Source organism: Klebsiella sp. BIGb0138, assembly GCF_004342285.1.
Taxonomy (GTDB): domain Bacteria; phylum Pseudomonadota; class Gammaproteobacteria; order Enterobacterales; family Enterobacteriaceae; genus Klebsiella.
Genome location: NZ_SMCV01000003.1, coordinates 228,081 through 343,423 on the forward strand (window position 1 = coordinate 228,081; position 115,343 = coordinate 343,423).

Here is a 115,343-nt window from a genome sequence, read left to right on the forward strand (position 1 = left end):
TCCTTCACCACCACCGCGCCAGAAGCAATGACCGCATTGTCGCCAATCGTGATCCCGGGGTTAATCACCGCCCGGCCGCCAATCCAGACATTGTTACCGATAGTGACCGGCTTGCCGTATTCTTTACCGCTGTTGCGTTCCGCCGCATCCAATGGATGAGTGGCGGTATAAATATGGACGCCGGGCGCTAACATACAGTTATCGCCGATATGTATCGGGCAGACGTCGAGCATCACGCAATCAAAGTTTGCGTAGAAATTAGCGCCGAGGAAAATATTGTAACCATAATCACAGCGGAAAGTGGGTTCAATATAGGCATCACCCGCCTGACCAAATAGCTCTGTCAGACATATTGTTCGCCATTCCCGTTCATCCGGGGCGGAATGGTTGTAGCGATGCAGCAATTGTCTGGCGCGCAGGCGGTCGGCCCGTAAAGTGGCATCTCCTGCCTGATACAGCTCGCCGGCGATCATTTTACGTTTCTCTTCGCTCATGAGGCTTTCCTTTTAGAGGGGAGCGCCACAGTATAAAAAAGAAACCGGTTTCATAAACGCCGTTTAGCAACTTATGCGAGTAATGTCACATTTATACCCAGAATGAGGAGGAGGGGCTCGATTAACCATCTTACTGATACGTGAAATGAATTAGCGAATGAATTTCCAGACCGACGTCGGGATTTTGTCGTAGAGTTTATTCATGGTCAATTCAGCCAGACGATGATCGGCCGCTGAGTAAAATACCGCCAGTTCGTTATCGGAAAGTTCATATTTATTCTTTTCAATTACGCGTTCCAGCGTATCAATTGTCTGGCAGCGACGCAAACGCATCAAATAGTCTGTTTTGGTTAATGGTTCAGCAGACATAAATTCACCTTTTGATTGTAATAATACTAACAAGAAAGACTTGCCGGATTTTCCCGGCTGGCGTTGACAAAACATCGGAATAACCGATTTCCCGATTTACGCCATTTCTGTAGATCGACCGTGTTAATGCCATAACTACTGAACAACATAAAGGTGTCGTCCAGGTATTCGTCCAGCTGAGCGATCAGTTTATTATCCTCAGCGTACTTAATTTTATAATTAAGCGCGAACGTGGCAATGTGTTCGATCAATTCATTAAGCTGAAGATTGATAGCCGACGTTGGGTCGTTTACCCAACCGTGGTTACTCTCTTCCAGGTTTGCAAGGCAGTCATGATACAAGGTTTCGCAAAGAAATCGAAGCTGTGCGATATCATGTCTTTTTGGCGAGTATTCGTCCATAACACATCCCCTTTTGAGTGGTTTAAACGACGACTAACAAGCACCGTTGTGGGATGAACACGACTAACAGACCTGACACATACATTGTAATCCTGTTGATTTAACTATAATCCACTCTTAAAAAGATTTCACCGTGCTATTACGAAAAATTACAATTATCGCCGTTAATTTATCTTAAAAATATCCAGATTTATTATCCCAGAACATATCAAAACACTGGCAAAGTGAAAGCAAAGCTTATGTATCATTGATTTAGCAGGTTCTTTTGCACCACTTCAGAACACAACCTCGGATAACATCGGGCGTTAAGAATATTCTTAGAGGGGCTGAGGATTAAACCTGAGAAAGAATAATCTGATAAGAACGGCGTAATGCTTATCACCAGAAATTGTATATCAGCTTGTAAAACAAACAGTGGCAATGTGTGCGCTTTAATATACGCCATCCGGCAAAGTTCCTCAACGTCTCCTGAGTCAGTCTGGCGTACGGCAGAAAAAAGGGCCGCAAATGCGGCCCTGAGAGGAGAGATTAATGATGCCCAGTCGGATGGCTGTGCTCGATATCTTCGGTTTTCTTACTGAAGCGGCGACGAACCACCACGAAGAATACCGGAACAAAGAAGATCGCCAGAACCGTCGCGGTCACCATCCCGCCCATTACGCCAGTACCGACGGCGTTCTGTGCGCCGGAACCTGCGCCGGAGCTGATCACCAGCGGCATAACGCCGAGGATAAATGCCAGCGAGGTCATCAGGATCGGGCGCAGACGCATACGTACCGCTTCCAGGGTCGCTTCGACCAGACCCTTGCCTTCTTTTTCCATCAGGTCCTTCGCGAATTCGACGATAAGTATCGCGTTCTTCGCCGACAGGCCGATGGTGGTCAGCAGACCGACCTGGAAGTAAACGTCGTTTGTCAGACCGCGGAACGTTGCCGCCAGCAGCGCGCCGATAACCCCCAGCGGAACAACCAGCATAACCGAGAACGGAATGGACCAGCTTTCATACAGCGCCGCCAGACACAGGAACACCACGATAAGCGAGATGGCGTACAGCGCCGGAGCCTGGTTACCGGACAGGCGTTCCTGGTAGGACATGCCGGTCCAGTCATAGCCGATACCCGCAGGTAGTTTGCCGGCCAGCTCTTCCATCAACGCCATCGCTTCACCGGTACTCCTGCCCGGCGTCGCCTGGCCGAGGATTTCCATCGACGGTAGACCGTTATAGCGTTCCAGACGCGGTGAACCGTACTCCCAATGCGACGTAGAGAAGGCCGAGAACGGCACCATCTGTCCGTCGCTGCCGCGAACATACCAGTTACCAATGTCTTCCGGCAGCATACGGTATTTCGCTTCGGACATAATGTACACTTTCTTCACGCGGCCGCGGTCGATGAAGTCATTGACGTAGCTACCGCCCCAGGCTGCGCCCAGCGTGGTGTTGATGTCACTAATGGATACGCCCAGCGCCTGCGCTTTCTCCTGATCGATATCCACCTTGAACTGCGGAGTATCTTCCAGGCCGTTCGGACGCACGGCGACCAGCAGATCGGGGTGTTTCGCAACCTCGCCAAACAGCTGGTTACGTGCCTGAGTCAGTTTTTCATGGCCCAGACCGCCCTGGTCAATCAGCTGGAAGTCAAAGCCGGTAGCGGTACCCAGCTCAACGATGGCCGGCAGGTTAAAGGCGAAGACCATCGCATCTTTAATCTGCGAGAAGCGAGCCATCGCACGACCGGTGATGGCTTCCACCTTGTTCTCTGCGCCCGGACGTTCGCTCCAGTCCTTCAGCGACACGAACGCGATACCGGTGTTCTGGCCGCGGCCTGAGAAGCCAAAACCGTTAACCGCGAACACGGATTCAACGTTAGCTTTCTCTTTGGTGAGATAGTAATCCGTCATCTCATCCAGAACTTTCTGCGTCCGTTCCTGCGTTGCGCCTGCAGGCAGCTGAGCCATGCTCAGGAAGACGCCCTGGTCTTCATCCGGCAGGAACGAGCTCGGCAGACGAACAAACAGCCAGGCCATCCCGACAACGATGATCAGATACAGCACCAGATAACGACCGGTGCTACGCAGAATGCTGCCTACGCTATCGGTGTAATGATGCGTGCTCTTATCGAACATGCGGTTAAACCAGCCAAAGAAGCCTTTGTGCTCGCCGTGACCGCCTTTCGCAACAGGTTTCAGCATCGTGGCGCACAGCGCCGGAGTAAGGATCAAGGCGACCAGTACCGACAGCGCCATTGCCGACACGATAGTGATGGAGAACTGACGGTAAATCGCCCCGGTGGAGCCGCCGAAGAAGGCCATCGGGATAAATACCGCAGAAAGGACCATCGCGATACCGACCAGCGCGCCCTGAATCTGTCCCATGGACTTACGGGTCGCTTCCTTCGGCGGCAGCCCTTCTTCCGCCATCACGCGCTCGACGTTTTCCACCACCACGATGGCGTCATCGACGAGCAGGCCTATCGCCAGCACCATACCAAACATGGTCAGGGTGTTTATCGAGAAGCCAAACAGGGCCAGGATGGCGAAAGTCCCCAACAGTACAACCGGCACCGCGATGGTTGGAATCAACGTGGCGCGGAAGTTCTGCAGGAACAGATACATGACCAGGAACACCAGGATGATCGCTTCTACCAGCGTTTTGACCACTTCATGAATAGAAATTTTCACGAACGGCGTGGTGTCATACGGGTAAACAATCTTCAGCCCTGACGGGAAGAACGGTTCCATTTTTGCCAGTTCGGCGCGAATGGCGTTGGCGGTGTCCAGCGCGTTCGCCCCGGTCGCCAGCTTGATCCCCAGGCCGGAAGCCGGCAGGTTGTTGTATTTCGCGATAATGTCGTAGTTTTCACCACCCAGCTCGACTTTCGCCACGTCGCGCAGACGAACCTGCGAACCATCCTGGTTCACTTTCAGCAGAATATTGCTGAATTCGTCAGCGGATTTCAGACGGGTCTGCGCAATGATGGAGGCGTTCAGCTGCTGGCCTTTCACCGGCGGCGTACCGCCCAACTGACCGGCTGCAACCTGGGCGTTCTGCGCTTTAATGGCGCTGATCACATCCACCGGCGTCAGCTGGAAGTTGTTCAGCTTGTTCGGATCCATCCAGATACGCATCGCGTACTGGGAACCAAATAGCTGAACGTCACCCACGCCGGACGTACGGCTGATCGCATCTTTCATGTTGGCGCCAACGTAGTCGGAAATATCCTCCTGCGTCATGGTGCCGTTGGTGTTGATCACGCCGACAACCATCAGGAAGCTACTGGAGGATTTCTCCACGCTCACGCCCTGTTGCTGTACTTCCTGCGGCAGCAGCGGCATGGCGAGCTGCAGTTTGTTCTGCACCTGAACCTGCGCGATGTCCGCATCCGTACCGGACTGGAAGGTCAGGGTGATCTGAACCGTACCGGTTGAGTCGCTGTTGGAGGACATGTACATCAGGTTATCGATACCGTTCATGTTCTGTTCGATAACCTGCGTAACGGTATCCTGTACCGTTTTCGCATCAGCGCCGGGGTAGGTTGCGGTGATCGAGACCGCCGGTGGCGCAATCGTTGGATATTGCGCGACAGGCAGCTTCAGGATCGACAGTCCCCCAGCAAGCATGATTATTATGGCGATCACCCATGCGAATATCGGGCGATCGATAAAGAAATTAGGCATGTCTTAACGGCTCCTGTTTAAGTTAAGACTTGGTTTGTTCTGACTGAGCGTTACCTGCGGTTTGCTGCTTATCGTCAGAGGCTACTTCCTGCGCTTTTACCTGCACGCCTGGTTTTACTTTTTGCAGTCCGGCTACGATGACGCGGTCGCCGGATTGCACGCCGCTGGTGACCAGCCATTGATCGCCAATCGCCTGCGTTGCGGTGACCTGACGAACTTCGACCTTATCGCCTTCACCCACCACCATGACGCTGGCATCGCCGCGCGGCGTACGGGTGACACCCTGCTGCGGAACCAGCAGCGCATCCGGGTTAGTCCCTTCCTGCAGGCGTGCGCGAACGAACATCCCTGGCAGCAGGGTGTGATCCGGGTTCGGGAAGATGGCGCGTAGCGTGATAGAGCCGGTGGTCTGGTCAACGGTGACGTCAGAAAACTCCAGCGTACCGCTTTGCGGATACTTAAGACCGTCGTTGGTCACCAGTTCGACCTTCGCTTTGCCGTTTTCTTGTTTCAGCGTACCGTTTGTCAGCTCTTGTTTCAGACGCAGGAAATCGTTGCTCGATTGGGTCACGTCTACATAGATAGGATCCAGCTGCTGTACGGTTGCCAGCGCGGTCGTCTGACCGTTCTGCACCAGCGCGCCTTCGGTAACCGCCGATTTACCAATACGCCCGCTGATAGGCGAGGTCACTTTGGTATAGGCCAGGTTGATGCGCGCGGTTTCAACGGCGGCTTTCGCGGCGACAACGGCAGCATTGCTCTGCTGTGCGTCGGCGACGGCAGTGTCATAATCCTGTCGACTGATGTACTGGGTGCCTAACAGTTTCTGATAACGTTTAACCGTCAGCTGGGCGATATTGGCCGCGGCCTGCGCTTTGGCCAGGTCGCCTTTGGCGCTTTCGTAGCTGGCCTGATAGGTCGCCGGATCGATCTGATAAAGGGACACGCCGGCCTGAATATCGCTGCCTTCGGTGAAGTTACGTTTTAGAATAATGCCACTCACCTGAGGACGGACTTCCGCCACCCGAAAGGCGCTGGTACGGCCCGGGAGCTCAGTGGTGATTTGCAGAGGTGCGGATTTGAGCGTCACAATACCGACTTCCGGCATTTGCTGGGCTCCTTGCTGAGCCGGTTTGTCGTCACATCCTGTTAGCGCTAAGCTGCCTGAGAGCATCAGAACGACCGCCAGAGGCGTTAACCCTCTGTTTTTGTTCATATGTAAACCTCGAGTGTCCAATTTCAAATTGTTCAGTGGCTCAAACGACCACAAACCCACTACTGTGTTTCTATTATGGTCATGCTATGGTACATACATTCATAAATGTATGTAAACGCAACCTCTGTAAAGTCATCGACCTATGGCACGAAAAACCAAACAACAGGCACTTGAAACCCGGCAACACATTCTGGATGTTGCTCTGCGTTTGTTTTCGCAGCAAGGCGTATCATCTACCTCGTTGGCAGCAATTGCAAAAGCTGCGGGGGTCACGAGGGGGGCTATCTACTGGCATTTCAAGAATAAATCAGATTTATTTAATGAAATATGGGTGCTGTCGGAAGCTAGTATTAGCGATCTTGAAGTTGAGTATCGGGCAAAATTCCCCAACGATCCACTTTCAGTTGTTCGCGAGATATTAGTTCATGTTCTTGAAGCCACGGTGACAGAAGAGCGCAGACGCTTAATGATGGAAATCATCTTCCATAAATGCGAATTTGTCGGCGAAATGGCGGTGGTCCAGAAAGCACAGCAGAGCCTGTCTCTCGAGAGCTACGATCGTATCGAACAAACGCTCCATGAATGCATTGCAGCCCATATGCTCCCGGCTGATTTATTGACCCGCCGCGCCGCGATTTTAATGCGCAGCTACCTTTCCGGTCTGATGGAAAACTGGCTCTTCGCGCCGGATTCATTCGATCTGGCCAAAGAGGCGCGCGACTACGTTGCCATTCTTCTGGAAATGTATCAGTTCTGCCCCTCGCTCCGGGCCCCGTCGGCCGTTGAGACATAACTGAACGGCCAGAATAAAAAAAGGTGAGTTTTTGCTGACGTCCGCAGCTATTCGCGCGGTAGCAGAAATGCTATTCTGCGGGCTGCGACGACCCCCGGTATTCTCCGGCTTTTGCAACCACTCATGTTAACACTATGCTGCATACTATCCGTTGGCGATATGCCACTTCCGCTCTTGTCATTGTACTGCTGTTTTTTGTTAGCTGCCTTAGCCTTAATCAGGCCCTGGCCGCCGATATGCCCGAACGTTCTGATGTCCAGAATCAGCTTAATACGCTAAATAAGCAAAAAGAACTGACCCCGCAGGATAAGCTGGTTCAGCAGGACCTGGTACAGACCCTCGAGGCGCTCGATAAAATTGAGCGGATAAAGTCGGAAACGACCCAACTACGTCAACAGGTTGAACAGGCTCCGGCGAAAATGCGGCAGGCGGTAGACAGCCTGAATGCGTTAAGCGACGTGCCTGACGATGAGGTCACGCGCAAAACGCTCAGCACGTTGTCTTTACGTCAGCTTGAATCCCGCGTCACTCAGACCCTGGACGATCTGCAAACCGCGCAGACCGATCTGGCGACCTACAACAGCCAGCTGGTCTCCCTGCAAACGCAGCCGGAGCGCGTGCAAAACGCGATGTATTCGGCTTCCCAGCAGCTGCAGCAGATACGCAACCGCCTGAATGGTACCACGGTGGCGGGCGATGAAGCGCTGCGCCCGAGCCAGCAGGGGGTGCTGCTGGCGCAGCAGGCGCTGCTGAATGCGCAAATTGAGCAGCAGCGCAAAAGTCTTGAAGGCAATACCGTGCTGCAGGATACGCTGCAAAAGCAACGTGATTACGTCAGTGCCAACAGCAATCGCCTCGAACATCAGCTGCAGCTGTTGCAGGAAGCCGTTAACAGCAAGCGTCTGACGTTGACCGAAAAAACGGCTCAGGAAGCGGTGACGCCGGATGAAACGGCGCGTATCCAGGCAAATCCGCTGGTGAAGCAGGAGCTGGAAATTAACCATCAGCTGAGTCAGAAGCTGATCTCGGCGACGGAAAGCGGCAATCAGCTGGTGCAGCGCAACATTAAGGTCAAAAACTGGCTTGACCGGGCGCTGCAATCTGAGCGGGACATCAAAGAGCAAATCTCGGTTCTCAGAGGCAGCCTGCTATTGTCACGTATCCTCTACCAGCAGCAGCAGACGCTACCGTCGGCGGACGAGCTGGAAGATATGACCAACCGCATTGCCGATCTGCGCCTTGAACAATTTGAGGTGAATCAGCAGCGCGATGCGCTGTTCCAGAGCGATGCGTTCGTCGATAAGCTGGAAGAAGGGCATAGCGACGAAGTGACGCCGGATGTGCATGACGCGCTGCTGGACGTTGTGGACATGCGCCGCGAACTGCTCGATCAGTTTAACAAGCAGCTGGGCAACCAGCTGATGATGGCGATTAACCTGCAGATTAACCAGCAGCAGTTAATGAGCGTGTCGAGCAACCTGAAAGCGATCCTCACGCAGCAGATTTTTTGGGTCAACAGTAACAAACCGATGGACTGGGAGTGGATTAAGTCCTTCCCGGAAGCGCTGAAAGGACAGTTTAAGGCGATGAAAATCACCGTAAACTGGGAGAAAGCGTGGCCGGCGGTGTTTATTGCCTTCCTGGCCGGTCTGCCGTTATTGCTGATTGCCGGCCTGATCCGCTGGCGTCTGCAATGGTTACGTGGCTACCAGGCCCGGCTGGCGTCACAGGTTGGGCAGCTTCGTAATGACACCCAGCTGCATACGCCGAAAGCGATTCTGATCGATCTCATCAGGGCCTTACCGGTGGTGCTGCTGATTCTGGCGGTAGGGCTGATCCTGCTGACCATGCAGCTAAATATCAGCGAGCTGCTGTGGGCCTACAGTAAAAAGCTGGCTCTGTTCTGGCTGGTGTTCGGCCTGTGCTGGAAGGTGCTGGAAAAAGACGGCGTGGCGGTCAGCCACTTTAATATGCCGCCGCAGCTGACCAGCCACTGGCGTCGGCAAATTGTCCGCGTCAGCCTGGCGCTGCTGCCGCTGAATTTCTGGTCGGTGGTCTCCGAACTGTCGCCGTTGAATCTGATGGATGACGTGCTGGGGCAGTTTGTTATCTTCCTCAACCTGCTGCTGATTGCGGTGTTGGTGTGGCCGATGTGCCGCGAAAGCTGGCGCGATAAAGAGTCGCACAGCCTGCGTCTGCTTACCGTCACCGTACTTTCTATCGTACCGGTGGCGCTAATGGTGCTGACGGCGACTGGCTACTTCTATACCACTCTGCGTCTTGCCGGCCGCTGGATTGAAACCGTCTATCTGGTGATGCTGTGGAACCTGCTGTACCAGACCGTGTTACGCGGTCTGAGCGTGGCTGCGCGGCGTATTGCCTGGCGTCGCGCGCTGGCCCGCCGGCAGAATATGGTTAAAGAGGGGGCCGAAGGGGCTGAACCGCTGGAAGAGCCGACGATTGCGCTGGAACAGGTCAACCAACAAACGCTGCGCATCACCATGCTGGTGATGGTTGCGCTGTTTGGCGTGCTGTTCTGGGCAATTTGGTCGGATCTGATTACCGTATTCGCCTATCTCGACAGTATTACGCTGTGGCACTACAACGGCACCGAAGCGGGCGTCAGCGTGGTGAGAAGCGTGACGATGGGCAGCCTGCTGTTTGCGATCGTCGCCTCGATGGTCGCCTGGGCGCTGATCCGCAACCTGCCGGGCCTGCTGGAGGTGCTGATCCTCTCAAGGCTCAATATGCGCCAGGGCACCTCCTACGCGATAACCTCGATTCTGAACTACGCGATCATCGCCATCGGGGCGATGACGGTATTTGGCGCGCTGGGCGTTTCGTGGGACAAACTGCAGTGGCTGGCGGCCGCGCTGTCGGTCGGCCTCGGTTTCGGCCTGCAGGAGATTTTCGGTAACTTTGTTTCCGGCCTGATTATCCTTTTCGAACGCCCGGTACGCATTGGCGATACGGTCACGATCGGTACCTTCTCCGGCACCGTCAGTAAGATTCGCATCCGCGCGACGACCATTACCGACTTTGACCGTAAAGAGGTGATCATTCCCAACAAAGCGTTTGTCACCGAGCGGCTGATCAACTGGTCGCTGTCCGACACCGTGACCCGGGTGGTGATTCGTCTTGGCGTGGCCTACGGCTCCGATCTGGACAAGGTCAAAGAAGTCCTGCTGCAGGCGGCGCATGAGCATCCGAAAGTCATGCAGGAGCCTGGGCCATCGGTGTTCTTCACCACCTTCGGGCCGAGCACGCTGGATCATGAGCTGCGTCTGTACGTGCGTGAACTCCGCGACCGCAGCTACACGGTTGATGAACTGAACCGCGCGATCGATCGCCTCTGCCGTGACAACAATATCAACATCGCCTTCAACCAGCTGGAAGTTCATCTGCGTAATGAAAAAGGGGATGAAGTGACGGAACTGAAGCGTGAGGTGAAAGGGGATGACCCGTCCCCGGCGGTAGGTTAACTTTCCTCAGGGGCGGCCGCTGTGCCGCCCCGTTAATGCCCACAGGCTAGCGACTATCGTTCCCTGTTGACGATGGCTCCGTGCTATTGAGTTTGTTTTCATAGTCGCGTTTGATGATCTCCAGCGCGCCCAGCACGGTTTGCGCCGACACCTGGTTCTCTTCGAGCAGCATAATTAAATCGACGGCCAGTTTGACTTCGTCCGGGGCATTTTCCAGCGACATATTCCCTCCTTCGGTTAGCGCGTTAAGCGTGCCAGCACGCCTTCAATTTTTTCCAGCGCATCGCGACAGCGCGCTAAACGTCCGGCGTAGGCGTCGACCTCTTTCGCCAGCCGCTGCTGTTCAGCAAGCGTTGTCGCCTGGGTCAACTGACGTTGGCGATCGTTTCTCATCGCCAGCAGGCGGCGCTCGTATTCCTGATGCTGTAGCCGCCGCCGCTGCCAGCGGTTCAGGCCGGGTGACGCGCTATCCCAGCTGCGCAGCGGCCAGGTGGCCGTTTCCCGGCTGAGGGCGGCGATTTGCGCGACCAGCCGCTCCGCCAGCCAGGCCACCTGCGGCAGCTGCTGTCGGGCGACGGCCTGTTGCAGCTCAGCAAAATGCTGTTGGGCTTCCTCGAGATAGGCCCGCATCAGCGTACTGCGGGTACGGAACAGCTGGCGGTCGAAACGGGCGCTGAGCGTTGCATGATGTGCCAGCGGGGCAACCTGCGCCGCCAGCTGGGCCAGCTGATTTTCCAGCGTGTGTAAAAGCCGGGTTGTTTTCAAATAACTCCTCCCTACCCAGATAAGCAACTGTGCTACAGTAGCCCTCTCTGCCTGATAACGATTCGCATTATGCCACGTATTATTTTAATCATCATTGGCTGGCTGGCGGTAGTGCTGGGGACGCTGGGCGTCTTTTTGCCTTTATTGCCGACCACCCCGTTTATTCTTCTGGCGGCCTGGTGTTTCGCCCGTTCGTCGCCGCGTTTTCACCACTGGCTGCTGTATCGTTCGTGGTTCGGCGGCTATCTTCGCCACTGGCAGCAATATCGTGCGATGCCGCCCGGCGCCAAACCGCGGGCAATAGTGATGATTCTGCTGACCTTCGCCATTTCACTGTGGCTGGTTAAGCTTACGTGGGTTCGCATCATGTTGCTGGTCATTCTGGCCTGCCTGCTGATATTTATGTGGCGTATTCCGGTGGTTGACGCAAAGCAACAAAAGCACTGATGCGCCATAATGAGTGTTGCAATTGTGGCTTACAGACAGTAAATTCGAGCGTTTTCGAGCGCGGGTACGCCTGGTCAAAGGTTAAACAACGGTTTCTTTGACCCGTCTGGCCTGCCCGTGAGTAACACCGTTTTTATCAGGCATAAACTTATGACCGCAACAGCACAGCAGCTTGAATATCTAAAGAACAGTATCCAAAGCATTCAGGATTATCCAAAACCGGGTATTCTTTTCCGCGATGTCACCAGCTTGCTGGAAGACCCGAAGGCCTATGCACTGAGCATTGAACTGCTGGCCGAGCGCTATAAAGACGCCGGCATCACCAAAGTGGTGGGTACCGAAGCGCGCGGTTTCCTGTTTGGCGCCCCGGTGGCGCTGGCGCTGGGCGTGGGCTTTGTGCCGGTACGTAAACCGGGTAAGCTGCCGCGCGAAACGATTGCCGAGAGCTACGAGCTCGAATACGGCACCGATCGGCTGGAAATCCACGTCGATGCGATCAAGGAAGGCGATAAAGTCCTCGTTGTTGACGATCTGCTGGCGACCGGCGGCACCATTGACGCCACCGTCAAGCTGATTCGCCGCCTCGGTGGCGAAGTCCATGATGCCGCTTTCATTATCAATCTCTTCGATCTGGGCGGCGAACAGCGCCTGGAGAAACAGGGGATTCACTGCTACAGCCTGGTGCCGTTCCCGGGCCACTAAGCATTTCCCGATACATAGCCTCGCCGATCCGGCGGGGCTGTGATAGCATTACCTCCTCGTGATTTCACCTTCCAGCGTTTCAGAGCCAGCCCATGAGTTATCAGGTCTTAGCCCGTAAATGGCGCCCACAAACCTTTGCTGACGTCGTCGGCCAGGAACATGTGCTGACCGCACTGGCGAACGGCTTATCGTTAGGGCGCATTCATCACGCTTATCTCTTTTCCGGCACCCGCGGCGTGGGGAAAACCTCCATCGCGCGATTGTTAGCGAAAGGGTTGAACTGTGAAACCGGTATTACCGCCACGCCGTGCGGCGTTTGCGATAACTGCCGTGAAATAGAACAGGGGCGCTTTGTCGATCTGATTGAGATCGATGCCGCTTCCCGCACCAAAGTCGAGGACACCCGCGACCTGCTGGATAACGTCCAGTACGCGCCGGCCCGTGGTCGCTTTAAGGTCTATCTGATCGATGAAGTCCACATGCTGTCGCGCCACAGCTTCAACGCGTTGTTAAAGACGCTGGAGGAGCCGCCCGCGCACGTCAAATTCCTGCTGGCGACCACCGATCCGCAGAAGCTGCCGGTAACGATCCTCTCGCGCTGTCTCCAGTTCCATCTGAAGGCGCTGGATGTCGAACAGATCCGTCATCAGCTTGAACATATTCTTGGCGAAGAGCGGATTGATTTTGAATCCCGCGCGCTGCAGCTGCTGTCGCGTGCGGCGGACGGCAGCCTGCGCGATGCGTTAAGCCTGACCGATCAGGCGATTGCCAGCGGCGACGGCCGTCTGACGACGGAGTCGGTCAGTACCATGCTCGGCACCCTCGACGACGATCAGGCTCTTGCGCTGATTGAGGCGCTGGTGGCTGCCGACGGAGAGCGGGTGATGGCCGGGGTGAACGAGGCGGCTTCGCGGGGCGTTGAGTGGGAGGCGCTGCTGGTTGAAATGCAGAGCCTGCTGCACCGAATTGCGATGGTTCAGCTGTCACCGTCAGCGCTGGGGGCCGATATGGCCGCGGTGGAGCAGCGAATGCGTGAACTCGCGCGCACCGTGCCGCCCGCCGATGTACAATTGTATTATCAGACCCTGTTAATGGGCCGCAAAGAGCTGCCGTATGCGCCGGACAGGCGCATGGGCGTGGAAATGACGCTGCTGCGAGCGCTGGCCTTCCATCCGCGCATGCCGCTGCCGGAGCCCGAGGTGCAGCCGCTGCCGGCGGTAGCCAGCGCCCCTGCGCAGGCCGCACTGGTCCAGGCTCCGGCGGCCCAGCAGCCGCCGCAGAATTTGCCGCAGACCACCAGTCAGGTACTGGCGGCGCGAAGCCAGCTGCAGCGTAGCCAGGGGGCGCCCACCCCAAAAAAGAGTGAACCGGCAGCCGCATCCCGCGCGCGGCCGGTGAATAACGCTGCGCTGGAGCGTCTGAGTTCGATTACCGAGCGCGTGCAGGCTCGGCCTGCCGCCGCGGCGCAGGAAAAGGCGCCGGCTAAAAAAGAGGCCTATCGCTGGAAAGCGACGACCGTTGTCGAAGCGGTGAAAGAAGAGGTCGCGACGCCGAAAGCGCTGAAGAAAGCGCTGGAGCACGAAAAAACGCCGGAGCTGGCGGCAAAACTGGCGCTTGAAGCGGTCGAACGCGACAGCTGGGCGGCAGAGGTCAACCAGCTGATGGTGCCGAAGCTGGTGGAGCAGGTCGCGCTCAATGCATGGAAAGAGCAGGACGGTCAGCGGATCTGCCTGCATCTGCGTCCGAGCCAGCGGCATCTGAATTCCGCCGGCGCGCAGCAAAAGCTGGCCGAAGCGCTGGGCGTTTTGTATGGCGCAGCGGTTGAACTGACCATCGTGGAAGATGATAATCCTGCGATGCGCACGCCGCTGGAGTGGCGGCAGGCAATTTACGAAGAGAAGCTTGCGCAAGCGCGCGAAGCGATTATTGCGGATAACAACATTCAGACGCTGCGTCGCTTCTTTGATGCGGACCTGGATGAAGAGAGTATTCGCCCCATTTGATTGCAAGTTTGACTTGCGGTCAGCATCCTTAACGATGACTTACTGAGAGAGAAGCCTATGTTTGGTGGAAAAGGCGGCCTGGGTAACCTGATGAAGCAGGCCCAGCAGATGCAAGACAAAATGCAGAAGATGCAGGAAGAGATCGCTCAGCTGGAAGTGACCGGGGAATCCGGCGCCGGTCTGGTGAAAGTGACCATCAACGGCGCGCACAACTGCCGTCGCGTGGAGATCGATCCCAGCCTGCTGGAAGACGACAAAGACATGCTGGAAGACCTCGTGGCTGCGGCATTCAACGATGCGGCACGCCGCATTGAAGAGACCCAGAAGGAGAAAATGGCCTCCGTCTCCTCCGGTATGCAGCTGCCGCCTGGCTTTAAGATGCCATTCTGATGCAAACCAGCCCGCTGTTAACTCAGCTTATGGAAGCATTGCGCTGTCTGCCGGGCGTGGGCCCGAAGTCAGCGCAGCGCATGGCGTTTACGCTACTTCAGCGCGATCGTAGCGGCGGGATGCGTCTGGCGCAGTCATTGACGCGCGCGATGTCGGAAATCGGCCACTGCGCCGATTGCCGCACCTTCACCGAGCAGGAGGTGTGCAATATTTGCAGCAACCCGCGTCGCCGTGAAAACGGCCAGATCTGCGTGGTGGAGAGTCCTGCGGACATCTACGCCATTGAGCAGACCGGGCAGTTTTCCGGCCGCTACTTTGTCCTGATGGGCCACCTGTCGCCGCTTGACGGGATTGGGCCGGATGACATCGGGCTTGACCGTCTGGAGCAGCGGCTGCGCGACGAATCGATGCAGGAAGTGATCCTCGCCACCAACCCGACGGTGGAAGGGGAAGCGACCGCGAACTACATTGCCGAACTCTGCGCGCAGTACGGCGTGGAAGCCAGCCGTATCGCCCACGGCGTGCCGGTAGGCGGCGAGCTGGAGATGGTTGACGGCACCACGCTGTCGCACTCTCTCGCCGGGCGGCATAAGATCCGTTTTTAACCCACGAAACTCTCATCATTCAGGCGGCAGGCTGCCCTGCCGAACCCGGTCACCTACTGATGCCAGCGACCGGGCATGTCGCCTGAATGATTTCGCGCCTGGCGCAATTTTCTCGGTTCTCGCTTGAAAATATCCCTCTCTGTCCCCACTTCCTGTTCAACTGTTTTGTTTACCATTAAAAATGGCATTGTTGAGGTTGAGCTAGATGAAAGGACAAGAAACTCGTGGTTTTCAGTCAGAAGTAAAACAGCTTCTGCACCTGATGATCCATTCTCTCTATTCCAATAAAGAAATCTTCCTGCGCGAGCTTATTTCTAACGCCTCCGATGCGGCCGACAAGCTGCGTTTCCGCGCGCTGTCCCAGCCGGATCTGTACGAAGGCGACGGTGAGCTGCGCGTACGTGTTTCTTTTGATAAAGACAACCGTACTCTGACCATCGCCGATAACGGTATCGGGATGAACCGCGAAGAGGTGATTGACCATCTCGGGACGATCGCTAAGTCCGGGACGAAGTCCTTCCTCGAATCGATGGGCTCCGACCAGGCGAAAGACAGCCAGCTGATCGGTCAGTTTGGCGTCGGCTTTTACTCGGCGTTTATCGTGGCGGATAAAGTCACCGTGCGCACCCGCGCGGCGGGTGATAGCGCGGAAAACGGCGTGTTCTGGGAATCGGCTGGCGAAGGCGACTATACCGTCGCCGATATCACCAAAGCCGATCGCGGGACGGAAATAACCCTGCATCTGCGCGAAGGCGAGGACGATTTCCTCAACGACTGGCGCGTACGCTCGATCATCAGTAAGTACTCCGACCATATCGCGCTGCCGGTTGAGATCGAAAAACGCGAAGAAGTTGACGGCGAAACCGTGATCTCCTGGGAGAAAATCAACAAAGCCCAGGCGCTGTGGACGCGTAATAAGTCGGAAATCAAAGACGACGAATACAACGAGTTCTATAAACACATTGCCCATGACTACAGCGACCCGCTGACCTGGAGCCACAACCGCGTGGAAGGGAAGCAGGAGTACACCAGTCTGCTGTACATCCCGTCCCAGGCGCCGTGGGATATGTGGAACCGCGATCATAAGCACGGTCTGAAGCTGTACGTGCAGCGCGTCTTCATCATGGATGAGGCCGAGCAGTTCATGCCGAACTACCTGCGCTTCGTCCGCGGCCTCGTGGATTCCAACGATCTGCCGCTGAACGTATCGCGCGAGATCCTGCAGGACAGCAGCGTCACCCGCAACCTGCGCACCGCGCTGAGCAAACGCGCGCTGCAGATGCTGGAAAAACTGGCGAAAGACGACGCGGAAAAATATCAGACCTTCTGGCAGCAGTTTGGCCTGGTGCTGAAAGAAGGCCCGGCGGAGGACAGCGCGAATCAGCAGACTATTGCTAAGCTGCTGCGTTTCGCCTCTACCCATACCGATTCCGCCGCGCAGACCGTGTCGCTGGAAGAGTATGTCTCCCGCATGAAAGAAGGGCAGGAGAAGATTTACTACATCACCGCGGACAGCTACGCCGCGGCGAAGAGCAGCCCGCACCTCGAACTGCTGCGTAAGAAAGGCATCGAAGTTCTGCTGCTTTCTGACCGTATCGACGAGTGGATGATGAGCTACCTGACCGAGTTCGACGGCAAGGTGTTCCAGTCGGTGGCGAAAGCCGACGAGTCGCTGGATAAGCTGGCGGATGACGTCGATGAAAGCACCAAAGAGGCCGAAAAGGCGCTGGAGCCGTTCGTTGACCGGGTGAAAACGCTGCTGGGCGAACGGGTGAAAGAGGTTCGTTTGACTCATCGTCTGACCGATACCCCGGCTATCGTCACCACCGATGCGGATGAAATGAGCACCCAGATGGCGAAATTGTTTGCCGCTGCGGGCCAGTCTGCACCGGAAGTGAAGTACATCTTTGAACTGAATCCGGCTCACCCGCTGGTGAAACGCGCGGCGGATACTCAGGATGATACCCACTTCGGCGAATGGGTTGAACTGCTGCTCGATCAGGCCCTGCTGGCCGAACGCGGTACGCTGGAAGACCCGAACCAGTTTATCCGTCGTATGAACCAGCTGCTGGCGTCGTAATCTCCTCAGCCGCAGGCCCTCACTCGCCCCTCTCGCTCTGAGAGCGGAGCGGGTGAGGGCGCTTCCTCTGATGGCGTAAAATCCGCCTTTCAAGCAAAATAAACCCTCCATTAACCGTTTCAGCCGTTCCGCCTTCCTTGAGCCATCTGCGTTCTGGTGGTATGGTTTAGCGTTTTTGAAAAATTGAATCGACTTTTGAGGGGATTTTCGTAATGCGTATTATTCTGCTTGGCGCTCCGGGCGCGGGTAAAGGAACTCAGGCTCAGTTCATCATGGAGAAATACGGAATTCCGCAAATCTCTACTGGTGACATGCTGCGCGCCGCGGTGAAATCCGGCTCCGAGCTGGGCAAACAGGCGAAAGATATCATGGACGCCGGCAAGCTGGTGACCGACGAGCTGGTTATTGCGCTGGTTAAAGAGCGCATCACTCAGGAAGATTGCCGTAACGGTTTCCTGCTGGACGGTTTCCCGCGCACCATTCCGCAGGCTGACGCGATGAAAGAAGCGGGCATCGCCGTGGACTATGTCCTCGAATTTGACGTACCGGATGACCTGATTGTTGACCGTATCATCGGTCGTCGCGTCCATGCGGCTTCCGGCCGTGTTTACCACATCAAATTCAATCCGCCGAAAGTTGAAGGCAAAGATGACGTGACCGGCGAAGAGCTGACCACGCGTAAAGATGACCAGGAAGAGACCGTACGTAAGCGTCTGGTGGAATACCATCAGATGACGGCGCCGCTGATCGGTTACTATCAGCAGGAGGCGCAGGCGGGCAACACCAAATACGCCAAAGTTGACGGTACAAAAGCCGTTGCTGAAGTCCGTGTTGAACTGGAAAAAATCCTCGGTTAATCCCGTTGGTTCTCATCCCGCCGCTGCGGGATGAGAATACCTCTCATTCTACCTTTTTCTATGATTGGTTCCGTTTAGCGCCATTTCAGCTACAATTGTCAGCGATTCAAATGGTTAAGAGGCGGTAATGCATCAGACGAAAACAGGTATCTTGTTAGCCAATTTAGGCACTCCCGATGCGCCCACGCCCGATGCGGTGAAGCGCTATCTGCGACAATTCCTCAGTGACAAACGGGTGGTCGATACGCCGCGTCTGTTGTGGTGGCCGCTGCTGCGCGGGGTGATTCTGCCGCTGCGCGCGCCGCGGGTCGCTAAACTTTACCAGTCCGTGTGGATGGAAGAGGGCTCGCCGCTGATGGTTTACAGCCGCCGGCAGCAGCAGGCGCTGGCCGCGCGTTTACCCGATACGCCCGTGGCTTTAGGGATGAGCTATGGCTCACCGGCGCTGGAAAGCGCGGTGGATGAACTGCTGGCGCAGGGCGTTGGCCATATAGTGGTGCTGCCGCTGTACCCGCAGTACTCCTGCTCCACCGTGGCGGCGGTATGGGATGAACTGGCGCGAATTCTGGCTAAAAAACGGGCGATTCCCGGGATCTCGTTTATTCGCGATTACGCCGACGATGCCAGCTATATCGCTGCCCTGGCCGCCAGCGTCCGTACCTCATTTGCCGTTCACGGCGAACCGGATGTGCTGCTGCTCTCCTACCACGGTATCCCTCAGCGTTTTGCCCATGAAGGGGATGATTACCCGCAGCGCTGCCGCGATACCACCCGGGAGCTGGTTTCGGCGCTGGGCCTGCCACCGGATCGCGCGATGATGACCTTCCAGTCGCGCTTTGGCCGCGAGCCGTGGCTGACGCCTTACACCGACGAGACGTTGAAAATGTTGGGTGAGAAGGGCGTGAAGCATATTCAGGTTATCTGTCCGGGCTTTGCCGCCGACTGCCTGGAGACGCTGGAGGAGATTGCCGTGCAGAACCGGGAAGTGTTCCTCGACGCCGGCGGGAAGAAATACGAATATATCCCGGCGCTCAATGCCGACGACGCGCATATTGAAATGATGGTGAACCTGACGGCGTCTTATCGCTAATCGCGTGCGGCACGGGGAGTATGCTATTATTCCCCGCTTGTTCACTGCCATTAAATCGCCACTATGAAATTTCCCGGTAAACGCAAATCCAAACACTACTTTCCCGTTAACGCCCGCGATCCGCTGCTGCAGCAAACGCAGCCGGAAACCGACTCTAATATCGCGTGGGTGGTCGGTATCGATCAAACGCTGGTCGATATTGAGGCGAAAGTAGACGAGGCGTTTATCGTGCGTTACGGCTTAAGCGCCGGCCATTCGCTGGTGATTGAAGATGATGTCGCCGAGGCGCTCTATCAGGAACTGGTACGGAATAACCTGATCACCCATCAGTTTGCCGGCGGCACCATCGGTAACACCATGCACAACTATTCGGTGCTGGCAGATGACCGCTCGGTTCTGCTTGGCGTCATGTGCAGCAACATCGAAATCGGCGGCTACGCCTATCGCTATCTGTGCAACACCTCCAGTCGTACCGATCTGAACTACCTGCAAGGGGTGGATGGGGCGATTGGCCGCTGCTTCACGCTGATTAGCGACTCCGGCGAGCGGACGTTCGCCATCAGCCCGGGGCATATGAATAAGCTGCGCCCGGAAAGCATCCCGGAAGCGGTGATTGCCGGCGCGTCTGCGCTGGTGCTGACCTCTTATCTGGTGCGCTGTAAACCGGGCGAGCCGATGCCGGATGCGACGATGAAAGCCATCGAATATGCCAAAAAGCATGACGTACCGGTGGTGCTGACCCTCGGAACCAAATATGTGATTGCCGACAACCCGGCGTGGTGGCAGCAGTTCCTGAAGGAACATGTCTCTATCCTGGCAATGAACGAAGAAGAGGCGGAAGCGTTGACCGGGCTTTCCGATCCGCTGCTGGCGTCCGATAAGGCGCTGGAGTGGGTTGACCTCGTGCTGTGTACCGCCGGGCCTGCCGGCCTGTATATGGCCAGTTTCACTGAAGATGAAGCCAAACGTAAAACGCAGCACCCGCTGCTGCCGGGGGCGATCGCCGAATTCAACCAGTATGAGTTCAGCCGGGCGATGCGCCACCAGGATTGCGTTAACCCGCTACGGATTTACTCGCATATCGCGCCGTACATGGGCGGGCCTGAAAAAATCATGAATACCAACGGAGCGGGCGATGGCGCGCTGGCGGCGCTGCTGCATGATATTACCGCCAATAACTATCACCGTAATAACGTGCCGAACTCCAGCAAACACAAGTGTAAGTGGCTGACCTACTCGTCGCTGGCGCAGGTGTGCAAATACGCTAACCGCGTGAGCTATCAGGTGCTGAATCAGCATTCGCCGCGTTTAACCCGCGGTCTGCCGGAGCGGGAAGATAGCCTGGAAGAGGCCTACTGGGAGCGTTAAGCTCATCGCCCCTTTGGCGTCATGAAGGGGGAGTGGGTGGACGAAGAGGCTGAATGGTAACCTCCCCATATCAGGGGAGGCCATATGGCAACCTCGGGGGCCGTGCTTAGCCGGTGACCACTTCACCCGCCGGCGGCGTTTCCAGCAGCAGCAACATCGCGCGGGCGATTTCTCGCTCGCCCATCACCACCTGGTTTGCGCCGCGTTCGGTAATGTAATCCACTTCATCATCATAATGCGCCCGGGCGATAATCTCGATATTCGGGCATTTCTCGCGCGCTGAGGCGACGATTTCTCCCGCCTCGTAGCCGTTAGGAATGGTCAGCAGCAGCCAGCGGGCGCAGTCCAGATGCGCCAGATTCATGATCTCTTCATTGGCGGCATTGCCCAGCACCGCCCGAATACCGCGCGCGCGCAGCTCGTCCACGCGGGTGCGTGAGGTTTCGATGACCACCAGCGGGATCCCCTGCGCCATCAGCTTCTCACCCAGCAGGCTGCCGACGCGGCCAAACCCGACCAGCAGCGCGTGGTTGCAAATATCAACCGGGATCTGTTTCTCTTCCTCAAGCACCTCTTCGAAGGTTTGCTCGTCGAGAGTCTCGGTTTTATCGAGGTATTTTTCCAGCAGCGCGAACAGCACCGGGTTGAGCATAATCGAGATGATCGCCCCGGCAAGCACCAGGTTTTGCCCGGCCTGCGGCAGCAGATTCAGCGCCATACCGAGCCCGGCAAGAATAAAGGCGAACTCACCGATTTGCGCCAGACTGGCGGCGATGGTCAAGGCGGTACGCGGCGAGTGGCCGAACATTCGCACGAGGAAAAAGGCGACCACGGACTTACCGAAGATAATGATGGCCAGCGTGGCCAGTACCGCCAGCGGTTGTTCCAGCAGGACCATCGGGTCGAACAGCATGCCGACGGAGACGAAGAACAGCACGGCGAACGCATCGCGCAGCGGCAGGGTATCGTGCGCGGCGCGGTGGCTGAGCTCGGATTCATTCAGCACCATACCGGCGAAAAAGGCGCCGAGGGCAAAGGAGACGTCGAACAGCTCAACCGCGCCGAAGGCGATGCCAAGGGCCAGCGCCAGTACCGAAAGGGTAAACAGTTCGCGGGAGCCGGTGGCGGCGCTGCGGGACATAATCCACGGCACCAGGCGGCGGCCTACCAGCATCATAATGGCGATAAAGGCAATGACTTTGCCGATAGTGATGCCCATATCGACGGCCAGCGAGGCCAGGCCGACATCGCCTTTTTCCGCCATCCCGGCGACGGCCGGCAGCAGAACCAGGGTCAGCACCATCACTAAATCTTCGACGATCAGCCAGCCGATGGCGATTTGCCCTCGTTGACTATCAATGAGTTGCCGTTCCTCTAACGCGCGCAGCAGCACCACGGTACTGGCGGTTGACAGACACAGGCCAAAAACGATACCGGTCATCAGCGACCAGCCCAACACCGCAGAAAGCGCCATACCTAGCAGCGTTGCCACGGCTATCTGGGCAATCGCGCCGGGAATGGCGATGGACTTTACCGCCATCAAATCCTTTAACGAGAAGTGCAGCCCGACGCCAAACATCAGCAAAATGACGCCGAGTTCGGCCAGTTCAGGCGCCAGCTTGGTATCGGCAACAAAACCAGGGGTAAAAGGACCGGATAGCACGCCCGCTAATAAATATCCCACCAGAGGAGAAATACGGAGCTTATTGGCAATCATGCCAAAAATAAAAGCGAGTACGAGCCCACCGACAATGGTGGTGATAAGCGGTGTTGCGTGGTGCATTCCGTCTCCTTGCGTGTGGTGAGCCAATCCATTTTCGGTATTAAACCAAAAACCGAGTAATAGTTTATGACAGTTTTAACGGTTTTGTTTATGAATAATTGTTGAATTCTGCAGAAAAGTGGAATTAGCCCGCAAAAAAGCACAGATCGGAAAACAGCAGCAGGTAATGCGGGGGAGCGCCTATAGGGTAAGGGATTCCGGCGACCAAAGTTTCACTTTAGCCGCCGGATAATCATGATTTTTGACGGTTGTCAGGGAGGAATATCGTCAATATGCCGAGAAGTGGGAGGAAAGCGCAGATTTTGTAGACCAACTCGATACTGGTATGGTCAGCCAGCAGCCCCAGTACGGCGGCTCCAAGGCCGCCCATACCAAATGCAAAGCCGAAAAACAGACCGGAAACCATGCCGATACGGCCGGGTAACAGCTCCTGGGCGTAGACCAAAATGGCTGAAAACGCCGACGCGAGGATAAAACCAATAATCATGGTCAAAATCCCCGTCCATTCAAGGGTGGCGTACGGCAAAACGAGGGTAAAGGGAGCTACGCCGAGGATTGAGCCCCAAATCACATATTTACGTCCGATCTTATCGCCGATAGGCCCGCCAATCACCGTACCTGCGGCCACGGCGAACAGGAAGATAAACAGGTGGACCTGCGCATTCTGCACCGATAATCCGAATTTATGCATCAGATAAAAGGTGTAATAGCTGCTAATGCTCGCCATATAGAAGTATTTCGAGAAAATCAGCATCAGCAGAATGCTTACCGCCAGAATCACCTTGTTTTTCGGCAGCGGGTTGGCGATGACCGTCTGCGGTTTACCTTTATTAATCCGATGCTGGGCGGCATACCAGCGGCTGATTTGCGACAGCACGACGATGGCCAGCAGCGCGGCCAGCACGAACCACGCCACGTTGCCTTTACCATAAGGGGCGATAATGACCGCCGCCAGCAGCGGGCCGAGCGAACTACCAAAATTGCCGCCGACCTGGAACAGCGACTGGGCCAGACCGTGGCGCCCGCCGGAGGCCATACGCGCCACGCGCGACGATTCCGGATGGAAGACCGAAGAACCGGTACCAACCAGCGCGGCGGCGAGCAGCACCATGGCAAAACTTCCGGCCAGCGCCAGCAGCACCAGGCCGCTGAGGGTGAAGCACATTCCGATCGGCAGCGACCACGGCATCGGGTGTTTGTCGGTCCAGTAGCCGACAACCGGCTGGAGCAGCGACGAGGCCAGCTGGAAGGTGAGGGTGATCATCCCGATTTGCACAAAAGTCAGAGAAAACTCCGACTGCAGCAGCGGGTAAATCGCCAGAATCAGCGACTGGATCATGTCGTTTAGCAAATGGGAAAGGCTGATGGCGCCCAGAATACCAAACGAGGTGCGTGCTTTTGGCGGCGCAGACGCGGGGCCGGATACGGGTTGAATGGTCTGATTCATTGTCATAGGTTCACTTATACCATCATACTTCAGGTTGCAGGTGCATTGGTTACGTTTGTTCACCCGAATCGCTTATCGGAATTGGCTCACTTGCCACCTGCCGGCAACTTGAATGGTTCAGGTATACAAAGTGATATAGAGGATGCAGGTGGAATTATTATCTGACTAACATACCCGTCCCTCAGGTTTGAAGGAAGTCTCAATTCTGAAAACCTATTTGTCTCATGGCGTAACTCGCTATACTTTCGGCACTTGTTATTAAGTCAGGGAGAGAAAGATGCACTATTTAAAACGCGGCGTCGCGCTGGCGTTATTCGCCGCATTGTCGCTGGGCAGCTTATCCGCGCAGGCCTATGAGCAGGACAAAACCTATAAGATCACCATCCTGCATACCAACGATCACCACGGCCATTTCTGGCGTAATGACTACGGTGAATATGGCCTGGCGGCGCAAAAAACGCTGGTGGACGGTATTCGTAAAGAGGTCGCAGCCGAGGGCGGCAGCGTGCTATTGCTGTCCGGCGGCGATATTAATACCGGGGTGCCGGAATCTGATTTACAGGACGCCGAACCGGATTTTCGCGGCATGAATCTGATTGGTTATGATGCGATGGCGGTCGGCAACCACGAATTTGATAATCCGTTGAGCGTATTACGCCAGCAGGAAAAGCTGGCTAAGTTTCCGTTCCTCTCCGCCAATATCTACCAGAAGAGCACCGGCGAGCGCCTGTTTAAACCCTGGGCGTTGTTTAAACGCGGGGGGTTAAACATTGCGGTGATTGGCCTGACGACCGATGACACGGCGAAGATCGGTAACCCGGAGTATTTTACCGATATTGAATTCCGCAAACCGGCGGATGAAGCCAAACTGGTTATCCAGGAGCTGCAGCAGAATGAAAAACCGGACGTGATTCTGGCGACCACCCACATGGGCCATTACGACAACGGCAATCACGGTTCTAACGCGCCGGGAGATGTGGAAATGGCGCGCAGCCTGCCGGCCGGCTCGCTGGCGATGATTGTCGGCGGTCATTCGCAGGATCCGGTCTGTATGGCATCGGAGAATAAAAAGCAGGTCGATTACGTGCCGGGTACGCCCTGCGCGCCGGACAAACAGAATGGGATCTGGATTGTCCAGGCCCATGAGTGGGGCAAGTACGTTGGGCGCGCGGATTTTGAGTTCCGCAACGGCGAGATGAAGCTGGTGCATTATCAGCTGATTCCGGTCAACCTGAAGAAGAAGGTCACCTACGATAACGGCCAGAGCGAACGCGTGCTCTATACGCCGCAAATCCCGGAGAACCCGCAGATGCTTTCGCTGCTGACGCCGTTCCAGAATAAGGGCAAAGCGCAGCTGCAGGTTAAAATCGGCAGCGTGAACGGCCATCTTGAGGGCGATCGCAGCAAGGTTCGTTTCGTGCAGACCAATATGGGGCGCCTGCTGCTGGCGGCGCAAATGGCGCGCAGCAATGCCGATTTTGCCGTGATGAGCGGCGGCGGTATTCGTGACTCCATCGAAGCCGGGGATATTACCTATAAGGATGTGATGAAGGTGCAGCCGTTCGGTAACGTGCTGGTGTATGTCGATATGAATGGCCAGGAAGTGACGGAGTACCTGACCGCGGTAGCGCAGATGAAGCCGGACTCCGGCGCCTATCCGCAATTCGCCAATGTCAGCTTCGTGGCGAAAGACGGCAAGCTGAATGCGTTGAAAATTAAAGGCGAGCCGGTCGATCCGACGAAGACCTACCGTATGGCAACGTTGAGCTTCAACGGGAGCGGCGGCGATGGCTATCCGCATATCGACAATAAACCGGGGTATGTGAATACCGGTTTTATCGATGCCGAAGTGCTGAAGGAGTATATCCAGAAGAACTCGCCGCTGGACGCGGCTGCCTTTGAGCCGCAAGGCGAGGTCAGCTGGCAGTAACCGGAGTCGCGCGATTCGCGTCGCGCTGCTCATAGCGGGCTATCGATCGGGCGAACCGGCTCCCGGATAAGGCGCAACAGGCCGCTATCCGGGGACGCAGCCGCTTAATCGCGGCGGGCGATATCGGCGAATTTCGCCTCGAGGATCCGCGCTAAATCGCTGGCCGCCAGCTCAATATCCAGCCCGCGTTTGCCGCCGGAAATATAGATGGCGGTAAACGCCTGCGCCGGCGCATCGATCAGCGTCGGCAGGCGCTTTTTCTGCCCAAGCGGGCTAATCCCGCCGACCAGATAGCCGGTGGTGCGCTGGGCGACCAGCGGGTCAGCCATATCCACCTTCTTCGCCCCCAGGGCTTTGGCCACTTTTTTCAAATCCAGCTGGCCGGCAACCGGCGTCACCGCCACGGCCAGATGCTTCATATCCCCGTTTATCGCCACCAGCAGCGTCTTATAAACCTGATCCGCATTCAGTCCCAGTTTACGCACCACTTCGTCGCCGAAGTTGGTTTCGCTGGGGTCGTGATCGTAGCTGTGGACCTTAAAAGGGATGTTGTTTTTTTCGAGTAACTTAACGGCGGGAGTCATAGCTATCCTTCTTACTAACCGATCTCACGTGCAGTCAGCATACGCCTGATGAATGTGTAAAAAATAGTACCATCTTGCGCAATAGTATTGGCAGTGATGGTCACTTTGAGCGACAATCGAACGATCCGAGGTGCAAATCTCGGGATAATAATAATGATGAAATTCCTCTTTGACGGGCCAATAGAAATATTGGCCATTTTTTTACGTCAGCATATCGGGCAGGTTCCCTTCACCGTATAGATGTAACGCGCCGACGGCGACGACGTAGCGCCCCGGCGGCAGCGCCAGCAGCGTCTCGCGCCAGGCCAGATTGCGCTGGTGCATGAGGACATCGTACAGCGACTGGCTAAAGGTGGTGGGTAGCGCGGTCGCGCCTTTGGCCGGCGGCTGCTCCAGCCACCAGCCGATCATCACCTGTAGAAGACGGGCGTTGGTGCGCCAGTGGGTCAGCGTATCTTCCAGCAGCGCCAGCCCGCCATCCGGGAGATCGCGCAGCAGCGCTATCTGGCTGTCGGTACCTTCCAGCTCCATCACCCGTACGCGGTGCTCGCGCGCCGCCATCAGCAGCTGGTAATCGATGCCATAGTCCGGGCGCAGTCCCAGCTTCTGGGCCTGGGTCGCCTGCAGCACCATGGCTACCTGCCACAGCGGCTGGCTGTCAAACAGCGCCGTCGACAGCCCCAGTTCGGCGGCTCGCGCTTCCAGTTCGCCGAGCTGTTCCGCGTTTAAGCGTTCAGCCAGAGGCGGGTAAACGGGGAGGTTACTGAAGGGCGTTTCGTTGCCGGTAATGTCCGCCTCAACGATGAGGGCATCGGCCTGACGAATCTTTTTTAGCAGTCTGGCGGGTGGGGGCGACATGTCGCGGGTGCCCATATGAATACTGCCAACCAGATGCAAATAGCGCTCTCCGGGAAGGGTAATATCCAGTGCGGGCCAGGAATAAGACGAGCCGACGGCGGCTCGCCACAGCATTTTTATCCGGTTTAACAGGCCCATACGCGCTCCGTAGTGTGAAGCCCTCATGCTAGCGCGTATGGGTGACAACATCTAGTCTTTCGGCTTAAAGCGCAGCAGCCGGTTAGCATTGCTGACCACGGTAATCGAGGAGAGCGCCATGGCGGCTCCGGCGACCACCGGATTAAGCAAGGTTCCGGTGAGCGGCCATAAGATCCCGGCGGCAATCGGAATACCCAACGAGTTATAAACGAAGGCTCCCAGCAGGTTTTGCTTCATATTGCGCAGCGTGGCTTTGGCAATCGCCAGCGCATCGGCGACGCCGTTCAGGCTGTGGCGCATCAGGGCGATCGCCGCCGTTTCAATGGCCACATCGCTGCCGCCGCCCATCGCAATGCCGACATCGGCCTGTGCCAGCGCCGGGGCATCGTTGATGCCGTCGCCGACCATCGCGACCTGGTGTCCCTGGCTTTGCAGACGTTTGATGGCATCGGCTTTGCCGTCCGGCAGCACGCCGGCAATAACTTCATCAATCCCCGCCTCTCTGGCGATGGCGTTGGCGGTGACCGGGTTATCCCCGGTCAGCATCACCAGACGGTAGCCCTGTCGATGCAGGCGCGCCAGCGCGGCCACGCTGTCGCTGCGCAGCGGATCGCGAATGGCGAGCAGGGCGGCGAGCTGGCCATCTATCGCCAGCAGGACCGGCGTGGCGCCTTGCGATGCCTGAGCGGTAATCTCACTTTCCATCGCCCCGGTGGCAATACTGTGTTCGTTAAGCAGCGCCTGGTTGCCGAGCAGCAGCGCGTGACCGTCGGCGTCGCCGCTGACGCCCAGTCCGCGAAGGGTGCGAAAGTGATTCACCGTCGGCAGCGGGCTGCCCACCGCCTTATCCAGAATCGCGCGCGCCAGCGGATGGCTGGAGCCCTGCTCCAGCGCCGCGGCAAGACGCAGCGCGGTCGCTTCGTCAATGCCGGCCGCGGTTTTTACCGCCACCACCTGCGGCTTGCCTTCGGTCAGCGTACCCGTTTTATCGAAGACGAGAGTATCCAGCTGGCTGGCGCGCTGCAGCGCATCGGCATCGCGAACCAGTACGCCGTATTCCGCCGCCCGCCCGACGCCGGAGATAATCGACATCGGCGTCGCCAGCCCCAGCGCGCAAGGGCAGGCGATAATCAGCACCGTGGTGGCGATCACCAGGGTGTAGACAATTTGCGGCGCCGGCCCGAATCTGTACCAGATTGCCGCGCTGAACAGGGCGATAGCGACCACCGCCGGTACGAAGACGGCGGAGATTTTATCCGCCAGCTGGCCGATCTCCGGTTTACTGCTTTGCGCTTGGCGCACCATGCGAATAATACGCGCAAGGGTGGTCTGGCTCCCGACGGCGCTGGCGGTAAACAGAACGCTGCCGTCCTGCACGACCGTACCGGCATGAAGCGTTTCACCGTCGCCTTTCTGCTGCGGGATCGGCTCGCCGGTCAGCATCGCTTCATCCAGCCAGGCTTCCCCCTCGCTTATTACGCCGTCAACCGGGACCCGGTCGCCGGTGGTCAGACGCAGGGTCATCCCCGGCATAACCTCGGCCAGCGGGACGCTTTTTTCACCCTCTTCAGTGACGACCCGCGCCGACGGCGGCGTCAGGTCGAGCAGTTTTTCCAGCGCCTTTGACGAGCGCTGGCGGGCGCGCGCTTCCAGCATATGGCCGAGATTAATCAAACCGATAATCATCGCACTGGCTTCATAGTAAAGGTGGCGCGCCTCCATCGGGAACCACTGCGGCCACAGGTTGACGCTCATCGAGTAGATCCACGCCACCCCGGTTCCCAGCGCCACCAGCGTGTCCATGGTGGCGGTGCCGTTTTTCAGGCTTTTCCATGCGCTGCGATAGAAGTGGCCGCCGGCGAAGACCATCACCGCCAGGGTGATAAGACCGATAGCCAGCCACAGCGAGCGGTTAGCGTCGCTGACCATCATATTATCGCCGATCATCCCCCAGCCCATCACCGGGATCCCGACCAGCAGGGCGACGATGGCCTGCCAGCGGAAGCGTTTCATGATGGCGATAGCGGTTTCCTGCTGGCGTGCGCGACGCTTGAGATCGTCTTCGATAGCTTCCGCGCCGTAGCCTGCTTTCTCCACCGCCTGGACTAATTCTGCAGCGGACGCGCTGCCCATAATCAGCGCAGTGCGTTCCGCCAGGTTTACCCGTGCCTGTACCACGCCCGGTACCGCGGCCAGCGCGTTTTGTACCCGGGAGACGCAGCTGGCGCAGCTCATGCCGTTGATCAGCAGCTGTTGACTGTCATCCTCGTCATGGGCTGCCGGAAGCTCAGGGGAGGCCGCTGTCAGTGCTTCCGACGGGATTGTTGATTCTGCCAGCGGTTTAGCCTTTGGGTGGCTTAACTCCGCACCATACCCGGCCTGTTTGATGGTTTCGATAAGTGCTTCTGCGCTGGCGCTACCGGTGACGTGCGCTTCACTAACGGTCACCTCCGCCTGCTCAACGTCGGGACGTTGTTCGAGGCTTTCTTTCACGCGTTTGACGCAGTGACCGCAGGACAGTCCGTCGAGGGCCAGATCGATGGTTTGGGACATGACATACTCCTTTATTACAGGGATGAACTCACGGTGATAAAGGTTAAACCTTCCAGCAAGGGGAGGGTCAAGGGTTTATTTTATGCGCGCGTCTTCAGTGTTCCTCCGCGATAGCAGAAAGGTGGCTGCCCGGTGCGGGGAAAGTCCTGTGGTGGGAAAACGTCGGCCCGCGCAGCGTGCGAAGGCCGCTGGTTGCTGAACTGCGACGCTAGGCCCGGTAATGGTGAATATAGTGTTCAATCAGCGCAAGCAGTTGATGGTTATCGATACTTTGCAGAATTTTTACCATTGCGCCTTTGGGTTCAGGGATCCCCACGTCCAGGCGCAATGCCTCCCGTCCATAGCGGCAGGTCATACCGCGCGTGAGGCCTTCGAGAGAGACGTCCAGATAGTCCTCTGTCGTGGTGGCGAGAGAGGGATCGAGTAACCAGGCAATCGTCAGAACATCGTGGATCCAACATCCTGGCAGGTTACGGGTCTGCATTGAGTAGCTGATCCACGGTCGAATGGTTTGCGCCAGATAGCGGCTAAGCGCGTTGTCCCTCTGCGCCAGACGATCCAAATCGGCATGGCGCATTTGGGTTTTTGTCGTGACATCCATTGGCACCAGGGCGATCGGCGCGCCGCAGGTGAGCACGGCATGAGCCGCTTCAGGATCCAGCCCAAAATTGGTGTCTTTTATGTAGCCCGGAACATTGAACGCCCCGCCCATTATTACGATATTTTTCACCGCCTGCACCATCTGCGGATAAAGCTGCAGCGCCATAGCCACATTCGTCAGTGGGCCTGTTGCAACCAGGGTGATCTCGCCGGGATGGCGGCATATCCATTCCCCGATGGCTTCAGGCGCAAGAGGCCTGGCCTCCGGACACGCCGGCGGAGCAGGGACATCTGACCATAGTTGGCGTAAGCCAAATCGATCGACGCCATGATCGAGTTTTTCGCGCCATGGCTGAGGATCCTCTCTGAGCGCGCGCGCCGCGCCGCGATAGACCGCAACGGCAATCCCGGATTGTTGAACGAAATCTTTGGCGACGGCATATCCGGTTGCTACCGGGGTATTACCTGCGACGATCGTTATCATCTCGAGGGTGATTTGCGGCGCGGCAATGGCGAGTGCCAGCGCGAGGCCGTCATCGATATTGGCTCCGGGAACGCCATTGCCCGGGTCGCAGTCGATAATCAGGCGCATGGATTGATTTTTATCTTGTCTCGGGTTGTACTTCATGTCCCTGGCAGCCACACGACTCTCCCACTCGTAAAAAGAACGCAAATTCAACGCGGCGCACCTCTCCGTCCCAGTTTTTCAACATGTTGATTGCCGCACGGGCCATTTCATCAACGGGTTGTCGGACGGCGGTTAACGACGGTACGTTGTAAGCCGATTCTTGCGTTGCGTTAAAGCAGACCAGCGCCATATCCTGCGGCACCCGCAGCCCGTGTTCTGCCAGCGCGCGTAAACAACCGAGGGCTTGCTGTTCATTGGTGGCGAACAGCGCGCGCGGCGGTTGCCCTTGCAACATCCGTCTGGCGGCTTCATAACCTCCCGCGCGGGTATAGTTGGTCGAAAAGATCCAGGCGGGATTGATCGCCAGCGATGCCTCCTGCAACGCCAGCTGCCATCCTCGGATACGATCCTGGGTATTCAACATTTCACGTGGACCACAAATAATGCCAATGTCGCGGTAGCCGTGATCAATCAGATGTTTCGTCACCTGCCAGGCCGCCAGCTGCTCATCGACCTGAATCACGCTGACATTGAGCCCCGGATCGACGCGATCCAGCATGACGCAGGGGGTAGCGCTCGCCTGAATCAGCTCAATGTAAGGATGCCGGTCAACGCTGGTATAGATCAGCCCATCGACCTGACGGTGGAGCATATTGTTAATCAGTTCACGCTCACGCCCGCTGCTGTCGCCGGCATCGCCCAACAGGAGAACTTTGCCATCAGCAAACGCTTCGCGTTGCAGGGCATGCGCCATGGAGGCAATAAACGGGTTAGAGACGTCAGGTACAATAAGGCCATAGGTTTGCGTGCTTCCGGAAGCCAGGGCGCGCGCGATACCATTTGGTCGGTAACCGGTTTTCTTAATGGCCTGCAATACGCGCTGGCGGGTCGCCTCCGCGACGGGGCGCGGACCGTTATTAATAACGTAACTCACGACGGCGACAGACGTTCCCGCCTCTTTTGCAACATCAGAACGTGTTACGCGTGGTGAATGTGATTGGGTCACGAGGTTCCTACCTGACTCAGCTCTGAGCGTTCTTTTTCCAGACAGCATAAGGCCTTATGCGACAAAAATCTTTGCTAAAGAACGCGCATCCCGCGTTCCTGGGCTCAAATCGCATCCTCGGGTAAGTTGAGATCCCGTCCGCGCGTCTCGGGTGCGAAGAACGTGGTAACCAGACCAATCGCGGCCATGAGCGCGAAATAGACGGCGATAGGCCACCAGTGTCCGTAAAATGAGAGCAGCGCCGAGGCGATAAGCGGTGCGGTACCGCCAGACATAATCGAGCCCAGCTCTTTCGCCAGGGCCATTTTGGTATAGCGGTTGGCCACCCCGAAAAGCTCCACACCCCACGCGGCCTGAACGCCGAAAATACCCAGTGACGCGAGCGCCATGCCGCTCACGATCGTCGGGATGACAATCCACGGTTCACGGGAATCCAGCAGGATGAATGCCGGAAACGCGTACAGGATCAGCAACAGGCAGAACCCACGATAGACGATCCTTCTGCCGAATCGATCGGAAAGCCAGCCCGCCAGGGGAATAATGGCGAACCCCAGAATCGAAGCGATAAACACGGCAACGGTCGGGACCGATTTATCAACCATCAACACCCTGGCGACATAGCCAATGATAAATCCCTGGGCCAGATAAGAGGGGCCATTTTCACCGATACGTAGGCCGACCATCGTCCAGAACGCCCGGGTGCGTTGCCAGAAGCTACGGGTGTCGCGGCGCTGCATTTCCTGGCCCAGGCGAAGCGCGTTCGCGCGCTCGGCCTGCAGGAGCGCTTTTTGCCGTTCAAAGACCGGCGTTTCACGCATATGGCGGCGAATAAACAATGCGGTAGCGGCGATGAGGAAGCTGCAGAGAAAAGGAATGCGCCATCCCCAACTTAGCAGGGCGTCTTTATCCATTTGCAGAACGATTAGCCAGACCAGTGATGCCAATAATGTTCCGCTATTTGAGCCCAGCGCGATGATGGAGGAAACCAGCCCGCGCCGCTTTACCGGGGCATATTCAGCCAGCATAACGGTTCCGCCTGAAAGTTCGGCTCCGGCTCCCAGCCCCTGAGAAAATCGCAGGATCACCAGGCATACCGGCGCCCAAATGCCAATCTGGGCGTAGCTGGGGATCAGGCCGATCAGCATAGTCGACATGCCCATCAATCCAATGGTGATGACCATGACGATTTTCCTGCCGTGATGGTCGCCGATCCAGCCGAACAGCAGTGCGCCGATGGGGCGAGCGATAAAGCCAACGGAGTAGGCGGCAAAGCTGGAAAGGAGCGCCATCACCGGGGTGGCCTGCGGAAAGAAGACATCGCCAAAGATAATGCCTGCGGCAAGGCCATACAGAGCAAAATCGGCATATTCCATCGTGGTGCCTAGCCAGCAGGAAAATGTCGCTCGCCAGAATTCGCGGCGCCCCTCGGGGGTTTCCAGTCGTTCCTGCGCGGCCTGCTGGCCGTCAGTCAGGGGAACGGCGGATGAATGCGTGTTCATTAGAGCTCCTTGACGTTAGCTGTCGACAAAAATCGCCGGTTTAGACTCTTCATGTTCTACTCGCGTAGATATTCTGTTTCTGTCGCAAATTAATAAATCTACCCGCGTAGAATTGAAAGGTGAACGAGTCAGGATTGCGAAAGCGATCACTTATAGCAGGCAATTGTTACAGAAAATGGAGCACCGGAATCGATGCCCCACAGGCTTTACCGATCGAGGACGATCAGCGGTGAGTGGCTCGATGGATCGTTTAACACCGTGATGTCAGCGCCGTAGAGTGCGTTCAGCGCCCGCTGTTTCAGTACCGCCTGCGGCTGACCATTATCGACAACCCTGCCTTTTTCCATCAGCACGACACGATCGGCGTAGCGCGCGGCAAGATTGAGATCGTGGAGCACGCAGCAGACGTTGAACTGCCGCTCGCGCACCAGTTGACGCAGCAGGCGAAAAAGGTGCTGCTGGTGGTGAATATCCAGCGCGGAGGTCGGTTCGTCGAGAAACAGCCATTTGGCGGAGGGAACGGGCTCCCAGAGCTGTACCAGCAGACGCGCCAGCTGTACCCGCTGCTGTTCGCCGCCGGAGAGCCGTCGGTAGTCGCGGGAGGCCAGCTCGCGGCAGCCGCACAGCGCCATGATGTACTCCGTTTCATCGGCGGAATGATGTGTGCGATAGGGATGCCTGCCCATGCGGATCACTTCCTGCACGCGAAAAGGAAACGCCATCTGGCTATTCTGACGCATCACCGCGCGGCGCTTTGCCAGTTCGCTTATCGACCATTCCGCCAGCGGTTTACCCAGCAGCGCGCAGCGCCCGCTGTGCGGTTTCAGATAGCCCGTTAACTGGCGCAGCAGCGTGGATTTTCCCGCGCCGTTCGGCCCGAGAATGGCGACGATCTCTCCACCCGCTAAGGTCAGGGAGACATCATCGGTCAGGCGCCGGCCCCCGGCGATATAAACCAGATTTTGCGCCTCGATCATGACGGCCTCCGGCTGCGTAATATCAACCACAGAAAATAGGGGCCGCCGATCAGACTGGTCAACAAACCGACGGGCATTTCCGCAGGCTGTACCAGAGTGCGGGCCAGGGTGTCGGCCAGCAGGAGTAAACAGGCGCCGGCCAGAGTGGCGCAGGGGATCAGCCAGCGATGATCTGCCCCTGTGGTCAGGCGAATCAGGTGCGGGATCACCAGCCCGATAAAGCCGATCGCGCCGCTTACCGATACGGCGGCGCCGACCAGCAGCGAGCTGAGCAACAGCAGCTGCTGGCGTTTACGTTTGACGTTGACGCCGAGGTAGTGCGCTTCTTCATCGCCAAGCTGCAGCAGGTTCAGCGTTCCGGCGAGGCAGATCGTGGCGGCAATCGCCGGCAGGACAAATGAACCGGCTACCAGCAGCGTAGGCCACTGGGCCTGGCCAAGATTGCCCATCAACCATAGGGTGAGCTGGCGAAGCTGCTGGTCATCGCCGATATAGCTCAGCACGCCGATCGCCGCGCCGCACAGGGCGTTGATGGCGATACCGGCTAACAATAGCTGCATCATGCCGCCGTGGCTGTGGCGCCGGCCGATCAGGAAGATTACCGTACAGACCACCAGGCTGCCCGCCACGGCAAAAATCATCTGCTCATACAGCGCCAGAATCACGGGAAACGAAAACGGCAGCACAATCGCCACCCCGACCATCAGCGCAGAGCCGCTGCTGACGCCAAGCAGGCCGGGATCGGCCATCGGGTTACGAAAGAGGCCCTGCATAATGACCCCCGCGGTGGCCAGCGCGCCGCCGACCAGTACCGCCAGCAGAACCCGCGGCAGGCGAATGTTCAGCCAGATAGCACGATACTCCTCCGCGAAAAGGGCGCTGAAACTGATGTGCAGCGCCCCCTGGCTGGCGCCGAGCAGCACCAGTGCGATCAGGAGCAGTGAAAGACCCGCCAGCACGCTGACGGAAGAGAGTGAATCCTTGAGCACGCGAAACTCCATTACGTCTTTACGGCACGGATGTTCCGCGCCGTGAGGGGATTACGCCGGTTTCAGTTCAGGTTCAACCAGGCTGTAGATCTGGTTGTTGAGTGCGGGCGCAGCGGCCAGTTCAGCAATGTGGGCGGCGACATCCGCGCGGCGCACGAAGCCGTGGCACTCCCGATTCTGTATCCTGAGCGCTTTGCCGGTCGCTTCACCGTTGAGCAGCCCGCCGGGACGAAGAATGGCGTACTCCAGCGTGCTGGTTTGCAGCCAGCTTTCCGCCAGCGTTTTTTCGCGCACGGCCGGGCCAAAAGCGGCCTTCGCGCGTGCCGACAGGAAGGGCCAGCCGTCGCCGCAGCCCAGCGAGGTCACCAGAATCATCCGCCGGATGCCTGCTTTTTCGGCTTCATCGATAACGGTACGGTGCGCCAGGTAATCCTGCGATCCGCCCATTGAGGAGATGATCAGGGCATCCGCCCCGGCGGCCCGACAGGCGCTGGCCACGATGCTTGCATCGCAGGCATCGCCGTTGAAAACCAGCACGCCTTGTTGTTGCAGCTCAGCGGCGGCCTGCGGCTGGCGTACCACGGCAATCACCGGGCGGCGTTCTGCCAGCGCGCGTGCCAGCGTGTTGGCCCCCACGCCGCGGCCGCCGGCGCCGAAGAGTAACCACGGCGTCATCAGGCATGCTCCTTTAGAGCGGTGGCCAGGGTATGGAAAGCGTTGCGCTGTTCGCTCAGTAGCTGGCGGTGCTCATCGCGACCAAGGAAGATTTTGAACATGGCGCTGCCTGCCTTGTTAAAGAAAAGGATGGAGGCGGTATCCATTGCCATAAATTTACGTTCGATCAAGGCGATATGCGTGCAGTTTTCTGCCCTGATGTGCCCCGTCATGCCCTTTTTGCCGCGCAGATTGAAGTAGCCGTGGCGGTGGAAGCCGGAAGGCAGCTCGCCGGTAAACTCGAGGATGACATCCGCAGTATGGACCAGGGTGGTGACTTTGCCCCATTCGCAGACGGTTTCCCAGACGGTGTCAAACCGGTCGCCGGAGACCAGCGTCAGAGAAGGCAGGTTTCGCACTACCTCCAGAAGGGGGGTGTTGTACCGCTCGGCGATCGCTTCCAGCGTGCCGTCCGGCTCAGTCTTTAAAAAATCCTGCAAAGAAACATGGCTCATAAATACTCCTGTTAGGGTTTCCCGACCGCAATACGCGGCGCATTAAGTTCCTGAATCAGTTCATCAAGAGACTGCAAAATATTGCTTGCCCAGAAACGTCCCTCGTTGGTCAGACGCAGGCAGGTAGAGGCATCGCGGGTGAGTCCCGCCCGGTGCCATTGGCTCAGTAAAGGGGCTAACTTTTCGGCATGGGGCGTCAGTTCAGCCAACGGAATGCGCGCCGTTTCAACGCCCGCCTGTAGGGTGTGGCGCCACTGGTAACCGCGCTCGGCGGTCCGCATCATCATCATCAGCGGTTTTTTCCCGGCGGCGATGGATTCATGCCAGGCCGCGAGATTACGTTCGACCATCCACGAGTAGCCGTTGACCGAACCGCCCGCGCCGGAGCCAAATGCCAGGCAGTCGGCACCCTGTTTAATCAACAGGTTGTAAAGGTTGCGTTCACGCGTGGTGCGCGCCCAGTGGCTGTTGCTGATGCAGCGCCAGCCCGCATCGTCCATGAAATCACAGCCCTGAAGATAAAGGTCGCGCCGCTCGGCCGGAGAAGGGACCACGGTTCGGCCGTTTTCCACGGCTTTGCCCAGCGGCGTATGAGGGATCACATTGAGGGCATAGAGATCGACGCCGTCGAGACCAATATCGCCGGCGATCGCCAGATCTTCTCCCCACAGCGCCGCATTCTGGCCGGGCAGGCCGAATAGCAGATCGCACACCACGGCGGCGCGATCGCGTTTCACCAGCCTCTGCATAAAGTCTATCGCCGTCGGGCCGTCGGAGGTGCGGGCCATCTTCTTACGGATCTTGCTGTTGAAGGACTGAATGCCGATGGAAAAACGATTGGCGCCGGCATCCAGACAGGCGTCAATCCGGTTCGCGTCAAAGTTAAGCACCCGGCCTTCAATCGTGATTTCACAATCCGGCGCCAGCGGCAGCTGTTCACGTAGCGCGGTGATGATCCTCGCCAGATCCCGCGCCGACAGCGCAGACGGCGTACCGCCGCCGAAGTAAACCGCATGGATGGGGACCGACTGGTGCAGCGCGCTGTCGGCTTCCATGGCGATTTCCCGCAGCAGAGCATCGGTATAGCGGGCGCAATGATCCTCCGCAAAACGGTTTTGATAAAAACCGCAGAACGTACAGTGGGTGGCGCAAAAGGGAATGTGTAAGTACACCAGTCTTTTACGCCGGGGCACGCTCTGGCTGATGACCGCTTGCCAGGTTTGCGACAGCTGCTCTTTGGCTATCGGGATCGCGCCGCGCCACGGCATGGTGGCGCGACGATCTTTAAATGGCTGGTTGCCCTCCAGCGCAAAATGCGGGGTGAGATCCAGCGCGTTGTGAGTATTCATACGTCTACATCAAATCCATCTATTGAGGCCAAAATTGCTGGTGCAGGGACTCAACTGCGTCGGCGACGCGAGGGCCCATGCCGAGGATCAGCGCTTGATCGACGATGACAATACGCTGATTTTTCCAGGCGGCGGTGTGGGTTAGACCAACTATCGTGCGCAGACGATTAAGATCGCCATCGACCATTTGCGAAGTCACGACAATCACCTGCGGATTGGTCGCAATCAGCGATTCCGCGCTATAGCTTTTGTACTGCCTGTGCGTCGCCACATTCCGGGCGCCTGCCAGGCTCAGAATGGCGTCTGCGACGCTGCCTTTACCGGCGACCTGCGGCGCGCTGCTGCCAGCGGAGAGAATAAACAGCGCTTTGACCGGCGCGCTTTTCGCCGCCACGCTGCGCTGGACCCGTTCCAGGCGCTGCTGGATACGGTTCACCAGCGCTTCGCCTTGTTCCTGCGTCTGTAGCGTTTTTGCCAGCTCGCGAATATTGGCGTACATCTGTTCCACCGTAGCCGGTACGCGCGGCAGAGTGACGACGTTGACCTGTTGCGCGCGTAGCTGGTCGAGAACGATTTGCGGCCCGGCATCCTGCCAGGTGATAAAGCGCTCCGGGCGCAGGGACAAAATGCCTTCGCTACTGAGCTGCTTCCAGTAGCCGATATGCGCCAGCGCGGCGGTTTCCGGGGGATAAGAGGTGGTTTCATCTACCCCGACCACGCGGTTGCCGGCTCCCATCGCGAAGATAAGTTCGGTTAGCGAACCGCCCGCGACGACCAGCCGTTCGGCGGCCTGCGCGCTACAGACGCAGGCGAGAGCCAGTAAGGTTGCGATAAGTCTCTTCATCGTCAGAAATTCCATGCGAAGCCCACCGCGGCGTTAAAACCTGCGGCAGGAATCGTTTCATGGGCGGTCTGGTAGCGCTTGTCGGTCAGGTTATTGAGCGCCAGGTTGACCTGATACTGATCCTGCGGGCCAAACTCGGTCGTGAAGGCGAGGTTAAGGGTGGCCCAGCCCGGATAGTTAATCTCCTTACTGCCGGTGTTATCTTTGGCACTGGAGGCGGCGCGAACGAAGAGATCGGAAGAAACGTTGAGCGCATTCATCAGCAGCGTGTGTTTCAGGCCCGCTCGCCCCGTCAGCGTCGGTTCGCCGGTATCCCAGGTTTTGAGGGCCGCGCCCTGGTACTGACGACGAATAATATTGCCGCTCAGATAGGGAGATACGGCCCACCCGTTGTATTCCGCTGTCAGCTCCATGCCCCAGGTTTTGGCGCGGTCAATATTGTCGTAGTAGTAATATTCACCGCGTGAGGAGCTACTGTTGCCGTTACAGATCGCGTTTCCTGAGCAGGCCAGGCTGGCGATATAGTCTTTGGCTTCGGAGTAGTAAATCGCCCCGTCAATCAGCCACATATTCCCTTTATACCGGGCGCCCAGCTCATAGTTATTGGAGTGTTCCGCTTGCAGATTGGGGTTGCCGTAGGTCACGCCGCCGCCAGCAGACGTCTGCATAAACAGCTGGGTTAACGTCGGGAAGACATACCCCTGCGCATAGGCGGCGCGCAGTTCAATATCTTTAAAACCGGAATAGCGCAGGCTGGTGGAGGTGACGAACTCATCGTCATGTGCCGATTTTCCAGCGGAGGACTGTCGGGCCCCGTCGCTCAGGCTGTCGCTACGATCGAGTCGCGAGGAGAGCCAGTACTGACGCGCGCCAACGGTCCATGTCCAGTCGTCGGCGAAATGCCAGTCGTTTTGCGCAAACAATGAGGTGTTACTCTGCTGGGCTTCAATATGCGACAGGGTGTGGCTCTGGATATCGAAGAAGCCGGTGGCGGCAGTCTGGCGCGTGCTGCTGCTGGAGTCCTGCTTCACCTTGTCATGCTGATACTGGGTGCCGAGAACCAGCTCGTTGTTCGCCGGCAGCGAGAAGTTGCTCTGTAACGTGACGCCCTGGGTGTACTGCTTATCCTGGGTATGGGTCTGATTGCTGACCGTCAGGGCCTGAATTAGCGGGCTGGGAATCGGCTGGGTGGTCTTGACCCGGTTTTCAAATTTACGCTCAATGGTCTGGGTGTAAGCGTCGAAATGAATTTTCTTCAGGTAATCGCCGTCGGCAGCATAGTCATAGAATACCCCGACCTTTTCGCGCTCCAGTTTCGGGATGCGGACGCTGAATTCGTCATACTGGTTATCGGCATCGCTAAGCCAGGTTTGCGTCGCGGTTTTGTAGCGATCGAGCGACAGGCCGAACTGATGGCGATCGAGATGGTAGCCCAGCCAGACGCCCTGAGCGTTATTGCGAAAGTGGGTATTGGGCAACCTGCCGTCAGGGGTGTCGCGATCGCCCTGATCGGAGTAGCTGCCGTTGATACGATAGTCAAAGCTGCCGATGCTGCCCCAGGCGGCGGCAGACTCTTCCCAGCCGGCGGTGGCCGAGTTATAGACGGCTTTGATACTGCCTGCGAGCGGCTTATCTCCGCCTTTTTTGGTGATGAAGTTGACGACGCCGCCAATGGCCTGTGAGCCGTAAAGAACCGAGTACGGGCCTTTTACCACCTCGATACGCTCGAGAGCCGATTCGTCAATCAGCAGCCCGGCGCCGTAGTTCTGCCCGGCGCGCTGGTAGCTGACAACCTGACCGTCGATCAAAATCAGCACCCGGGAAGAGGCTTCGCCGCGAATACGAATTTGCTTGCGGCCGGCCAGCGCGTTGTCGGTCACCTCAACCCCGGGAATATCCTGCAGATCGTCGGCGATAGAAACGCTGGTTGATTTATCCAGCGTGGCGCGGTCAATCACCTGGATCGTCGCCGGGCTCTCCCAGAGGCTGGATTCCGCACGATTAGCGGTAACGACCAGCGTCTCTTCGCCGGTATTTTGCGCTGAGATGGTCGGGCTTGCCGCCGCAACGGTAGCGGCAACAAATAACGAGAGGGGGGAGAGGCGCAGGCTCCCCAGGTATGTTCCTGGCATCATCAAAGTAACCTTTAATTGTAATGATAATTAATCGCATTCGCGTTTATAGGGTTTTATCAACTGCGCGTCCAGTCACTAAGGTGTAAACAGAATGCACCTTTGATGTGGGTCAATTTCTCACGCGAGGTAAGTTATTTTTTGTGATGGATATCGCGTCAGGGGGGAGCAGGGGAAACATTAACCTGATGAAAGATATGGCTTATATTTATTCATCAAGGAAAGGGTGGGGGATGGCGAGATTAGCCCTACAATAGAGAGCAGAAGACGCCGCAGTGGGGAGGGAAAATGAATATCAGCGATGTGGCAAAAAAAACCGGTTTAACCAGTAAAGCGATTCGCTTTTATGAAGAGAAGGGGCTGGTCACGCCGCCGCTGCGCAGCGAAAACGGCTATCGCCGCTACGGCCAACGGCACCTGGAAGAGCTGACTTTACTGCGCCAGGCGCGGCAGGTCGGTTTCAATCTCGAGGAGTGTCGGGAGCTGATTTTTTTGTTCAACGATCCGTCGCGACATAGCGCGGACGTTAAGCGCAGAACGCTGGAGAAGGTGGCGGATATTGAGCGCCATATCAGCGAGCTGCAAAATATGCGCACGCATCTGCTGGCGCTGGCGGAATCCTGCCCCGGCGATGACGGCGCGGAGTGCCCGATTATCGACAATCTCTCCGGCTGCTGCCATCGCAAGGCGCAGGTTTAGAGGCGGGGAGGAACGGCCCTGACCCGTAGCGTAATGCCTTCGACCGCGATGACTTCCACATGACAGCCTGCGGCAAGGTCCTCATCGGCAACCACCGGCCATGAGCTGTCGCCGACGCGGACGTTGCCATGGCCGTTAACCAATGCGGTCTCGAGGGTGAAAATACGCCCGAGCAGCTGCTTCCCGCGCTGGTTTAGCTGGGCGTCAACCGGCTGCTGGCGTTTGACCTGCCGGCGTAGCCAGTGCGACCACAGCCAGGCGGCCAGCAGGGTCAGCGCGGCAAACAGCGCCCCCTGCCATTCCCAGCCGAACGGCAGCATCCAGGTCAATAGCCCGGTGACGACGCCCGCGATGCCGCTCCACAGCAGATAGCCGTTGCCGCCGAGCATCTCCGCCGCCAGCAGCAGTCCGCCAAGGCTCAGCCAGAAAATATGCGGATGAGCGAGAATGAGTGCCATCATGATTTTTTCCGTTCGCCAGCGCTTTCCTTAAGCAGTTCGCTAATACCGGCAATCGATCCCATCAGGCTGCTGGCTTCCAGCGGCATCATCACCACTTTGCTGTTATTGGCTGAGCCAATTTTCTGCAGCGCATCGGTATATTTCTGCGCGACAAAGTAGTTAATCGCCTGGATATCCCCGGAAGCAATCGCCGAAGAGACCATCTGCGTGGCGCGGGCTTCCGCTTCCGCGGAACGCTCACGGGCCTCGGCCTGTAAGAATGCCGACTGTCGCTCGCCTTCGGCTTTGAGGATCTGCGACTGCTTCTCCCCTTCGGCTTTGAGGATTTCGGCCTGACGTATCCCTTCGGCTTCAAGAATATAGGCGCGTTTGGTTCGTTCGGCCTTCATCTGGGCGTTCATCGAGGCGATAAGCTCTGCCGGCGGACGGACGTCGCGAATTTCAACACGGGTAATCTTGACGCCCCATGGGTTGGTCGCTTCATCAACAATATGCAGCAGGCGAGTATTGATGCTGTCGCGCTGGGAGAGCATTTCGTCGAGTTCCATTGAGCCGAGGACGGTACGAATATTGGTCATCGTCAGGTTAACGATCGCCTGCTGCAAATTGCTGACCTCATAAGCCGCTTTCGGCGCGTCAATGACCTGAATAAAGCACACGGCATCGATGGTTACATTGGCGTTATCACGTGAAATCACCTCCTGGGAGGGAATATCAAGCACCTGCTCCATCATATTAATCTTGCGGCCGATGCGATCCATAAACGGCACCACCAGACTTAAGCCCGGCTGCAGGGTCACGGTGTAGCGACCGAAACGCTCGACGGTCCACTGGTAGCCCTGGGGGACAATTTTCACCCCCGCGGTCACGATGACCAGCGCGACGAAAATGAGAATAGGGATAAAAATCAGCATCAAAAAACCTCCTGTTTTATTGCCTGATGAGGCGCCAGAAAAAATGACGCATGTTTAAATTGAGTATATCTTTCTCCTCATCCTGGTGAAAGGAAACTGGGGTAAACTCGTTGCCTTGTGGGAAAAAAGTGGAACAATAATGAAGGAAAATAACGCTATTTTGCGTCTTGATGAGGTTGGCTTTCGCATTGACGAGACGGTCATTCTTAATAATATTAGCCTCCAGCTGCAGGCGGGCGAATTTAAGCTGATTACCGGGCCTTCCGGCTGCGGGAAAAGCACTCTGTTGAAAATTATCGCCTCGCTGCTTAGCCCCACCTCGGGACAGATTTTTTTTGCCGGTCAGGATATTAATACGCTGTCGCCGGAAAGCTACCGCCAGCAGGTCTCCTACTGTGCGCAAACCCCGGTGCTCTTTGGCGACTCGGTCTATGACAATCTGATTTTCCCCTGGCAGATCCGTAATAAACAGCCGGATCCGCAGGCGCTGATCGCCGATTTGCAGCGCTTTGGCCTGGCTGACAATACGCTGGAAAAATCGATTAATGAGCTGTCGGGGGGAGAAAAACAACGGGTTTCGCTCATTCGTAATTTACAATTTTTGCCGCAGGTACTGCTGCTCGATGAAATTACCAGCGCGCTGGATGACAGCAATAAACGCAACGTAAACGATATTATTCATCGCTATGCGACGGAAAAAAATATTGCCGTCCTGTGGGTCACCCATGATAGCAATGAAATTGCCCATGCGGATGAAGTGATTACCCTGCAACCGGCAGGTGGCCACGCGGCGGAGGTGTCTCATGAACGGGCATAATATTACCAACGAATCGCTGGCGCTTTCGATGGTGCTGGTACTGGTGGCGATTATCGTCAGCTACCGGGAAAAGCTGGCGCTGGAAAAAGATATCATCTGGAGTATCTGTCGGGCGGTGGTACAGCTGATTATTGTCGGCTACGTCCTGAAATATATCTTCCATGTGAATCATGCGCTGCTGACGCTATTCATGGTGCTGTTTATTTGCTTTAACGCCGCGTGGAATGCGCAGAAACGCAGTAAATATATCGATAAGGCGTTTGTGTCGTCGTTTATTGCGATCACCACCGGAGCCGGGCTGACGCTGGCGGTGCTGGTGTTTTCTGGTTCGATTGCCTTTGTGCCGATGCAGGTGATTCCGATCGCCGGGATGGTGGCCGGCAACGCGATGGTGGCGGTCGGGCTATGCTACAACAATATGGGGCAGCGTTTCAGCAGCGAGCAGCAGCAGATTCAGGAGAAGCTCAGCCTGGGGGCGACGCCGAAAATGGCAGCCGCGGGGCTGATTCGCGACAGTATTCGCGCCTCGTTGATCCCAACGATTGATTCGGCGAAAACGGTGGGGCTGGTGAGTTTACCCGGGATGATGTCGGGGCTGATTTTTGCCGGCATTGACCCGGTGAAAGCGATTAAGTATCAGATTATGGTGACGTTTATGCTGCTGTCGACCGCCAGCTTATCGACGATCATCGCCGGCTATCTGACCTACCGCAAGTTCTTTAACGCCCGCCATCAGCTGGTGGTGACGCAGCTGAAAAAACACGCGTAAACGGTTCCCCGGGCGACGGCGCGCATGCCGCCACCCGGGCTATCCGCCGATGCCGCCCGTCGCCCCGGTAAGCGTAGCGTGACCGGGGGATTAACGCGGATAAGGGGATTAGTACAGCAGCGAATAGAGCTGGCGACGATACTTCGCGGCTAATGCGTCACCGGTGCCGAGCGCGGCAAGGATCTCCTGCAGCATCTTCCGCACCTGGCCGTCGCCGGCGGCTAAATCTTTCTTCAGATGGCTGAACAGCAGCTCCAGCGCCTCTTCATTACGCCCGACCTGGTGCAGCTGTAATGCCAGCTGGGCCGCCAGCGGCGCATCGTCCGGGTTTTGCTCAACCTGCTGCTGCAGCTGCTGAATTTCCGGCGTGTCGGCCGCCTGCTTAAGCAGCTCAATCTGCGCAACCAACCCCTGATAACGGGTATCCTGATCCTGCAGCGGAACGGTTTTCAGCACCGTTTCGGCCTCATCAGAACGCTGCAGCGCGATCAGCGTTTCCGCCAGCAGCAGGCCAATCTGGCTGTCCTGGTTCGACAGCTGCCATGCCTCTTTCAGCAGCGGCAGCGCCTCGAGATACTTCTCTTCCTGCATCAGCGCCAGCGCCTGCTGGGCTTTGAGCTCTTCTTCACGCGGCAGGACTTTGTCCAGCAGCGCGCGGATAGCGGATTCCGGCTGCGGGCCTTCAAAGCCGTCTACCGGCTGGCCGTTCTGGAACAGATAAACCGTCGGAATTGAACGCAGACCAAACTGCGAGGCGAGCATTTGCTCAGCGTCGCAGTCAACTTTCGCCAGCGTGAACTGACCGTTATATTGCGCAGCCAGCCCTTCGAGGACCGGTGTCAGCTGCTCGCAGTGCTGACTGCGCGCTGACCAGAAATAAAACAGCACCGGCGCCGTCACGGATTGCTCCAGCGTCTGGTGCAGGTTAGCTTCGGTAATATTGATAATATTCTGTACTGACATGAGCGCATCTCTTTAGTCGATTTTGGGTATACATGGGGGCGGCAGCCGGAGCTTCAACTCAACCCTGGATAATTTTGTCCATCATCCGCGCGGGCAGCAGGCGTTTGAGCAAGGCCACGGCGTGGGTCACGACGGTCACCGGATAGCGCAATTTAGGTTTATCGCTACTAAAAGCATGGCGTACTTTTTCCACCACCGCTTCCGGGCCGAGCGTAAAGCGCGCGGCGATACCGGGGTTTTCCACGGGCTTATCGTGCTGCGTCTGGTTGACGTTGCTGGTAAAGCGGGTGCTAATGGGACCGGGCTCTATCAGGCTGACCTTGATGCCGCTATAGCGTAGCTCCATGCGCAGGGCATCGGCCCAGGCTTCCAGCGCATATTTGCTGGCGGCGTAGGCGCCGCGACCGGGACTGGAAATAATCCCCATCACCGAGGAGGTCATCACGATACGCCCCTCGCCGTGCGGCTCCATCGCGGGAAGCAGCAGCATCGTCAACTGGTGGGCGCCAAAAAAGTTGGCTGAAAATTGCGCCTCCATCTGCTGGCGGCTGATGGTGGACAGCGGGCCATAAACGCCATACCCGGCGTTATTAAACAGACCATACAGGCGATTGTTGGTCAGGGCGATCGCCTCCGCCGCGGCGCGTTCAACGCTTTGCGGGTCGTCGAGATCGAGCAAAATGCCGGTCAGGCCGAGTTCCTGCATCCGCGCAACGTCGTCAGCTTTGCGGCAGGCGGCCAGAACATGAAAACCCTGGCGTTTGAGATCGAGCGCGCTTTCAAGGCCAATACCGCTGGAACATCCTGTAACTAAAACCGATTTTTGCATAACTTTACCTGCAAGCGACTCCGGAGAATCAGGAGTCATGATTAACTAAGGGAGCCAGTCGGGTTGCCATCCAGTCGGCAATAAAAGGCTGGGCATCGCGATTAGGATGGATGCCATCATCCTGCATCCATTGGGGTTTCAGATAGACCTCCTCCATAAAAAAGGGCAGCAGAGGGATATCAAACTCCCTGGCGAGGGCCGGATACATCGCGCTAAAGGCTTCATTATAACGGCGCCCATAGTTCGCGGGCAGGCGAATTTGCATCAGTAACGGCTGAGCGTTGGCCGCTTTGATATCCTGAATAACGCTACGCAGGGTCTGCTCCGTTTGCTGCGGCGGGAAACCGCGCAGCCCGTCGTTGCCGCCCAGCTCCACCAGTACCCAGCGCGGCTGATGCTGTTTGAGCAGCGCCGGCAGTCTTGCCAGCCCTTGCTGCGATGTGTCGCCGCTGATGCTGGCGTTGATAACCGGGGTTTTTGACTGCCACTTATCATTGAGTAGCGCGGGCCATGCGGCGTTGGCCGCCATCCGATAGCCGGCGCTCAGGCTATCGCCGAGAACTAACAGCTTGTCTGCCGCCATGGCACGGCAGGCAAAGAAAATCAGAAACAGGAAAGGCAAATGCCAGCGGAAAACATACTTGAAGTTCATCATCTTAAGAAGTCCGTCGGTCAGGGAGAGCATCAGCTCTCCATCCTTACCGGAGTTGAGCTGGTTGTCAAACCGGCGCAGACCATCGCCCTGATTGGCGAGTCGGGTTCCGGCAAGTCGACGCTGCTGGCCATTCTCGCCGGGCTGGACGACGGCAGCAGCGGCGAAGTCGCTTTACTCGGGCAGCCGTTGCATAACATGGACGAAGAGGCGCGGGCGCGGCTGCGGGCGCAGCACGTCGGTTTCGTTTTCCAGTCATTTATGCTGATCCCGACCCTGAATGCCCTGGAGAACGTCGAGCTTCCGGCGCTGCTCCGCGGCGAGACCGACAACCAAAGCCGGGGAAGCGCCCGGGCGCTGCTGGAGCAGCTGGGGCTGGGCAAACGGATTCACCACCTGCCGGCGCAGCTTTCCGGCGGCGAGCAGCAGCGGGTGGCGCTGGCTCGCGCTTTTAACGGCCGGCCTGAACTGCTGTTTGCCGATGAACCGACCGGCAACCTTGACCGACACACCGGCGATAAAATCGCCGATCTGCTGTTCTCTCTCAATCGCGAACACGGCACCACGCTGATTCTGGTGACCCACGATCCGCTGCTGGCGGCGCGCTGCGACCGGCGCCTGCGGCTGGTGGACGGCCAGCTGCAGGAGGAAGCATGATTGCCCGCTGGTTCTGGCGCGAATGGCGCTCGCCTTCGCTGCTGATCGTCTGGCTGGCGCTGAGCCTGGCGGTGGCCTGCGTGCTGGCGCTGGGGTCGATAAGCGATCGCATGGAAAAGGGGCTGAGCCAGCAGAGCCGCGAATTTATGGCCGGGGACCGGACGCTGCGCAGCTCGCGTGAGGTGCCCGCGGCGTGGATTGACGAAGCGCGTCGGCGCGGACTAACGGTCGGGGAGCAGCTGAATTTCGCCACCATGACCTTTGCCGGCGATACGCCACAGCTGGCGGACGTCAAGGCGGTTGACGATTCCTACCCGCTGTACGGCAAACTGGAAACCCAGCCGCCGGGCTTAAAACCGCAGGCCGGGAGCGTGCTGCTGGCGCCGCGTCTGATGGCGCTGCTGAATTTAAAAACCGGCGATACCATTGACGTGGGCGATGCCAGATTGCGCATTGCCGGAGAAGTGACCCAGGAACCGGATGCCGGGTTTAACCCCTTCCAGATGGCGCCCCGGCTGATGATGAATACCGCCGATGTCGCCAGAACGGGCGCGGTACAGCCCGGGAGTCGGGTCTCCTGGCGCTATAAGTTCGCCGGAACGGCGCCGCAGCTGGCGGCCTATGAGCAGTGGCTGTTGCCCAAACTGGGCCCGGAGCACCGTTGGATTGGTCTGGAGCAGGATGACAGCGCCTTAGGCAAATCGCTGGAGCGTTCGCAGCAGTTTTTACTGCTGTCCGCGCTGCTGACCCTGCTGCTGGCGGTCGCCGCGGTGGCGGTGGCGATGAGTCATTACTGCCGCAGCCGCTACGATCTGGTGGCGATCCTCAAAACGCTCGGCGCCGGGCGAGCGCAGCTGCGTAAGCTTATTGTCGGCCAGTGGCTGATGCTACTGACGCTGGCGGTGGTGGCCGGTGGGGCGATGGGCGCGGGGCTGGAGCAGATCCTGCTGGTGATGTTGAAACCGGTGCTGCCGGCCGCTCTGCCGCCTGCCAGCGGCTGGCCGTGGCTATGGGCCATCGGCGCGATGGTGGTCATTTCACTGCTGGTGGGGCTGCGGCCCTATCGGCTGCTGCTGGCGACGCTGCCGCTGCGGGTACTGCGCCAGGATATCGTCGCCAACGTCTGGCCGCTGAAATTCTATATTCCGCTGGTGTGCGGGGTGGTGGTACTGCTACTGGCCTGGCTGATGGGCGGCAGCCCGCTGCTGTGGGCGGTCCTGGCAGGGGCGGTGGTGCTGGCGCTGCTGTGCGGCCTGCTGGGGTGGGGTCTGCTGTGGGTGTTGAAGCGGGTGACGCTGAAAGCGCTGCCTTTGCGCCTCGCGGTGAACCGTCTGCTGCGTCAACCGTGGTCAACGCTAAGCCAGCTGGCGGCTTTCTCGCTGTCGTTTATGCTGTTAGCCTTACTGCTGGTCCTGCGTGGCGATCTGCTGGATCGCTGGCAGCAGCAGCTCCCGCCGGAAAGCCCCAACTACTTTCTGATTAATATTGCGCTGGATCAGGTTGCGCCGGTGAAAACCTTCCTCGCGGGGCACCAGGTGACGGCGAGCGAGTTTTACCCGATTGTTCGCGCCCGTCTGACGCAGATTAACGGTCAGGCGACGGAGGGGAGCAAGGACGAGGCGCTGAACCGTGAGCTGAACCTGACCTGGCGCAGCGAGCGGCCGGATCATAATCCGCTGGTGGCCGGAAGCTGGCCGCCGAAAGCCGGGGAGGTCTCTATTGAGGAAGGCCTGGCGCAGCGGCTGGGGATTAAGCCCGGAGATAGCGTGACCTTTACCGGCGATACCCAGGACTTCAGCGCCAAAGTCACCAGCGTGCGCAAGGTGGACTGGGAGAGCCTGCGGCCCAACTTCTTCTTTATCTTCCCGCCGAACGCGCTCGACGGGCAGCCGCAGAGCTGGCTGACCAGTTTCCGCTGGGATAATGGCAGTACGCTGCTGACGCAGCTTAACCGTGAATTCCCCACCGTCAGCCTGCTGGATATTGGGGCGATTCTTCGTCAGGTGGGCCAGGTATTAACCCAGGTCAGCCGGGCGCTGGAGGTGATGGTGGTGCTGGTGACCGCCTGCGGCATTTTGCTGCTGCTGGCTCAGGTTCAGGTCGGTATGCGTCAGCGTTATCAGGAGCTGGTGGTCTGGCGGACGCTGGGGGCCGGGAAATCACTACTGCGTACCACCCTGTGGGCCGAGTTCGCTCTGCTGGGCGTGGTTTCCGGGCTGGTAGCGGCGATAGGGGCGGAGGTGGCGCTGGCGATGCTGCAAACCAAAGTTTTTGATTTTCCGTGGACGCCGGACTGGCGACTGTGGGTGATGCTGCCGCTGTGCGGCGCCTTCCTGCTGTCATTATGCGGCGGCTGGCTGGGGCTGCGCCTATTGAAGGGCAAGGCGCTGTTTCGTCAATTCAGCCACTAGCTATTTTGCATTTTGATGACGCGCCGGTGAAATCACCGGCGCTTTTTTTTTAAGCGCACAAAATGATAAGTTGCTGATTTTTAAGAGCACTAAACATTAAAAAACCGACAACACGGCGAATCAAATCGCAGTTAATATTCAACCAGGAATTATAAGGTTGCTTATTACTCGAGGAGAAAGCATGGCACATAAAATAAAAGCGCTGGCGATGACGATCGGCGCGACCCTGGCGTTAACCTCTTTCGCATCCCAGGCTGAGATCACGCTGCTGAAACAAGACCCGCAGGCCGGGGATCCGTTGAGCCGCCTGAATTTCACCGTCGGCGGGAGTATTCGTCCACAGTTCAACATGATGTCCGGTGACGGTGACAAAGGTTCTTATAAGCGTAATGGCTTCGATGGCGGCACCCGTTTCCGCTTCGCCGCGGATTATTATCTGTTTGATGATATTAGCTGGATCAGCTATTACGAGCTGGGGGTGAATATTCCGGCGCTGTTTGACTGGGATAACCACTATGCGGAAGGCGCCAATAATACCTCGCGCCGTATGCTCTATACCGGGCTGAAGAGCGACACCTGGGGGACCTTAACCTACGGTCAGCAAAACAGTATCTACTACGACGTGGTCGGGGTGAAAACCGATATCTGGGATTACGACATGGTCGCCCAGGCGCCGGGCAACGGGATTAACGGCGACTACGATGGTTCGTATCGCTCTCGTAATATGCTGAAATATAAGAAAACCGTTGGCGATGTCGATCTTTATGCCTCTTATCTGTTCGAGGATAGCGAATATCTGCCGGGTAATGGCCTGCGCTATAAGCGTAAAGGCGGCGGTTCGGTGGGCGCGGATTACCACATCACCAGAGATCTGACCTGGGGTACCGCGTGGAACTACACCCGTGCCGAAATGCGCGATCCGTCAAGCGCGGATAATAAATCCTACGATCAGAATATCGTGGGTACGGCGCTAAGCTGGACGCCGGATAACTGGACCTTCTCCTTCGGCGGCGGCTGGTATCAGAACTTCCTGACCACCAAAAAAGCCGACGTCGACAACTACTTCGCCGGAGATGCCTGGGGGATTGAGTACTTCGCCGGGTATACCTTCCCGGTTGGTCAGTACGCGGTTAAATCTGTTCAGCCGTACTTTATGGGCGATCGCCTGGAGTACGTGAATGGCCGCAACTATCAGCGAATTGATAACGGTCTGGGGATTAGCTTCCAGCTGGATTATGGTTTCCGCGTCGATTACGAGCACGTCTTTACCTCCAGCACCGACAACCTGGGCGATATGAATCTGGTGCGTCTGCGCTACGACTTCTAAGCCATCACCCTCAGCGCAGCGCGATGCCGTTTATCCCCGGTTCGCGCTGCGCTTAGCCGGGTTACAAGAACGACGGCTTAAGAGGTAGCCCGGCAAGGCGTAAACCGCGGCCCGGGAGCAGCAGGTCAGCGCGCCAGCCAGGAGGCGACGTCGTACCAGGTACCGCGGAAGATGATTTTGTCCGCTTTTTTACTGAGCTGATAGCGGTACATCGGATCGTAATATTCTTGCAACAGCGGAATCAGCCAGCTGAAATGAGCTTCGCTACTGGCGTTGCGCAACTGTTTCGCCAGCGCGTCGTCGAGCAGGGCGGTGAGCTGGGCAAAACGCTGTAGTCCCAGGCGACGGCGAATGGCGAACAGGCCGTGATGCAGATATTCGCTGTATTCCTGCCAGCCTTTCTCCTCGCCATAAGCGGCGATAAAGTCGCGGTGCATACGTTCAAAATACTCTTCCCGCAGGCGTTCCAGACGGATAGCAAACGGGTCTTCGACCACCGCCAGCGGCGATTGCGCCATTCGCTGACGCAGACATTCCGGCAGATGATTCGCGCCGATCGTATGCCCTTCATCTTCCAGCACCCAGCGGCTGTGCTGCCGCGCTTTTTTTAGCATCGCCACGGCCAGGTGGTTTTCAAATGTTGCCTGCGCGTGCTGTTCGCGCAACGTGCGGCCAAACGATGAACCGCGATGGTGGGCGAGGCCTTCCAGATCGATCCCATCGGCACGTGAACAGACCAGCTGGGTTTTACCGTTGCCGGTGCAGCCGCCGATCAGCACGATCGGCCGCTGGACCAGCTCTTCGGTGAGTTGCATGGCGGCCTGGCGCAGCGCTTTATAGCCGCCGACGATCGGCGGGTAATCGATGCCGGATTCGCGCAGCCATTGCTGCACGATGTGGGAACGCTGGCCGCCGCGCGCGCAGCACAGATAGCCCTGAGGATAGCGTAGGCAGGCTTCACGCCATGCCGCGATGCGGCTGTCCCGCAGTTCGCCGTTCACCAACCGATGGCCCAGCGCTAAAGCCGCTTCAGCTCCCTGGCGTTTATAGCAGATACCGACGGCTGCGCGTTCCTCATCATTCATCAGCGGTAGGTTAAGCGCTGCGGGGAGCGCGCTTTGGCGGAATTCGACCGGGGCGCGGACGTCAATGAGTGGCGTATCCGCCGTGAGAATGGTGCGGTAATCCGTCCCATTTGTCATGGGTCATCCTTCTGAAGTCAAACGGAATGCATCTTTAAAGCGAGAAAATCTTTAAAGCAAGGAGGGGATTCTACGCGCCTGAATGTATGCCGGGGAAGGGGGAAGATCAATTCCCCGGCAAATAGCCGTTCGCATGCAGGCTGCAGATGCGCTGGCGGCGGTTCTGCAACCTGAATGGGTCAGGAGAGAGAGGTCAACTGAGATTGTGCCCAGAAAACACCGCTGGCGTACTCGGGCGGCAGTAAGGGTTTCAACGCTTCCAGCGTCGCGCTCAGGCGGTCGGTATCGCTATCGGTCAGGTTCAGGTGACCCACTTTGCGCCCCGGACGTACCTCTTTATCGTACCAGTGCAGATGTACCAGCGGCAGCTTCAGCCAGTCGTAATTAAGCCCGGTGCCGATCAGGTTGATCATCACCGACGGGCTGTTTACCACCGGCGGCGGCAGCGGTAATCCGACGATCGCCCGCAGATGTAGCTCGAACTGGCTGATGGAGGCGCCGTTCTGCGTCCAGTGGCCGCTGTTATGCACGCGCGGCGCCAGCTCGTTAATCAGCAGGCCGTCGGCGGTGACGAAACACTCCATCGCCATCACGCCGACGTAGTTCAGCTCGTTCATAATCGCTGAAAGCATGTTTTCAGCCTGATCCTGCTGGCGGGCATTGGCCTGCGGGAAGGCGACGCTGGCGCGCAGAATACCGTCCTGATGCAGATTGCGGGTCAGCGGATAGAATACCGTGCTGCCATCCCGCGCGCGGGCGCCAACCAGCGAGACTTCGGCAGAAAAGTTGATACCCTGCTCAACGATACATTCGCCGTAGTTATCATCTGGCAGCTGGGCGATGTCGCTTTCAGCCAGGCGCCATTGGCCACGACCGTCGTAACCGCCGACGCGGCGTTTCACGATGGCCAGCTCGCCGAGACGCGCGAATATCGCCGGCCACTCATTTTTATCCGCCAGCAGCTGCCACGGCGCGGTGGCGAGCCCCAGCTTGTCGAACAGCTGCTTTTGCGTCAGACGATCGGCAATAATCGGGAATACGTCGCGGTTAACAAACGCCGGATGGCGCGCCAGCTCGCGGGTGAGCGCCGTTTCCGGCCAGCGTTCGATTTCTGCGGTGATCACGCTTTGCTGAAACGGCACCGCTTCAGGATCGGCCTCAAGGCCGACCGGCCAGACGGCGATACCCAGCGGTTCGCCGGCCTGACGCAGCATACGGCCTAACTGGCCGTTGCCGAGGATGCAGACCTGCTTCATGCCGCACCCCGCGGGTCCGGATTCTCCAGCACTTCATCGGTCTGGGCCTGACGCCAGGCGTGCAGGCGCTGATGCAGTTCAGCATCGTGCTGAGCCAGAATCTGCGCCGCCAGCAGGGCCGCGTTGGCGGCACCGGCTTTGCCGATGGCCAGCGTGCCGACCGGGATCCCGCGCGGCATCTGGACGATGGAGTAAAGACTGTCTACGCCGCTTAACGCCGCGCTTTGTACCGGAACGCCTAAGATCGGCACCAGCGTTTTCGCCGCAATCATGCCCGGCAGATGCGCCGCGCCGCCCGCGCCGGCAATAATCACCTGATAACCGTTGCTTTCCGCGCCTTCGGCGAAGCTGAACAGTTTATCGGGCGTGCGGTGTGCGGAGACCACTTCAACATGGTACGGCACGTTCAGGGCATCAAGGATTTCTGCGGTAAACTGCATGGTAGCCCAGTCGCTTTTGGACCCCATCACGATGGCGATACGCGCCGAATTATTGCGGGAAGACATGCGTCTTAAAACTCCTGTGGGTGTGCTTCACACTGCTTTAGAGGCCACAGAGAATAACATGATCTTCTGGCAAGGAAAACGGTTGCGTCACCTGAGATAAGGTGAAAAAACGCGGAAAATTACCACGGGAAAGGAATCAGTTCGACGTCGTCTTTGCTGACTTTGACCATTGAGCCTTCGCTGTGCCACGCCCCGAGGACCACGCGAAAAGCGGGTTCGCCGTTGGCGTTTAATGAATGGATGGCAGGGCGATGGGTATGGCCATGAATCAACCATTGCACCCGATGTTTTTCCATGACATTAACCACGGCCTGCGGATTAACATCCATAATCGCCATCGACTTGCTGCTGTTGGCCGCCTTGCTGTCGGCGCGCATTCTCGCGGCAATGCGACGGCGAATAAACAGCGGCAGGGCAAGGAACAGACGTTGAATCCACGGCGTATGCACTTTGGCGCGAAAGGCCAGATAGCCGGCATCATCGGTGCAGAGCGTGTCGCCATGCATAATCAGTACCCGGCGACCGTACAGCTCGAGCACCTTTTCTTCCGCCAGCAGCGTCATACCGCAGGCGCGGGCAAAGCGCTGGCCTATGAGAAAATCACGGTTACCGTGAATGAAATAGCAGGGGACGCCCGAGCGGGTTAACTCGTTCAGCGCAGAGGCGATTTCCTGATGCAACGGGTTTGGGTCGTCATCGCCGATCCAGGCTTCAAACAGATCGCCGAGGATGTACAGCGCATCGGCCTCGCGGGCTTCTCCACGCAAAAAGCGCAGAAAACCGGCGGTGATCGCCGGTTCTTCTGTTTGCAGATGCAAATCCGCAATAAAAAGTGTCGCCACGAATTACTCGCTGAGGGTGACGCTTTTGATCACAACGTCTTCTTTCGGCACATCCTGATGCATGCCGCTACGGCCGGTAGCAACCGCTTTGATTTTGTCGACCACGTCCATGCCTTCAACAACTTCGGCAAATACGCAGTAGCCCCAACCCTGCAGGCTTTCGCCAGAGAAGTTCAGGAAGTCGTTATCGACAACGTTGATGAAGAACTGCGCGGTGGCGGAGTGAGGCGCCTGAGTACGGGCCATTGCCAGCGTACCGCGGGTGTTTTTCAGGCCGTTGTTGGCTTCGTTCTGAATCGGGGATTTGGTGGTTTTCTGCTCCATGCCCGGCTCAAAACCGCCGCCCTGGATCATGAACCCGTTGATAACACGGTGGAAAATGGTGTTGTCGTAGAAACCTTCGCGGCAGTAGTCCAGGAAGTTTTTAACTGTTTCCGGCGCTTTGTCGTCAAACGTTTTGATTACGATATCGCCATGATTAGTGTGGAAAGTAACCATTTTTGCATCCTGTTCCGATAATTGTGGTGCTAAACCCAAAGTTGGGCGTGACATAAGGGGCTGTTATAGCATAACCGCAGGGTTCGATCACCTTGCATTGTGTGCTGCTTCGGGGTTGAATTAAGGTTAGAATACGCGACCTATATCCACACACGTCTACACGGAATCTTCGATGTTAAAAATTTTTAATACACTGACGCGCCAAAAAGAAGAGTTTAAACCTATCCATGCCGGGGAAGTGGGCATGTACGTGTGTGGTATTACCGTTTACGATCTCTGTCATATCGGCCATGGCCGTACTTTCGTCTCTTTCGACGTCGTTGCCCGCTATCTGCGTTTTCTCGGCTATAAGCTGAAGTATGTCCGCAACATTACCGACATCGACGATAAAATCATTAAGCGCGCTAATGAGAACGGTGAAAGCTTTGTCGCGCTGGTCGATCGCATGATTGCCGAAATGCATCATGACTTCGATGCGCTGAATATTCTGCGCCCGGACCTCGAACCGCGCGCGACGCACCATATTCCGGAGATTATTGAGATTACCGAACAGCTGATTGCGCGCGGCCACGCGTACGTGGCGGACAACGGCGACGTGATGTTCTCGGTCCCGACCGATCCGAACTACGGTCAGCTGTCGCGCCAGGATCTGGACCAGCTGCAGGCCGGCGCGCGCGTTGACGTCGTCGACGTAAAGCGTAACCCGATGGATTTTGTGCTGTGGAAAATGTCGAAAGAGGGGGAGCCGAGCTGGCCTTCTCCGTGGGGCAACGGGCGCCCGGGTTGGCACATTGAATGTTCGGCGATGAACTGCAAACAGCTGGGTAACCATTTTGATATTCACGGCGGCGGTTCGGACCTGATGTTCCCGCATCACGAAAACGAGATTGCCCAGTCCACCTGCGCGCACGATGGCGAATATGTGAACTACTGGATGCACTCCGGCATGGTGATGGTTGATCGCGAGAAGATGTCGAAATCGCTGGGCAACTTCTTTACCGTGCGTGACGTGCTGCAGTACTACGATGCAGAGACTATCCGCTACTTCCTGATGTCCGGCCATTATCGTAGCCAACTGAACTACAGTGAAGAAAACCTCAAGCAGGCGCGCTCTGCCCTCGAACGTCTGTACACTGCGCTGCGTGGGACCGACAAATCAGCGGCGCCAGCCGGCGGCGAAGCTTTTGAAGCGCGCTTTGTTGAAGCGATGGATGACGATTTCAATACCCCGGAAGCCTATTCCGTGCTGTTCGATATGGCGCGTGAAGTCAACCGTCTGAAGACGGAAGATGTCGCCGCCGCCAACGCCATGGCGGCGCACATGCGCAAACTCTCCGGCGTGCTGGGGCTGCTGGAGCAGGAACCGGATGCGTTCCTGCAAAGCGGTGCGCAGGCGGATGATGGCGAAGTGGCAGCAATCGAAGCTCTGATTCAGCAGCGTCTGGATGCGCGTAAAGCGAAGGACTGGGCGGCGGCAGATGCCGCGCGCGACCGTCTGAACGAGATGGGGATTGTGCTGGAAGACGGCCCGCAGGGAACCACCTGGCGCCGTAAGTAAGCGATAAGAAATGCCGGAGCCCGTACCCATTCTGCCACTGATAGCGCTGTAGAATGGAACGGGCTTTTTTATACCTCAGGCCTGCGCTTCGCTGAATAAGCGTTGATTGATGTAGTCAATGGCCTGCTGAGGATTCATCATTTTGTTCACCACGTTTGTCACCCCCTGGCCGATGATGGTCTCCGCATGGCGAAGGTTAAACAACTCCCCCTGCACGCCGCGGGATTCACGAATACCGGTGCCAGGATTATCCCGCAGTAAATTGAACCACGGATAAAGATGCAGTATGCGTTGGTTTTGATAAATGCTGCGATGGGCGCTGTTACCGCCTAGCAGTACCAGCTGTTCAGTAATTTCAGCGGAATAGAGCCAGTCAAAAAACCGTGCCGCCTGTGCCTTCTTGTTGCTGTAGCGCGACATCCCCAAGGAACCTCCGCCGAATTGCGGCATATTACCCGGTACCGGTGCATAGCCGATAGAGGGCGATAATGGGCTGTGAGCGACGTCATTAAATAAGTTCATGTACATGATCAGCATCGCCAGTTGCCCCTGCTCAAACTGCGCCACCGAGGTGCTCCACCATTCACTGTTCAGATTACGAGTGATTGCCAGTTGTTCGAGATATTGATCCAGCGCCGCGATGGCCAGATTAGGCTCCAGATGAACCGGTTTGTCTTTATGCACTAATCGTCCGCCGAGGGCGTAGTAGCGCAGCAGATATTCGCTGGCTATCAGCCCTGAACTGCCTAAGGTGGTGGCAGTGCCGACCGGCCGTTGCGGATCTCCTGCTTGATGAATGGCGGTGAAAAAAGCGGCAGTCGCATCGAATTCGGCAAAAGTAGCGGGAATTTTCAGTTCTTTTCCTGATGCTTCATAGAACATGCGCTTGATCGTCGGGTCTTCAAACAGATCGCGACGATAGAACAGCAGCTGGGTGCTGGCATCAAAGGGTAACGCATAGGCTTTCCCCTCGATCTGACTGAAATGATGGCCGATCTCTGGCGAAAAATTATCCAGTAGGGCGGGGAGCTCCGGCGAGATTTCCGCCAGCGGCGTGAGAGCCTTTTCCGCGAACCAGGGGAAGCAGGCCATGTCGATTCGCAGTAGATCGTAATAAGGATGCCGATGCAGGTTCGAGAGGATCTCAAACACTTCGTCATAGGGATAAACGGCGAGGTTCACCTTGATGCCGGTCTGACGATAGAAATGTGGCAATAGCTTCCTCAGCGCATCCGTCGATGGGCTGGGCAGAATGAGCATGTTCAGCGTCTCTCCCTGATAGGGAGTGGCTGAAGTTGGCTCTACAGAAAGGGTGAATCCGCGGTTGGTCAGGACCTGTTCGTAAGGTTGTGAATGCGGCTGAGCGAGATATCGGGCGATTTCCAACCCAAGCCGGGCATAATCCATCTGATAGCAATACTGATTGGTTATGACCGCGGGTTCGTTATCGCTTAGTTGCCAGATCGGCGGACAGGGACCTGCGCTACCCATCCAGGCTGCCTGGGTCAAGCAGCGGCTTTTATCGCTATCTTGCGCCACCAGTATCTGCGGCGGCTGGTCGTCAAAAAAAGTAAAAGCCGCGGTGTGGCATTCGCTGGCTGGCGACGGGACCACCGTTAAGCGGGTTGATGGGCTCAGCCGCCCCAGCGAGTTCTTCAATGATGTGACAAAAATGTGGCTATTAGTATAACCCAGTGGTTCACAGAGTATTCCCACATGCTGAGGCCGTTGATGGGCAATCGCCTCAGCGATCGCCTGCGCTGCCTGAGAGAAATCGAGGCTAAATCTGACCTTCGCCGACAAAGGATGACGATAGACAAATAGAATTTGCTCATCGGGTATCCGTAGCATCTGGTAATAAACATTGCTGTCGTCCAGACAAGAAACGGTAATCACGCTTTGGTAAGATCGTGCCGCCAGGGTTTGCAGAATGTTCATTTCAGCGGAAGGGAGATCGTCAGTGATATAAAGATCCAGATCGCCAGCAAGAGATGAGCGTAAAGACTGATGTAGTCCCCGATAAAGCTGGTGATATTGTTCGGTATTGAGATTGGGGAGGATCAGCGCGATGCCGCTGCTTTTACTGGTGCGCAGGGACTGAGCCTGGGCGTTGATCTGATACCCCATTTTCTGCGCCGCCAGTTTGACCGCTTCAATTTTTTCGACACTGACATTGCCGCGTCCGTTCAGCACGTTGGAAACGGTGCCGTGTGAAACCCCTGCCAGCTTTGCTATATCCTTGATAGTCGCCATTTTTATCATCACGTTGACCTGCCTGATTTGATGCTAACACCGGCATGGAGTCTCTGCTATTTCATTTTCCATTACACCTGATTATTGGATCGTTCCATTGGTTTTTGTCAATTATTAATACTCATACATCGACGTGAAATTCGCATCTCAGGGAGGTTCTGGAGAGGGAAGGGGTGAAAAGAATAATTAAATAATTAATTGATATAATTAAATTTAAATAAAATAATTTGAAGGTTGTCACCAATGTGACTTATGTCGGTTGTTCATTTTTTATTCTCAATTATATTATTGACACGTTCCAATTTGGTTCGATCGCAATGATTGAACCGAGTGTTAAAGAACGATAAATCAGTAACTAACTGAATAAAAAAGGATAAAAAATGAAGATACATTTTCTGGGATCGGCTGCCTCTGAAGGGATCCCGAATCCGTTTTGCCGCTGCGAGCATTGCCAACAGGCGCGTACCCTGAAAGGAAAAGACATACGTACCCACTCCTCAGCAATTATTGATGATGTCATGTTGATTGATGTCGCCCCGGAGTTTAGCCAGCAGCTGCTGCGCGACGGGCTGGATGCTGCTGGATTGACCGATCTGCTTTTTACCCATACCCACCCCGATCATTTCAACGTCGGTGAGCTGTTTAGCCGGATGGAGGGTTATGGTTTTAACATTGAACATCCGCTGGAAATTTTTGGTAATGACCGCGCCATTAACGGCTGTGCCGCTGTCCTGCCGGGCTACAGCACACAACGTTTTGCTTTCCACTGCCTGGTGCCATTCGTCACCGTAGAAAGTCATGGTTATAAGATAACTCCGCTGCTGGCTAACCATGCCAGATGGGAATTATGCTACGTGTATGTCATAGAAAAGGGTGGGAAAACAATATTCTATGGCCATGACTCTGGCTGGTTTCCACCGCTCACCTGGCAATGGTTAGAGGGGAAAAAATTAGATCTCACGGTACTGGAGTGTACTTACGGATGGAACGGCGATGATTGTACCGACAATCATATGAGCCTCGAGACGGTTTTTGCGGCTCAGGAGAAGCTTCGGGGGATGGCGTGTTTGTATGCTGAGAGTCAGATAGTGGTGTCACATATTTCCCACAGCGGCAAACTGCTGCATGAAGAACTGGTGGCCGCTTGCCGTGATAAAAACATCACCGTCGCCTATGACGGCCTGACCATTAATCTGTAATAGGGGCGAGCTCATGGATTTTAACAAGACACCTCGTCTGCTGATTATGATGTTTGTGCAGTACTTCATGCAGGGGGCCTGGAATATGACGATGGGCCTGGTGCTGAGCACCTATGGCATGGCGACGATTATCGGCTCTTCTTATGCCCTGCTGGGGCTGGCGACGATCCTCTCGCCGTTATTTATCGGTATGGTGGCGGATCGCTTCTTTGCTTCCCAGAAGGTGATGGCAATCCTGCATCTGATTAACGCAGGAGTGATCCTGTGCGTACCGCAGTTCATCGAAGCACATAACACCGCCATGACGTTGCTGATGATCTTCTTCGTCGGATTACTGTTCTATCCGACAACCGCGTTGGCCAACAGCATTAGCTTTAGCCACATTAACGGCGTGAAGTATTTTCCATTGATTCGCGTCTTCGGTACTTTTGGTTTTATGGCGATTGGTTTCATCATCGGGCAGATGGGGTACTCAGACGATACCATGACCTGGTACATTGCTTCGGCTTCTGGTGTCGCACTGGGGCTGTATTGCTTTACCTTGCCTGATACCCCACCAAAGGCCAAAGGGCGCGTTTTCACCCTGCGCGATCTGCTATGCCTGGATGCACTCTCGTTGTTCAAGGATCGCAACTTCTCCATTCTGATGCTAAGTATCTTTGTGTTGATGATTCCTAAAACGGCTTATTCCGCCTATATCCCGGTGTTCCTGAAAGCCCTCGGATTTAATAACGCGGCTTCAATGATGCAGGTAGGGATCGCCTGTGAGGTCATTTTTATGTTCCTGCTCTCCTTCTTCTTGCTGAAAGCCGGTTTTAAGGTAACGCTGATGATGGGGGCAGTATGCTGGATTATTCGCTCGATGTTCTTCTCGCAGGCGGCACTTGACTCCAATATGATGTTTGTATTGATTGGCCTGATGCTGCAAGGTTTTTGCTGGGATTTCTTCTTCACCGTTGGCGATATCTACGTGGACCGCAAAGCGCGGCCTGAGATCAAGGCTCAGGCGCAGAGCCTGCGGTTTATCGTCTCTAATGGTTTTGGCCTGCTGTTCGCCTCGACCATCTGCGGGCAAATCTTCAATAATACCGTTACCGAACAAGGGCCTCAGGCATTACCTCAGTGGGAGAGTTTCTGGTTCTTCTCCGCGATTATTGCCGGCGTGGTCTCGGCCTTCTTCATTATTTTCTTCAAAGACGATTTATCCAAAAAGAAAGTCCCGGTAGCGATGAAACCGGTCAAACCCTGGCTCGCGCGCAAGGGGCCGCGGTTATAGGAAATAAACATGGATAGCTTGTTATCTCTGCTGGATGAGTTAGGGCCGCTACGTCTGGAAACTATAGCTAAGATAGTTGCGGCATTTGTTTTGGGGGGCGTGATTGGCCTGGAGCGAGAATCGAAGGGGAAACCCGTCGGCTTCAAAACCTGCGTGATTATTGCGGTTGCCAGCTGCGTGCTTACAGTGGTGTCTATCCAGTCTGCAGAGTACTACGCGGAGATTTCTGCCAATATTCGCAGCGATCCAATGCGTCTGGCGGCGCAGATTATTAGCGGGGTCGGTTTTTTAGGGGCCGGGGTGATTTTGCATCGTCGCGACGATGCGATTTCAGGATTGACCACCGCGGCGATTGTTTGGGCCTCGGCGGGAGTGGGCATAGCCTGTGGCGCCAGTTTCTATTTCCATGCCTTGCTAGCGACGGCATTGTTCCTGCTGGCGATAAAGATCAGCCCGTATATTGTTTTACTGCAGTTAACGCACCAGCAGTTGGGGAGGGTTAAAGTTCGTTTGATACTCAATGAGAAAGAGGGGCTGCCGTCGCTTATGGCGAGGCTTAATCAGCAGAAAAACATTATTGACGCGATGACGATCCGCGATATCAAGAAAAATAAAATTGAAGTCAATCTCAAGCTAACGGTAAGAAAGCGAACGACCTTGCATGAGCTTTACAGTATGTTGAGTGATATTGATCACGTCAGCGCTGTTGCTCTCGAGCAATAAGTCGTTTGTCCAATCAAAAATGCCGCCTTCTGGCGGGGCGGCATTTTTTTCATGGTGCTAATCAGGCGGTAACGGTGACGCTCTGGCCTTCAAAGCTCACCGTTTGACCGGCGACGATTTTGCAGCGTTTGCGGGTTTCTACCGCACCGTCAACCTTAACCAGACCATCGGCGATGGCGATTTTCGCCTGCGCGCCGCTTTCGCTCCAGCCTTCCAGCTTCAGCAGATCGCACAGTTCAACGTGCGGGTGTTTACCCAGAGAAAAATTCGCCATCTCAGGCCTCCTGAATGTCGTGATATTCTTCGCATGCCTGAAGGGTGTTCTGAATCAGGGTTGCGACAGTCATTGGGCCGACGCCGCCGGGTACAGGCGTAATGTAAGAAGCGCGTTCGGCGGCGTCTTCGAAGACCACATCACCGACCACTTTGCCGCTTTCCAGGCGGTTAATACCAACGTCAACCACGATGGCGCCTTCTTTGATCCACTCACCCGGAATAAAGCCCGGCTTACCGACCGCGACGATCAGCAGATCTGCATTTTCGACATGCTGACGCAGGTTTTTGGTAAAGCGATGGGTAACGGTGGTGGTGCAGCCCGCCAGCAGCAGCTCCATGCTCATCGGGCGGCCCACGATGTTGGATGCGCCGATAACCACCGCGTTCAGGCCATAGGTGTCGATATTGTAACGCTCAAGCAGCGTGACGATTCCGCGCGGCGTACACGGGCGCAGGCGCGGTGCGCGCTGACACAGACGGCCAACGTTGTACGGGTGGAAACCGTCGACGTCTTTGTCCGGCGCAATGCGCTCAAGCACTTTCACGTTGTCGATGCCGGCGGGCAGCGGCAACTGAACCAGAATGCCGTCGATGGTGTTATCGGCATTCAGCGTATCAATAAGCTCCAGTAACTCCGCCTCGCTGGTGGTTTCCGGGAGATCGTATGAGCGGGAGATGAACCCCACCTCTTCACACGCCTTGCGCTTGCTGCCGACATAAATCTGCGAGGCCGGGTTGCTGCCGACCAGCACGACGGCCAGCCCCGGAGCGCGTTTGCCGGCCGCAGTACGGGCCTTCACTTTTTCCGCGACCTCAGAGCGTACCTGCTGCGCAATCGTTTTACCGTCAATAATTTTTGCTGCCATCAGAGAGAGGATTCCATCTGTATCGTAACGAAAGGGGGATGCGGATATTTTGTCAGAAGCCGGCCTCGCTGTCAGTCCTCGTTTGATTTTTTATCCCTCTTTGACCGAACAGAAGGCTAAAGACACCGTTAAATAAAGGGGTATCAGGGGCTAAATGGGGGATTTTGGCGGTTTATTGCCACAAATGCACAACATGCTGAAAACAGGCGCTGAGTAATCCTTGAGCAACCTTTGCAGGATATGTAGACAAGTCAGTTACGCATCAACAGTTTCGTGGCAAAATGCATTGACTCACCGAGCGTTGACCGTATAATTCCAGGCGGTTTCACTCCGCGAAGCTCCCGCTTCCTCAGTGCGCCCTTAGCTCAGCTGGATAGAGCAACGGCCTTCTAAGCCGTAGGTCACAGGTTCGAACCCTGTAGGGCGTACCATTTAAAATCAATATCTTACGCTAATTTCAGCCCAGCCTGATTTTCTCCTTGTGTCGTATTTGTGTCGCTAGCGCCAAAAATGGCGTCAATTTTCCGTGCGTGTTCGGTCAAGTGGTTCGGTGCCAGGTGAGCATAACGGCGTACCATCTCGATACTCTCCCATCCCCCCATTTCCTGCAGGACAGATAACGGAGAGGCTACTTTCTGGCTGGGTGTCATTGCCTTTGGTAAGCAGGCTGATGCTCTGGCCAAACACCGTAAAGGCGATCTTGTCAGTGTGGCAGGCAATATGCACTTAATCAGTGGACTGGTCAGGATGGCGGTACACAGCAAGGCTGTCAGGTCATTGCGGACAGTGTGCTCAGTGCCAGAATGGTACGCCCAGGAGGTAAAGCAGGGCAACAAGGACAGGCTATGGATGCCCTACGCCGGGCTAATCTCTTGAAGCGCGGGGATTATACCGTCGGGCTGCCGTTAGGTGGGCTGAAGTCATGTATTTAAGTACGGATAACCTCATCAGGGTAAAGGCTGGTCGCCGGCGTGATAAATGTCTGGAGAAAGCAAAACGCCCGCCAGCCAGAGAAACAAGTTTTAGCTGCCTGCAGAAAGCGGCGAGGGAGACACAACAGCTCATGGGTATCGCCCGGCCAAACGGAGAGGCATTCAGGTTGCCAGTCAGCACGAAAACAACTGGGCCCAAAAAAGGTTCATGATGAAAGATTATCTGATAGTTGCGTACCTTACCGAGATTGGCTGCTGCTCATCGTAGCGCGTCAGTTTGGACGTTACATAAAGCATGAGGATCGCCCAACGGGTAAAGCAGAAAAGGGTTCCCGCGGTGGTTCGCATCGAAATTGATGGTATCCGCATAGGAATATGCGGATACCTCCGGACGAGGCTGGTCACCAGAATGACGGTGCTCAGGAATTCGAGTCTGACTCCGCCGCCGGCGCTGAGGGATGCTTAACCCGCATCTCTCCCAGGTTAACGGCAACACGGCGCAGGGCGGAAAGCAAGGCCGAGCGCTCATCAGGACTAAATCCCCGAACCGCCGCTTCGGCGATCTCTGTAAGTACCTGTTTTGCTTCCGGCACGCGCTGTCTGGTTGTAACCGATAATTCAAAACGACTGGATCGCCGATCGTGCGGGTGAGGCGTTCTGACAACCACGCCGTCTCGCTCCATCCTGGAGAGCAGCGCGGCCATCGTTGGTTGCTCGACGTCGATGAGTTCGACGAGCTGCTTTTGCTGAAGCGGTCCATTTTCCTCCAGTGCGGTGATCACGGGAAGGTAGGCCATTCCAAAGCCAAGTGGGCGAAGACGAGCTTCAAAATCCCGCATAAGCAACCGCGAAGCATGATTGATCCAGAATGTCGGCTGTTCGCTAGGGTTCCAGGTATTGTCATGATTTTTCATAGCATGCTATCTTCCATTCGGATTTATTTATAGTATGCTATATAAAAAATTGGCTGGTTCCAAGATCCATGTAACAGGAGAATTTGATGAAAGCCCCGACGACATGCCATGAGTTCGATAAAGCCTACGCAGCCCTTTTCACTGTATGGGGCGACTTTCGCATTCCCAGTGAGGTAAAGGAGCTCATCGACAGGATCACTCCGGCCCGTGCCCTGGAGCTCGGCTGCGGCGTCGGCCGAATTTCGCGCTATATGGCTGGTCTGGGATTAGAGGTCACCGGAGTCGACTTTTCGGCGCTGGCCATAAAAAAGGCAAAAGAGCGAGTGGCCAATGACCAGGTGCGACCTCAATTCCTTGTTGATGATGTCCGGACAATGACGTCCGTGACCGGGCCGTTTGATCTGTCGGTGGATATCGGCTGCTTTCATTGTCTGGATCGCGACGGGCAGGCACATTACGTGGCCACGCTGGGGAGGCTACTCCGCGAAAGGGCTACCCATCTTATGTGGGTGATGGACAATGCCCCTGGCGAGCAGTCGATGTCTCCGACGGATATTGCTGCGACGTTCGCACCAATGTTCAGCCTGGCGAGGGTCGAAAACCGCAAGCGACGGCTGGTTTCGTCGCACTGGTATTGGTTAACCCGTGTCTAAAATCTCTCACCTCGGCTCTGAGGCTGAGTGGATAAACGGTACGTGGTGCTTAATAAGGATATAGGCCAGATTGTAGTGGCACAGTAAATTTGGCCACCTGATTAAAGGTGATATTCTCACCTCAACACAAAACAGGTGACTTAATGAACAAGAAAACTAAGCGTACTTTCACCCCCGAGTTCAGGCTGGAATGTGCACAGCTGATTGTTGATAAGGGCTACTCCTATCGACAAGCCAGTGAAGCGATGAATGTCGGTTCTACCACGCTTGTACAGCGGCAGGCTTGTTTAGTCGTTAATAAACCTGCCATGATCCGATCTCATCGGAAGACGCGGCCTGATGCTTCAGGCCGCAGAGTGCCCGCTCCCTTGAAGCTGCGAATGCCCTCTGCTTTCCCGGCACCTGAGCGTTCGACTCACGGTTTACGCATACTGAGCAGCCAGTCGTGGAAACAGCGATTGGCTGGCGATAACAGCGCTGATTCGTGATATACCAGATGATAGGCTATCGATGACGCGACCGGTAGCGCCAGCGGAATAATCAGGCGCTTCTGCGCAAGTGCGGGCGCAATCAGAGAAGCCCGTAACAGCGCCACTCCCATCCCGGCTAATGCCGCTTCAATCACGCCATTCGAATCGACAAACACCGGACCGCGCGCCGCATTTTTATCCTCAATACCGGCTATCTGACACCACAGCATCCAGTCCAGACGATGCTCATCATGCAGCAGCGGCAACTGCAATAGCTGGCGGGCGGAGGAGAGCTTCTGCTGCGGTGCGATCAGCCGTGGGCTGCAGACCGGCGTCAGTTCATCATCCAGCAGACGATATGACAGCAGGCCGGGATAAACGCCGCTGCCGTGACGAACGGCAAAATCAATCCCTTCGCTGAGCAGATCCACCCGCCGATTGGTGGTGCCAATCTGTATTTCAATCTCCGGATGGCGCCTTTCAAAATCCTTTAGTCGCGGTAGCAGCCATTGAATCGCAAAACCGCTGGTACAGCTGATCGTCACTTTTTCCAGGCCCGGTTGCTGTTGTAGACGTTGCGTCGCGGCGGCAATCTGACGGAATGCGGGTTGGATTACCCGCAGGTAGATTTCGCCAGCCTCCGTCAGCCTTAGCTGGCGCGGCGTCCGCAGGAAAAGGCTGATATTCAACGTCGCCTCCAGGCGGGCGATTTGCTGACTGACGGCGCTGGCGGTGACGCAAAGCTCATCAGCGGCCAACTTCAAGCTGAGCAGACGCGCAGCGGCCTCAAAGCAGCGCAATGCATTGAGCGGAGGCAATTTCATTCCGACGCTTCCTGAGTTTAGAAAAACTTAATCGTCTAAGAATAACGCGTTTGTCGCCCGTTGCACGCCGGTTTTACAGTAGCGATCCGCTTGTGCCCATCTGGAGTTTATTATGCGTTTTAGCGATTACTGCCGTCTGCTGTTGCTCGCTGCACTATGGGGGGCCAGCTTTCTGTTTATGCGTATCACCACCCCGGTTTTCGGTGCAATCAATAGCGCCTTTTTGCGCGTACTTTTCGCCTGCATTGGCCTTGCGCTTATCTTGCTTGTCCGCGGCGCTGCATGGCATTTTCATGGTAAATTAGCCGTCGTGCTGAAGCTTGGGATCATCAACTCCGGGATCCCTTTTTTAATGTACTGCTTCGCGGCACAATGGCTACCTGCCGGCTACTCCGCAACACTTAATGCGACTGCTCCGTTAATGGGCGTGCTTATCGGCGCGCTCTGTTTCGCCGAACCGCTTAACTTGCGCAAAGGCAGCGGTGCCGCGCTGGGCGCCGTCGGCGTGGCGGTGATAGCTCATCCGGAATCCAGCTCTGGCGGTCCGGCGATGCTGGCGGGAGTCACGGCGTGCCTGGTAGCCACTGCCTGCTACGGACTGGCTGGGTTTCTGACCCGCAGAGCGATCCACCAGCAAGGCGGTATGGCGTCAGGGCTGATTGCCTTTGGCAGTCAGATCGGCGCGACGCTGTTCCTGTTACCTTTTTTCATCTGGACATGCTGGTACGGCCCGGCAGTGGAATGGCAACAATTATCCCCCTGGGGGGCAATCATTATTCTCGGGGTGGTCTGCACCGCTGTGGGTTATCTCCTTTACTTTCGTCTGATCGCCGATATTGGTCCTCTGCGCTCGCTTTCGGTGACCTTTATGATCCCGCCATTTGCGGTGATGTGGGGCTATCTGTGTCTGGGGGAGACGGTGGATAGCGCCTTTATTGTCGGGACGCTGCTGGTGGGGCTGGCACAGTGGCTCATTATTAGCCCGCCGAGAGTGGGGGGGACTGGCTGACTGCCTGAGTAAACCGCGTCATAGCATTAACGCCGTGCGATGCTTCCCACCCTAAACCGCCAACGCACGGGAATATGCCGAAGGCGGCGTCAGGCGCCGGTAGCCCCTTATTCCAGCCCAAAACGTTCCCGGTACTGGCTGGGGGTGACACCGGTGATTTTACGGAAAATCTTGCGGAACGCTGACGGGTCGGTGTATCCCACTTCCCAGGCAATCCGGTCCGCTGAGCGCCCCGATAGCTCCAGAGCATCCCGCGCTTTCATGATGCGGACCTGCTGCAAATATTCCGTTGGCCGCACGCCGGTCGCTTTCTGAAATCGGCGCAGAAAGGTGCGCGGAGTCATTCTCGCCAGCTCCGCCATGTCATCAATGCTTTGGTGCGCGGAATAATGAGCATGCAGATGATGCTGGACGCGCAGAATCTCGCGGTCGCCGTGCTCGAAATGAGGGATAAACGCCGAGTAGGTATTCTGTTTGCGGCGGGGCGGGTCAATGAGTAAAAACCGTGCCGTGGCCAGCATTGTCCCGGTTCCCAACAGTTTCTCGATCAGCGTCAGGCCGAGATCGGTCCAGGCCAGAATGCCGCCAGCGGTGATGATATCGCCATCGTCGATAACCATATTTTCCGCCGCTACCTCTATTTCCGGGAACCGTTCCGACAGCGTCTGCGCAAACGCCCAGTGGGTGGTGGCGCGGCGATGATCGATCAGCCCGGTTTCCGCCAGCACGAAGGCCCCCGCGCAGACCGAACACAGCGTGACGCCATCATGGTACAGGGCGCTCATCCAGGCGGCGGGCGCCGTCATGGGCCTCATCCGGGCCGGCATGACCAGGCTGGGCGGGGCGATGGCGTGGCTCAGACGATGCGGCGTCTCCGGATGGCTGTCCCAGACGCATTCCACGGTATGGGTGTCTGGCATGACCTGCCAGTGCGACACCCGGATAGCGCGAACCTGTTCCTCGCCGGAAATGCTCACCGCCCAGTCCGCCGCGATCCTGAACATATCCGTCAATCCATAGACCGCCGCCAGCTGGCAATCGGGATAGATCAGCAGACCAATCTCGGCCACAACCGTATTTTCAACAGATTTTTTCATTTGTCACTTTTGACTCTTATAGTGTCATTTTTGACAATTCTATCTCTCGCCGTATTTCCTGACAATAGCCCCATCGGACAACAACAGCGATGATCTGAACGATAAGGAGTACGTATGCCACACTCAGTACCTGAACAGTTTGCGATTTCACGGCGACGCCTGCTGATCCTCAGTGGCACGCTGTCAGCCGGTATCGGGCTTGCACTCTCGCCTTTCGCCCGGGGCATGACATCACTCTCATCACCGACAGGAGATATTTCCATGAGCAACGGCATCATCACCACCAAAGACGGTACCCGTATTTTCTACAAAGACTGGGGTCCCAAAAATGCGCAACCCATCGTCTTTCACCACGGCTGGCCGTTAAGCGCCGACGACTGGGACAACCAGATGTTATTCTTTTTATCTCAGGGCTATCGGGTAATAGCCCATGACCGCCGCGGCCACGGACGTTCCGATCAGACCGATACCGGCAACGAGATGAATACCTACGCGGCCGACGTCGCTGAGCTCGTCAGCGCGCTGGATCTGAAAAATGCCATCCATATTGGTCACTCCACCGGCGGCGGCGAGGTGGCGCGCTATGTCGCCAGGGCGGAAAAAGGGCGCGTGGCGAAGGCGGTATTGATGGGCGCGGTGCCGCCAATTATGTTAAAAACGGCCGCGAACCCGGAAGGGCTGCCGTTATCGGTATTCGACGGTTTTCGTGCTGCGCTGGCCAGCAACCGCGCGCAATTCTTTATCGACGTGCCGTCGGGCCCGTTCTACGGCTTCAACCGCCCGGGAGCGAAGGTCAGCCAGGGTCTGATCGATAACTGGTGGCGCCAGGGCATGGCAGGCGGCGCGAAAGCGCAATATGACTGTATCGCCGCTTTCTCTGAAACCGACTTTACCGAGGATCTGAAAGCCATCGAGGTGCCGGTGCTGGTGATGCATGGCGAAGATGATCAGGTGGTGCCAATTGATGACGCTGCGCGTAAGGCGATTAAACTGCTGAAACACGGCACGCTGAAAACTTACCCGGGGCTGTCGCATGGGATGTTTGCTACCCACCCTGAGCAGATTAACCCGGACCTGCTGGCGTTTGTAAAATCCTGACTCCGTGCGGGATGAGCCAGACTCGCCTGCCGTCGCGGGTCTGGCCTCTTGCTAAGCGGGCTGGAGCATGTTGGTATGACGAGGCGATCTCTGGCCGGGGATGACTGACGCGCTCAGCCGGGCAGAGATCTTCTGAATGCCACGACTCGCTCAAGGAACTGATAGCATGATAAAGGATTACCTGATAATTGCTTACCTTACCGCGCTGGCCTGCTGGCCGGTGACCTTAACGCTTATCGCCGTGGCGGCTGGGGCGTTGTTGTACACCGGGCGTCGTCTGCTGGGGCTGGTGACGATCGCGTTGTTTGTGCTGGTGGCCTTTGCCGCGTGGCAGTTTGAACGCTATCTATGATCCCCCACCGACCTCCCCGGGCCCCCGTTCGCTACGCGGTCTTCTGAACCATCCAGATTAGCTGACGCCCATGGCAATCAGCGCCGCCAGGGCCGGAAGCGCCTGCACATAAAGTATTTTTCTGCTGGCGGTCGCGGCGCCGTAAACTCCGGCCACCAGTACGCAGCTCAGAAAGAACAGTTTAAACTCAAATCCGTTCTCCGCGCCCCACAGCCCCCACAGCAAACCGGCGGCTAAAAAACCGTTGTACAGGCCCTGATTGGCGGCCAGCACCCGGGTGTCGCGTGCAAAGTCCGCGCTCAGGTTAAATGCCTTCCGACCCGCCTTGCGCTGCCATAAAAACATCTCAAGGATCAGAATGTAGATGTGGATTGCGGCGACGATAAAAATAAGCGTATTAGCTAACACAATAGTCCTTACTGGAGAGAGCGCCGGGTGAGTACAGGTAAAACCCGTATTTATGGCGCTTTTGGCTGTTTATATCAAAGAATAGCCGCATCACACTGGCTATGTTGGCAATTCTGCCTGGAGAATCGCTTCAGGTTACTAACAGGCTTGCCGCATAGGGGGAATTTACAGGATGGGAACGAAACCGTTAATACTTTCTTTAGATGAACAGCAGGCGATTCCCCTGAATACGGTGTCCGGGACGCTTGGGCAGGTGAGCGTTGATATCCGCGATCTGGCTCCGTCCGGGATATATAGCTTCGATCCCGGTTTCAAAAACACCGCGGGGTGCCAGTCGGCTATTTCCTATATTGATACCGACAACAGCATTCTGCTGCACCGCGGCTATCCGGTTGAACAACTGGCCCGGGAGTGCGAGTTCCTGGAGGTCGCCTGGATTATGCTGTACGGCGAGGCGCCCGATGAGGCGAGCTATCAGGTCTTTCGCGAAAAAATTACCCGCCATACGCTGGTGCATGAACAGATGTCGAAAATGTGCAGCGGCTTTCGTCGCGACTCCCATCCGATGGCGCTGATGTGCGCCATGGTTGGCGCGCTGGCGGCGTTCTACCACGATGTGTTGGATGTTGAAAACCCTGAGCACCGCGCTCTGGCCGCCACGCGTTTGCTCTCCAAAATGCCCACTCTTGCGGCAATGAGCTATAAATTTTCCATCGAGCAGCCGGCGGTATACCCCAAAAATGACCTCTCGTATGCCGGAAATTTTTTGCATATGTTGTTTGCGATCCCGGCGGAAAAATACCAGGTTAATCCGGTCATTGAACAGGCGATGAACCAGATTCTGGTGCTGCATGCTGACCATGGGCAGTGCGCCTCCACGACCACGGTGCGAGCGGCAGGATCTTCCGGGGCGAATCTGTTCGCCTGTGTGGCCGCCGGTCTGGCTTCGCTGTGGGGGCCAATGCATGGCGGTGCCAACGAGGCCAGCATGCGTATGCTGGGGGAAATAGAGACCGCAGACCAGGTGCCGGCTTTCATGAGCCGGGCGAAAAGGGACCCACAGGCTTTTCGCCGTCTGGGCTTTGGCCATTCACGCTATAAATATCGCGATCCTCGTGCCGCGATTATGCGTGAAACCTGCCATCGGGTGCTGGCGGAGCTGGGGATGTCCGATCGGCTACTTCAGGTGGCGATGACTCTTGAAGAGGTGGCGTTGAACGACCCGTATTTTGTTGAGAACGGACTCTCGCCCAGCGTCGATTTTTATACTGCCGTCATCCTGAAGGCGATAGGATTGCCCCCTTCGATGTTTGTGGTGATTACCGCGGTAGGGCGCACGTTGGGATGGGTGGCGCACTGGAATGAGATGCACGAAGCGCCGCTCAATATTTACCGCCCGCGTCAGATCTATACCGGGGAAGCTCCGCGGGATTATGTTTCCCGCCGCGGCGGGAAATAGCGATATGGCCCGGTGAGAAAGGGGCCATATCGCTTGTCTCATTATTTATGCTGTCGGAATATCCACTCCCGCACCGGCTCGATGGAATACGCGATACGCCAGGTATTTCGGTGCCCGGAAGCCCCTTGTCTGCTATCTCCCGGGGGGAGAACGCTGCCTTTGCTAAAGGTGACGTAATTTACAGGCGCGTGCTCGGCGTCCAGCTTGCGGAATGCATCGCTGAATTGTTGCTTATCCCAGTTCCCCTCCCAGACGGCCCGGGCCACCTTTGCGCCTTCCTTCTCGAGAACCCCGATAATGGCGTTCTGCCCGGGCCAGGCTTTATCATCATCCTGGGAGACAATGATCCACAATTTCTGCCGGGCGAGGGGTTTCACCAGGTCGGGAGACCACTGCCCGGCGACAAGCAGCGAAGCGGCAAAAAAATCGGGATATTTGATATCCATAGCGATGGACATCATGCAGCCGCCGGATTGCCCCGTGGTATAGAGACGTGAGCGATCGACCGGATTGGTGCGGCAAAGGTGATTAATGAGATTGATGGTTACTTCCAGCATGGCTGAAGTATGTGAGTCATCATCAGCAATAATTTCCTCAAACTGCGGGGCAAGGACGAAGCAGGGGCGTTGTTGTTGGTCTTCAGGCGAGGCCCAGCAAATGGCGCCGAGACCCTGATAAAGGGTGGTGCGGACAACATCGCTGGTAGCGCCGGCATCGTGCATGAACAGGACCAGCGGCCACTTCTGTTTTGACGCTTTGCGTGCGGCCTCAGGGATAAATAAATTATATTTCAGTACGCGCCCGGTCTGAGGATCGTGAAATTCAAATTGTTTAAACTCATCAACAATAAGATTTTTTGCGCCCTGGGTAGTTAATTGTGCCTTTTCGGCAGGCAGGGGCGTTCCCGATGTGGTCAGCAGCTCGCCGCGTTGGATAAACGTCGCTTCAGCATTGCGGTGGCGGGTGTCATACACCGGAATATCGCCAGCTTTACCGGGGCCGCCCTGCGGAGGCTTTCCTGCCAGCGCGGCATCTCCAGGCGTTTTTCCGGTGGTTATCTTCTCGGCGAGCGGTGCGTTCTTGTCATCAGGAGATAGCATGATTATCACGTAATCCCCTGCAGATGAACGCTCTTCCGGGTCGGCGGAGCGGCTGGTGAAAACGGAGATGACGGTCCGATCCGTCACGCTGAAATCGGCAGGGCTCAGGCTACCTCCGGCTATCGGCTGGCTATAGTGCAACTCAATGCCCACCAGGCGAATGCCGTCCCCGTAGACACGGGCGATCGCCATGCTCTTCATCAGTCGGGGGCCTGAGCGGGCGAAAACCGGCAGACCGAGCGTAAGGCCGATACTCATACCAGCAGCGATAAACAGAAATTCCCGGCGTGTCGCCATGATTATTCTCCTTTTCCTTGCGCGCGAAGTTGCCTTAGCGTCTGTAAAATTTCATCGGTCACTTTTTCTGCTGCCCCTTGGGCAAAAGGCGAACTTCTCGCTTCATAGGTTAGTCTGTCGTAGCTCCGCGCATCCGGCATATATTTTACCGATCCTTCAACCATCGTTGAGATGATGGTCGCGGGGAACGGAGAGCGTTGGCGAATGATCGCGCCGGTGATCGCTGAGAGTTCAGGCTGCAGGCCGATCCAGACGATATCGCCGAGCCGCATTATCGTTATCGGGACGTCGATAGCGCCGTCAGGCTGGAAACGGAAGATTTTGACCGGCATTCTGGCGGCATTTTGCGGTGAGAAGACGACGGCCGGAACTGTCACCGTCTGGCGAGTCAGGTGCCATTGGTGAGGTTTCGCCGTGGCAGTACGGTTGAGAAGCTGCACGACGTCGTACCCAAGACGTTCGGCCAGTAGGTTGAGTAACGCGTAGGGATCGATATTATTGCTCTGTAGGGAGACCGAACCGTCTGTATTGACGACCGTTTGCATCGCCTGAAACAGCGGTGCCTGATCGCCGGCGGCGCCGACCAGAAAAAGCGCAACCATCCCGTCGCCCATCTGTTCCTCAACGAACCGTGACGTTGCTCCGGCGAGATCGGCAGAAATCGCCTTGCCGCCTGCCGCGCTCTGGCTATTTTCCGTCACGGATGACTGGACGGCATAATTAAACAGCGCGGCAAGTGGCTTACCTTGCCGGGTATCAATGCGGATCGTCCCGAGGAAGGGGTCGGCGAAGCCATTATCGTCCGCGCCCAGCCACCAGCCATGTTCACTTTGCCGATCCCGATTAATATTTACCCGACTCACTCCTGAGCGATAGCCGATGCGCGCGGGCTGCAGGTTTCTGAGCGCCCGGGAGAGCGCGTTTGCGAGGGCGGCGTTCAGGTGATGGTGTAGCGCCTGATTTTGCGCTTTGTCGGTATCCGGCGGCAGATGAGCTGTGGGAAAGACATGCGGCGCCGAGAAGGTGTGGCTGGCGCAGATTAGCGTATTATCGGCCGCCACACCGGCGGTTTGCGCAATCATCGTTTTCATGTCGCCGATGATCTCTTCGGACAGCGACGTGAGTTCAACCACCACAATCGCGTACCTGATCCCTGAGAACTCCAGCAGCAGAACGCGAATCGCCAGCGGATCGTGCTGGCTGGAAAAACCATCAACCGGCCAGGCCATAGCGCTGAACGTAATCTCAGCTTTGCCGGCTCCGGCACGAAATGAGAAAGCCGCTTTGGGGCCGCCAAAAGCGAGCGGCGCCAGGCCAGCCGCCATCGTGGCGCCAAGTGTCGCCGTCAAAAATGAACGTCGGTTCAGCATGCCGGTTACCTTATTTTCAACGCCAGCTCGGTACCCCGTTTGATGGGTAAGGTGAGGGAGATGAATCCATTTTCCGGGTCGCGGATGTAAGCAAGAAAATCGGGTTCGGCATTATCATTCATGACATAACCTCCCACCCGTAGTTGCGGCGCGACGACCTCGATAACCTGCCGGGCGAGCGTTGGACCTTCAGCCAGCGGCCAGCCGTCAATCAGAACGAAATCGACGGGGCCGCCGAGATCTTTCAACGTCTCTCTCGCATCCCCCAGACGAATATCGACAAAAGCGTCGAGTTCAGCCTCCGCCAGATTACGGCGGGCTGTCTCTGCCTTCGCGGCGACCAGCTCCGAGCCGATGACTTTTCCGCCGCCGTTATCGCGCATTGCCGCGGCAAAGTAGATCGCTGACATGCCGACCGACGTGGCAAAATCAACCACCCGGGTCGCTTTCATTGCCCGGCAGAGTAAATAGATAAGATCTCCCTGTTCGGGATGGATCGAAAAACCATAATCGGCAAACTGCTCAGGATCGTGTGCCGGGGACCCGGCGAACAGTTCCGGCGCCGGACGTTTTCGCTCACTGTTCATGCGCTTTAACACCTGCAGAATCCTGGGGTCGCGAACAGGTGAAGAGGTGGATTGCGGTTGGCTGGTCATGGTAATCCTCGGTCAGATTATGGCGGAATAATCCATTACATTGCGGAGGGTATGATTGTCTGTGACAATTGGTGGCTATGTTGATACACATTTTGGTACTGGTCAAGTACCGTAATGTGAGAAGAAGGTTTCGAAGCAGGAATGTCACATGAATAACAATGCAAATTCCTCGTCTGTCCGTCGTGGGCGCCCGCGTGCCGCAGGGTCTGACGAGCGCAGAAAGGCGATCGTCGAAGGGGCTTACCGCGCATTCATTGAACTGGGTTTTGCGCAGACGTCAACAGCGGAAGTGGCCCGCCGTGCAAAAGTGTCGAAAAGAACGCTCTATGAAGTATTCGACAATAAGATGGATTTATTTGCCGCGGTGATAAAAAAATATCGCCCCCTTTTTCTCGACCTGCCAAGACCGGACGACGAAGTCCTGTCTTTAGAAGAAACCCTGTTTCTTATCTTTCGCCTCGATATCACCGAAGAGGAAGCCGCCGAGAGAGAGGCGATTCTTAAGCTGATGACCCGGGAGTCGGTGCTTTTCCCTGAGCTATCTGACTATTTGTACGAAAGTAAAACCATTCGATCGCGTGAAATGCTGATGGAATGGCTGGATAAAGAAAACGAAAAGGGAAGGATCGTTATTGACGACGTAGGGGCCTGCGCCGGGATGTTGATGGATATTGTTTTCGGTGCGCTTATTCCACGGCGCTGGATTGTGGATACGGACGAGAACGGTCAGCAAAAATGCCTGGCTGAAGGGCGTCGACGACAGCTGGAAAGTATAAAAGAGAGAATCAGAATAGTGCTCCGCGGGTTGCAGTCACGTTAGCCGCTTTTAAAAAGCCGCTGATGTTCTGGTGCTGTGATTTTCAGATATGCCAGCAGAAATTCGTTTCTGTCTGAGGCTCAATACAGGAAACGCTGCCATGGGGGGCTCTCCACGGCAGAGCTGTGTTGGCGACTGGTCTGAAGGATCTTCTTTCCCGGGTTGAACGGGATTGTCGGTGAAGCGTTTATCTTAGCGATGTTAACAGGCGCACGAAGCTTCCCGCGGCAGATGTATCTGACTATGGTGCTCCGTTCCTGATGATCTATTTTGGCAGCGTGTCCTGAAAAAAGAGCGGATCCTTTTTACTGGTTAATTTTCTTTCAGATTGTGTTATTCGATATAGTAAGGACTATCGGTTAAATAATTCTGTTGCAGCTGTGAAAAATCCTGCGGTGAAAAACCCAGCTCGTTGTGGATATAGTTAGCTACGCTACCGGAATGGGCTTTGATCGTGTTAAATACTTCGATAATAAATGATTCACGGGTGTCGATTAACGTGTGAAGATAATCAAGGACAGCCTCGTCATCCGTTATTTTGCGGTAAGCTGCCATTTTTATAAGATTACGTTCCATGCGGTTGGCCTGAGTGAGCATGTAATCGGCAATGATATCTGCTTCGGAAACGCCGAGCATTGCGAGCACCAGAAGAACACCATAACCCGTGCGGTCTTTTCCGCCACGGCAATGCTGGATATTTGGCGCGTTGTCCGGATCGAGCAGGACATTAATCATTTCCTTAAATGCCTGCTTAGACGTTTCGCTGGTCACAAAGTGACGATATTGCTCTAAAACCTGCTCACCTCGGCCGTTGATTAATTCGGCGGGGATGTCGCGCATCACGCTTTCAATTAATGCGCGATCCTCATTGCTGGGTTCCGCAGAAAACTGTGCGGCCAGTTCTGCCGTTTGTGCAGTGGCATTCAAATGATATGTTCGATCTTCACCGATATGGCAGTTCGGGCTTTTAGCGATTTCATTTTCGCTTCGGTAATCGATAATCGAGCGAATGTTCAGGCGTTTGATGTAGGCCAAAGCCTGGCGATCGAGGTTGTATAAATGGTTGGAGCGAAATAACATGCCCCATTTAACGGTTTTCCCACCGGCTGCGGGGTAGCCACCACAATCCCTGAAGTTGTTTAACCCGGAAACCGGCAACGTGCGCTCGGCGAACAGGACGGATTGGCCGCTGTGCTCCAGAATAAAATAGACCCGTTGTTCGGCCTGCAAAGGATCCTCAAGCTCATAGGGGCTAACGGCATGCCGAGTAATAAGATGGCGGTCTTTTGTTTTGACATCATTCTCGGTGGTCCAGTAAAGCACCGCGTTATCCGTCGCTGCGGTAAAAGACAGTGTGAGATGATGGTTATTTTTTCTTAATACTGACGGGAGCTGACATAAACTCATTTTTAATCCTTATGCTAAAATACCGAAAGTCGAACAAATAACGCCCAGTACCATCATGGCGATAATGAGTGACACGGTATATTTCCCACGAAGCCTTTTGACGAGGAAGAACACGCCCAAAGAAAAAAGCAGGGTTAATAAGTTAGGGGTGACTTTATCAAACATCTCCTGAACTTTGATGGACTGTTCGCCCACCGCAATAACCAACGGCGTCGATATTTTAACCGTCGTGGCGATGAGTGAACCCAGTACCATAACCCCAACGACATTGGCGATGTTAGTGATGCGCTGAATGATGTTTGAATTTTTTGACTGCTCGATTAAATCGACACCTTTATTATAGCCATAGTGAATAAAGAAATATTTGGTGCCAATATTGACGATGTTAAATAAAAGGAACATCAGGATGGGGCCAATGAGGTTGCCCTGCAGAGCAAAAGCCGCACCGATGCTGCCGCAAATGGGTAGCCAGGTGAATTTTAGCAGGCTGTCGCCTAAACCTGCCAGCGGTCCCATCAGTCCGGCTTTAACAGAAACAACGGCATCTTTTTCTTCTTCAGTTGTTTTTTCTTCCAGTGCGGCTGTTACGCCTAAAATCAGCGCCCCGGTGTTTATTTGCGAGTTAAAAAACTCGAAATGGCGCTGCATCGCTCTGATTCGTGTCTCTTTATCGGCTTGTTCATACAATTTATCAAGAACGGGAATCATACAATGCGCAAAGCCGATAGTTTGCAGCTTTTCATAGTTATATGAAAATGACATTGTCTGAAGATTCCAAAAAATACGATTTAGATCTTTTTTATTGAGTTTTCTCTCGAGAGAAGCCGGTTCTTCACTCACCTCTGTAGCGGTCTTTGCTGTGTTCATAGATCGTACTCCTCTTCAGATGTGGCGACGGGATTTTTTTCGTCCGGAGGCGTGTTTTTAGTATTGTTAATCCCATTGGTGTAAGCCATATCATACAAAACGGCAAACGCCAGGGCGATAAAGGTAATCGGGATAATCGGCAGTTTTAAATAAGTAGTCAGAATGAATCCGAGCAAGAAGAAAAACCACATCCGGCCTTTTAATAACATCAATAGCAGAATACATACGCCGACGGCCGGGATCATTTTCGAGGCGACGCCCATACCGGTTAAGATATTTTCGGGTATTGCCGCCAAAATTTTACTCACCAGATCGCCGCCGAAGTAGATCGCCAGAAAACAGGGTACGGCACGAATGAAAAACCACAGCGGTGTGGAAAAGTAATGTACTTTAATCAGCCCCTTGTAGTCGCCGTTATGGATAGATTTATCCGCCCAGACGTTCAGGAAGCTGGCGAAAGAACGCCATATGATGAGTAGCTGCTGACATAAAATAGAGACCGGGACAGCAAGCGCAATCCCTGCGGCGATCCCCCCTTTGGATGCGATACCCAAAGCTACGCCGATGATGGAGCCGGCAATAATGTCAGGGGCGGAATAGGCGCCAACATTGCCGATCCCCATCCACATCAGCTCCAACGTGGCGCTGATGGCGAGTCCCTGGACCATATCACCCATGATAATACCGGCAACCGTGCCGGTTAACAGAGGTCGGCGAAGCATTTGTGGACCCACATCATCCATTGAGCAAATACCCGCCCAGATTGCGACTAAAAGTGCTTCAATTAACATTTAATATTCCTCATTTATTATAAAATAAATGTCTTATGCACTTATTTAAGCAGGGTACGCAGCTCAACGACGGGGTCTTTAGGCACCATTTGTATTTCTACAGCAATATCTTTGGCGATCAGCGACTTAAATGCTTCTTCTTCTTCCGGCGTCACGGCAACCGCGCGGGTCAGACTTTTTCGGCCTTCCTGCATTCGCATGCCCCCGACATTCAAGGTGGTAATAGTTAAACCATTTTCCACCAGCATATTCACATCAACACTGTTGGTGAATAACAGCATGGTGCGTTTCTTTATTTCCGTTTTCTTCAGCACATCAATGAATTTTTGTACCCCAAAAATGAGGACTTTCAACTCCGGCGGCGCCGACATGGTCAGTACGGATTGCTGGACTTTATCGTTTGCCACTTTATCGTTAATGATTAGCACCTGCTCAATATCATGATTTTTTACCCATGTCGTCATTACCTGACCGTGGATAAGGCGATCGTCTATTCTTGCAACATTTACTGGCATGGTATTCCCCCTTAAAGTTCGGTTGATTGCTCAGGCTGTTCGTTTAAAATATTCCCGACGTTAAAACAACTTTCCGGAAATACCTCTTCAATCAGTTTGCTAACCGCAGATAAAGGCAGATCGCGGTTGTTAAAGACTTCGAGTAGCGTGGGAATGTTAAACCCGCAGAATAAAACAATATCATCATAGGTTAACACCAGTTCACTGGCTAAATTACAGGGCGAGCCACCCAGCATATCGACAAGAATGAGAACACCGTGTTCTTTATTCAGCGTATGGTAGGTCGCAGCCAACTGCGCACGCACATCGTTTATATTGCTATCTTCCTGGATGGAAATAACGGCAACATTGCTTTGTTTACCCATGAGCATCTCTGCACAGGTGAGGGCTCCCTGAGCAAAGGGACCGTGGCTGATTAAGATGACGGGAAGTTCTGCGGGCATAGTTTTCCTTTCTCTGTGACATTGTTACTAACATTGTATTTAATGATAGTAATACTATTACTCTCAGGTGAAAGAAACACTATGAAACGATATTTTGACTGATATGTGATAACGATCGCTCTTTATCGCTGAGGCGGCTTGCGGTCTCAACAGAGGGGACGTTTGCTAACCGGGGATTTTAGAATAAAGGCGAATACAGGACGCGGCGGCAGAGTGCGCCAGGCTGGCGTGGCGGGGGATGCGATCCTTACACGGGCGCGGTCCCCGTAGCAATGGGCTTCAGGGTTTATGGTTTTGACGATAAAAACGCTCGGCGCGCATCTGGATCTGTTTGAGTAAGCGCTCGTCATATTGCTGGACGAACAGATTCGTCACCAGCATGTTAATCACCGCCAGTTGCGACATTTTGGAGCGAATCGGAATCAGGCGTGAGACGCTTTCCGTTGAAACCGTATGCAAGACGAGGTCAGCCAAAGCGGAAATACGGCTTTGTCCCATTTTCGTGATGGCAATGGAAGGCACCCCGAGCTGCTGCGCCAGAGTGAGTAGCATGACGCCCTCCTGGTTCTCACCAGAATGCGAGATAATAATCAGCAAATCATTTTCATCTAAGGTATTAACAATACTAAACTGGATGCTATAGTCCAGATGGCAGCTTACATCTTTTTTAATTTTAATCAGCTGATATTCCAGCTCTTTACCGACAAGACCACTACTGCCTGCGCCATAAATAACGATTTTATGGCTCTTGCGGATCAGAACATTGGCTTCATGGAGCGTGTTGGCGTTGGTAATAGCATGCGTTTCATCAATGGATGATTTCTCGATCTGCAGAATTTTAGCATTCACCGCTTCAACTGAATCATCGAGACTAATATCTTCCTGAAGGAATTTATTATTGCTTGTGGTGCTGGATGAGGTCATTAAATCAATTTTAAGATCGCTGAACCCCTGATAACCGAGCTTGTGGCATAAGCGCAGAATGGTGGTGGTACTTACCGCGTTCACCTTGGCAAGCATCTGAATACTCATGCTTTTTAATGACTGTTTGTTTTCAATGATGTAATTGGCAACATTCCGTTCTTTGGCAGATAGTTCGTGACTAACTTCACGGATTTTTACGTCGAACATTTAACAGCCTTCATCATATTAAGAATATTGTTGCGATAATCATACAATTTAATAAAGAAAACATCAAGTTATAAACAATATTGCTTAATTTCATGTGGTAGCCGGATAATTAAATAAGATATTTCGCCGTTGTTGAGGTTTTTTTAAATTAAAGGGGCGGTGATTTACATTCAGAGATTATCGGCTATAAATAACCGTCGGGCCAGATGTGATTAAACTCAGTCCGCGATATCATCCTTAACGTCCGCAGCTCCTATCCGCGTATTAACGCTAATCGTTAATACGCGGGAGATCCCGGTCTACTTCTGAATAATATCGACCGTGTGGCTTTGCCCGTCCGACAGCAGCGGGATGTTGTCATCCGGCAGCACCACGCCATCCAGCGTAAGACGATACGCTTCATTTCCACGGGTGACGGTAATGTGGTACTGAGTGTCGCCATGCTGATAGGTCAGGCTAATCGCCGGCCACTTGTCGGGAAGCCGGGCGTGGATTCGCAGTGTCGTGCCGTGGCGTGTTATCCCCAGCAGCTCTTCCGTCAGTAAACGATAGGCCCAGCCTGCAGAGCCGGTGTACCAGCTCCAGCCGCCACGGCCGCCATGCGGGGCTACGCTGTAGACATCGGCGCTCATCACGTAAGGCTCTACTTTGTAGCGCGCGACGGCCTCGGCGTCCAGGCTATGGTTCAGCGGATTGATCGTTGACCACAGCTGCCAGGCTCGTTCGGTATCTCCCATACGCGCAAAAGCCATAATGGCCCAGATCGCGCCATGGGTATACTGCCCGCCGTTTTCCCGCACGCCGGGCAGGTAGCCCTGGATGTAGCCCGGGTTCGGGCCGCGCCCGTCGAAGGGCGGCGTGAGCAGTTTTATCAGCCCCGTTTCGCTATCCACCAGTTGCTTATCCAGCGCCTGCATCGCCTGAGCGCGACGTGTCGGAGAGGCGGCAGCGGAGAGTACCGACCAACTCTGGGCAATGGCGTCGATCTGGCACTCCTGCGCGCTGGCGGAGCCCAGCGGGTCGCCGTTATCAAAATATCCCCGGCGATACCATTGCCCATCCCAGGCCGACGCTTCGAGGCTTTGCTGTAAACGCGTCGCCTCGGTGCGGCAAAGTGTCGCTATATCGCGATCCTGGTGGTGTTCAGCGAGGTCGGCAACGCGCTGTAAAATGTCATACAGGAAAAATCCCAGCCAGACGCTTTCGCCTTTGCCCTCAAGCCCCACCAGATTCATGCCGTCATTCCAGTCGCCCGCCCCCATCAGCGGCAGCCCATGCTGGCCAAACCGCAGGCCATGGCGAATGGCTTTTACGCAATGTTGCCATAAGCTTTCCTGGGTGGCGCTGACGGCCGGGGTTTCATAGAGCGACTCTTCACCCGGCGGCAGCGGCTGCCCTTCGAGGTAGGCAACGCGATGTTCGAGAATGCTGATATCGCCTGTGGTTTCGACATAATGGCACACCGCCAGCGGTAACCAGAGATAGTCGTCCGAGCAGCGCGTGCGCACGCCGTTGCCGGCAGGTGGATGCCACCAGTGCTGGACGTCGCCTTCAATAAACTGGCGCGAGGCGCAGAGCAAAATCTGCTCACGCAGCCGTTCCGGCGCGTTGTGGCTCAGCGCCATCGTATCCTGGAGCTGATCGCGGAAACCAAACGCGCCGCCGGACTGATAATAACCGCTGCGCGCCATGATGCGGCAGGAGAGGGTCTGGTACATCAGCCAGCCGTTTACCAGCAGATTCACGGTGATATCCGGGGTATTGACCACCACGTTATCCAGCTTATCGTGCCAGTAGCGGTGAACGTTGCTCAGCTCCTCGCGGACCGCCTCCTCATTTAAATAGCGGGCGATCGTCGTATTGGCCTGCTGTTGATCCTCCGCCACGCCAAGGACAAAAATAAAGGTGCGCTGATCGCCATCGATCAGGGTGGTGGCCGACTGTACCGCCCCGCAGGGATCGACGCCGGCGCCGGTTTTATCCGAGAGCCGGTGCTGCTCTAAAGCCAGCGGTTGAGCGGGAGAGCCATTACGACCAAGAAACTCCCGGCGATCGCCGGTCACAGAACAGTGTACGCCGCTGACGGCAAAGAACGCGGTACGTTCGCAACCGCTGCTGTTATAAAAGTTGTTGGCCAGAATCCCGCATCCTCCCGTTACGCCTGCGGGGTGGGTAATGATATGCAGGGCGGAACGCGTGCGCGACTCGCCAAGCGTCCACTCGACATAGCCGGTCACCGAGAGTTTTCGCGTGCGGCCAGAATTATTGCTGAGCGTCAGGAGGGCCAGTTTGACCGGCGCGTGTTCGGCCACCAGAACGGTCAGTTCGCTGTCAATCCCGTCTTGACGGTGCGAAAAGACGCTGTAACCGAAACCGTGGCGGGTCAGATAATCCCCCTGGCCGCGAACCGGCAGCGTGGTGGGCGACCAGACGACGCCGCTTTCTTCATCGCGCAGGTAGAAGGACTCCCCGCTGCGGTCGCTGACCGGATCGTTTTCCCACGGTGTCAGGCGATATTCGTGGGCGTTTTCATACCAGCTATAGGACTGGCCGGCTTCTGAAATGACGCTGCCGAAATCCTTGTTCGCGAGGATGTTCGCCCACGGCGCCGGAGTGGGCTGGTTTTCTCTGAGCACAATCTGATATTCGCGCCCGTCCTGAGAAAAGCCGCCCAGCCCGTTAAAACAGGAGAGCTGCCCGGTATCGGGAGTCCAGGGAATATGCTGGTTTTTCTCGCTCTTAAGCTGGGGGACCAGCTGCTGTTGCGAGGTGGCGGCCAGCTGAATGCGATGATTAAGCTGCTCTTGTAGCCCGCCCGCCCGATCGTCCAGATAAATTTGCGCCACGCTCATCAGCAATATCCGGTCTTCCGCCGAGAGGTGCTCGCCATTACGCACAAAAATACCGCCCGGTTTGTCCATCAGGCTGGCTTCGGAACCGGCGTGAATCAGATCCATAATCTGATTCTGCAGCACCTGTCGATAGCCGTTCTGGCTGTCGTTGAGAATCACTAAATCAACGGCCAGGCCTTTCAGCCGCCAGTAATGATGCGCCAGAATCAGCGTGGTCACCGAGTCGAGACTGTCGTCGCTGGTCACATTCAACAGCACGATGGGCAGGTCGCCAGAAATAGCCCATCCCCATAAGCCGGACTGACCCCGGCGGTTGCGGCTGATGATCTGCTCATCGGCGCGCAGCTCTGGCCCCGGGTAGAGTATGGCGCCGGCCAGACGGTTAAACAGAGTGGCATTGTCTTCATTGACATTGATTTGTCGTAACAGGATATGGCTGTGCGACCACACCAGTTCAAAGACGCGATCGGCAATCGAGCGGTCGCGATATTTTTCCGCCAGCGCCAGGCTGGCGGAGCGGGACTCGCTGACGCCATAAACAATATCAATCACCACCGGGATGCCGGGCGGTAAAACGAGAGACTGGCGGATCGCCATGATTGGATCGAGCACCGCCCCGACGGTATTGCTCAGCGGCCCGCTCTGGCGGGCGCTCTGCGGGTTGCCAGGCGTTCGGCCACGCCCGATGAAACTGGCGCGATCGGTCTCAAATGAGGCGGGTTTATGCGCGATGCCATGGACCACCATCATATGGAAGAGCCAGGGCGAACGCTCTTCCGGCGCGCGAGGGCGACGATGGCAAAGGATCGCCTCATGAGCGGGCGACAGCTCGCTCTGAATAAATAAATTACTGAATGCCGGATGCGCCAGATCGCCGGCGGCAGGCGCCAGAACCACTTCGGCGTAAGTCGTCAGCTCAATGGCGCGCGGCTGGCGGCCGCGGTGCAGCAGAGTGACCCGACGCAGCTCAATATTGTCTTCCGGTGAGACCACGATTTCGGTTTTGACGTTGATCGAGCCATCGGTACGTTTAAATTCGGCGCCGGCTTCGGTAAAAATGACCTCGTATTTGCTGGCATCCGTGCCGGTCGGTTGCCAGGTATTGCTCCAGGTTTCCCCCGTTTGCGGATCGCTGATATAGCAGAACGCGCCCCAGTTATCGCGGGTGGCATCGCTGCGCCAGCGCGTCAGCGCCAGGTCATTCCAGCGGCTGTAGCCGCCGCCGGTATGGGTCAACATCAGGTGATAATGGCTGTTGGATAACAGCTGAACCTCCGGCACCACGCTGTCGGCGCTGGTAAATATCCGCGGTTCATAGTGCACGGGTTTCAGCCCCCCTTCATGGGACTCAAAATGGCGTCGAGGACTGTAGAGCTCCACCGCGTCCGGGACGCGTTCTTGTAACAGCAGGCTGGCCGAACGGAACGCGGTGCTCGACATAAATCGCTCGACCATCGGCGCGTTCAGCAGCACGTGCGACAGCGCCTGAAACGTCATGCCCTGATGATGCGCCATCCACGAATGAACCACCGCGCAGCGTTGCCCGCTGGCAAGGCGCGAAGGGGTATAGTCCAGCGCTTCATAAAAGCCGTATTCCCCCCTGGCGCCGATGCTTTCAAGCCGGAAGAGGTTGTCACAGGCTTTCTGCGGCTCGACCATCAGCGCAAGGAAGGTCGCATAGGGGGCGATGACCACATCGTCGGCAAGCCCGCGGCGTAGACCGAGCCCCGGAACACCGAAGGCCTGATACTGGTAGTTTTTTAGCACATCAAACGCATAGTAACCGGACTCCGAAACGCCCCACGGGATGCCGAGCTCTTTCCCCCAGGCGATCTGGCGTTTCACCGCTGACTGGCTCATCTCGTCGAGCAGACTGCCGGGATAGGTCGGCATCACCAGATTTGGCATCAGATATTCAAACATCGACCCGCTCCACGACATCAGCGCGGTTTCGTTATCGATGGTGGTAAACAGACGCCCGAGTGAGAACCAGCTTTTCTGCGGCAGCTGGTTAGTGGCAATGGTCAGAAAACTGGTCAGACGGATTTCGGAAGGCAGCAGGTCGTAGTGGCTCTTATCCAGCTGATCTCTGTCGCAGTTATAGCCGACGCTGAGCAGGTTGGTCACTTCGCTGTACAGGAAGGTAAAATCCATCCGCGCATGTTCGCTGAGGCGCTGCTCCAGCTCGCCGATGATATCCAGCCGCAGGCGCGCCTGTCCGATGGCGGATGCGGATGGCGTGCCTTCCCCCGTGTGTTTGGCCTGCGCCAGCCAGCTGAGCGAAGGCAGCGGCTGAGAGCCGTAATCCGCCGGCAGCCAGCCCAGCAGATGCGACCATTCGTGGCACATCAGGACCAGCTGATGCTGTAAATGCGTTATCCAGCGCAGCACCCGCGCGTCCTCATGACGACACAGGCTGTGCAGGTGGTTGCACTGATTGCGCATATTTTTCAGTTCATGCCATAGCCGGGCGGGAGGCAGGGCGGCGGCGCTGGCGCAATGTTTACGCAACAACCGCAGCGCGGTTGGCGCCCGCGGCCCCCAGCGTTTTTCCAGAATTCCCAGCGTATCGTCCAGCCCGGACAGCACCTGCGTGCCGTTGAGGACCGGCTGATTACGCATCGCCGATAATCCCGCCTTCAGCGTCAATAAATGCCCGGCCATGTTGCCGCTGTCGACGCTGGAAACGTAACGTGGAGAGAGGGGGGCGAGGGTACGGGTATCGTACCAGTTATACAAATGCCCCCGGTAGTGCTCCATCTTATCCAGCGTATCGAGCGTGAGGGTGATCCGCTGTAAGACTTCGCCGGACGGGATATAGCCAAAATCCCACGCCGTCAGGTTGCCCAGCAAGGAGAGGCCAATATTGGTCGGCGAGGTGCGATGCGCAATCACCGGCTGCGGTATTTCCTGGTAGTTGTCCGGCGGCAGCCAGTTCTCTTTTGCCGTGGCAAAGGTTTCGAAAAAGGCCCAGATCTCACGGCCGCTCTGACGCAGCAGCCGGGTTTGCTCTTTATCCGCGGAGAAAGTTCTGCGCACTGGCTGGCGGCTTAAGCCGCTGAGCAGCAGCGGGGCCAGGCACCAGAGCAGGCTGATGGGGATCGCTATCGTCGACAGCCAGGGGGAAAAGTGGAAGGCCAGCGCCGTCAGGGCGCCCGCGCAGGCGATGTTGCACCACATTGCCCGGTAAAAGCGCAGCGGCGAGCATTTTGACCGCTCGTTCTGCAGGCTGAAGCTGGACCACTGGCTAAGGTTGCGTTGGCTAACTCCCAGACGCCATAGGGTCACCGCCATGGCATACAGCGAATATCCCGCCTCGTGGGGCAGGGTGATGAAGTTCAAGCCGATCCGCGAAAGGCGTTTCAGCGCGCCGGCGGCGACCAGCGAGAGGTGTTTGCCGATGGCGCGTCGCGCCGGTTTATACAGCAGATCGTGGGCCACCGCCAGCAGGGTCGGGAGTAGCCACACCAGCGCCAGCATACTGAGCCAGTAAAGCGGGTTCGCGGTCCACAGTAGCGCGCAGAAGAGCAGGGTCAGCAGCGATGGCGCGACCAGGCTACGTCGCAGATTATCGAACAGTTTCCAGCGGGAAAGCGCGGAGAGCGGGTTTTTAACCCGGCGGTTGTCTGCTTTTCGAACGCGCGGCCTCAGCCAGTTGAGAAGCTGCCAGTCACCGCGGATCCAGCGAATGCGCCGCGCGACGTCAGACAGATAGTTATTAGGATATTGTTCATAAAATAACACTTCGCTTAGCAGCCCCGAGCGGGCGTAGCACCCTTCCAGCAAATCGTGGCTGAGCACCAGGTTCTCCGGGCAGGTATCTTTCATCACCAGGGTAAAAGTATCGATATCGTAAATACCTTTGCCGACAAACGAGCCTTCGCCAAAGAGATCCTGATAGATATCGGAAGACATCATCGCGTAGGGGTTATTTCCCGCAGCCGCGCTGCAAATGGCGGCGTAGCGTCCCTGCCCGCCGGGCGGCATCTCCTCGGCAAGGCCGGGCTGAAGGATCCCGTAGCCTTTGACTACCCGCTGACGTTCGGGGTCATACAGCGGACGATTGAGCGGATGCGCCATCGTGGCAATCATCTTATGCGCCGTATCGCGCGGCAGGACCGTATCGCTGTCGAGGGTAATCACATACCGGATGGAATCTGGTCGTTCATGAGGCTCCGCCTGCGTCATGGTGGAGAACTGCAGCTCTGGCTGACGCAGCCAGCTGTTCAGCAGCGCCAGTTTACCGCGTTTACGTTCATGGCCCATCCATACCTGCTGCTGAGGATTCCATTCAGGCGTTCGATGCAGCAGATAGAAAAGGGGACGTCTGGCCGGATAGCGTCGGTTCAGGTTTTGCGTCTGTGAGACGGCCCAGGCGAGCAGGGCCTCGTTTTCCGGCGAGCTTTGGTGAGCGGCGTCAGGAAAATCGCTCAGCAGGGCAAAACAGAGGTTATCGCTCTGATTACCCAGCCAGCAAATCTCCAGGCTGGTGAGCAGCTTGTCGAGGCTTTCCCGGCCGGTGAGCAGACAGGGAATAACCACCATGGTGGCATATTCGGCCGGGATGCCCGCGGAAAAATCCATGCGCGGCAGCGGCACCGGCGTGCGAAAACGGGTTGTCGCATCGCTGAGCAAATCGCTGGCGAGCTGACTGAACACGATGATCCACAGGATGGCGACCGGTAGCAAAAACCAGCTCATCCCCTGCTGGTGAGCGTCATGCACCATCAAGGCGGCCAGCGCGGTAGTCACCAGGCTCAGGCTTCCCAGCCACAGCAGCAGCGGGATACCGTTTAAATTATTTTGCAGCCGGGTAAGCCACGACATCTTCGTTGATAGCAGCAAATCGAGGCGTGGGCGACCATCGCCGACCAGAAAATAGCCAATGTGGTTGCCCGGGGCGGCGGCGGGTTCAGTCCGCGCCAGCGCCAGCACGCGGTCGGCGACTTCCGCTTCGTTGAACAGGCTGTGTCGGGCCAGGGTCTCAATAATGTGCCGGTACTGGTCCCGGGTATCGAAGTGCATCAGCGGATAGACGCCTGCGGGATCCTCACGCAATGTTTGCTCCACCACGCTCATGGCTTCAGCGAAATCGGCCCAGTTTGTTTCACTGAGCAGCCTGAGACCGGCAATGCTGTTGCTCACCGAGAGCTGGCTGGCGGCGAGCTGCTGGTTGAAGCGATGGATAAGCGCGTCGGTGGTAATGCCGTGTTCGGCAAGGCGTTGCTCCACCCAGGTCAGCGGCAGCGTCAGCATGTTGCCGCGCCCCTGCAGACGGCGGACCAGTTCGGCGACAAATGCGCTGCTCAGCGGGGGGCTGGCGCGCGCCATATCGGCGATCACCATAATTAAATCGGCGGGGGTATTTTCCGCACAGTCAAAAATGCGCGTCACCCAGAGGTCTGCCAGATTACGTTCTTCCTGCGCTTTCGCCACCTCCATACTCACCCGGCGGAGATTTTCAATCAGCGCCAGACGCAGCATGCCGGGCAGCGCCCACAGTTCGCCTAGCGTCAGCGATGTGACCTGCTGATAGGCGGTGATATAGCTGGTCATACTGGCGATGTCCCAGCGGCCGTCGCCATGGGCGATCGCCTCAGAGGCGATATCATAAATCCGCGGGCAATGATGCGGGGAGGCCAGAGGGGGAAGCCCTTTGCCAAAGTTTTTCGGCAGATGCTGACGAACGACGCGAATTTGTTCCTCAATCAGATAATAGTTATCCAGCAGCCACTCGCCGGCAGGCATGATGCTGGTTTTATTACCGCTATTGAGCATGTAGCAATTCCGGGTAATCACCGCTTCATTTTCATCAAGCCGTTTAAGCAGATAGTAGGGCAATCTGACCGGCGATAGCTTATGCGAGCGCGCCAGCTTTTGCCCATACCTCTCCATTTGCAGCGTTGAAAAGAGTTCGGTCTTGATTGTGTGGGCATTTATGGAGGGGGGGGCGACAGGATTCAGCTCAACACGATGTGCGGGATTAAACCATTTTTTAATCTGAATATTCATAGGGTTGCTCAGCCGGTGATGTTAACACGCTGAAGCAGTTGCGAAATCAGTTTATAAACATGATATCAAGAGGAAGGGATAAAATATCTAAGATTTAACAGCTGCACGAATATTAAGTATAGATGAAATTTATATATCCGTTGCGTCCGGGTTATTTGAAACAGCAATCCATAGTATCGACAAGGAAAATAGAGCCAGCGCCGCGATGGAGCCGATAATACCGAGGTAAATTAATAAGGTAATAAACATGGTGAGGACCTTTAGCGTTGCGAATGGTGGATGTTATATTTTCTTGAAATCAATCGACAAGCTCTCTTCCAGAGCATCGATTGCCAACTGTAACGGCACGTGTTTATCTGCCCAGGTTTTTTTCGCCTGTGGGCTTTTCAGGCAGCTTAATAGCGAACCGGCGCTGATCGGCACTCCGGCTCTGATGGTCTCCAGTACCGCATCTCCGATAATAGCCCTGACCGTCGGTAGCTGTGAGGGAAAGCAAAAAAAAGTGTTCGCCGCTTTCATGTTGACAACCTCAATGAAAATATCCAGAGTACAATCTCCAGTGTTCATTGACATAAAATGACATTTCCCTGGAACGAGACTCTATTGTTCGTTGCTGACCAGTTACGACAATGCGCCTTTTTATCCACTAAAGATACTCTTTAATTTTTATTCGATGAAATAACTAAAAAGGCTATTGATTTGAAGATGATAACCTCCGTGCGTGAAGGATAAACCGGCACAACGGCCGGAGTGGTTATAATTTTCCGTTTACTCTTTGATTATCCGCCAGAACATCGATCGCCGTTTGCAGAGCAATCTTATCATCGCGGCGCTTTTGGGTCCGTTGCAGTACCTGAAGATACTCACGTAACGTTCTGGCATTGATAGGGCGACCGAGCTTTCCGACTTCAAGCACGGCATTACCCAGAATTATCTTAACGGGCGGGAGCTGCGCAGGGTACCAATCAAGGGTGTCTTCCGATTTCATAGCAAAAATCTCCGGGAAAGGTAGTGTAGCATAATACAGGCCACGCGTGGGCCCCGCGGCAATGATTAAGTTATTAAATAACAGGAAAATGTGTCAGTATCAGTCAGTATATGCATAGATTTTTTTGCCAGCACCAGGGTTAAAAAAACGTGAAAAAATAAGCCTTGCCAATATATCGTTAATGTGCGTTAATGACTTTAACGGTTTGAGTCTTAAAAGTTATCTGCAACAGTTTCTGAATTTTCTCATCGCTTTTATCTTCTGATATCTCCTTTTGGGTATTTTCTCTGTGATAAATTTTCTACAGACCTGATATGCCCAAGGGCTAATAAAAAAACTAACAACATTGTAAAGGAAATCACTACCGGGAAATAATGATTAAGCAGGTGAAAAACCTCAGGTTAATCATGAAAAGAACGAACGCAGAGCGCATTTGCATCTTTGTCTTCTGTGCTACCCGGTGATTTCGACACTATCCTTGACCTTGAAAACCACAGAAAGCGTTTTCACCAGAGTATAACCTCTTGTCCCTGCGGTAGTGAATGTTGTCGCACATAAAGGCTAGCATTATGACGGAATACATTCATTTCAGGTGCCCATGTTGTCATGGGTCACAATACAGAACATCCAACTACGATGTGTCTGAAAAAAATCCATTTGGCGCAAAATGTATCTTTTGTAAAACATCCATGATTACATTTGACAATATTGCTCCTTACATCACCAGCGGCGCAGCGTCGATGGAATGTCGGAAATAACCTAAAAATGCCCCGGAGCGGGGCTTTTTTGTTTTCATTATCCAATGTGTGGCATCGCCATCATTGCTCTTGCACCCAGGCGGTCAACTCATGAAGAAAGTTATTGTTTTTTTCAATGCAGCACCAGCAGTCGTCGTGACGATAATGCTGGGCGTAACAACAATATTACGTGAGTATCCTAATGGCGAACAAACGCATCTGCAGATCATGTCCGCTGAGTTTCCTTCCTTAACCGGCGATCACCGCGTGGTACACGTCGCTTCCGATCGCGATTTAACGTCAGCCGATATTCAAAACGCGGCGGTAAAACTGTTGTAGTTGCCGGGCCAGGAAAGGCCGCCAGCCAGCCGGGAACGCTTTTAAATCCTTATCCTTGCGGAGGATAGGGAGGCTGTGCATGTTTTAACGGATGAACCCCTGCCCGGTGCCTATAATTGAGATGAGTGTGTCCCGATTTGAGGTAAAACCATATGATTACGCACCCGGAAGTTCGACGCTGGGCATCGGTCATGCTGATGTCCGCTTTGCGTGGCGAGATGTCCCAGGAGGAGATCCTGAAGCAGGTTCATATGATTTGTGAGAACCATGGTTCGGCGTGTCTCGAGGATCTTATCGATGAAATTCTCATTGAAGCGGGCCGCATTGGGGCAGGGCATAGCGACGGCTCGTTTTATCAACATTAACGGAGAGGCTTGATGCTCTTTGCTTTTGGATAATCAGCGCTCGCCGGCTCGCTATTTGCCACTACGGCCAACTTTGTCTGGCGCCATCGCTTAGCCAGCGCTGCGGGTATTAAAACACAATCGTGAACGAACCCCTTTCATCGGAGATGGTCAGCTCTTTTCTGGCGGCTACCCACACCATCTCCTGATTTTTAGAACTAAAATAAGAGGCGTCTCTTATTTTCTCTTCACCAAAATCGAAGGTAATTTCGACAGGATGGACAGTAATGTCAATCATATAGCGACGGCCATCGACATAACCTTGTACGCTGGCGGTAATCTGTTTTCCAATCCCGATATCGGTACGACAATTTTGCGCATGGGTTGTTGATTTTTCGGTCATTTCTTTTCTCTTTTTCGTCCGTAGTCATTCGGATATGAAAGAACATTACCATATCTCATTCATCGTATTATGGCTAAATTACGACTCGTACCATTTATCTTATTTTTATCTTTTCCGTAATATTTAATATGGAAATTATATCATTATTAGTGAATGCATCCAGAAATGGCGCTTATAAACGCCTGATGCCATAGGCTTGTACCACCGCTATTTCTGTCGCTCTGCTGATGGTTATCTGATAAGCGGGCCAGGGGCCGCGGTCACTAATGACATGAGATACCTCCTGATAGCCATAAGGAAGATGTTTGACTCCACGACGACTTTCCAGAGAGCGCGATGCCAGAGGCAGAGGGCAAAAGAGATAAGGCAACTGCTTACTTAATTATAGATGAAGATCGTGCGATCGACGGCTATATCCGCTTTGTCGGCGAACGATGACCTGAGCGACGAGCGTTTATCCGTTTTCACCTATAATGAAGGGGAAACGCGATACATTGACAGGAGGGGAATGATGACAGTTTATTTACGTAGCACCATTACCGGAAAAATCCTTACCCAGGAAGAGTGGCAGCACTCCGTAAATGAATGGGAAGATGAAGGCGGAACGCCTTCACCCGCGGATGAGTTTATCGAAGTGGTGAAGGACCGTGACGGAAACTGGGTGGAGAAAAATAACCCTAAACCGGGTTAATCTTCCTGAAAACGCCTTTCAGACTCAATTTCGCTAATGTATTCAAAGGGAAGTAAATTGATGTTGGCATTATTCATCAACCAGCCCGGCTTTTCTCTTCTGAGCACTGTGCCGGGAATAAAACAGCCGTTCGCGACGCTGCGAATCAGGGCAAATTTACCGTTGGTGAATTTAACCCGATGAATACAGACAGGATGTGACTTCTCACCGCGAAACTGCGTTTCGATCACATACCCATCAAGAATATCTTCACTGTGTTTTTTCATGATTCGCTACTCGTCTGCAAAATAAATAATCTGGATTGATTATTTATATTTCTGACCAGCCCGCTATCCGCCGATACAAGAACAATCTGAGGGGAGAAATATCAGGCTACAATAGGCGCATTGCAATGGGTTATCTCTGCGCATATCTCTGGCTTTCTGCTCGGTGACGTGTGAACATTCCGGGCATTTAACCTCAACGGGGCGTTCTTTGAAGTGCCTAAGTCCACTGGAATATGACATGAGTCGTCTCTTCTGCAGGTGGAGGTACCACCTTACCCCATCCGCGGAACAATAGCGCTATGTTTGTGTGTTTTTTAATCAGTTGATGGTATGATAGACCACATTCATTAAGCAGGTAAAGCTTATGTCATTCTTCGACAACGCAGTGAAGCGTTTTACTTCCACCTCTGAGGCTACGGTAACCTGTCCGGAATGCGGGCATAAATCGCGGCAGCCGGTGAGAAAAATTAAAAGCGGAGCGGCGTTGCTGTGTCCGCGCTGTAAGGCATTGTTTGTCATCTCTAAATAAAGCCGACTCCCATCATCTTTCACGCTGCCCGCAGGCATCCTGAAAGATGTTGTGCTGCCGTCTTTTCGCCGCGGCGCCAGCCGGCGGCACTGGCACTACGGGCAGGGCTGCTGCTGCGTTCAGGCATGCGAGAGCGTAGGGAACATCATCTTCCGGCCTTTAAAGATATTTTCTTTAGCCGAATAGATGAACAGAAAATCATCGCTTTCTATCTTTTCATACTCACCAGGGCGATCTTCCTTCGGCGTAAAGCCTAACATCACCTGTTGCGTATGCTCTGCCGCGAGCTCATTAACGATTTTCGTCATTGAATTCTCGCCATCACAGAAAATATCAAAGCAAATCAACGTATGATCGTTTTGCAGCGCAATCACCACGGCATTATTTTTTTCCGAATAATAGACGAAGTGCTTCATAAAGGCCGAGCAGTAAAACATCAATAAACCGAAGTTATTGTATGCCGAGAGCTGAGCAAACGGGTTAGATTTATGATAATAGTGTTTGAGCACCTCGACATCGCTCTCTTTGTCCATATTGAGCTTGCGGAAATCCCCGGGCGTCGGCATGACTGGTAGGGTATACTGGTACTCATCGGTTTGCTCAAAACCAAACTTGGGATAGAAATCGATGGTGGTGGAGTTAGCGAAGAGAAAAATGCCGTCGGCCCGATCTTGCCAGTCCACGAGGATCTGATTAATCAACTTGCTAGCCAGCCCCTTATCGCGATGATCGGTTTCGGTCATCACGGTGCCAATCTGGATATAGCGCTTACGTTGGCCCTGCCACAGCAGATCGATGATATTCGCGGAAGCATTGGCAATCACGTTATTATGATCGACAAAAGCATAAGGAATGTATGATTCAGTCCAGTAACCTTTTTTGTACCAATCCTTAAAAGAGAGGTCAAAGGTCTTAATGGCCAAATTAATGAAGCTGTTTCTTAACACATCATCATGTAAAACCTGCTTAACTAATTTGTATTTCATCGGTCTGTATTCCTTTTTATAAACTTTGCTACCCGACATCACTTCTGCCAAATTAATATTGCAAAAATATTGGCTCATTTATGCGTTGAGTATGGACTTTTCCCGATATTTGTACAGTCTGTTGCCCGCAGTCGTGTCTCAGGACGTTGGCTCGGTCACAGTACGGCACAGTAAAGAGGGCAGGCGGCTCGGAAGCCAGAGGACTGGAAGGACGACAATGGTCAGGAATAAGCCTCCTGTCGCGCAAATTTCCCGCAGCAGGTTTCACCGGTAAAACTTATTTAAGCGGTGAATGAATGTCTATTAACTCTTACGTATGCCTGGCAATAAATGAAATGCCCTGTTGCTCATCGTTAATTCACATCTTAAACCATAAACCACGTTTAAGATGTGAAATGCATTGCCGAAGCGTTTGATGCCGGAGGCTGCTGTGCCCAACCGGCGTTTACCGCTGTGCGACCTTATGGCGCCTGCAGCCGAATATCAGCGCGCCTGTTTCACCGCTATGGCAGGGTAGTCGAGATAGCCCTCTTTACCGCCGCCGAAGAACGTCTCTTTAACCGGCTGATTAAGCGGGAGCTGATGTTGCAGGCGATAGGGCAGATCGGGGTTGGCGATAAACGGGCGGCCAAAGCCAATCAGGTCGGCCCAGCCGTTCGCCAGCGCCTCCTGCGCCCGCTCAACGGTATATTTCCCGGAGTATATCAGCGTGCCGCGGAAGATCATGCGCAGCGCTTCTTTAAACGCCGCAGGCATCACCGGCGCGTCATCCCAGTCGGCTTCAGCGATATGAATATAGGCAATACCAATCTCATTCAGCACGTTGGCAGCCGCCAGATAGGTGGCTTCCGGAGTATCATCCTTCGACCCCATCAGCGTGGTCAACGGCGCGAGACGGATCCCAACTTTTTCTTTGCCAATGGCCGCCGCGACGGCTTCTACGACTTCGCGTAAAAAACGCAGGCGATGGGATAGCGAACCGCCATATTCATCGTCGCGCTGGTTTTCGCGGGAATCAATAAACTGGTTAATGAGATACCCATTGGCGCCGTGCAGTTCCACACCGTCAAACCCGGCTTCCATCGCATTGCGGGCCGCCTGAGCATACTGTGCAACGATGGCCGCAATCTCTTCTCTCGTCAGCGCTCTCGGCATGGAGTGCTGCACCATCTCGCCGACGCCGTTTTCCGGGCCACGGCCTTCGACATCGACAAACACCTTGACCCCTTGCGCCTGAATCGCCGATGAGGAAACCGGCGCGGCGTGGTCTGGCTGTAAAATGGTATGCGAGACGCGGCCCACATGCCACAGCTGGGCAAACATCGTCCCGCCGGCGCGATGCACCGCATCGGTCACTTTTCGCCAGCCCGCGATCTGCTGTACGCTGTAAATGCCAGGCGTCCAGGCATAGCCCTGGCCCTGTTGGCTAATCTGCGTGCCTTCGCTGATAATCAATCCTGCGCTGGCGCGTTGTGCGTAATACTCCGCCATTTGCCCGGTGGCCACATTGCCTGCTCCGGCGCGGGAGCGGGTCATCGGGGGCATCACAATCCGGTTTTTCAGCATCACTGCCGGCAGAGAATAATGGTCAAATAACATCATGCGTCTCCATTTATAGCCTATCTGATCAGGCGTTGAACGAGGTAATGGACGCAGAATAGACCCTGGCTATCCCATAAGAAATGACACAGATGTTAATAGACTATTGCTCATTTTGTTTAGAAATAAAAACTGGTTAAGACGTTTAAATGCAGAGCGATATAACGTGATAAAGGTAATGACCCCTATCATAAATAGGTAGGGGAAATGTGTTATCATCCCGCCCTTCCCTTTTCGTTTTGGGCTCTTTTTTATGCAACAACCTGTTGTTCGCGTGGGAGAATGGCTGGTTACACCCTCTATCAACCAAATCAGTCGGAAGGGGCGTCAGCTAACTCTTGAACCGCGTTTAATCGATCTTCTGGTTTTCTTCGCTCGCCACCCTGATGAAGTGCTCAGCAGAGACGAGCTTATCGATAATGTCTGGACGCGTAACGTGGTGACCAGCCACGTCGTGACGCAAAGCATTTCTGAGTTACGTAAGTCATTGAAAGATAGCGATGAAGGTAGCCTGGAATATATTGCGACGGTGCCAAAGCGTGGCTATAAGCTTACGGTCCCGGTGATCTGGTGTACGGAAGAGGGGGAAGAACCCGCGCCGGTTATTACGCCAGCGGCCCCTGTCGCGGAGCCCACGGCTCCGGCCTCAGCCGCTGAGGCCGCGCCGGTCCAGCCGGCGTCGGTGAAACCAGAAAAGCGCAAACGCATCGCCACGTTTTGGGTGTGGATCCTGTTCCTGCTGGCGCTCGCAAGCTGCGTGGCGCTGGTTGCGCTGTCGACGATCGAGTCGCGGCCACCGGTCAATAAGGCGCGTCTGCTGTTGAACCCGCGTGATATCGATATCCACCTGCTGAAAGGCAACTCCTGCACCAACTGGGCATCGCAGCACTCCTATGCGGTGGGGTTGGGCAGCCTGGTGACCACCTCGCTGAATACCTTCTCCACCTTTATGGTGCATGACAAAACCAACTACAACATTAATGAGCCCAGCAGTTCAGGCAAAACGCTGACGATTGAGTTCGTCAATCAGCGGCACTACCGCGCCCAGCAGTGTTTTATGTCGGTGCAGATGGTGGATAACGCCGACGGCTCAACGATGATGGACAAGCGCTATTTCATCACCAGCGATAACCAGCTGTCGATTCAAAACGATCTGCTGAGCAGCTTATCGCAGGCGCTCAAGCAGCCGTGGCCAGCGCGTATGCAGGAGATGCTGAGACAGTATCAACCCTCGCACAGTACCGCGCTTACCCACTTCTACCAGGCGCATCAGCTATTAATGAATGGTGATGTCGACTCCTTAGGCAAAGCCAGCGCGCTGCTTGATGATGTGATTAAAGACTCTCCGGACTTTACCTACGCGTATGCGGAAAAAACGCTGGTCGATGTATTACGCCATTCGCAGCAGCCGCTGGATAAAGAACAGCTCAGCGCGCTGTATGCCGAAATCACCCGGGTTGGCGATATGCCGGGGATCAAAGATATGGCGATATTTTACCAGATTAAAACGGTGGATTTATTAGGCCAGGGGAAAGTCGATGAAGCCTATACTGCGATTAATACCGGTATCGATCTGGAAATGTCGTGGATGAATTACGTCCTGTTGGGTAAAGTCTACGAAATGAAAGGGGAGAACCGCGAAGCCGCGGATGCCTATCTCACCGCATTTAATTTGCGTCCAGGAGAGAACACTTTTTACTGGATCGAAAATGCGGTATTTCAGACCTCGCTGACCCGCGTGGTCCCTTATCTCGATAACTTCCTCTCTTCAGAATAAGTAAACCCTCATCATGCTCATGGTTTTGAGTATGGTGAGGTTAAACTTATGTTTCTCATGAAGGCGCAGTTTGTTATATGTATTTGACATTTACTGGCCGCGATATAACACAATTTCAACACCGCACTCTCGCCATAACCTCATGTAAGTAAACGATGTTTATCTTTTTATGATATCAACATGTCATCCTGATATGTTAATTGAAAAAGGTCAAAATATCATTTGTCTGATGTTTGCTGTTATTTCACTTTATCTTTAGGATTTATTTTCGGTGAGTCATTAAGCTGGTTGGCAGTTGGTCGGGTCAATAAAAGGTTCGCTATCATGATCTGTACCTCCAAAATAAACTTAGGAGAAAAGCAAACATGAGTTCTGCCAAGAAGATAGGGCTATTTGCCTGTACCGGCGTGGTCGCTGGTAATATGATGGGGAGCGGTATTGCATTATTACCTGCGAACCTCGCCAGCATCGGTGGTATTGCTATCTGGGGATGGGTGATTTCTATTATTGGCGCCATGTCTCTGGCTTATGTTTATGCCCGACTGGCAACCAAGAATCCACAGCAGGGGGGGCCAATTGCCTATGCCGGGGAAATATCACCGGCGTTCGGTTTCCAGACCGGCGTGCTTTATTATCATGCCAACTGGATCGGTAACCTGGCTATCGGGATTACCGCCGTTTCTTATCTTTCTACCTTCTTCCCGATTCTGAATAACCCTATTCCGGCGGGTATCGCCTGTATTGCCATCGTCTGGATATTCACCTTCGTGAATATGCTCGGCGGGACCTGGGTAAGCCGTCTGACCACAATTGGCCTGGTACTGGTATTAATTCCGGTGGTGATGACCGCGGTCATCGGCTGGCACTGGTTTGACGCAGCGACCTATCAGGCAAACTGGAACACCTCCAGTACGCCTGACAGCCACGCGGTGATCAAAAGTATTCTGCTCTGCCTGTGGGCCTTCGTCGGCGTTGAATCCGCCGCCGTCAGCACCGGGATGGTGAAAAACCCGAAACGTACCGTTCCGCTGGCAACCATGCTGGGCACCGCGATGGCGGGCGTGGTGTATATCGCCGCGACGCAGGTTATCGCCGGGATGTACCCTGCGGCTCAGATGGCAGCCTCCGGCGCGCCGTTCGCCATCAGTGCCTCCACCATCCTTGGCGGCTGGGCCGCTCCGGTGGTTTCCGCCTTCACCGCCTTTGCCTGCCTGACTTCGCTGGGCTCGTGGATGATGCTGGTGGGCCAGGCCGGCGTCCGTGCGGCTAACGACGGCAACTTCCCGAAAGTGTATGGCGAAGTTGATAGCAACGGTATTCCGAAAAAAGGCCTGCTGCTGGCGGCGGTGAAAATGACTGCGCTGATGGTGCTGATTACTCTGATGAACTCCAGCGGGGGTAAAGCCTCCGACCTGTTCGGTGAACTGACCGGTATCGCCGTCCTGTTGACCATGCTGCCTTATTTCTACTCCTGCGTTGACCTGATTCGCTTCGAAGGCATCAACATTCGCAACCTGGTTAGCCTGATTTGTTCCGTGCTGGGCTGCGCGTTCTGCTTCATCGCCCTGATGGGGGCAAGCTCCTTCGAGCTGGCCGGCACCTTTATCGTCAGCCTGATTATCCTGATGTTCTACGGCCGCAAAATGCACCAGCGTCAGCACGAAAACGACACCACTGACAGCTCTGCCGCCAGCGCGCATTAATCCGTAACCCTTTTTCCTGGAGCTCCTTCCTGCACCTGTCACCACGTGACGGGAGGGGCTCTGCATATCTGGAGATTCGACTATGAACGTTATCGCAATCATGAATCACATGGGCGTCTACTTTAAAGAAGAGCCTATCCGTGAACTGCATCGCGCCCTTGAACGCCTGGACTTCCGTATTGTCTATCCGAACGACCGCGAAGATTTACTGAAACTTATCGAAAACAACGCTCGTCTGTGCGGGGTGATCTTCGACTGGGATAAATACAATCTCGAACTGTGCGAAGAAATCAGCAAACTGAACGAATATATGCCGCTGTACGCCTTCGCTAACACCTACTCCACGCTGGATGTGAGCCTCAACGATCTGCGGATGCAGGTCCGTTTCTTCGAATATGCGCTGGGGGCCGCCGATGATATCGCCGATAAAATCAAACAGAACACCGATGAGTACATCGACACCATTCTGCCGCCGCTGACCAAAGCGCTGTTCAAATACGTACGCGAAGGCAAATACACCTTCTGCACCCCGGGCCATATGGGCGGTACCGCCTTCCAGAAAAGCCCGGTCGGCAGCATCTTCTATGATTTCTTTGGTTCCAACACCATGAAATCAGATATCTCGATTTCGGTTTCTGAACTGGGTTCTCTGCTTGACCACAGCGGCCCGCACAAAGAAGCGGAAGAGTACATCGCCCGCGTCTTCAATGCTGAACGCAGCTACATGGTGACCAACGGTACCTCGACGGCCAACAAAATCGTCGGCATGTATTCCGCCCCGGCCGGCAGCACCGTGCTGATCGACCGTAACTGCCACAAATCGCTGACCCATCTGATGATGATGAGCGATATTACGCCGATTTACTTCCGCCCAACCCGTAACGCCTACGGGATCCTCGGCGGCATTCCGCAGAGTGAATTCCAGCGGGCGACCATCGCCAAACGGGTCAAAGAGACGCCGAATGCGACCTGGCCGGTACACGCGGTTATCACCAACTCCACCTATGATGGTCTGCTGTATAACACCGATTTCATCAAGAAAACGCTGGATGTGAAATCCATCCACTTTGACTCCGCCTGGGTGCCTTACACCAACTTCTCGCCAATCTATGCCGGTAAATGCGGGATGAGCGGCGGCCGTGTGGAAGGGAAGGTGATTTACGAAACCCAGTCCACGCACAAACTGCTGGCGGCATTCTCCCAGGCTTCGATGATCCACGTAAAAGGAGATGTCAACGAAGAGACCTTTAACGAAGCCTACATGATGCATACCACCACCTCTCCGCACTACGGCGTGGTGGCTTCCACCGAAACCGCCGCGGCGATGATGAAAGGCAACGCCGGTAAGCGTCTGATTGATGGCTCAATTGAACGGTCTATTAAGTTCCGTAAAGAGATCAAACGCCTGAAAGGTGAATCGGAAGGCTGGTTCTTCGATGTCTGGCAGCCGGAACATATCGATGGCCCGGAATGCTGGCCGCTGCGCTCCGACAGCGCATGGCACGGTTTCAAAAACATCGATAACGAACACATGTACCTCGATCCGATCAAAGTCACTCTGCTGACCCCGGGGATGAAGAAAGACGGTACCATGGATGAGTTCGGTATTCCGGCCAGCATCGTGGCGAAATACCTCGACGAACACGGCATCGTGGTCGAGAAAACCGGCCCGTACAACCTGCTGTTCCTGTTCAGCATCGGTATCGACAAAACCAAAGCGCTGAGCCTGCTGCGCGCGTTGACCGACTTTAAACGCGCTTTCGACCTGAACCTGCGCGTGAAAAACATGCTGCCGTCGCTGTACCGTGAAGATCCTGAATTCTATGAAAACATGCGCGTTCAGGAACTGGCGCAGAACATTCACAAACTGATTGAGCATCACAACCTGCCGGATCTGATGTTCCGCGCATTCGAAGTGCTGCCGACCATGATGGTGACGCCGTACGTTGCCTTCCAGAAAGAGCTGCACGGGCAAACCGAAGAGGTGTATCTCGAAGAGATGGTGGGCCGCGTCAACGCCAACATGATCCTGCCGTATCCTCCGGGAGTTCCGCTGGTGATGCCGGGTGAAATGATCACTGAAGAGAGCCGTCCGGTACTGGAGTTCCTGCAGATGCTGTGCGAAATCGGCGCCCATTACCCGGGCTTCGAAACCGATATCCACGGGGCATATCGTCAGGCCGATGGTCGTTACACCGTCAAGGTGCTGAAAGAAGAAAACAACAAGTAATTGAAGCTCCAGGGAAGTGGCTTGCCACTTCCCTTTTTCACGCTGCAAGGAGACCTCATGAAAACACCCTCACAGCCGCGCGCGATCTATTACATCGTCGCGATCCAAATCTGGGAATATTTCAGCTTTTACGGCATGCGTGCCTTACTCATTCTCTATCTCACCCATCAGCTCGGTTTTGATGACAGCCACGCCATCAGTCTGTTCAGCGCTTACGCTTCTCTGGTTTACGTTACCCCTATTCTCGGCGGCTGGCTTGCCGACCGCCTGCTTGGCAATCGCACGGCGGTGATTGCCGGCGCGCTGTTGATGACCCTCGGCCACGTAGTGCTGGGCGTTGAATCCGATGCCACCTGGAGTTTGTACCTCGCGCTGGCGATCATTATTTGCGGCTACGGTCTGTTCAAATCCAACATCAGCTGCCTGCTCGGCGAACTGTATGCCAGCGACGATCCCCGTCGCGACGGCGGCTTTTCGCTGCTTTACGCGGCGGGCAACGTCGGTTCGATCGCCGCGCCTATCGCCTGCGGCCTGGCGGCGCAGTGGTATGGCTGGCACATTGGCTTTGCGCTGGCGGGTATCGGCATGTTTATCGGGCTGCTGATCTTCCTCAGCGGTCATCGCCATTTCAGCCATACCCGCGGCGTCGACCAGCGGGCGCTGCGGACGGTGAAGTTTGTACTGCCCACCTGGGGCTGGCTGGTGGTGATGCTGGGCGTGGCGCCGGTGTTCTTCACGTTGTTGCTGGAAAATAACTGGTCTGGCTATCTGCTGGCTATCGTCTGCGTGTTTGCCGCGCAAATGGTCGCGCGAATGATGATCTCTTCCCCGCAGCACCGGCGCGCGCTGTGGCAAATCGTCCTGCTGATGCTGGCCGGTACGCTGTTCTGGGTGCTGGCGCAGCAGGGCGGGAGTTCGATCAGCCTGTTTATCGATCGCTTTGTGAACCGCCAGCTGTTCAATATCGCCGTGCCGACCGCGCTGTTTCAGTCGGTGAATGCCATTGCTGTGATGGCGGCAGGCGTGGTTCTCGCCTGGCTGCTGCGCCCGGAAGGCAACACCCGTTCCGTGGTTCACGTCTGGCTGAAATTTGCCTTTGGTCTGCTGCTGATGGGCTGCGGATTTATGCTGTTGGCCCTCAATGCCCGTCGCGGCGCCGTCGATGGTCAGGCCTCGCTGGGGCTGATGGTCGGTGGTCTGGCGCTGATGGGCTTTGCCGAGCTGTTTATCGACCCGGTGGCAATGGCGCAGATCACCCGTCTGAATATGCCGGCGGTGACCGGCGTGCTGACCGGGATCTACATGCTGGCGACCGGCGCGGTCGCCAACTGGCTGGCGGGGCTGGTGGCGCAGGAAACCATCGAATCTCAGATCGGCGAAACGGCAATCAGCGCCTATCAGCACTTCTTTTCACAAATGGGCGAGTGGACGCTGGGCTGCGTGGCGGTGATGGTCATTTTGACTTTCGGGGCGGCCTGTTGCGTGGGCAAACGCCGTACTGCCACCGGCGATCTTCCCGGAGGCGGCGCCTAGCGCCTTATCCGGGTCGGTTCGAACCCGTCGTCCCGGTCAGCGCTGCGCGACCGGGGAATTTCCCGGAGCTGGCGTAAGTCTGCTCCTTGCATCGTTTAGCTGTCGGGAGGAGGATATTCTGGCGATATGGCGAGCCAGCGAATGAAAAAACTTTAGTTTTCCTGGTGCTGAGTGAGATCAGCCTGAAGTGAGGCCAGGTTAGTTAAGATTCTATCGTGCGATTTTTGGCGGTGATGCCGGAGACCGACTGCGCACTGGTGTCGGGACCCGCACTCGCCAGGCCGCGTTGGATAGCTGGCCTGGTCAATTTATCGAAGCAAGTTTGTAAGCAGGGTTATGAGGAACCAACATGTCTGAACAACAAGCACAAAGTGCCGATGAGGCAATTGACCTTAATAATGAACTGAAAAGCCGTCGTGAAAAGCTGGCTGCGCTCCGCGAGCAGGGTATCCCGTTCCCGAATGATTTTCGCCGTGACCATACTTCTGACCAGTTGCACAGCGAATTCGATGACAAGGATAACGAAACGCTCACCTCCTTGAATGTTGACGTCTCTGTGGCTGGCCGCATGATGACCCGACGCATCATGGGGAAAGCCTCTTTCGTCACCTTGCAGGACGTCGGCGGCCGTATTCAGCTGTACGTTGCGCGCGACGATCTGCCGGAAGGCGTCTACAACGAGCAGTTCAAAAAATGGGACCTCGGCGACATCATTGCCGCGCGCGGTAAGCTGTTCAAAACCCAAACCGGCGAGCTGTCTATCCACTGCAGCGAACTGCGCCTGCTGACCAAAGCCCTGCGCCCGCTGCCGGACAAATTCCACGGCCTGCAGGATCAGGAAGTTCGCTATCGCCAGCGCTATCTGGATCTGATCGCCAACGACGAATCGCGCCACACCTTTAAAGTTCGCTCGCAGATCCTTGCCACGATGCGTCAGTTCATGGTGGCCCGCGGCTTTATGGAAGTGGAAACCCCGATGATGCAGGTGATCCCCGGCGGCGCGTCTGCCCGTCCGTTCATCACCCATCACAACGCGCTGGATCTGGACATGTACCTGCGTATCGCGCCGGAACTGTACCTGAAACGCCTGGTGGTGGGCGGCTTCGAACGCGTGTTCGAGATCAACCGCAACTTCCGTAACGAAGGGATCTCCGTCCGTCATAACCCCGAGTTCACCATGATGGAGCTCTACATGGCGTATGCGGACTATAAGGATCTGATCGCGCTGACTGAAGCGCTATTCCGCACCCTGGCGCAAACCGTGCTGGGTACAACACAGGTGCCGTATGGCGACCAGATTTTTGACTTCGGTAAGCCGTTTGAAAAACTGACTATGCGCGAAGCTATCAAGAAATACCGTCCGCAAACCGAGATGGCGGATCTGGATAACTTCGATGCGGCGCAAGCCATCGCTGAGTCCATCGGCATTAACGTTGAGAAGAGCTGGGGTCTGGGCCGCATCGTCACTGAAATCTTTGACGAAGTGGCGGAAGCGCATCTGATTCAGCCGACCTTTATCACCGAGTATCCGGCCGAGGTTTCACCGCTGGCGCGCCGCAATGACGTGAATCCGGAGATTACCGACCGCTTTGAGTTCTTCATTGGCGGTCGTGAAATCGGCAACGGCTTCAGCGAACTGAACGACGCCGAAGATCAGGCCCAGCGCTTCCAGGAGCAGGTCAACGCGAAAGCGGCCGGTGACGATGAAGCGATGTTCTACGACGAAGACTACGTGACGGCGCTGGAATATGGCCTGCCGCCGACGGCGGGCCTGGGTATCGGTATCGACCGTATGGTGATGCTGTTCACCAACAGCCACACCATCCGCGACGTTATTCTGTTCCCGGCAATGCGTCCGCAGAAATAGGTCTCTGTGAAAACAAAGCCCCCTTGCTCGTCAGAGCCAGGGGGCTTTTTTATCCTTACGCGCCGTATGGACGATCTCCGGATGGCGCCGGGTCGGTAGCCCCCGGGAAGCGCAGCGCGACCGGGGGAGTGTGAATCACCGCGTCTTATCGAGCGCTTCCTGGGCGCAGCTCTCATCGAGCTGGCCGCCGGGGGCGCCGCCGATACCGATAGCGCCAATCACCTTGCTGTCGACCTTAACCGGCAGGCCGCCGGCCAGCAGCAGGAAACCTGGGATATCCGACATATGCTGCGCTCCGGGATTTTTCTGCGCGCTCTCCATCACTTTGCCGCTGGCGGTTTTCGTGGATAACGCGGTCCAGGCTTTCCGGAAGCTGGCTTGCACGGTATGCGGACCAGCATTATCCATGCGCTGGGAGGCGAGGGTCACGCCGGAACGGTCAACCACGGTGACGCTCACGGGGTAGCCTCTGGCCTGGCAGGCGGCAATGGCCGCGTCGGCGAGCCTGTTGGCCTGCTCAAGAGAGAGCGTCGGCACCGTCAGTCCGGCGGCAGCGGCGCTGCCTGCCATGCAGAGGGTCAGGGCAGCCAGCAAGCGGTATTTCTTCATGTTAATCATCCTTTTTGGCAATAAAACGCGCGGCAGCAGGCGTCGGAGATTACGCGCCCACGCTACCCCAGACCATCTGGCCGTTATGGAACGTGGCGGTGCGGGGAGAAATGCGCGCCACCGCTTCGGCGGAACAGGAGGCGTCAACCAGCACAAAGCTGGCGTCGTCCTGCGCTTTCGGCCACACCCGCTCGCCTTTATCATTCAGCGGCAGCACGTCGCCGGTGGCGATCGCCAGCGAGCGGGAGAGCGTCTGTTCGTTCGGGCGAATATAGAGCTGGGCATAGAGATTGGCTTTCTCCAGCATGTCGCCGAGGCCATACGGCGACCAGTGGTCAATCACGCTGTCGGTCCCGGTCATCACAAACACCCCTTTATCGCGCAGCTGCTGCAGCGGCATATGTAAGGTGCCAATCGGCACGGTGGAGGCGATGGTAATCTGCTGGGCCGCCATGCGGCTGGCGATGGCGTCAACCTGCCGTTCGTCCAGCGTTGCCAGCGCAAAAGCGTGGCTGATGGTCAGTTTGCCTTTGAGCTCCGGGGTTTTCTCCACGGTTTCCACCATGTAGTTCAGCGCCGCAACGCCCGCCGGGCTGGTTTCATGCAGGTGGATATCGACCCCTTTGTGGTAATCCACGGCTATCTGGAACATCGTATCGAGGGATTTTTCCATCGCCCCATCGACGTGAGTAGGATCGAGCCCGCCGACGTAGTGCGCGCCGGCCTGCATCGCTTCGCGTACCAGCGGTTCTGATTTTGACAGCAGTAAACCGTGCTGCGGGAAGGCGACGATTTCGCAGGCGAAGCCTGCCTGGCGATGCGCCAGCACCGCCTGCAGGTTTTCGAGATTCTTCAATCCGGAGGTCGGCTCGATATTGCAGTGGCTGCGGGCGATCGTCGACCCTTTCGACTGGATCAGATCGATCAGCTTTTCGGCGTGCTGCTGGGTGTAGGGCTGCAGTTCCGGCAGCAGCTTCTGCTCAAGCTTAATCATATCCTGAATGGTGGTGCCTGCCGGGCGGTTCAGCGAACGCCACGGGCCGCCGTAAAAGGTTTTATCCAGATGAATGTGCATATCGCGCATCGCCGGGAGCATCAGCTTGCCACCGGCATCGTAGTGGGGAAGGGTGGCGTCAGGATGGCTTTTATTACTGCGCACGGCGATGATCTTACCGGCGCCGATCTCCAACGTTTGCAGCTCGGTACGGGTGTGTACGACCACGTCATGTTGATACTCAAAGCCGCTTTCCAGCAGGACGTTATCGAGATAGTAATGCTTATCCTCAGGGTTCATCATCCCTTTCGGCCCGCAGGCGGTGACGGGCGTATTACTGCTGCCGGCATAGACGGCCGGCGCCGCGGCGGCCAGCAGGGCGGCGGCAGTGACCATTTTTCCACTTTGGCTGAGAAATTCGCGACGGCTATGGTCTTTATTCATGTTTCTTCCTTTTGTCTCAGTCGTACACAATATGGGTACCGGTCTCCCCGCGCAGCGCGGCGGGTAAGCACTCCGGCGAGGTAATAATCACCCGTTTGCCGCCGTGTTTTAAAAACGCAAGGCTGGCGACAATTTTGGGCAGCATGCTTCCCGCCGGGAAATGGCCTTCCTGCATATAGCGGGTCATGTCGCGGGCGTTGACCGTGCCCAGCGCCCGTTGGTTGGGTTGAGCGAAATGGATACAGACCTGCTCAACGCCGGTGGTGATGACCAGGATGTCGGCATGGATCTCGCGGGCCAGCAGGGCGGTTGACAGGTCTTTATCAATGACCGCGTCCACGCTTTGATAATCCCCCTGCGCGTCGCGGACAACCGGGATACCGCCGCCGCCGGCGCCAATCACCACGAACCCTTGTCGGGTCAACGCTTGTATGGCCTGCGCTTCGACGATACGTTTTGGTTCCGGCGAGGCGACGACCCGGCGGTAGCCGCGCCCGGCATCTTCGACAAAGCGCCAGTCCGGGTGAGCCCGCTGTAGCTCATCCCGCTGGGCGGCGCTGAAGAAGGTGCCGATCGGTTTGCTGGGATTGGCAAAGCCGGGATCGTTGTTATCCACCTCGACCTGAGTGACCACGGTCACCGCTTTTTGCTCGCCGCGATGGGCCAGGCGGTTATTTAACGCCTGCTGAATCAGATAGCCGATGCCGCCCTGGGTGTCGGCAACGCAGTTGGCCAGCGGCGTCAACGGCAGGCCTTCATGCTCATGGGCGATTTCCGCGCGGCGTAAATCCAGCCCGACCTGCGGGCCGTTACCGTGAGTCAGGACGATATGGTAGTCCGATGCCAGCATCTCCAGCACCGTGTCCGCCACGACCTTAACCGCCTCAGACTGATGTTCAATCGACTGGCTGGCGTTATCTTTGATGATGCTGTTGCCGCCAATGGCAACGACCACGAGTTCTTTCATAGTGTTGGTATCCGCTACAGAGGGCGATGGTCTTATTGTTGTTATCGCTATGGCTCCGGTAAGCGCAGCGCGACCGGGGAAAAATCCCGGACGGCTGCTGACGCTTTATCCGGGTTATCGGCTGGGTGACACGGCGTATCGTTCACACCAGCGGAGAATCGCTTTTTCAAAACAGGCGAAGGGCGGATGGACAATCCCGGCGCCGATCATGCTGATGCCCGCGTCTTTGTGCGCGATCGCGGTGTTGATCACCGGCAGGATGCCGCTGCTGCCGACGCGGGTAATATCGATAGCGGTCGGCACACCCATAAATCCGAGCAGCGGAATGGTGACGTTCGGATTTTCACCGAGGGTGATTTCCCCCATCTGGCGGGAGAAATCAATAGCCTCTTCAACCGTGCCGCCGACCAGGGCAACGATAGCCGGCGCCGTCGCCATGGCGAAACCGCCGATGCCGTAGGTTTCGGTAATCGCGCTGTCGCCGATATCAAGACCGGAATCCTCCGGCTGATAGCCGGCAAACATCGGGCCGATAACCTGCTGCGCCGGGCCGGTGAACCACTCTCCCGGCAGGCCGCTGACCCGCAGGCCGAACTCAACGCCGTTGCGCGCCATGGTGGTGACCACGGTGCTGTATTCAATGCCGTGGGCGGCGTCCATCGCCGCTTTGCACATCGCCATCCACGTCGGGCCGGAGAAGTAGTCGCTGCTGGCGACGAATTCAAACACTTCGCGCTGCTGTTCAACCGGATAGCCGGCCTGGATGATGCCCGGCGTCAACGCCTGAATCAGCAGGGTGGTGCCGGCGTTATTGCGGTTGTGGCACTCGTCGCCCATATGCAGAGCCTGCGCCAGCATTAAGCGCAGATCGATTTCGCCGATAATTTTCATGGCGTCACGCAGCATCGGCCCCTGGACGTCGCGCATCCAGATCAGCCTGTCGATCACGCTCTGGTCGTTGGCCCCCATGCGCAGGATCTTCGCCATCTGTTCGCTCATGTTGGTAAACGCGATGTTGCCGTAGGTTTTATTCTCGACAATGTGCATGAACATCGAGGCGGAGGTGACGCCCGCCATCGAACCGACGCAGTCGTGTTCGTGGCACGGTGAGAAGGTGATCTCGCCGGAAGCGGCCAGTGCGGCGGCTTCGTCAAGATCCTGCGCCAACCCTTCAAACACCAGCGCCCCGGTGACCGCGCCCTTCATCGCCCCGCACATTTTTTCCCAGCTCACCGGCGGCCCGGCATGGAGAATGGTTTTTGCCGTCATACCGGGCACGACGTTAATCGCCTGATCAAAGCCCGTCAGCACCGGGTGCGACTGGACAATGCGCTCCAGCGCCCGTTGGTTAGCGGCGGCGATTTTCTCTGCCAGCGGCGAGTCGGCAATGCTGTCCACGGCGTTGACCACCTGCATATTGCCCTGGCCAGGAGGCGTCCAGTCGAGCTGGGTCACCGCGGTATGCTGCTTTTTCAGGTCTTCGCTGAACAGGGCGATGCCGACATTAATAACGTTCAGCGGCTGGCTAAATAGTGACTGGCTCATCAGGTATTCTCCCCTTTACGGATTAATTCGCGCGCCAGCAGGCCGGTCTCGGTACTGCTGTTTGCCAGAATTACGCCCGCGTCGCGCAGCATCTGGCGCTGTTGCTCCAGCGATGGCGTGTCGATGTCGGTTCCCAGCACATAGCCGAGGATCGGCAGATGACGCCCGTCGGCGGCGGCAATGGCTTGCGCCTCGCCGATCGCGGCGATCGTGACGCCCACCGGATCGTGATGGGATCCGAATCCGAGGACAAAATCCATCACGATCGCCGCCACTTCCGGATCGCGGGCTTCCTGCAGCAGGCGCTGGATGCGGTGAGTGGGGTCGATCATCGGGTGGGGCCTGCCGTTGGTAAAATCGTCATCGCCAAAATCGAGAAGGGTATGCTTGATACTGCGGTTGATGTCCTGCAGACGGAAGGCCGGATCGGGCTGGATATTACTGTAGACCCCGGCATGCTGTTCCAGTACCGCGAACAGGGTTTCGTCGCACAGGGTTCCGCCGCAGAACAGGCCGCGCAGGTATTTTTGCTGCGGCGTCAGGCAGGCGCGAGCGTCGGCGATCGGTGCCGGGTTGCGCGGCGGCAGATCGCGATTTTCCGGCTTGATGCCCGCGAGGAGCAGCGCTTTTCGCGCGGCTTCCAGAGTCCCTCGGGCATACTGCAGGCCGCTTTCATCCGCCGGCGGTTCAGCGCGCCCGAGGAAACAGGCGACTACCGGCTTGCGGCAGGCGCGCGCGCGCGCCAGCACGTTACGCGCCACCGCCGGAGCAGGGGGTTTGGATATCAGAGCGATGATTTCCGTTTGCGGATCCTCTTCCAGCATTCGGATGGCCTCCAGCATCATCAGACCGCCGATTTTCTCGCTCAGGTCGCGACCGCCGGTGCCGATAAGCTGTGAGATCCCGCCGCCGAATTCATGAATCCGTACGCTCAGCTCCTGGCTCCCGGTGCCGGAGGCGCCGATGATACCGATATTGCCGCGCCGTACCGCGTTAGCAAAACACAGAGCGGTACCGTTAATGATGGCGGTACCGCAGTCCGGCCCCATCAGCAGCAGCCCTTTTTGCTGAGCCAGCTGTTTAAGCGCCAGCTCGTCGTCGAGGGAGACGTTATCGGAAAACAGCATCACGTTGAGATCGTTTTGCAGCGCCTGACGCGCTTCGCGGGCGGCAAACAGCCCGTTGACCGAGATCACCGCCAGATTGCTGTCCGTCAGATGCTTTTTGGCGCTGGTGAGGGTGGCGTAGCGGGCTTCGTACGCGCCGCCTGCGGCTTTATGGTTGAACAGAGCTTCAATGTCCGCGAGGAGCTGCCCGCCGTCGGCCCCCTCGACGCCTTTAATCACTATCATCAGATCGCCGTTTTTGGCCTCGCTGAGTTCCGGCGTCAGCAGGCCCAGATTTTTCAGCACCCCTTTGTTCATTTCGGTGGCCATCGCCACAAATGCCTGCTCAACGCCGTCGAGTTGATTGGCGCGAGTGGATATCGACATCAACGAAACAGAATCAAAATACGTATTCTTTTTAACCACTATTTTGACTGACATCATTCCCTCCATATATTTGACTCAGCGCGCAGGCATCCGCGATGCCATACAGCATGTCGCAGCCGGAACTCGAGCCAATATTTTTAATAGCGTTAATCGTCCGTCCGGGAAAACGGTCCGGGTTATTCATCAGGCCATCAATCAGTGCCGCAATATTTTCCCGATAGCGCTGATTGATGGCGGCCTCTAAGGTCATCGCGCTCAATAAGGTGGTATTTTTTCTGGCACATTGCAGCGCCGATAAAAACGCGGGTTTATATTTTTCCGCCGGGTGATGATGAATAAATAAAATAATACTGAGGCCCACCAGATAATCATCTGCCGACGGCGTCAGACCGATACCCAGCCCCACCATGCGGGCCACCGCCTCGGTAATATTGCGTCCTTGTTTTAGCGCGGCGAATAGCGCGGCGCGTCGGTGTTGTAATTGCCTGGCGATTTCCTGATAAAACGGATTATCGCCGCGGTAGAGAAATAACGTTTCATGCGCATGTAGCTGCTGATGGATAGCCTGACTCCATCGCTGCCAGGGAATGCGTTGCAAACGGTCGCCATCCAGCGCGGGTTTCGCCATCTGCCAGCGGCCGCAGGATGAGGTTGCTATCCATTTGTCATCGCCAATTGCGACTCCTGAATCCAGAAACCGCACCGTCTCACCCGGTCGAAACAGGTCATCTAAGTGTGTGAACGCTAACCGACAGCTATTGGGCGCATTATCGTAGCCCTGGCACAGCAGCGTTAGCAGACGCTGCTGTCCGGGAATCAACAGGTTTACCGCCCGGGAAAAGACCTGTTCAACCCGTCCGCTGCCGCGCTCAGAGAGAAAACTCTCATCCGCAGTTAGCGCTTGCACACACCGCCGTTGAGGGGTATCGATAGCCGCTCTCCTGTATCAGGCGCCAGCGGCGATCAGCAGCTGCGCAATCTCCTCAAAGCCTTTCTCCCGCGCCAGCTCCAGCGGGGTTCTGCCATATTTATCGGTCATCTGCGGGTTCGCGCCGTGGGCCAGCAGCAGCTTAACGATAGCCTGCTGCGTCGCCCCGCCGTCATTCAGGACGATGGCTTCCAGCAGCGGCGTCCAGCCCACAAAATTGGTGTGGTTGACGTTTATTTCGCTATCCGTCAGCAGCGCTTCCACGATCCTGAGGTGGCCTTTTTCACAGGCGGGAGTCAGGCCCACGCCGCCAAAACGGGTCAGGCGATTAAGATCGGGATTCGCCGGCAAAATTAAGCGTAATAACGTCAGATCGTTATTCAGACAGCTCAACAGAAAAGGATTTAAGCAGGTCTGATCCTGCTTATTGATATCGGCGCCCGCGGCGATAAGCTGGGTCACGCAGGAATAATGCTGAAATAAGCTGGCTAATGTAATTGCCGTTCGCCCCTGGCGATCGCTGACGTTAATATCAACGCCCTGAGCGAGGCAGGATTTTAATTCTGTTAAATGGCCGTGTTCTGCAGCGAATAGAAATTCAGCGTTCAGATTTTCCCTGGACATTATTTTCTCCTGATAGTTTGCCACGGTGATTTTGGGGCTGAATTGAGAATAGCAATGAAAAATAGATAAAAGAACCCGGTTAAAATTTATTCGCCA

Annotated in this window: 100 protein-coding genes, 1 tRNA gene, 4 pseudogenes and 1 other annotated feature (1 of these 106 only partly in view); of the genes and pseudogenes, 42 read left to right on the forward strand and 63 right to left on the reverse strand. The window is 55.8% G+C overall.

Annotated elements, in window-relative coordinates; genetic code table 11:
• The 5 genes from maa to acrA all read right to left on the reverse strand — a co-directional run.
• Positions 1 to 494, reverse strand: the 5' portion of a protein-coding gene (maa, locus tag EDF73_RS09185) for a maltose O-acetyltransferase (RefSeq protein ID WP_132728479.1). It extends 73 nt beyond the left edge of the window; 494 of the gene's 567 nt are visible here — the first part of the coding sequence; the start codon lies at positions 492 to 494; its stop codon lies beyond the left edge, outside the window.
• A gap of 150 nt (positions 495 to 644) precedes the next feature.
• Positions 645 to 863, reverse strand: coding sequence for an HHA domain-containing protein (locus EDF73_RS09190; protein WP_132728480.1), 219 nt, complete (start codon positions 861 to 863; stop codon positions 645 to 647).
• Positions 864 to 889: 26 nt separating this feature from the next.
• Positions 890 to 1,264, reverse strand: coding sequence for an Hha toxicity modulator TomB (gene tomB, locus EDF73_RS09195; RefSeq protein ID WP_132728481.1), 375 nt, complete (start codon positions 1,262 to 1,264; stop codon positions 890 to 892).
• Positions 1,265 to 1,792: 528 nt separating this feature from the next.
• The gene (acrB, locus tag EDF73_RS09200; protein WP_132728483.1) at positions 1,793 to 4,939 is read right to left on the reverse strand and encodes a multidrug efflux RND transporter permease subunit AcrB; all 3,147 of its coding nucleotides are present in this window, start codon (positions 4,937 to 4,939) and stop codon (positions 1,793 to 1,795) included.
• 22 nt (positions 4,940 to 4,961) lie between these two features.
• The gene (gene acrA / locus EDF73_RS09205) at positions 4,962 to 6,155 is read right to left on the reverse strand and encodes a multidrug efflux RND transporter periplasmic adaptor subunit AcrA (RefSeq protein ID WP_132728485.1); all 1,194 of its coding nucleotides are present in this window, start codon (positions 6,153 to 6,155) and stop codon (positions 4,962 to 4,964) included.
• A 142-nt stretch (positions 6,156 to 6,297) separates the two neighbouring features.
• Here acrA and acrR point away from each other — a divergent pair, with 142 nt between their 5' ends.
• Both acrR and mscK read left to right on the forward strand, forming a co-directional pair.
• Entirely contained in the window at positions 6,298 to 6,948 is a 651-nt protein-coding gene (gene acrR / locus EDF73_RS09210; protein ID WP_132728487.1) for a multidrug efflux transporter transcriptional repressor AcrR, read from the forward strand.
• A gap of 134 nt (positions 6,949 to 7,082) precedes the next feature.
• On the forward strand, positions 7,083 to 10,430 hold the full coding sequence (mscK, locus tag EDF73_RS09215; RefSeq protein WP_132728488.1) for a mechanosensitive channel MscK: 3,348 nt from the start codon (positions 7,083 to 7,085) through the stop codon (positions 10,428 to 10,430).
• Positions 10,431 to 10,476: 46 nt separating this feature from the next.
• On the opposite strand, the gene rsmS is transcribed toward mscK, so the two are convergent.
• Positions 10,477 to 10,653, reverse strand: a complete 177-nt coding sequence (rsmS, locus tag EDF73_RS09220) for a pleiotropic regulatory protein RsmS (protein ID WP_132728490.1) — start codon at positions 10,651 to 10,653, stop codon at positions 10,477 to 10,479.
• 14 nt (positions 10,654 to 10,667) lie between these two features.
• Entirely contained in the window at positions 10,668 to 11,195 is a 528-nt protein-coding gene (gene priC / locus EDF73_RS09225; RefSeq protein ID WP_132728492.1) for a primosomal replication protein N'', read from the reverse strand.
• A 69-nt stretch (positions 11,196 to 11,264) separates the two neighbouring features.
• On the opposite strand from priC, the gene EDF73_RS09230 reads away from it, so the two are divergent.
• The 9 genes from EDF73_RS09230 to EDF73_RS09270 all read left to right on the forward strand — a co-directional run bounded on the left by EDF73_RS09230 (position 11,265) and on the right by EDF73_RS09270 (position 20,737).
• Positions 11,265 to 11,642 carry a DUF454 family protein gene (locus tag EDF73_RS09230; RefSeq protein ID WP_132728494.1) on the forward strand — a complete coding sequence of 126 codons (378 nt, stop codon included), beginning with the start codon at positions 11,265 to 11,267 and terminating at the stop codon, positions 11,640 to 11,642.
• 150 nt (positions 11,643 to 11,792) lie between these two features.
• Positions 11,793 to 12,344 (forward strand): adenine phosphoribosyltransferase, encoded by a 552-nt coding sequence (gene apt, locus EDF73_RS09235; protein WP_132728496.1) that lies wholly within the window; start codon positions 11,793 to 11,795, stop codon positions 12,342 to 12,344.
• A 92-nt stretch (positions 12,345 to 12,436) separates the two neighbouring features.
• Complete coding sequence (gene dnaX, locus EDF73_RS09240) at positions 12,437 to 14,347, forward strand: DNA polymerase III subunit gamma/tau (protein WP_132728498.1); 1,911 nt, start codon at positions 12,437 to 12,439, stop codon at positions 14,345 to 14,347.
• Positions 13,680 to 13,744: a sequence feature (DnaX frameshifting element), on the forward strand. (Overlaps the previous gene by 65 nt.)
• 57 nt (positions 14,348 to 14,404) lie before the next feature.
• Entirely contained in the window at positions 14,405 to 14,737 is a 333-nt protein-coding gene (locus tag EDF73_RS09245; protein WP_004858807.1) for a YbaB/EbfC family nucleoid-associated protein, read from the forward strand.
• Complete coding sequence (recR, locus tag EDF73_RS09250; RefSeq protein ID WP_004858810.1) at positions 14,737 to 15,342, forward strand: recombination mediator RecR; 606 nt, start codon at positions 14,737 to 14,739, stop codon at positions 15,340 to 15,342. Before EDF73_RS09245 ends, recR begins: the two co-directional genes overlap by 1 nt.
• A gap of 205 nt (positions 15,343 to 15,547) precedes the next feature.
• The gene (htpG, locus tag EDF73_RS09255) at positions 15,548 to 17,422 is read left to right on the forward strand and encodes a molecular chaperone HtpG (RefSeq protein ID WP_132728499.1); all 1,875 of its coding nucleotides are present in this window, start codon (positions 15,548 to 15,550) and stop codon (positions 17,420 to 17,422) included.
• A 212-nt stretch (positions 17,423 to 17,634) separates the two neighbouring features.
• On the forward strand, positions 17,635 to 18,279 hold the full coding sequence (adk, locus tag EDF73_RS09260; RefSeq protein WP_132728501.1) for an adenylate kinase: 645 nt from the start codon (positions 17,635 to 17,637) through the stop codon (positions 18,277 to 18,279).
• 127 nt (positions 18,280 to 18,406) lie between these two features.
• Positions 18,407 to 19,369 carry a ferrochelatase gene (hemH, locus tag EDF73_RS09265; protein ID WP_132728503.1) on the forward strand — a complete coding sequence of 321 codons (963 nt, stop codon included), beginning with the start codon at positions 18,407 to 18,409 and terminating at the stop codon, positions 19,367 to 19,369.
• Positions 19,370 to 19,432: 63 nt separating this feature from the next.
• Positions 19,433 to 20,737 (forward strand): inosine/guanosine kinase, encoded by a 1,305-nt coding sequence (locus EDF73_RS09270; protein WP_132728504.1) that lies wholly within the window; start codon positions 19,433 to 19,435, stop codon positions 20,735 to 20,737.
• Between the two features lie 106 nt (positions 20,738 to 20,843).
• Here EDF73_RS09270 and ybaL read toward each other — a convergent pair whose 3' ends face one another.
• Together ybaL and EDF73_RS09280 are read right to left on the reverse strand one after the other, a co-directional pair.
• Positions 20,844 to 22,520 (reverse strand): YbaL family putative K(+) efflux transporter, encoded by a 1,677-nt coding sequence (ybaL, locus tag EDF73_RS09275; protein ID WP_132728506.1) that lies wholly within the window; start codon positions 22,518 to 22,520, stop codon positions 20,844 to 20,846.
• 232 nt (positions 22,521 to 22,752) lie between these two features.
• Positions 22,753 to 23,973, reverse strand: a complete 1,221-nt coding sequence (locus EDF73_RS09280; RefSeq protein ID WP_132728508.1) for an MFS transporter — start codon at positions 23,971 to 23,973, stop codon at positions 22,753 to 22,755.
• 271 nt (positions 23,974 to 24,244) lie between these two features.
• Here EDF73_RS09280 and ushA point away from each other — a divergent pair, with 271 nt between their 5' ends.
• Positions 24,245 to 25,897 carry a bifunctional UDP-sugar hydrolase/5'-nucleotidase UshA gene (ushA, locus tag EDF73_RS09285; protein ID WP_132728510.1) on the forward strand — a complete coding sequence of 551 codons (1,653 nt, stop codon included), beginning with the start codon at positions 24,245 to 24,247 and terminating at the stop codon, positions 25,895 to 25,897.
• Positions 25,898 to 26,001: 104 nt separating this feature from the next.
• Here the strand turns inward: ushA and ybaK are convergent, their stop codons facing one another.
• The 13 genes from ybaK to EDF73_RS09355 all read right to left on the reverse strand — a co-directional run bounded on the left by ybaK (position 26,002) and on the right by EDF73_RS09355 (position 41,226).
• Positions 26,002 to 26,481, reverse strand: a complete 480-nt coding sequence (gene ybaK / locus EDF73_RS09290; RefSeq protein ID WP_132728512.1) for a Cys-tRNA(Pro)/Cys-tRNA(Cys) deacylase YbaK — start codon at positions 26,479 to 26,481, stop codon at positions 26,002 to 26,004.
• Positions 26,482 to 26,682: 201 nt separating this feature from the next.
• Positions 26,683 to 27,477 (reverse strand): TraB/GumN family protein, encoded by a 795-nt coding sequence (locus tag EDF73_RS09300; RefSeq protein ID WP_132728515.1) that lies wholly within the window; start codon positions 27,475 to 27,477, stop codon positions 26,683 to 26,685.
• A gap of 51 nt (positions 27,478 to 27,528) precedes the next feature.
• A complete protein-coding gene (gene copA, locus EDF73_RS09305) occupies positions 27,529 to 30,030 on the reverse strand; it encodes a copper-exporting P-type ATPase CopA (protein ID WP_132728517.1) in 2,502 nt (833 codons plus the stop codon).
• Between the two features lie 208 nt (positions 30,031 to 30,238).
• Positions 30,239 to 31,258 carry a nucleoside hydrolase gene (locus EDF73_RS09310; protein ID WP_132729013.1) on the reverse strand — a complete coding sequence of 340 codons (1,020 nt, stop codon included), beginning with the start codon at positions 31,256 to 31,258 and terminating at the stop codon, positions 30,239 to 30,241.
• Positions 31,233 to 32,264, reverse strand: a complete 1,032-nt coding sequence (locus EDF73_RS09315; RefSeq protein ID WP_132728519.1) for a LacI family DNA-binding transcriptional regulator — start codon at positions 32,262 to 32,264, stop codon at positions 31,233 to 31,235. The genes EDF73_RS09310 and EDF73_RS09315 overlap by 26 nt, the downstream gene beginning before the upstream one ends.
• 104 nt (positions 32,265 to 32,368) lie before the next feature.
• Positions 32,369 to 33,763 (reverse strand): MFS transporter, encoded by a 1,395-nt coding sequence (locus tag EDF73_RS09320; RefSeq protein WP_132728521.1) that lies wholly within the window; start codon positions 33,761 to 33,763, stop codon positions 32,369 to 32,371.
• A gap of 206 nt (positions 33,764 to 33,969) precedes the next feature.
• Entirely contained in the window at positions 33,970 to 34,740 is a 771-nt protein-coding gene (locus EDF73_RS09325) for a heme ABC transporter ATP-binding protein (RefSeq protein ID WP_132728522.1), read from the reverse strand.
• Positions 34,737 to 35,729 carry an iron ABC transporter permease gene (locus EDF73_RS09330; protein WP_207896622.1) on the reverse strand — a complete coding sequence of 331 codons (993 nt, stop codon included), beginning with the start codon at positions 35,727 to 35,729 and terminating at the stop codon, positions 34,737 to 34,739. The genes EDF73_RS09325 and EDF73_RS09330 overlap by 4 nt, the downstream gene beginning before the upstream one ends.
• Positions 35,730 to 35,780: 51 nt before the next feature.
• A complete protein-coding gene (gene chuY, locus EDF73_RS09335) occupies positions 35,781 to 36,404 on the reverse strand; it encodes an anaerobilin reductase (RefSeq protein WP_132728526.1) in 624 nt (207 codons plus the stop codon).
• Entirely contained in the window at positions 36,404 to 36,898 is a 495-nt protein-coding gene (hutX, locus tag EDF73_RS09340) for a heme utilization cystosolic carrier protein HutX (protein WP_132728528.1), read from the reverse strand. Before hutX ends, chuY begins: the two co-directional genes overlap by 1 nt.
• Positions 36,899 to 36,909: 11 nt before the next feature.
• On the reverse strand, positions 36,910 to 38,247 hold the full coding sequence (hutW, locus tag EDF73_RS09345) for a heme anaerobic degradation radical SAM methyltransferase ChuW/HutW (RefSeq protein ID WP_132728529.1): 1,338 nt from the start codon (positions 38,245 to 38,247) through the stop codon (positions 36,910 to 36,912).
• A 19-nt stretch (positions 38,248 to 38,266) separates the two neighbouring features.
• A complete protein-coding gene (locus EDF73_RS09350; RefSeq protein ID WP_132728531.1) occupies positions 38,267 to 39,091 on the reverse strand; it encodes an ABC transporter substrate-binding protein in 825 nt (274 codons plus the stop codon).
• A 2-nt stretch (positions 39,092 to 39,093) separates the two neighbouring features.
• Positions 39,094 to 41,226: a TonB-dependent receptor gene (locus tag EDF73_RS09355; protein WP_132728533.1), complete on the reverse strand. Its 2,133-nt coding sequence runs from the start codon at positions 41,224 to 41,226 to the stop codon at positions 39,094 to 39,096.
• Between the two features lie 285 nt (positions 41,227 to 41,511).
• Between EDF73_RS09355 and cueR the strand changes: the two genes are divergently transcribed.
• Entirely contained in the window at positions 41,512 to 41,922 is a 411-nt protein-coding gene (gene cueR, locus EDF73_RS09360; RefSeq protein ID WP_132728535.1) for a Cu(I)-responsive transcriptional regulator, read from the forward strand.
• Here the strand turns inward: cueR and EDF73_RS09365 are convergent.
• Both EDF73_RS09365 and EDF73_RS09370 read right to left on the reverse strand, forming a co-directional pair.
• Complete coding sequence (locus tag EDF73_RS09365; protein WP_132728537.1) at positions 41,919 to 42,383, reverse strand: NfeD family protein; 465 nt, start codon at positions 42,381 to 42,383, stop codon at positions 41,919 to 41,921. The genes cueR and EDF73_RS09365 overlap by 4 nt on opposite strands.
• Positions 42,380 to 43,297 carry an SPFH domain-containing protein gene (locus EDF73_RS09370; protein WP_132728539.1) on the reverse strand — a complete coding sequence of 306 codons (918 nt, stop codon included), beginning with the start codon at positions 43,295 to 43,297 and terminating at the stop codon, positions 42,380 to 42,382. Before EDF73_RS09370 ends, EDF73_RS09365 begins: the two co-directional genes overlap by 4 nt.
• Positions 43,298 to 43,436: 139 nt before the next feature.
• On the opposite strand from EDF73_RS09370, the gene fetA reads away from it, so the two are divergent.
• Both fetA and fetB read left to right on the forward strand, forming a co-directional pair.
• Positions 43,437 to 44,114: an iron ABC transporter ATP-binding protein FetA gene (gene fetA, locus EDF73_RS09375; protein WP_132728541.1), complete on the forward strand. Its 678-nt coding sequence runs from the start codon at positions 43,437 to 43,439 to the stop codon at positions 44,112 to 44,114.
• Positions 44,101 to 44,883 carry an iron export ABC transporter permease subunit FetB gene (fetB, locus tag EDF73_RS09380; RefSeq protein WP_132728543.1) on the forward strand — a complete coding sequence of 261 codons (783 nt, stop codon included), beginning with the start codon at positions 44,101 to 44,103 and terminating at the stop codon, positions 44,881 to 44,883. Before fetA ends, fetB begins: the two co-directional genes overlap by 14 nt.
• Before the next feature lie 108 nt (positions 44,884 to 44,991).
• On the opposite strand, the gene EDF73_RS09385 is transcribed toward fetB, so the two are convergent.
• From EDF73_RS09385 to tesA, 3 genes are read right to left on the reverse strand one after another with little or no spacing between them, the layout of a single operon-like run.
• The gene (locus EDF73_RS09385; protein WP_132728545.1) at positions 44,992 to 45,846 is read right to left on the reverse strand and encodes a co-chaperone YbbN; all 855 of its coding nucleotides are present in this window, start codon (positions 45,844 to 45,846) and stop codon (positions 44,992 to 44,994) included.
• A gap of 58 nt (positions 45,847 to 45,904) precedes the next feature.
• Positions 45,905 to 46,714: an SDR family oxidoreductase gene (locus EDF73_RS09390; RefSeq protein WP_165905685.1), complete on the reverse strand. Its 810-nt coding sequence runs from the start codon at positions 46,712 to 46,714 to the stop codon at positions 45,905 to 45,907.
• Entirely contained in the window at positions 46,704 to 47,330 is a 627-nt protein-coding gene (gene tesA / locus EDF73_RS09395; protein WP_132728549.1) for a multifunctional acyl-CoA thioesterase I/protease I/lysophospholipase L1, read from the reverse strand. Before tesA ends, EDF73_RS09390 begins: the two co-directional genes overlap by 11 nt.
• Here tesA and ybbA point away from each other — a divergent pair.
• The 3 genes from ybbA to EDF73_RS09410 all read left to right on the forward strand — a co-directional run bounded on the left by ybbA (position 47,298) and on the right by EDF73_RS09410 (position 51,722).
• On the forward strand, positions 47,298 to 47,984 hold the full coding sequence (ybbA, locus tag EDF73_RS09400; RefSeq protein ID WP_132728551.1) for a putative ABC transporter ATP-binding protein YbbA: 687 nt from the start codon (positions 47,298 to 47,300) through the stop codon (positions 47,982 to 47,984). The genes tesA and ybbA overlap by 33 nt on opposite strands.
• The gene (gene ybbP / locus EDF73_RS09405) at positions 47,981 to 50,395 is read left to right on the forward strand and encodes a putative ABC transporter permease subunit YbbP (RefSeq protein ID WP_132728553.1); all 2,415 of its coding nucleotides are present in this window, start codon (positions 47,981 to 47,983) and stop codon (positions 50,393 to 50,395) included. The genes ybbA and ybbP overlap by 4 nt, the downstream gene beginning before the upstream one ends.
• A 181-nt stretch (positions 50,396 to 50,576) precedes the next feature.
• Positions 50,577 to 51,722: a porin gene (locus EDF73_RS09410; protein WP_132728555.1), complete on the forward strand. Its 1,146-nt coding sequence runs from the start codon at positions 50,577 to 50,579 to the stop codon at positions 51,720 to 51,722.
• A gap of 125 nt (positions 51,723 to 51,847) precedes the next feature.
• Here EDF73_RS09410 and mnmH read toward each other — a convergent pair whose 3' ends face one another.
• The 5 genes from mnmH to ppiB all read right to left on the reverse strand — a co-directional run bounded on the left by mnmH (position 51,848) and on the right by ppiB (position 56,026).
• A complete protein-coding gene (gene mnmH, locus EDF73_RS09415; RefSeq protein ID WP_132728557.1) occupies positions 51,848 to 52,924 on the reverse strand; it encodes a tRNA 2-selenouridine(34) synthase MnmH in 1,077 nt (358 codons plus the stop codon).
• Between the two features lie 179 nt (positions 52,925 to 53,103).
• A complete protein-coding gene (purK, locus tag EDF73_RS09420) occupies positions 53,104 to 54,180 on the reverse strand; it encodes a 5-(carboxyamino)imidazole ribonucleotide synthase (protein WP_132728559.1) in 1,077 nt (358 codons plus the stop codon).
• Complete coding sequence (gene purE, locus EDF73_RS09425) at positions 54,177 to 54,686, reverse strand: 5-(carboxyamino)imidazole ribonucleotide mutase (protein WP_132728561.1); 510 nt, start codon at positions 54,684 to 54,686, stop codon at positions 54,177 to 54,179. Before purE ends, purK begins: the two co-directional genes overlap by 4 nt.
• A gap of 119 nt (positions 54,687 to 54,805) precedes the next feature.
• Positions 54,806 to 55,528 (reverse strand): UDP-2,3-diacylglucosamine diphosphatase, encoded by a 723-nt coding sequence (gene lpxH / locus EDF73_RS09430; RefSeq protein WP_132728563.1) that lies wholly within the window; start codon positions 55,526 to 55,528, stop codon positions 54,806 to 54,808.
• Positions 55,529 to 55,531: 3 nt separating this feature from the next.
• On the reverse strand, positions 55,532 to 56,026 hold the full coding sequence (ppiB, locus tag EDF73_RS09435) for a peptidylprolyl isomerase B (protein ID WP_132728565.1): 495 nt from the start codon (positions 56,024 to 56,026) through the stop codon (positions 55,532 to 55,534).
• Positions 56,027 to 56,198: 172 nt separating this feature from the next.
• Between ppiB and cysS the strand changes: the two genes are divergently transcribed.
• The gene (gene cysS, locus EDF73_RS09440; protein WP_132728567.1) at positions 56,199 to 57,584 is read left to right on the forward strand and encodes a cysteine--tRNA ligase; all 1,386 of its coding nucleotides are present in this window, start codon (positions 56,199 to 56,201) and stop codon (positions 57,582 to 57,584) included.
• 75 nt (positions 57,585 to 57,659) lie between these two features.
• Here cysS and EDF73_RS09445 read toward each other — a convergent pair whose 3' ends face one another.
• Positions 57,660 to 59,837 carry an extracellular solute-binding protein gene (locus tag EDF73_RS09445; RefSeq protein ID WP_132728568.1) on the reverse strand — a complete coding sequence of 726 codons (2,178 nt, stop codon included), beginning with the start codon at positions 59,835 to 59,837 and terminating at the stop codon, positions 57,660 to 57,662.
• Between the two features lie 380 nt (positions 59,838 to 60,217).
• Here EDF73_RS09445 and EDF73_RS09450 point away from each other — a divergent pair, with 380 nt between their 5' ends.
• The 3 genes from EDF73_RS09450 to EDF73_RS09460 are packed head-to-tail and all read left to right on the forward strand — an operon-like array spanning position 60,218 to position 63,035.
• Positions 60,218 to 61,036, forward strand: coding sequence for an MBL fold metallo-hydrolase (locus EDF73_RS09450; protein WP_132728570.1), 819 nt, complete (start codon positions 60,218 to 60,220; stop codon positions 61,034 to 61,036).
• A 13-nt stretch (positions 61,037 to 61,049) separates the two neighbouring features.
• Positions 61,050 to 62,312 carry an MFS transporter gene (locus EDF73_RS09455; RefSeq protein ID WP_132728572.1) on the forward strand — a complete coding sequence of 421 codons (1,263 nt, stop codon included), beginning with the start codon at positions 61,050 to 61,052 and terminating at the stop codon, positions 62,310 to 62,312.
• A gap of 9 nt (positions 62,313 to 62,321) precedes the next feature.
• Positions 62,322 to 63,035, forward strand: coding sequence for an MgtC/SapB family protein (locus tag EDF73_RS09460; protein ID WP_132728574.1), 714 nt, complete (start codon positions 62,322 to 62,324; stop codon positions 63,033 to 63,035).
• Between the two features lie 61 nt (positions 63,036 to 63,096).
• On the opposite strand, the gene ybcJ is transcribed toward EDF73_RS09460, so the two are convergent.
• On the reverse strand, positions 63,097 to 63,309 hold the full coding sequence (ybcJ, locus tag EDF73_RS09465; RefSeq protein ID WP_004858878.1) for a ribosome-associated protein YbcJ: 213 nt from the start codon (positions 63,307 to 63,309) through the stop codon (positions 63,097 to 63,099).
• Between the two features lies 1 nt (position 63,310).
• Positions 63,311 to 64,177, reverse strand: coding sequence for a bifunctional methylenetetrahydrofolate dehydrogenase/methenyltetrahydrofolate cyclohydrolase FolD (gene folD, locus EDF73_RS09470; RefSeq protein WP_123755776.1), 867 nt, complete (start codon positions 64,175 to 64,177; stop codon positions 63,311 to 63,313).
• Positions 64,178 to 64,531: 354 nt separating this feature from the next.
• Between folD and EDF73_RS09475 the strand changes: the two genes are divergently transcribed.
• Positions 64,532 to 64,608 (forward strand) — tRNA-Arg (locus EDF73_RS09475).
• A 15-nt stretch (positions 64,609 to 64,623) separates the two neighbouring features.
• Here the strand turns inward: EDF73_RS09475 and EDF73_RS09480 are convergent.
• Positions 64,624 to 64,800: pseudogene (locus EDF73_RS09480) on the reverse strand (integrase); the annotation flags it as partial.
• Here EDF73_RS09480 and EDF73_RS09485 point away from each other — a divergent pair.
• Positions 64,754 to 65,109, forward strand: a pseudogene (locus tag EDF73_RS09485) (single-stranded DNA-binding protein). The pseudogenes EDF73_RS09480 and EDF73_RS09485 sit on opposite strands and share 47 nt — an antisense overlap.
• Positions 65,049 to 65,321, forward strand: a pseudogene (locus EDF73_RS09490) (PerC family transcriptional regulator); the annotation flags it as partial. The pseudogenes EDF73_RS09485 and EDF73_RS09490, both read left to right, overlap by 61 nt.
• Before the next feature lie 207 nt (positions 65,322 to 65,528).
• On the opposite strand, the gene EDF73_RS09495 reads toward EDF73_RS09490, so the two are convergent.
• On the reverse strand, positions 65,529 to 66,023 hold the full coding sequence (locus EDF73_RS09495) for a MarR family transcriptional regulator (protein ID WP_132728575.1): 495 nt from the start codon (positions 66,021 to 66,023) through the stop codon (positions 65,529 to 65,531).
• An 86-nt stretch (positions 66,024 to 66,109) separates the two neighbouring features.
• On the opposite strand from EDF73_RS09495, the gene EDF73_RS09500 reads away from it, so the two are divergent.
• Together EDF73_RS09500 and EDF73_RS09505 are read left to right on the forward strand one after the other, a co-directional pair.
• Positions 66,110 to 66,676 carry a class I SAM-dependent methyltransferase gene (locus tag EDF73_RS09500; protein ID WP_132728577.1) on the forward strand — a complete coding sequence of 189 codons (567 nt, stop codon included), beginning with the start codon at positions 66,110 to 66,112 and terminating at the stop codon, positions 66,674 to 66,676.
• Between the two features lie 107 nt (positions 66,677 to 66,783).
• A pseudogene (locus EDF73_RS09505) lies at positions 66,784 to 66,945 on the forward strand (transposase); the annotation flags it as partial.
• A 146-nt stretch (positions 66,946 to 67,091) separates the two neighbouring features.
• Here the strand turns inward: EDF73_RS09505 and gcvA are convergent.
• Positions 67,092 to 67,970, reverse strand: coding sequence for a transcriptional regulator GcvA (gcvA, locus tag EDF73_RS09510; protein ID WP_132728579.1), 879 nt, complete (start codon positions 67,968 to 67,970; stop codon positions 67,092 to 67,094).
• A gap of 112 nt (positions 67,971 to 68,082) precedes the next feature.
• Between gcvA and EDF73_RS09515 the strand changes: the two genes are divergently transcribed.
• On the forward strand, positions 68,083 to 68,979 hold the full coding sequence (locus EDF73_RS09515) for a DMT family transporter (protein WP_132728581.1): 897 nt from the start codon (positions 68,083 to 68,085) through the stop codon (positions 68,977 to 68,979).
• Positions 68,980 to 69,086: 107 nt separating this feature from the next.
• On the opposite strand, the gene EDF73_RS09520 is transcribed toward EDF73_RS09515, so the two are convergent.
• Positions 69,087 to 70,076 (reverse strand): GlxA family transcriptional regulator, encoded by a 990-nt coding sequence (locus EDF73_RS09520; protein WP_132728583.1) that lies wholly within the window; start codon positions 70,074 to 70,076, stop codon positions 69,087 to 69,089.
• Between the two features lie 261 nt (positions 70,077 to 70,337).
• On the opposite strand from EDF73_RS09520, the gene EDF73_RS09525 reads away from it, so the two are divergent.
• The gene (locus EDF73_RS09525) at positions 70,338 to 71,174 is read left to right on the forward strand and encodes an alpha/beta hydrolase (protein ID WP_132729015.1); all 837 of its coding nucleotides are present in this window, start codon (positions 70,338 to 70,340) and stop codon (positions 71,172 to 71,174) included.
• Between the two features lie 166 nt (positions 71,175 to 71,340).
• Entirely contained in the window at positions 71,341 to 71,526 is a 186-nt protein-coding gene (locus EDF73_RS09530; RefSeq protein WP_132728585.1) for a hypothetical protein, read from the forward strand.
• A 57-nt stretch (positions 71,527 to 71,583) separates the two neighbouring features.
• Here the strand turns inward: EDF73_RS09530 and EDF73_RS09535 are convergent, their stop codons facing one another.
• Positions 71,584 to 71,934: a DUF1304 domain-containing protein gene (locus EDF73_RS09535; protein ID WP_132728587.1), complete on the reverse strand. Its 351-nt coding sequence runs from the start codon at positions 71,932 to 71,934 to the stop codon at positions 71,584 to 71,586.
• A gap of 172 nt (positions 71,935 to 72,106) precedes the next feature.
• On the opposite strand from EDF73_RS09535, the gene EDF73_RS09540 reads away from it, so the two are divergent.
• On the forward strand, positions 72,107 to 73,393 hold the full coding sequence (locus tag EDF73_RS09540) for a citrate synthase (protein WP_132728589.1): 1,287 nt from the start codon (positions 72,107 to 72,109) through the stop codon (positions 73,391 to 73,393).
• Between the two features lie 41 nt (positions 73,394 to 73,434).
• Here the strand turns inward: EDF73_RS09540 and EDF73_RS09545 are convergent, their stop codons facing one another.
• From EDF73_RS09545 to EDF73_RS09555, 3 genes are read right to left on the reverse strand one after another with little or no spacing between them, the layout of a single operon-like run.
• Positions 73,435 to 74,790: a peptidase gene (locus tag EDF73_RS09545; RefSeq protein WP_132728590.1), complete on the reverse strand. Its 1,356-nt coding sequence runs from the start codon at positions 74,788 to 74,790 to the stop codon at positions 73,435 to 73,437.
• Positions 74,791 to 74,792: 2 nt separating this feature from the next.
• Positions 74,793 to 76,160 carry a hypothetical protein gene (locus EDF73_RS09550; RefSeq protein WP_132728592.1) on the reverse strand — a complete coding sequence of 456 codons (1,368 nt, stop codon included), beginning with the start codon at positions 76,158 to 76,160 and terminating at the stop codon, positions 74,793 to 74,795.
• A 5-nt stretch (positions 76,161 to 76,165) separates the two neighbouring features.
• Positions 76,166 to 76,747 carry a class I SAM-dependent methyltransferase gene (locus tag EDF73_RS09555; RefSeq protein ID WP_243655210.1) on the reverse strand — a complete coding sequence of 194 codons (582 nt, stop codon included), beginning with the start codon at positions 76,745 to 76,747 and terminating at the stop codon, positions 76,166 to 76,168.
• Between the two features lie 217 nt (positions 76,748 to 76,964).
• On the opposite strand from EDF73_RS09555, the gene EDF73_RS09560 reads away from it, so the two are divergent.
• On the forward strand, positions 76,965 to 77,636 hold the full coding sequence (locus EDF73_RS09560; protein ID WP_132728596.1) for a TetR/AcrR family transcriptional regulator: 672 nt from the start codon (positions 76,965 to 76,967) through the stop codon (positions 77,634 to 77,636).
• A 330-nt stretch (positions 77,637 to 77,966) separates the two neighbouring features.
• Here EDF73_RS09560 and EDF73_RS09565 read toward each other — a convergent pair whose 3' ends face one another.
• The 9 genes from EDF73_RS09565 to EDF73_RS09605 form a co-directional block, all read right to left on the reverse strand.
• The gene (locus EDF73_RS09565) at positions 77,967 to 79,040 is read right to left on the reverse strand and encodes a tyrosine-protein phosphatase (RefSeq protein ID WP_132728598.1); all 1,074 of its coding nucleotides are present in this window, start codon (positions 79,038 to 79,040) and stop codon (positions 77,967 to 77,969) included.
• Between the two features lie 9 nt (positions 79,041 to 79,049).
• Positions 79,050 to 79,907: a PTS system mannose/fructose/sorbose family transporter subunit IID gene (locus tag EDF73_RS09570; protein ID WP_132728600.1), complete on the reverse strand. Its 858-nt coding sequence runs from the start codon at positions 79,905 to 79,907 to the stop codon at positions 79,050 to 79,052.
• Entirely contained in the window at positions 79,904 to 80,698 is a 795-nt protein-coding gene (locus EDF73_RS09575; RefSeq protein WP_132728602.1) for a PTS sugar transporter subunit IIC, read from the reverse strand. Before EDF73_RS09575 ends, EDF73_RS09570 begins: the two co-directional genes overlap by 4 nt.
• Before the next feature lie 41 nt (positions 80,699 to 80,739).
• A complete protein-coding gene (locus EDF73_RS09580; RefSeq protein ID WP_132728604.1) occupies positions 80,740 to 81,213 on the reverse strand; it encodes a PTS sugar transporter subunit IIB in 474 nt (157 codons plus the stop codon).
• 11 nt (positions 81,214 to 81,224) lie between these two features.
• Positions 81,225 to 81,656, reverse strand: coding sequence for a PTS sugar transporter subunit IIA (locus EDF73_RS09585; RefSeq protein ID WP_132728606.1), 432 nt, complete (start codon positions 81,654 to 81,656; stop codon positions 81,225 to 81,227).
• Between the two features lie 279 nt (positions 81,657 to 81,935).
• On the reverse strand, positions 81,936 to 82,787 hold the full coding sequence (locus tag EDF73_RS09590; RefSeq protein ID WP_132728608.1) for a MurR/RpiR family transcriptional regulator: 852 nt from the start codon (positions 82,785 to 82,787) through the stop codon (positions 81,936 to 81,938).
• A gap of 299 nt (positions 82,788 to 83,086) precedes the next feature.
• Positions 83,087 to 91,651: a glucoamylase family protein gene (locus EDF73_RS09595; protein WP_132728610.1), complete on the reverse strand. Its 8,565-nt coding sequence runs from the start codon at positions 91,649 to 91,651 to the stop codon at positions 83,087 to 83,089.
• Positions 91,652 to 91,933: 282 nt separating this feature from the next.
• Entirely contained in the window at positions 91,934 to 92,170 is a 237-nt protein-coding gene (locus tag EDF73_RS09600; RefSeq protein WP_132728612.1) for an acetyltransferase, read from the reverse strand.
• Between the two features lie 235 nt (positions 92,171 to 92,405).
• On the reverse strand, positions 92,406 to 92,639 hold the full coding sequence (locus tag EDF73_RS09605; protein WP_132728614.1) for a hypothetical protein: 234 nt from the start codon (positions 92,637 to 92,639) through the stop codon (positions 92,406 to 92,408).
• 569 nt (positions 92,640 to 93,208) lie between these two features.
• On the opposite strand from EDF73_RS09605, the gene EDF73_RS27570 reads away from it, so the two are divergent.
• The 3 genes from EDF73_RS27570 (at position 93,209) to EDF73_RS09620 (ending at position 94,080) form a co-directional block, all read left to right on the forward strand.
• Positions 93,209 to 93,397 (forward strand): cold-shock protein, encoded by a 189-nt coding sequence (locus tag EDF73_RS27570; RefSeq protein ID WP_132728616.1) that lies wholly within the window; start codon positions 93,209 to 93,211, stop codon positions 93,395 to 93,397.
• A 90-nt stretch (positions 93,398 to 93,487) separates the two neighbouring features.
• Complete coding sequence (locus tag EDF73_RS09615) at positions 93,488 to 93,715, forward strand: hypothetical protein (RefSeq protein WP_132728618.1); 228 nt, start codon at positions 93,488 to 93,490, stop codon at positions 93,713 to 93,715.
• A 152-nt stretch (positions 93,716 to 93,867) separates the two neighbouring features.
• Positions 93,868 to 94,080: a hypothetical protein gene (locus tag EDF73_RS09620; protein WP_132728620.1), complete on the forward strand. Its 213-nt coding sequence runs from the start codon at positions 93,868 to 93,870 to the stop codon at positions 94,078 to 94,080.
• Positions 94,081 to 94,189: 109 nt separating this feature from the next.
• On the opposite strand, the gene EDF73_RS09625 is transcribed toward EDF73_RS09620, so the two are convergent.
• The gene (locus EDF73_RS09625) at positions 94,190 to 94,462 is read right to left on the reverse strand and encodes a hypothetical protein (protein WP_132728622.1); all 273 of its coding nucleotides are present in this window, start codon (positions 94,460 to 94,462) and stop codon (positions 94,190 to 94,192) included.
• Between the two features lie 508 nt (positions 94,463 to 94,970).
• Here EDF73_RS09625 and EDF73_RS09630 point away from each other — a divergent pair.
• A complete protein-coding gene (locus EDF73_RS09630; protein WP_132728624.1) occupies positions 94,971 to 95,153 on the forward strand; it encodes a hypothetical protein in 183 nt (60 codons plus the stop codon).
• Here the strand turns inward: EDF73_RS09630 and EDF73_RS09635 are convergent.
• Positions 95,150 to 95,419, reverse strand: a complete 270-nt coding sequence (locus EDF73_RS09635) for a hypothetical protein (RefSeq protein WP_132728626.1) — start codon at positions 95,417 to 95,419, stop codon at positions 95,150 to 95,152. The genes EDF73_RS09630 and EDF73_RS09635 overlap by 4 nt on opposite strands.
• Before the next feature lie 364 nt (positions 95,420 to 95,783).
• Between EDF73_RS09635 and EDF73_RS27650 the strand changes: the two genes are divergently transcribed.
• On the forward strand, positions 95,784 to 95,948 hold the full coding sequence (locus tag EDF73_RS27650) for a YnfU family zinc-binding protein (protein ID WP_243655211.1): 165 nt from the start codon (positions 95,784 to 95,786) through the stop codon (positions 95,946 to 95,948).
• Between the two features lie 119 nt (positions 95,949 to 96,067).
• On the opposite strand, the gene EDF73_RS09640 is transcribed toward EDF73_RS27650, so the two are convergent.
• Positions 96,068 to 96,934 carry a GNAT family N-acetyltransferase gene (locus tag EDF73_RS09640; protein WP_132728628.1) on the reverse strand — a complete coding sequence of 289 codons (867 nt, stop codon included), beginning with the start codon at positions 96,932 to 96,934 and terminating at the stop codon, positions 96,068 to 96,070.
• Positions 96,935 to 97,417: 483 nt separating this feature from the next.
• On the reverse strand, positions 97,418 to 98,533 hold the full coding sequence (locus EDF73_RS09645) for an alkene reductase (protein ID WP_132729017.1): 1,116 nt from the start codon (positions 98,531 to 98,533) through the stop codon (positions 97,418 to 97,420).
• Between the two features lie 253 nt (positions 98,534 to 98,786).
• Between EDF73_RS09645 and cadC the strand changes: the two genes are divergently transcribed.
• From cadC to lysS, 5 genes are all read left to right on the forward strand, one after another.
• Entirely contained in the window at positions 98,787 to 100,310 is a 1,524-nt protein-coding gene (cadC, locus tag EDF73_RS09650; protein WP_132728630.1) for a lysine decarboxylation/transport transcriptional activator CadC, read from the forward strand.
• Positions 100,311 to 100,675: 365 nt separating this feature from the next.
• Positions 100,676 to 102,013 (forward strand): cadaverine/lysine antiporter, encoded by a 1,338-nt coding sequence (gene cadB / locus EDF73_RS09655; protein WP_132728632.1) that lies wholly within the window; start codon positions 100,676 to 100,678, stop codon positions 102,011 to 102,013.
• Positions 102,014 to 102,095: 82 nt separating this feature from the next.
• Positions 102,096 to 104,243, forward strand: a complete 2,148-nt coding sequence (gene cadA, locus EDF73_RS09660; protein WP_132728634.1) for a lysine decarboxylase CadA — start codon at positions 102,096 to 102,098, stop codon at positions 104,241 to 104,243.
• Positions 104,244 to 104,300: 57 nt separating this feature from the next.
• Positions 104,301 to 105,776 (forward strand): dipeptide permease DtpD, encoded by a 1,476-nt coding sequence (gene dtpD / locus EDF73_RS09665; protein WP_132728636.1) that lies wholly within the window; start codon positions 104,301 to 104,303, stop codon positions 105,774 to 105,776.
• A 349-nt stretch (positions 105,777 to 106,125) separates the two neighbouring features.
• The gene (gene lysS, locus EDF73_RS09670; protein WP_132728638.1) at positions 106,126 to 107,643 is read left to right on the forward strand and encodes a lysine--tRNA ligase; all 1,518 of its coding nucleotides are present in this window, start codon (positions 106,126 to 106,128) and stop codon (positions 107,641 to 107,643) included.
• Between the two features lie 135 nt (positions 107,644 to 107,778).
• Here lysS and EDF73_RS09675 read toward each other — a convergent pair whose 3' ends face one another.
• The 7 genes from EDF73_RS09675 to EDF73_RS09705 form a co-directional block, all read right to left on the reverse strand.
• The gene (locus EDF73_RS09675) at positions 107,779 to 108,252 is read right to left on the reverse strand and encodes a heme-binding protein (protein ID WP_132728640.1); all 474 of its coding nucleotides are present in this window, start codon (positions 108,250 to 108,252) and stop codon (positions 107,779 to 107,781) included.
• 49 nt (positions 108,253 to 108,301) lie between these two features.
• The gene (locus EDF73_RS09680) at positions 108,302 to 109,690 is read right to left on the reverse strand and encodes an amidohydrolase family protein (protein WP_132728642.1); all 1,389 of its coding nucleotides are present in this window, start codon (positions 109,688 to 109,690) and stop codon (positions 108,302 to 108,304) included.
• A 16-nt stretch (positions 109,691 to 109,706) separates the two neighbouring features.
• Entirely contained in the window at positions 109,707 to 110,657 is a 951-nt protein-coding gene (locus tag EDF73_RS09685) for a carbamate kinase family protein (protein WP_132728644.1), read from the reverse strand.
• Between the two features lie 114 nt (positions 110,658 to 110,771).
• Positions 110,772 to 112,202, reverse strand: coding sequence for a DUF1116 domain-containing protein (locus tag EDF73_RS09690; RefSeq protein ID WP_132728645.1), 1,431 nt, complete (start codon positions 112,200 to 112,202; stop codon positions 110,772 to 110,774).
• Positions 112,202 to 113,749 carry an acyl-CoA synthetase FdrA gene (fdrA, locus tag EDF73_RS09695; protein WP_132729019.1) on the reverse strand — a complete coding sequence of 516 codons (1,548 nt, stop codon included), beginning with the start codon at positions 113,747 to 113,749 and terminating at the stop codon, positions 112,202 to 112,204. Before fdrA ends, EDF73_RS09690 begins: the two co-directional genes overlap by 1 nt.
• On the reverse strand, positions 113,727 to 114,602 hold the full coding sequence (locus EDF73_RS09700) for a DUF2877 domain-containing protein (RefSeq protein ID WP_132728647.1): 876 nt from the start codon (positions 114,600 to 114,602) through the stop codon (positions 113,727 to 113,729). Before EDF73_RS09700 ends, fdrA begins: the two co-directional genes overlap by 23 nt.
• Before the next feature lie 39 nt (positions 114,603 to 114,641).
• A complete protein-coding gene (locus EDF73_RS09705) occupies positions 114,642 to 115,247 on the reverse strand; it encodes an ankyrin repeat domain-containing protein (protein ID WP_132728648.1) in 606 nt (201 codons plus the stop codon).
• Between the last annotated feature and the right edge of the window lie 96 nt (positions 115,248 to 115,343).

Excerpts from the sequence above, each read along its gene's own strand:
- EDF73_RS09190 (WP_132728480.1), bottom strand. The coding sequence starts at position 863 with ATGTCTGCTGAACCATTAACCAAAACAGACTATTTGATGCGTTTGCGT.
- tomB (WP_132728481.1), bottom strand. The coding sequence starts at position 1,264 with ATGGACGAATACTCGCCAAAAAGACATGATATCGCACAGCTTCGATTT.
- acrB (WP_132728483.1), bottom strand. The coding sequence starts at position 4,939 with ATGCCTAATTTCTTTATCGATCGCCCGATATTCGCATGGGTGATCGCC.
- acrA (WP_132728485.1), bottom strand. The coding sequence starts at position 6,155 with ATGAACAAAAACAGAGGGTTAACGCCTCTGGCGGTCGTTCTGATGCTC.
- acrR (WP_132728487.1), top strand. The coding sequence starts at position 6,298 with ATGGCACGAAAAACCAAACAACAGGCACTTGAAACCCGGCAACACATT.
- mscK (WP_132728488.1), top strand. The coding sequence starts at position 7,083 with ATGCTGCATACTATCCGTTGGCGATATGCCACTTCCGCTCTTGTCATT.
- rsmS (WP_132728490.1), bottom strand. The coding sequence starts at position 10,653 with ATGTCGCTGGAAAATGCCCCGGACGAAGTCAAACTGGCCGTCGATTTA.
- EDF73_RS09230 (WP_132728494.1), top strand. The coding sequence starts at position 11,265 with ATGCCACGTATTATTTTAATCATCATTGGCTGGCTGGCGGTAGTGCTG.
- apt (WP_132728496.1), top strand. The coding sequence starts at position 11,793 with ATGACCGCAACAGCACAGCAGCTTGAATATCTAAAGAACAGTATCCAA.
- dnaX (WP_132728498.1), top strand. The coding sequence starts at position 12,437 with ATGAGTTATCAGGTCTTAGCCCGTAAATGGCGCCCACAAACCTTTGCT.
- EDF73_RS09245 (WP_004858807.1), top strand. The coding sequence starts at position 14,405 with ATGTTTGGTGGAAAAGGCGGCCTGGGTAACCTGATGAAGCAGGCCCAG.
- recR (WP_004858810.1), top strand. The coding sequence starts at position 14,737 with ATGCAAACCAGCCCGCTGTTAACTCAGCTTATGGAAGCATTGCGCTGT.
- htpG (WP_132728499.1), top strand. The coding sequence starts at position 15,548 with ATGAAAGGACAAGAAACTCGTGGTTTTCAGTCAGAAGTAAAACAGCTT.
- adk (WP_132728501.1), top strand. The coding sequence starts at position 17,635 with ATGCGTATTATTCTGCTTGGCGCTCCGGGCGCGGGTAAAGGAACTCAG.
- hemH (WP_132728503.1), top strand. The coding sequence starts at position 18,407 with ATGCATCAGACGAAAACAGGTATCTTGTTAGCCAATTTAGGCACTCCC.
- EDF73_RS09270 (WP_132728504.1), top strand. The coding sequence starts at position 19,433 with ATGAAATTTCCCGGTAAACGCAAATCCAAACACTACTTTCCCGTTAAC.
- ybaL (WP_132728506.1), bottom strand. The coding sequence starts at position 22,520 with ATGCACCACGCAACACCGCTTATCACCACCATTGTCGGTGGGCTCGTA.
- EDF73_RS09280 (WP_132728508.1), bottom strand. The coding sequence starts at position 23,973 with ATGACAATGAATCAGACCATTCAACCCGTATCCGGCCCCGCGTCTGCG.
- ushA (WP_132728510.1), top strand. The coding sequence starts at position 24,245 with ATGCACTATTTAAAACGCGGCGTCGCGCTGGCGTTATTCGCCGCATTG.
- ybaK (WP_132728512.1), bottom strand. The coding sequence starts at position 26,481 with ATGACTCCCGCCGTTAAGTTACTCGAAAAAAACAACATCCCTTTTAAG.
- EDF73_RS09300 (WP_132728515.1), bottom strand. The coding sequence starts at position 27,477 with ATGGGCCTGTTAAACCGGATAAAAATGCTGTGGCGAGCCGCCGTCGGC.
- copA (WP_132728517.1), bottom strand. The coding sequence starts at position 30,030 with ATGTCCCAAACCATCGATCTGGCCCTCGACGGACTGTCCTGCGGTCAC.
- EDF73_RS09310 (WP_132729013.1), bottom strand. The coding sequence starts at position 31,258 with ATGAAGTACAACCCGAGACAAGATAAAAATCAATCCATGCGCCTGATT.
- EDF73_RS09320 (WP_132728521.1), bottom strand. The coding sequence starts at position 33,763 with ATGAACACGCATTCATCCGCCGTTCCCCTGACTGACGGCCAGCAGGCC.
- EDF73_RS09325 (WP_132728522.1), bottom strand. The coding sequence starts at position 34,740 with ATGATCGAGGCGCAAAATCTGGTTTATATCGCCGGGGGCCGGCGCCTG.
- chuY (WP_132728526.1), bottom strand. The coding sequence starts at position 36,404 with ATGACGCCGTGGTTACTCTTCGGCGCCGGCGGCCGCGGCGTGGGGGCC.
- hutX (WP_132728528.1), bottom strand. The coding sequence starts at position 36,898 with ATGAGCCATGTTTCTTTGCAGGATTTTTTAAAGACTGAGCCGGACGGC.
- hutW (WP_132728529.1), bottom strand. The coding sequence starts at position 38,247 with ATGAATACTCACAACGCGCTGGATCTCACCCCGCATTTTGCGCTGGAG.
- EDF73_RS09350 (WP_132728531.1), bottom strand. The coding sequence starts at position 39,091 with ATGAAGAGACTTATCGCAACCTTACTGGCTCTCGCCTGCGTCTGTAGC.
- EDF73_RS09355 (WP_132728533.1), bottom strand. The coding sequence starts at position 41,226 with ATGATGCCAGGAACATACCTGGGGAGCCTGCGCCTCTCCCCCCTCTCG.
- cueR (WP_132728535.1), top strand. The coding sequence starts at position 41,512 with ATGAATATCAGCGATGTGGCAAAAAAAACCGGTTTAACCAGTAAAGCG.
- EDF73_RS09365 (WP_132728537.1), bottom strand. The coding sequence starts at position 42,383 with ATGATGGCACTCATTCTCGCTCATCCGCATATTTTCTGGCTGAGCCTT.
- EDF73_RS09370 (WP_132728539.1), bottom strand. The coding sequence starts at position 43,297 with ATGCTGATTTTTATCCCTATTCTCATTTTCGTCGCGCTGGTCATCGTG.
- fetA (WP_132728541.1), top strand. The coding sequence starts at position 43,437 with ATGAAGGAAAATAACGCTATTTTGCGTCTTGATGAGGTTGGCTTTCGC.
- fetB (WP_132728543.1), top strand. The coding sequence starts at position 44,101 with ATGAACGGGCATAATATTACCAACGAATCGCTGGCGCTTTCGATGGTG.
- EDF73_RS09385 (WP_132728545.1), bottom strand. The coding sequence starts at position 45,846 with ATGTCAGTACAGAATATTATCAATATTACCGAAGCTAACCTGCACCAG.
- EDF73_RS09390 (WP_165905685.1), bottom strand. The coding sequence starts at position 46,714 with ATGACTCCTGATTCTCCGGAGTCGCTTGCAGGTAAAGTTATGCAAAAA.
- ybbA (WP_132728551.1), top strand. The coding sequence starts at position 47,298 with ATGCCAGCGGAAAACATACTTGAAGTTCATCATCTTAAGAAGTCCGTC.
- tesA (WP_132728549.1), bottom strand. The coding sequence starts at position 47,330 with ATGATGAACTTCAAGTATGTTTTCCGCTGGCATTTGCCTTTCCTGTTT.
- ybbP (WP_132728553.1), top strand. The coding sequence starts at position 47,981 with ATGATTGCCCGCTGGTTCTGGCGCGAATGGCGCTCGCCTTCGCTGCTG.
- EDF73_RS09410 (WP_132728555.1), top strand. The coding sequence starts at position 50,577 with ATGGCACATAAAATAAAAGCGCTGGCGATGACGATCGGCGCGACCCTG.
- mnmH (WP_132728557.1), bottom strand. The coding sequence starts at position 52,924 with ATGACAAATGGGACGGATTACCGCACCATTCTCACGGCGGATACGCCA.
- purK (WP_132728559.1), bottom strand. The coding sequence starts at position 54,180 with ATGAAGCAGGTCTGCATCCTCGGCAACGGCCAGTTAGGCCGTATGCTG.
- purE (WP_132728561.1), bottom strand. The coding sequence starts at position 54,686 with ATGTCTTCCCGCAATAATTCGGCGCGTATCGCCATCGTGATGGGGTCC.
- ppiB (WP_132728565.1), bottom strand. The coding sequence starts at position 56,026 with ATGGTTACTTTCCACACTAATCATGGCGATATCGTAATCAAAACGTTT.
- cysS (WP_132728567.1), top strand. The coding sequence starts at position 56,199 with ATGTTAAAAATTTTTAATACACTGACGCGCCAAAAAGAAGAGTTTAAA.
- EDF73_RS09445 (WP_132728568.1), bottom strand. The coding sequence starts at position 59,837 with ATGGCGACTATCAAGGATATAGCAAAGCTGGCAGGGGTTTCACACGGC.
- EDF73_RS09450 (WP_132728570.1), top strand. The coding sequence starts at position 60,218 with ATGAAGATACATTTTCTGGGATCGGCTGCCTCTGAAGGGATCCCGAAT.
- EDF73_RS09455 (WP_132728572.1), top strand. The coding sequence starts at position 61,050 with ATGGATTTTAACAAGACACCTCGTCTGCTGATTATGATGTTTGTGCAG.
- EDF73_RS09460 (WP_132728574.1), top strand. The coding sequence starts at position 62,322 with ATGGATAGCTTGTTATCTCTGCTGGATGAGTTAGGGCCGCTACGTCTG.
- ybcJ (WP_004858878.1), bottom strand. The coding sequence starts at position 63,309 with ATGGCGAATTTTTCTCTGGGTAAACACCCGCACGTTGAACTGTGCGAT.
- folD (WP_123755776.1), bottom strand. The coding sequence starts at position 64,177 with ATGGCAGCAAAAATTATTGACGGTAAAACGATTGCGCAGCAGGTACGC.
- EDF73_RS09495 (WP_132728575.1), bottom strand. The coding sequence starts at position 66,023 with ATGAAAAATCATGACAATACCTGGAACCCTAGCGAACAGCCGACATTC.
- EDF73_RS09500 (WP_132728577.1), top strand. The coding sequence starts at position 66,110 with ATGAAAGCCCCGACGACATGCCATGAGTTCGATAAAGCCTACGCAGCC.
- gcvA (WP_132728579.1), bottom strand. The coding sequence starts at position 67,970 with ATGAAATTGCCTCCGCTCAATGCATTGCGCTGCTTTGAGGCCGCTGCG.
- EDF73_RS09515 (WP_132728581.1), top strand. The coding sequence starts at position 68,083 with ATGCGTTTTAGCGATTACTGCCGTCTGCTGTTGCTCGCTGCACTATGG.
- EDF73_RS09520 (WP_132728583.1), bottom strand. The coding sequence starts at position 70,076 with ATGAAAAAATCTGTTGAAAATACGGTTGTGGCCGAGATTGGTCTGCTG.
- EDF73_RS09525 (WP_132729015.1), top strand. The coding sequence starts at position 70,338 with ATGAGCAACGGCATCATCACCACCAAAGACGGTACCCGTATTTTCTAC.
- EDF73_RS09530 (WP_132728585.1), top strand. The coding sequence starts at position 71,341 with ATGATAAAGGATTACCTGATAATTGCTTACCTTACCGCGCTGGCCTGC.
- EDF73_RS09540 (WP_132728589.1), top strand. The coding sequence starts at position 72,107 with ATGGGAACGAAACCGTTAATACTTTCTTTAGATGAACAGCAGGCGATT.
- EDF73_RS09545 (WP_132728590.1), bottom strand. The coding sequence starts at position 74,790 with ATGGCGACACGCCGGGAATTTCTGTTTATCGCTGCTGGTATGAGTATC.
- EDF73_RS09550 (WP_132728592.1), bottom strand. The coding sequence starts at position 76,160 with ATGCTGAACCGACGTTCATTTTTGACGGCGACACTTGGCGCCACGATG.
- EDF73_RS09555 (WP_243655210.1), bottom strand. The coding sequence starts at position 76,747 with ATGAACAGTGAGCGAAAACGTCCGGCGCCGGAACTGTTCGCCGGGTCC.
- EDF73_RS09560 (WP_132728596.1), top strand. The coding sequence starts at position 76,965 with ATGAATAACAATGCAAATTCCTCGTCTGTCCGTCGTGGGCGCCCGCGT.
- EDF73_RS09565 (WP_132728598.1), bottom strand. The coding sequence starts at position 79,040 with ATGAGTTTATGTCAGCTCCCGTCAGTATTAAGAAAAAATAACCATCAT.
- EDF73_RS09570 (WP_132728600.1), bottom strand. The coding sequence starts at position 79,907 with ATGAACACAGCAAAGACCGCTACAGAGGTGAGTGAAGAACCGGCTTCT.
- EDF73_RS09575 (WP_132728602.1), bottom strand. The coding sequence starts at position 80,698 with ATGTTAATTGAAGCACTTTTAGTCGCAATCTGGGCGGGTATTTGCTCA.
- EDF73_RS09580 (WP_132728604.1), bottom strand. The coding sequence starts at position 81,213 with ATGCCAGTAAATGTTGCAAGAATAGACGATCGCCTTATCCACGGTCAG.
- EDF73_RS09585 (WP_132728606.1), bottom strand. The coding sequence starts at position 81,656 with ATGCCCGCAGAACTTCCCGTCATCTTAATCAGCCACGGTCCCTTTGCT.
- EDF73_RS09590 (WP_132728608.1), bottom strand. The coding sequence starts at position 82,787 with ATGTTCGACGTAAAAATCCGTGAAGTTAGTCACGAACTATCTGCCAAA.
- EDF73_RS09595 (WP_132728610.1), bottom strand. The coding sequence starts at position 91,651 with ATGAATATTCAGATTAAAAAATGGTTTAATCCCGCACATCGTGTTGAG.
- EDF73_RS09600 (WP_132728612.1), bottom strand. The coding sequence starts at position 92,170 with ATGAAAGCGGCGAACACTTTTTTTTGCTTTCCCTCACAGCTACCGACG.
- EDF73_RS09605 (WP_132728614.1), bottom strand. The coding sequence starts at position 92,639 with ATGAAATCGGAAGACACCCTTGATTGGTACCCTGCGCAGCTCCCGCCC.
- EDF73_RS27570 (WP_132728616.1), top strand. The coding sequence starts at position 93,209 with ATGACGGAATACATTCATTTCAGGTGCCCATGTTGTCATGGGTCACAA.
- EDF73_RS09615 (WP_132728618.1), top strand. The coding sequence starts at position 93,488 with ATGAAGAAAGTTATTGTTTTTTTCAATGCAGCACCAGCAGTCGTCGTG.
- EDF73_RS09620 (WP_132728620.1), top strand. The coding sequence starts at position 93,868 with ATGATTACGCACCCGGAAGTTCGACGCTGGGCATCGGTCATGCTGATG.
- EDF73_RS09625 (WP_132728622.1), bottom strand. The coding sequence starts at position 94,462 with ATGACCGAAAAATCAACAACCCATGCGCAAAATTGTCGTACCGATATC.
- EDF73_RS09630 (WP_132728624.1), top strand. The coding sequence starts at position 94,971 with ATGATGACAGTTTATTTACGTAGCACCATTACCGGAAAAATCCTTACC.
- EDF73_RS09635 (WP_132728626.1), bottom strand. The coding sequence starts at position 95,419 with ATGAAAAAACACAGTGAAGATATTCTTGATGGGTATGTGATCGAAACG.
- EDF73_RS27650 (WP_243655211.1), top strand. The coding sequence starts at position 95,784 with ATGTCATTCTTCGACAACGCAGTGAAGCGTTTTACTTCCACCTCTGAG.
- EDF73_RS09640 (WP_132728628.1), bottom strand. The coding sequence starts at position 96,934 with ATGAAATACAAATTAGTTAAGCAGGTTTTACATGATGATGTGTTAAGA.
- EDF73_RS09645 (WP_132729017.1), bottom strand. The coding sequence starts at position 98,533 with ATGTTATTTGACCATTATTCTCTGCCGGCAGTGATGCTGAAAAACCGG.
- cadC (WP_132728630.1), top strand. The coding sequence starts at position 98,787 with ATGCAACAACCTGTTGTTCGCGTGGGAGAATGGCTGGTTACACCCTCT.
- cadB (WP_132728632.1), top strand. The coding sequence starts at position 100,676 with ATGAGTTCTGCCAAGAAGATAGGGCTATTTGCCTGTACCGGCGTGGTC.
- cadA (WP_132728634.1), top strand. The coding sequence starts at position 102,096 with ATGAACGTTATCGCAATCATGAATCACATGGGCGTCTACTTTAAAGAA.
- dtpD (WP_132728636.1), top strand. The coding sequence starts at position 104,301 with ATGAAAACACCCTCACAGCCGCGCGCGATCTATTACATCGTCGCGATC.
- lysS (WP_132728638.1), top strand. The coding sequence starts at position 106,126 with ATGTCTGAACAACAAGCACAAAGTGCCGATGAGGCAATTGACCTTAAT.
- EDF73_RS09675 (WP_132728640.1), bottom strand. The coding sequence starts at position 108,252 with ATGAAGAAATACCGCTTGCTGGCTGCCCTGACCCTCTGCATGGCAGGC.
- EDF73_RS09680 (WP_132728642.1), bottom strand. The coding sequence starts at position 109,690 with ATGAATAAAGACCATAGCCGTCGCGAATTTCTCAGCCAAAGTGGAAAA.
- EDF73_RS09685 (WP_132728644.1), bottom strand. The coding sequence starts at position 110,657 with ATGAAAGAACTCGTGGTCGTTGCCATTGGCGGCAACAGCATCATCAAA.
- EDF73_RS09690 (WP_132728645.1), bottom strand. The coding sequence starts at position 112,202 with ATGAGCCAGTCACTATTTAGCCAGCCGCTGAACGTTATTAATGTCGGC.
- fdrA (WP_132729019.1), bottom strand. The coding sequence starts at position 113,749 with ATGTCAGTCAAAATAGTGGTTAAAAAGAATACGTATTTTGATTCTGTT.
- EDF73_RS09705 (WP_132728648.1), bottom strand. The coding sequence starts at position 115,247 with ATGTCCAGGGAAAATCTGAACGCTGAATTTCTATTCGCTGCAGAACAC.